This is a genomic window from Ruegeria sp. YTSA219 (assembly GCF_059609985.1).
In genome coordinates this window covers 114,169-225,334 of the sequence record NZ_JBXWMT010000005.1, presented here as the reverse complement: position 1 = coordinate 225,334, position 111,166 = coordinate 114,169, and the positions used below count along the sequence as shown (strand labels likewise).

Here is a 111,166-nt window from a genome sequence, read left to right as displayed (position 1 = left end):
GATCGAGATTGCATAGATCATTTTTACCTCCGCGATGTTGGTTTCATCCTGCTAGGACGCGCGAGGCTTTGCAAATCCGACACTCATTTCACCGATCTGCACAGTTTCTGCAGATCTTCTGCACCCGAGCTTCCCGACCTTTGGGTCAAACCAGTCCCTTAAAACACAAGAGGGAAGAAATGGCGCAGCAACTTATAATATCTGGAGTTCCGAATTCTGTGGCGCTGGACGCTTGGTGGCTGTCGGAAGAGACGGTGATTTCAGGCACCAAGGGCCCGCCGGGTTCAACCCCGGGGTTTGCCACCGATGGTCGCGCATGGCGCGTGATCGGGTTTATCTTGCTGGTCGCGCTGGCGGATTACCTGTTCTGGGGGCATCAGGCGGGTGTGTCTCTAGCGGTCTTTGCTGTGGCGGTCTTTTTGTGCGGCCTGCCCGCGGATCGGTCTGGCAAAGGGGTGCTTATGCCCGCAACGGTTTTGGTGCTGAGTGTTTTGCCGGTCGTGGATTTCGTTCAACCATTATCGGTCGCGTTTCTTTTGTCCGGGCTCGTCGTTGCGATTGTCTGGGTCAGGCACCCGAAAGGCCAGGTTCTGGAACTGCTTTTGCTGGCGCTGGGGTTTCTGACTGATCTTCCAAAGAACTGGCTTGGCCCGGTCCGCGCGATACCCGGCCTGAAAACCACGATTGTCAGCGATGCCGGAGGCGGCTGGAAGCGGGTTCGGCAGTTCCTGCGCAACTGGAGTCTGCCGATTGGCGGGACGATGGTTTTTGTTACCCTGCTGGCCGAGGCGAACCCGGTATTCCAATCCCTTGTCACCCCGGATATCGCTTTCGGTCAACTGCTGCAGCGCGCCATGTTCTGGGGAGGGATTGCGCTGATCATCTGGCCGTTTGTTGACAATCACCCGCTTCGCGGACTGAACCCGCGACAATTCGCAGGCCCTCAGACGATCCCCGGCCTCAACGGTGGTTCGGTCCTGCGGGCGCTCTGGGTGTTCAATGCACTGATTGGTGTTCAGACAGTGCTGGACCTTTCGATTCTGCTGGGCGGGGCCTCATTGCCCGAGGGGATGAGCTATGCATCCTATGCCCATCGCGGCGCATATCCGTTGCTGGTAACGGCGCTGCTGGCCGGTGCATTCGCCCTGGCAGCGCGGCCGTTTCTGGATGAAAATCGGGTGCTGAAACCGCTGATGGTGTTGTGGCTGGCACAAAATGTGGCTCTGTGCGGTGCGGCGTTGATGCGTCTGGATTTATATGTCGGCACCTATGGCCTGACCTACCTGCGTATCTATGCGCAGATCTGGATGGGTCTTGTTGCGGCAGGTCTGGCGCTGGTTGGGTGGCAAATAGCGTTCAGGAAATCCAATAGTTGGTTGATCGCGCGAACCGGCATTCTGAGCATACTGGTCCTCTATTGCGCCAGTTTTGTGAATTTTGCCCATGTGATCGCGACCCGAAACCTGAAACTGCCCGAACCGGACTATGCCTATCTGTGTTCGTTGGGGCCCATGACCGGGATGCATAACAGCTACGGGTATCCGAATTCGCTGTGCTATTTTGAAGCCGACCCGATCAACAGCTGGCAGGAATGGGGCTTTCGAAAGTGGCGCCTGTCCCGCTATGGTGCCGATCTGAGCAGTATCGGTCCGGGTATATGAATATCTTAGTTGTCGATGATGATCCGCGGTTGCGTGAAGTTGTGCGTCTGGGGCTGGAACGCGCTGGCTACAGCGTTTCGACCGCCGCCAACGGTCAGGAAGCCGTAATCAGCACGTTTCGCGACGAACCGGACCTGATCGTTCTGGATGTTGGCCTGCCCGAACTGGATGGCTTTGCCGTATGTCAGAAAATTCGAACCCGTTCGGACGTCCCGATCCTGTTCCTGACCGCCCGCGATGATGAGGTCGACCGAATTCTGGGGCTGGAACTTGGGGCCGATGACTACGTGACCAAGCCTTTTAGCCCGCGCGAACTGGTGACGCGGGTCAAGGTGATCCTAAGGCGCACCAATCGCATTGTGGCGGCGCCGGGAAATCTGCGGCACGGCCCCTTGACCTTGGACCGGACCGCAAGACTCTGTGCTTGCCACGACACGGAAATTGCCCTGACCGGGACTGAGTTTCAGATCATGGTGATGTTGATGGAAACACCGGGCCGTCTTGTTCCCCGCACGGCCCTGATTGCCGAGATTTGGGGCGCGCGCAGCCAGGTCTCGGACAGGACCTTGGACAGCCACCTGCGGAACCTGCGGAACAAACTGGCAGAGGTTGGTTTGCCCGACGCGGTGGAAACCGTGCATGGACAGGGCATCCGGATGCGGAGGCTGGGGTGACCCGGCACTGGCGGCCTTCATTGGCATTTGTGCTGGGCGGTGCGCTGGTCGGGACATTGGGTCTGTCATTCGCGGGTCTGGTGGCTCTGCGTTATCTGGGGCCAGAATTCGGATTTCGGAACTCTGCTTTGGTTCTGGGCGGGGTGATCTTTCTGGCTACGTCGGGGCTGGGTTGGTTGCTGGTGCGCCTACTGCTTCGCCCGATCAAAGCCCTGCAGGCCTATGCCGGGGCGCAAGAGGCGGGTACCCAGGCGGCCTCAATCCAGCATTTCGGCACCAAAGAGCTTCACCAGACCGCAACTCAGGTCGTCACCATGGCCGAGGCGCTGCGTGACCGTGAGGCGACCATCCGGTCTTATACCGATCACGTCACGCATGAGTTAAAATCGCCGGTAACCGCAATCCGCGCGGCGGTTGAGATGCTACAGGACACCCCAGATGGCAGCGATGACTCCAAAGCCCTAATCGCGCAGATCGACGGCGCGCGTCAGCAGATCGAAACCCAGCTTGCAGCACTTCGGGATGCCGCCCGCGCGCGCGAGGCCCGATATGTCGGGGCAAGCACCCTGCGCGATGCGTTGCCTGGGGCGCCTCCGCTTGAGCTAAACCTGTCCGGGGCGGATGATATCGCATTCCCGATTTCGGCCGAGGGGTTGCGGATCGTTCTGGGCCATATTCTGCAAAACGCCAAAGATCATGGGGCCAGCGCGGTGGATCTGCGTTCCGAAGAAGCTGGAAATGCGGTTATTTTGACCGTGTCCGACAATGGGGTGGGGATTTCGCCCGGTAACGTCGACCGCGTGTTCGATCCATTCTTTACCACCCGCCGGGAAAGCGGCGGGACGGGTATGGGTCTGGCTATTGTCCGTAACATCCTGTCTGCGCATCGCGGTGAAATCGAAAACCTGCCCGCCCCATGTGGCGCGTGCTTTGAATTGCGGTTCTTCAGGTTCTAATCGGGGCCATAGGTCATTCGTGTATTGGCCCCGAATGTTTGACAGAATTGATCACTGTTGGGCAGGCAGTGGAAGGCAACCGGGCAGGCCCGCAGGCAGGACCAGCCGTGCCCCTTGCCGGTAAAGCGATTGGGCGAACCCGCTGCTATCCGATGTGACCGTGACACTGACTTGCGAAGAGTCGATGACCGCCACATCATCCGCTAGATTTCGCATCAACCCCTCTGAGGGAAAGACCACGACATAGGCAGGGGCCTCGTCCGTTATCAATGCGACGACCACCAGAACCGACAGCCATCCAAGCACCATAAGGGGGATGGCTGTCAGGAGTGATCTAATAGTCATGGATATGCTCAAGCGTCAGGCCGTCCCCCTGGATCTGGCGCAGACGCTGCGAGAGGTCCGGAACCTTGACCAGTATCAGATGACGATAGTCCCCGAACCCTTGTCGTTGGGCGCTGAAGATTGCATCCGGCGCAGTTGGTTGATCCGACAGGGCGGTGAACAGAATGTCGTCATTGCCGGCGATCTCGACAATCTCGACCCCCGCGCTGGCCATTTCCGCCATTAGGTTGGTCAGGGTGCGGTAGCGCGGCGTTTCGATCTCAACTCCGTTTGGGCCTTCAGAGATAACCTTCACGCCGGGATAGGCAGACAGGCTGTCCGCACTGGCGCCGGTGATGATCATCCTCAGCGTCAGCTCATCAGCGCCGACCTGCGCAACCGCCTGTTCGATCACGCCCGCATAGGCCTGTTTTGCACCGTATTCCAGACCCAGCGCAATCGCCCTCTCGCTGTCGCGCAGGCTGCCGCTGTTTTGTTCGACCAGGCTCTGGGCGTCGTCGGCGAAGGGCCATTTATACCACGGAACCTGTTGTAGGAACGCGGCATATGCGGCGGCCTGCTGTGCCGACAAATCATCCAGAGGTGCCCGCTGTGGGCCCCGCAAGGCAGAGGCCAGCCGACCGAGGGTTTCCTCATAGGCAGCCTTCAGCGCCAGCTCGGCGGAAAAGCTGGCACCGATCACATAGACCATCTGTTTGGTGGCCCCATCAACCTGACCGAGCGCGGAGGCGTTCCGGTTCAGGTCGCAAAGTGACCCCCAAAACCCGGTGATACTGCTCCAGAACCCGTAATCATGGGGGTCCTGAGTGCGCAGAACCTCGGCGTAATCCTCGTATGCGTGGACAATGTGCCACTCGGGATAAGTCATCAGCGTGCGGGTCTCGGCCCGGTGATGTGCCGGGTCGATCAGGGCGGTATAAGCCGGGGGCTGACCCGTACCACGGCAGCTTGTTTCCACATAGAGGATCGGAGCGGCCAGCGCGATCCCGGCAAGGATCAGCGCCAGAACCAGCCGCTTGGTCCAGCGAAACAGGAACCTCATGCGGTTTGCCTCAGGTCCCGCAGCCCGGCCCAGGCGGCAATCCCGCCAAGCGCCAGATGCGGAAAGTTGGCAAACAGCCGGGGCAGGGACAATTCCGGCCCGGCCGATGGGTTTGTAAAGATACCCAGATCAAGATAGCCATAACCGGTGAAAAACCCGAACACGCCGTCCCCCAGATAAGCCAGCCCGAACAGGATCAGAAAGCTGCGAGCCGCGCGGTGTGACATCAGCCCGGCGATCAGCGCCCAAAGGGCCGAGGCCACATGCAGCGCATCGTCATAGATATCCAGCGCAAAGATGCCAAAGGCCAGACCATCCTGATCCGTCAGGCCGGGAACATAGTTCAGCGATGCCGCGATCATCAGCGAGACAAAGTAAACCAGACAGAGTTTTTGAAGGTTGCTCATAGACGCCCCAGATAGCTGTCCCAAAGGTTGTTCCGCAGAACCAGTTGCGGATCAAGCTCTCGTTTTGCCTGCGCAAACCCTTCCGCATTGGGGTAGGCTGCAGTCAGTTGATCCAGTGTCGCATGTGGCCTGTACGGCAGGTAATAGGTTCCGCCAATCGCCACGATCCCGTCGATCAGCGCCCGGGTCATCCGCGCCATGTCGGCTTCGCCGCGTTCGGTCAGCTCCTGACTGAACGACATGACAGCGGCGATCCGCGGTTCGCTTGCATAGGACAGAACGGCCTGATCGTCCTGTGCGACATAGCGCAGCGTTACGTTCAGAAACTCTTGATACGAGGCCGGAATTACCGCGCGACACACTGATAAGAAATCGTCGAACGCATCGAACCCCACGAAATACTCGTGCAGGATGTCGGTCCGGTCCGGGTTGCGGTCGTCCAGAGTCACAACCGGTTCGTTGATCAAAGTGGTCCGCGTCGCCTCACCCGAACCCAGCGCTGGGCCCAGCCGTGTTTCATTCCACCAACGGAAGGATTTGAAGGGCTCGCTGCCCAGTTGAGCCCGGTACAGACGGCTGGCCGCATGCGACATCCACCCCGACCCGGACGCTGGTGGCAGGTCCGACTGGTCCGAGCCTTCGCGATATGTCACTAATAGCGCTTTCTCGAAAAACGTATCGCGTTCAACATTCAGGCGGCCATAGGCCATTGTGACCGCCGGGTCGTCAATCGCCGCACGAAAGGCCGAGGCAAACGCTCCTGCTTCCAGAATGTCGAAACCCGGCGTCAGGCGTGAATTTGGAACCATCTCGACCTCAAGGTCCACGATCACGCCGATCAACCCGTACCCGCCCATCGCCAGATTGAACAGCTCGGTGTTCTCGGTGGGCGAACAGGTCACCAACTCACCCGAGGGCAGGATCATGCGCAACGATCGGACCGTCGCCCCCATCGGGCCAAAGGGAACCGGCCAGCCATGTGCATTGACCGAATAAGTGGCGGCGACACCGAAATCATTATTTGACTGCATGACTTTGGGGGACCAGCCTGCGGGATCAAGCGCTGAGATGACCTGTGACCAGCGGGCTCCGGCATGGGCCAGATAGGTCCCGGCTGAACCGTCGATCTGAACCGATCCATTGTCAAAGGTAATCGCTGTGCCGTTGCGGGGAATGGCTTGCCCACCCATGGAATGCCGCGCGGCCCCAATGTTGACCGGGCGTCCTTCTGATCTGGCCTCCGAAAGCTCTTGCCGGATGGCGGCGATCAGCGTGTCTCCGGGGTCATCGCTGAGCACCAGATGTTTGTGGATCGGTGTCGGTGACAGTCCGCTGGCGTCATTCATCACTTTGTCGCCGGTTTCCGCAAATGTCCTTCTTGTGCCTTCATAGACAGGAAGGTCCGGTCCCAGCCACCGTGACGCAACCCATCCTGCCAACCCTCCGCCGGCAAACAAGGCCGCCCTTCTGGTAAATGTTTTCATCTTTCGATTTCTCCCGAAGTTAACTGGGACATCTGATCAAGAATGATTTTAAGCGCAGTTTGAAATTTCTGCGGGCCTCAATCCGGGGTATGTGCCTGACCCCTGCCAAGGTGTCCATTTGGGCATCGGGTCGAAGAATGTGCAAGTCCAAGGCCTGCTGTACCAGCGCAAAGGTGTCCTAGTTGCCCCGGATCAGGCCGACGGGTACCTGCAGCATGGCGATGCGCCATGTTCAGCAGATTCGGGCAAGGTCCAAGGACCAGTTTTTTGACCGCAAGTGGCTCGAAACTTGACTTCATTCCCGGAATGTTCAACCGGAAGGCATGTTTTGAAAACTGCGGAAATCCGTACTTGTAAGACAGTCAGCGGCCACAGCTTGGCGTAAGCTTTCCGCTACGTAAGTTCATGCGCGCACGGCAGATTTGCGTCGGGGCATCCGCCAAACTGCCGTTTTTATGCTCAATCAGGTGTTGCAACTGTAACGATGATCTGGATGATCAGGACCACCAAGGCCGTAAAAATGGTCTGTCGTCCAAAGGGCGATGTTAACAAAAAGGGGAGTTACAAATGATTCTAAGAAACCTGATGATCGCTGCAAGTGCGACGGCGCTGATGGCGGCGGGCGCTTCGGCGGAAACGCTGCGCTGGGCGCGGGCCGGTGATGCTCTGACGCTGGATCCGCATTCGCAGAATGAAGGTCCGACGCACACCGTGCGACACCAGATTTACGAGCCTCTGATCATCCGCGACGTGACCGGTGCATTCGAGCCCGCGCTGGCGACCGAGTGGGGGCCCAAGGCCGATGACCCGAATGTTTGGGTCTTCAAGCTGCGCGAGGGCGTGAAATTCCATGACGGTGCGGACTTCAACGCCGAAGATGTGGTGTTCAGCTTTACCCGAGCCAAGCAACCTAATTCCGACATGAAAGAGCTGATCGGTTCGATCGTCGAAGTGCGCGCAGTTGACGATTTCACCGTCGAGATTGTCACAGATGGTCCGAACCCGATCCTGCCGTCGAACCTGACCAACCTGTTCATTCTGGACAAGGGCTGGGCCGAGTCGAATGACACCGTTAATGTTCAGGATTTCGAAGGCGGCGAAATCACTTATGCCACCACCAATGCCAACGGTACGGGCCCCTATGTTCTTCAAAGCCGCGAACCTGACATCAAGACGGTAATGGTGCGCAACGACAACTATTGGGGCATCGACCAGTTCCCGATGGAAGTGACCGAGATCATCTATACCCCGATCCAGAACGCTGCGACCCGCGTTGCGGCGATGCTGTCGGGTGAGGTGAACTTCCTCCAGGATATGCCGGTGCAGGACATTGAACGCGTCAATGGTGTCGACGGTCTGATGGTCAAGCAAGCCCCGCAGAATCGGGTGATCTTTTTTGGTATGAACCAGGGTGCCGATGACATCGAGGCGGATAACGTGGACGGCAAGAACCCTCTGGCCGATGTGCGCGTGCGTCAAGCGATGTCGATGGCGATTAACCGTGATGCGATCAAGCAGGTCGTGATGCGCGGCCAGTCGCAGCCTGCAGGCATGATCGCACCGCCCTTCGTGAATGGCTGGACCTCTGACATGGACGGCGAATCCTCCACCGATCTGGCCAAGGCCAAGGAACTGATGGCAGAGGCAGGTTATGGCGATGGCTTCTCGCTTCGGCTGGACTGCCCGAATGATCGGTACATCAACGATGAAGCTATCTGTCAGGCGGCTGTTGGGATGCTGGGCCAGATCGGCGTGACCGTGAATCTGGACGCCAAGCCCAAGGCGCAGCATTTCCCGCTGATCACCGATGGCAAGACAGATTTCTACATGCTGGGTTGGGGTGTGCCGACATATGACTCGGAATACATCTTCAACTTCCTTGTTCATGGACGCGAAGATGACATCGGCACGTGGAACGGCACCGGTTATCAGGACGATGCGCTGGACGGGAAGATCAAGTCGCTTGCCTCGAATACCGATCTTGACGCTCGGAATGCCGACATCGCCGACATCTGGCGGGTTGTGCAGGACGAAGCGCTTTACATCCCCATTCATCACCAGGTTCTGAACTGGGGTATGGCCGATGGTGTGGGCATCGAAGTGGATGCCGAAGATCAGCCCAAGGTCAAATATTTCACTCTGAACTAAGCCATTCAGATCAGTGATTTGGCAGGGCGCGGTTTCGCGTCCTGCCTTTTGCGCTATTGTTAAGCGCAACACCGCATCGCGGGGCAAAAAAGGGAGATTTCGCCATGACCCTCAGGAACAGTGCCATTGCTTTGGCCTTGCTGGCCACCACCAGCGTTCAGGCTGCCGAATTCAAATGGGCCTCGACCACGGACCCGCAGACGATGGACCCGCACGCGGTCAACTCGGCCCCGGTTCTGGGGTTTCTGAACAATGTCTACGAAGGCCTTGTGCGCCGCGACAAGGACATGAGCGTTCAACCCGCGCTGGCCGTCAGCTGGGAGACGATAGGCGACGGCGAAGGTTGGCGCTTTAACCTGCGTGAGGGCGTGACCTTCCATGACGGTAGCAGCTTTGATGCGCAGGACGTTCTGTTCAGCTATCAGCGCGCCTCGGGCGAGGCAGCGGATACCCGCAGCTGGTTCGCGCCCATCAGCGAGGTGATCTTGGTCGACGACTATACGGTCGATTTCATGACGACTGCGCCGAACCCGTTATTCCCATCCTCAATCGCCAACTGGATGATCATGGATCAGGGCTGGGCCGAGGCCAATGACGCAGCGGTGCCCGACAAAGAGGTCGGGAATTACGCCACCCTGAACGCCAACGGCACAGGCGCTTTCAAACTTGCGGCACGAGAGCCCGGCCTGCGCACGGTTCTTGAGCCCTTTGACGGCTGGTGGGATCAGGCCGACCACAACATCACAAGTGCTGAGTTCACTCCGATCCAAAACCCGGCGACAGCGGTTGCAGCCTTGTTGTCAGGCGATGTGGACATGATCAACCCGGTGCCGATTCAGGATGTGGCGCGCCTGAAGGAAAACGGGGATGTCGACGTCATTCAGGGGATCGAGGCACGGGTCATCATGTTGGGGTTCGATCATCAGGCTGAGGTGCTTAAATACACCGACGATGCGGGCAAACCGAACCCGTTCCGTGACCCGCGCGTCCGCAAGGCAGTGGCACAGGCGGTCAATGTGGATGCCATTCTTGCGACTATCATGCGGGGGAATGCCGAAGTGGCCTCGCAACTGGTCAGCCCGGCGATGAGTGGTTATTCCGAGGCGAATGCAGACCGTCCCGCCTTTGATGTCGATGCCGCAAGGGCCCTGCTGACCGAGGCCGGATATGCAGATGGGTTTTCGTTCGGGCTGAAATGCCCCAATGACCGCTATCTGAATGATGAGGCCGTTTGCCAGGCGGTTGTCAGCATGCTGGCCCAGATCGGGATCACTGCGGAACTGGATGCCATGCCGGTCCGTAACTACTGGCCGGAACTCAGGGAAGGCAAATACGATATGTACCTGCTGGGCTGGAGCCCCGGTACATTTGATGCCGAACACCCCGTGCGCTTCCTTGTGGCTACCCCAAACGAAGAGAAAAAGCTGGGCAGCTGGAATTTCGGTGGATTTTCGAACGCGCGGGTGGATGAGCTGCTGCCGAAGATCCAGTCCGAGTTGGATGCGGGCAAACGGCAGGCGATGCTGGATGAGGTCACGCAGATCATTCAGGACGAACAGGTCTATGTGCCGATGTATGTGCAACCTCTGGTCTGGGGCACACGCAGCAATGTCGAACTGACGCAGCGCCCGGACAACTTCTTTCTGCTGCGCTGGGTAACGGTTAACTGAAACCGGGGCGGGGCCAGAAAACGCTAGCTTGCGTTAGCGGTATCTTGACCACCCCGCCCGGGCTTGCATAGACAGTCCGATCAACGAGGAAAACGAATGTTCGCTTATATTGTCCAAAGGATGTTCCAATCCGTGATCGTGCTGCTGATCGTGGGTCTGGTTGCCTTTTCGATGTTCCGCTTTGTCGGTGATCCGATCGACAACATGCTAGGGCAGGAACGTACGCAGGCCGATATCGACCGGCTGCGGTCCGATCTTGGTCTGGATCAGCCGTTTCCGGTGCAATATTTCAAGTTCCTGCAAGGCGCGGTGCAGGGCAATTTTGGCGTGTCCTACCGGCAAGGCCGACCGGTTTCGACCATCATAGCCGAACGCGCCCCCGCGACATTGGAACTGGCCTTTGTGTCGGGCTTTCTGGCCATCACCCTTGGCATCGCGCTGGGCGTTTTCACAGCGATTCGACGACAGGGGGTGGCGGCGAATATCATCATGACCGTGTCGTTGATCGGGGTTTCCCTGCCAACCTTCCTAATCGGGATATTGCTGATCTATATATTCTCGGTTGAATTGGATCTTTTACCCAGCTTTGGGAGGGGCGAGACCGTTATGATTGGCGGCTGGTCCACGGGGTTCCTGACAACCTCGGGGCTCAAGGCGCTGATCCTGCCGGCGATCACGCTGGGCCTGTATCAGATGACGCTGATCATGCGGCTGGTGCGGTCGGAAATGCTTGAGGTCCTGCGTGCCGACTATGTCCGTTTTGCACGTGCGCGTGGGCTGTCGGACCGGGTGATCAATTTTCGCCACGCGCTGAAAAATACGCTGGTGCCGGTGATCACAATCACCGGGTTGCAGCTGGGCTCGATCATCGCCTTTGCCATCATCACCGAGACGGTGTTTCAGTGGCCCGGTGTGGGCCTGCTGTTCATAAATGCGATCCAGTTTGTCGATATCCCTGTTATGGCCGCCTATCTGATGCTGATCTCGGTCATGTTCGTGTCGATCAATCTGATCGTCGATCTTTTGTACTATGCCATTGACCCGCGCCTGCGTGTCGACGCGAGGGCCACATGACCGATACTTCTGAAACTTCGAGACAAGTGCCCAAATCGCGGCTGGCCCAATTTTGGGACAGCGATTTCGCATGGTCCTTCCGTCATTCGCCCGTGGCGATGGTTGCCTCATTTGTTGTGGTCCTGCTGGTGCTGGCGGCAATACTGGCCCCGCTGATTGCGCCGCATAACCCGTTTGATCCGGCAACGCTGAACCTGATGAACGGATTTACACCGCCGGGCACGCCGAATGCCTTTACGCAGGACACGTTCCTGCTGGGCACCGACGATCAGGGGCGCGATGTGTTCTCGACCATCCTCTATGGGATGCGCATATCCCTGTTTGTCGGCGCAGCGGCGGTGCTGCTGGCGTTGATCATCGGAGTTGTTCTGGGGCTGGTCGCGGCCTATTTCGGCGGCTGGGTCGAGACGCTGATCATGCGGGTCGCAGATGTGCAGCTGACCTTTCCTGCCATTCTGGTCGCCATGCTGATCTTTGGCATCGCCAAAGGCGTGACCCCACCCGAATATCGTGACGAGATGGCAATCTATGTTCTGATCATCGCCATTGCCCTGTCCGACTGGGTGCAGTTTGCCCGGGTCGTCCGCGGTGCGGCGTTGGTGGAAAAGAACAAGGAATACGTGCAGGCCGCCCGCCTGATCGGGCGCGGTTCTTTCCCGATCATGTTCCGCCACATCCTGCCCAATGTACTCAGCCCGGTTCTGGTCATCGCCACGATCTCACTGGCGCTGGCGATCATTGCCGAAGCAACGCTGAGCTTCCTCGGCGTAGGGGCACCACCAACCCAGCCGTCATTGGGCACGCTGATCCGTATCGGGCAGGGCTTCCTGTTCTCGGGTGAGTGGTGGATTTTGTTCTTCCCGGCCTGCACCCTGTTGGCGCTGGCCCTGTCTGTGAACCTGCTGGGCGACTGGCTGCGCGATGCACTGAACCCCAAGCTGCGGTGATTTCATGAGCCTTCTGACGATCAATGACCTGACGGTCGAATTCCCCACCCGCCGCAAATTGTTCACAGCCGTGGACCATGTGGACCTGTCGGTTGAACCCGGAGAAATCCACGGCTTGGTTGGCGAATCCGGGGCCGGTAAATCCACCATTGGCGCGGCCATCATGGGATTGTTGGATCGCCCCGGCCGTATTGCCAGCGGCACGATCCAGCTGAGCGGTGACCAGATCAGTGGTCTGGATGCCGAGGCGATGCGGGGGCTGCGCGGCAAAAAGATCTCGATGATCTTTCAGGACCCGCTGACCTCGCTGAACCCGTTATTCACCGTGCGCGAACAACTGACCGAGACCATTCAGGCCCATCTGGGTGGAACGGATGCCGAGGCGAACCAACGCGCGCGCGACCTGATTGACCGGGTTGGCATTCCTGATCCGGACACGCGGCTGGACCAGTATCCGCACCAGTTCTCGGGCGGGATGCGGCAGCGTGTGGTCATCGCGCTTGCCTTGTGTACCGAACCGGATGTGATCATCGCGGATGAGCCGACCACGGCGCTGGACGTCTCGGTTCAGGCGCAGATTCTGGACCTGATCAAAGAACTGGCGCGGGAACGTCAGGTGGGCGTCATCCTGATCACCCACGACATGGGTGTGATCGCGGACACGACGGACAAGGTGACGGTGATGTATGCGGGCAAGGTTGTCGAAACCGGCCCGACCGTGCAGGTGATGGGGCAGCCCACCCATGAATACACCAAATCGCTGATCGCTGCCGTGCCGCGCCCGACCCTGAAACTGCATCGCTTTCCCCAGATCAGCTATGGTGGACGCGAGACACGCTTTGCCATCGAAGACATGGCCCGCCACTGGCCCAAGGTGGATAATGACACCAGCAAACCGGTGTTCGAGATCCGCAACCTGACCAAGAAGTTCCTGCAGCGCAAAGGCCTGTTGCCCTGGGACCGCACCTATTTCACCGCCGTTGACGAAGTAAGTTTCGACATCCGCGCAGGCGAGGTGTTTGGCGTTGTGGGTGAATCCGGCTCGGGCAAGTCGACTGTCGCACGGATGATTGCAGGGTTGTACCCTGTGGATGGCGGCACGATTACATTCGACGGGCAGGTGGTCAGCGATCTGACCAATCGGACCGCGCTGGATGCCTATCGCAAGAACATCCAGATGATCTTTCAGGACCCGTATTCCTCGCTCAATCCCCGTATGCGGGTGGATGAGATCGTGGCCGAGCCGATCCGCCATCACAGGTTGATGGAAGGTGCAGATATCAAACGCCGCGTCGATGAGTTGTTGGATCAGGTGGGACTCGGCCATGAGGCCGGGCAGAAATACCCGCATGAATTCTCGGGCGGACAGCGGCAACGCATCTCGATTGCACGTGCGCTGGCCACGCAACCGCGATTCCTGATTTGTGACGAGCCAACCAGCGCGCTGGACGTGTCCATTCAGGCGCAGATTCTGAACATCTTGAAGGACCTGCAGGAACATCTGGGCCTGACCCTGCTGTTCATCAGTCATGACCTGCCGGTGGTACGTCAGATGTGCGACCGAGTGGCAGTGATGAAACAGGGCCAAATTGTCGAGTTGCAGGAAACCAATAACTTGTTCGCCAACCCCCAGACGGATTATGCCCGCGAATTGTTGCGCCTGATGCCCAGGCTTGATGACCTGTCGACCGAGGGGTTGGACGCCGAATCCTGAGGCAGTGACGATTCCAGTATTGGCGGTATGACGGAAGGTCCGTCAATATGGCGATAGTTTTGACGTTTTCGTCAAGATTGCCTCTGCAGATTGAACAACTGTGCCTTCATACTTTCTGAAACGAAAGAGGAGGCGCGTTTTGAGCTGGAATATCTGTGTCATCGGAGCAGGCAAGATCGGTCAGATGATCGCGACTTTGCTGCAAACTTCATCCAACTATTCGGTCACAGTTGCCGACCGCGATCTGGCGGCGTTGTCCGTGCTGAATCGGCAGGGAGTTTCGACCCGCCAGATTGATGTCAGCGATGAAACGCAGCTGGCTGAGGGTCTGAACGGTTTCGATGCGGTTATCTCGGCGGCTCCGTTTTTCCTGACCCCACGGATTGCCAAAGCCGCCAAATCGGCCGGCGCGCATTATTTTGACCTGACCGAAGATGTTGCCGCCACCAACGCGGTGCGCGAGTTGGCCGCCGACAGCGAAACGGCCTTTATGCCGCAATGCGGGTTGGCACCGGGTTTTGTCGGCATCGCCGGCGCGGCCTTGGCTGCGGAGTTCGATACGCTGGACAGCCTGCATATGCGGGTCGGGGCGTTGCCGCTCTATCCCACCAACGCATTGAAGTACAATCTGACCTGGTCCACCGATGGGCTGATCAACGAATATTGCAATCCGTGCGATGCCATCGTGAATGGCGAACGGGTCAAGACCGCTCCGCTCGAGGATTACGAGCGTTTGGGTCATGACGGGGTGGAATATGAATGCTTCAATACCTCGGGCGGGTTGGGCACGTTGCCAGAAACCCTGGACGGAAAGGCGCGGGACGTGTCGTACCGATCGATCCGCTACCCGGGACACCGTGACATTCTGCGTTTGCTGCTGAATGATCTTGGATTGGAACGTCGTCGCGACCTGATGAAGGAAATCTTCGAGACCGCGCTGCCGCGGACCGATCAGGATGTGGTTCTGGTTTATTGCACCGCAAAAGGCATGATCGATGGGGCTCTGCGCGAGAAATCCCTGATCAACAAATCTTATGCCCGTACCCTCAATGGTCAGGTCTGGAGCGCCATTCAGGTCACCACTGCTGCCGGTGTTCTGGGTGTGGTTGATCTGATGCGAACGGGTGCTTTGCCCGGCAAAGGGTTCGTGCGGCAAGAGCAGGTGAACCTATCTGATTTCCTGAACACCGAATTCGGTCAGCTTTACCGCACCGGGGACATAACCAAACAGAACAAGGCGGCCTGAGATATGAAAGACATCGCTATGACAGCCCAAACAACCCTTGCAAATCTGGACCTGACAGCCGCTGAGCTGATGGGCGGCACGCTGGCTGTACGCTCGCCCATTGATGGCGGCATTCTGGCCGAGGTACATGAAACGCCTGCGTCAGGGATGGGCACGGTGTTTGCCAATGCCAAGATGGCATTCAAGGCGTGGCGCACGGTTCCGGCCCCACGCCGGGGCGAGCTGATCCGCCTGCTGGGCGAGGAATTGCGCGCCGCCAAAGACGATTTGGGTGCGCTGGTCAGCTGGGAAGCTGGTAAGATCACCTCGGAAGGTCTGGGTGAAGTGCAGGAGATGATCGACATCTGCGATTTCGCCGTCGGCCTGTCGCGCCAGCTTTATGGTTTGACCATCGCATCTGAGCGCCCGGGCCACCGGATGATGGAAACGTGGCACCCGGCAGGACCGGTGGGCGTGATCTCGGCCTTCAACTTTCCGGTGGCGGTCTGGTCGTGGAATGCCGCGCTGGCGCTGGTCTGCGGTGATCCGGTGATCTGGAAGCCGTCTGAAAAGACGCCTTTGACCGCGATGGCCTGCCAGAAGATCTTTGAACGTGCACTGGCCCGATTTGGTGATGCGCCCGACCACCTGCTGCAGACCCTGATCGGAGGTGCCGCGCTGGGCGAGGCGCTGGTGGCCAGCGAGGACGTGCCGGTCATTTCGGCGACCGGGTCCACACGGATGGGCCGTGCCGTAGCCCCCATCGTGGCGCAGCGGTTCGGGAAATGCATTCTCGAGCTTGGTGGCAATAACGCCATGATCGTGGGCCCTTCGGCCGATCTGGAAATGGCTGTACGCGCGATCGTCTTTTCTGCGGTCGGCACAGCCGGTCAACGCTGCACCACGCTGCGCCGTCTGATCGTTCACAACTCGATCCGCGAAGAACTGGTAAGCCGGTTGAAAAAAGCCTATGCCGGTCTGCCCATCGGCAATCCGCTGATCGAAGGCACTTTGATCGGTCCGCTGGTGGACGAAGCCTCGGGCGCGGCCATGACCGCTGCGCTGGACGCTGCAAAGGCCGAAGGCGGCGCAGTCTTTGGTGGCGACCGCGTGACCGAAAACGTCCCCGCCGGTGTCTATATGCAGCCCGCGATTGTCGAGATGCCTGGCCAGACAGCAACCGTAAAGACCGAAACCTTTGCACCGATCCTCTATGTCATGGGGTACGACGCGTTCGACGAAGCCATCGAATTGCAAAATGACGTACCGCAAGGTCTGTCGTCTTGCGTATTCACTCTGAACATGCGCGAGGCCGAGCAATTCCTGACCGCAGCGGGATCGGATTGTGGCATTGCCAATGTCAATATCGGGCCATCGGGGGCCGAGATCGGTGGCGCATTTGGTGGCGAGAAGGAAACCGGTGGCGGGCGTGAAAGCGGCTCGGATGCGTGGAAGGCCTATATGCGCCGTCAGACCAACACCGTGAACTACTCAGCCGAGCTGCCGCTGGCGCAAGGCGTCAAGTTCGACATCTGATCGTGCTGTCGGCGGTACCTGATGGTGCCGCCGGCTCATCAATCTGCAAACAGATAATCCAATCGCATGATGGCCTGCGCCTGTTCCTGTGAAACATTCAGAAACCGGACAATGGCGTCTTCGTTTTCTGTCCGGTCGCTGGTTTCCCGCAGGCGTGCATGTCGATCCAACGCGGTGCCCCGGATCAATTCGGATTCGTATTCCATCGCGTTGTGCAAGGTTGGGACAAGCCGTGCCACGGTTTCGGTCGGGCTGTCCTGACCGGCCAACCCCACACGGCGGGCGTGGCCGATCAGGTAATCGTCGGAATATTCACACTCGACTTCAAGCACATGGGTTTTGACCTGATCTGCACAGAAGTCCTGAATGATTTCGATATCTGAGGGATCGATGCACAGAACCAGCCGGTTGGTTTCGAAACTTTCAAACAGCATCCGCACAAGAGCACGCCGGTGGCGGGACCGTTTGAGCAAGGTCGTTTCGATGCCGCCAAGATCGGGCAGAGCCGTATCCTGTTCGTTGAACAGATACTCGACACAAGGGATATCGGTTTCGGACTTAATCTGATCGACCAGACGCTTGGCCACATGCCATTTCTTGCACACGATCAGGAAAACATCGCGGTCCGGTCCCAGCGTATTTCCGGCCTCCCAGAACCTTTGCTTGTGGCGGCGTCCGACGCGCCCTCTTGCGGTTAAGAAACTATGGAGATTGCGGCCTTCATCCGAGATGTGAAAATCCACCCCTTCCACAGAATAGAGCTGGCCCAACCGGTCCTTCAGCTCATGTGCCTCGGGGCTGATTTTGCGGGCGAACAGAAAATCCTGCCCTAACAGCATGTCGTAATGGTCGTTATAAAATGTCACGGGCATTCCGTAGTCCGAGAACATCAGGAATGTGAGCGTTCGGTTGTCGATCTCTTCACGGGGAACAAGGTGGCGGACAAGCGTTTGAAAGAAAGTCTCATCCGGTATCCAGGTGGTCGAGAAAAAGCGGATTACGTCCGGGCGCTGGGCCAGGAATTCAAAGATCATTTCAACAGTATGACGGCGCAGACACCACCACTGACTGCCGATCATGACCTGGATGTCAGCCGGAACCTCGCGGGTCAGTCCAAGTTTTTTCTGTACGTCATAGGATGTATAGAATCGTCTGCTCTGGGTGCGCTCATTGAAGAAATGGCGATAGATCAGCCGGTCTTCTTTCATGCCGGTCTTGATCCAGTTACTGGCAAAAAAGTCGTGGCTTTCGACAAAATCCCTGTCGTTGTCGTTCAGGAACTGATGCGCGTATTCCGCTGTTTTGATCGCCATGCAATCCCCTGACAGCATGTAGAAATGCGTCGCGCGGGGAAAGGCCTTGAGGGCGGCTTGCACTGCGTTCAATGTGGCCTGTACCAAAGACCACTCGCCCCAACCGCATTTGATGCGTTTGGTTGCAAAAGTGACATTCGAATTGGCCTGAAGAGCGCCCTGAATGCGTGCATAGGCCTCGCGACTTGCGCGGGCGTCAAAATGTATGGCCATGCAATCGCCAGCAGCGGTTAGCTGCTCGGCCTGCGCAATGATTGCGTCAGGGTCCTTGTGGCACAACAAAATGTAGGCAATTTTTGCCATTTCAGTTCTTTGTTATCCGTTTCTGCCCGGTTCCCTCTGTGATACTGAGGATGAGCGATTGAATAAACAGATTATTTTTGGTTCTGTAGATACAAAAGCAGGCGCGAATAGTGAGTTACGACCTGTTGAGGAGGCGCAGCAAATGGGTTTTCCCGGTACATGGATGACCGAGAGCGAGAGCATGGTTTACCGTGTTGTCCCGAAATGTGCATGCTCAACCATCGGGCAAATCATGTATTTTTCGGATCATGGCCGTTTTTTTGACGGCGATATCCACGATGCCAAGGACGGGATGCATAAGTGGGCGTTCGGTCCCAGCCAGGAGCCGATTTCGACAAATGTCCGAAATCATAACTCCTTTTCTTTCACCTGCGTGCGGAACCCGTACACGCGAATTCTCAGTTCGTTCTTTGACAAGATCTGTGGAATTCAGCGCAACGGCAAACGGTATCGCGGCAATCTGGTGCCGACGCTGATCTACAATTACGGCATCGAGGTTGGCGGAGAGGACGGTCAGGGTGATTTCGACCAGGTCGCCAGTTTCCGCAGATTCCTGTTATTTGCTCGTGACACGATCAGGTGGCGCAGGCCCATGGACCCGGATATCCACTGGTCCGCCATGTCTGGCCATGTGTCGACGTTTATTGCAAATGGCGGACGATATGATCGCATCTTCTGGACCGAGAAGTTCAACGATGGGATGCAAGGTGTTCTGAGCAACTTGGACACGCCACACAAGGTGGCCCTGTCCGAAATCCCGCGGTTCAACGAATCCGAAGGCCACGGACCCAAACGAAAGCATCCTGTCGAGGACTATTTCGACGACCTGTCGATGCATCTTGTCTACGAGATCTACAAACAGGATTTCGATCTATTCAAATATGATTTTGAAGATCCGGCCAACAAGATGCCGATCGCCGAGATTGATCTGGATGAAGTCCACGCCAAGCTTGGGGATTGAGCTGGAAATCACCTTCCCCGCCCATCGGCAATGTATCTTGCGAAACATCTCCTCTGGTTGGGTCTGGCGCCGCGCTATGCGCCGCCCCAGGCCCAAGACCAAAGCGGATAGCGCCAGAAGGCGCGGGAGCGCTTTGGGAATTGATTGGGCCGGATCACTTGATTTGGTGTCCGGCCCTTATGTCTTAGACCTCCCGCACGGCCCCTTTTGCCGCGCTGGTTGTCAGTTTGGCATAGGCTTTGAGCGCGGTTGAGACTTTGCGCTTGCGGGGCGCTGCCGGTATCCAGCCTTTTGCATCCTGCTCCTGGCGTCGTTCGGCAAGCACTTCATCTGAGACTGCCAGATGGATCGAGCGGTTGGGGATGTCGATCTCAATCCGGTCACCCTGGCGCACCAACCCGATCTCGCCACCTTCGGCCGCCTCGGGTGAGACATGGCCGATCGACAGGCCGGAGGTTCCACCCGAGAACCGTCCATCCGTCAGCAAAGCACAGGTTTTTCCCAGACCTTTGGATTTCAGGTAAGACGTCGGGTACAGCATTTCCTGCATCCCCGGACCGCCGCGCGGGCCTTCATAGCGGATGACCACCACGTCGCCCTCTTTGACCTTGCTGGTCAGAATGTCATTCACCGCCTGATCCTGGCTTTCGCAGACATAGGCCGACCCGGTGAAGGTCAGGCTGGCCGGATCGACACCGGCTGTTTTCACGATACAGCCGTCGCGGGCAATATTGCCGAACAGAACCGCCAGACCGCCATCCTGGCTGAAGGCGTGCTCTTTCGACCGGATCACACCGCCTTCGCGGTCCGTGTCCAGCTCTTTGTAGCGGTTCGACTGGCTGAACGCCTGCGTGGTGCGCACACCGCCCGGCGCGGCCTTGAACAAGTCTTGCGCCTTGGGGTTGTTGGCCACCTTGATGTCCCAATTGGCAATCGCCTCACCCATCGTGCCGGAATGGACCGTGCTGCAATCCTCGTGCAGCAGGCCTGCGCGGCTGAGCTCACCCAGGATCGAAAAGATGCCGCCGGCGCGGTGGACGTCTTCCATATGCACATTCTCGGTATTGGGTGCGACCTTACACAGGCAGGGCACCTGACGGCTGAGACGGTCCATGTCGGTCATGGTGAAATCCACCTCGCCCTCATGCGCGATGGCCAGCAGATGCAGCACCGTGTTGGTCGATCCGCCCATGGCGATATCCAGGCTCATTGCGTTTTCGAACGCCTCGAACGTGGCGATTTCGCGCGGGAGGAAGCCTTTCTCGTCCAGATCATAGTGCCGTTTGGTGATCTCGACGATCCGGCGACCGGCTTCAAGGAACAGCTCTTTGCGGTCCGCATGTGTGGCCAGAGTCGAGCCGTTGCCCGGCAGCGCCAGACCCAGCGCCTCGGCCAGACAGTTCATCGAGTTGGCGGTGAACATGCCCGAGCACGACCCGCAAGTCGGGCAGGCGTTTTCCTCGATATGCTGAACCTGCTCATCGGTGAACTTGGCGTCAGCGGCGGCCACCATAGCGTCCACGAGGTCGATCTTTTTGGCGTCCAGATCGGCGATGTCGATCTTGCCCGCCTCCATTGGCCCACCCGAGACGAAAATGGCGGGGATGTTCAGGCGCATCGCGGCCATCAGCATGCCGGGCGTGATCTTGTCACAGTTCGAGATGCAGACCATCGCGTCAGCACAGTGCGCGTTGACCATATATTCAACTGAATCCGCGATTACCTCACGTGAGGGCAGCGAATACAGCATCCCGTCATGTCCCATGGCGATACCGTCATCCACCGCGATGGTGTTGAACTCTTTGGCGACACCGCCTGCGGCTTCGACCTCGCGGGCGACCATTTGGCCCAGATCCTTCAGGTGGACATGGCCCGGCACGAACTGGGTGAACGAGTTGACGATGGCGATGATCGGCTTGCCGAAGTCATCATCCCCCATGCCGGTCGCGCGCCACAGGCCACGGGCACCGGCCATGTTGCGGCCATGGGTTGAGGTTCTGGATCGGTACAATGGCATGATGCTGTTTCCCTATTGCCTCGGGTTGCATGTCTTGGGGTTTGTGCGTTATAGCGCACGTACCACATGTGCGCTATAACGCACAAGAGGATTCGAAAGACGGCATCATGGCACCGGACGAGATCACGCTGAAATTACGGGACATGCGGGCGGCATCCGGGCTAAGCCTGTCCAAAGTCGCCGAGATGACAGGCGTCAGCAAAGCCATGCTGGGGCAGATCGAGCGTGGCGAATCCAGCCCAACCATCGCCACTTTGTGGAAGATCGCCAAGGGGTTCCAACTGCCGCTGAGCGCGCTGATTGAAACCGCGAATGGGGACCCCTCTGTTTTTCAGACCGTGACTTTTCCGGGCAGCATCGAGGTCAAGATCGTCTTTCCGTTTGATTCCGCGCTAGGGGCCGAAACCTTTCACGTCAGTCTGACCCCAAACCAATGCCACGAGTCGCCCGCCCATGCGGCGGGCGTGACCGAAGAGGTCTTTGTCCTTTCCGGTACGCTTGAAATTCTGCGTGGCGAGGCCTGGGTGCCGCTAAACGCTGGACAGGGGCTGCGTTTTGCCGCCGATCTGCCGCATGGCTATCGTGCGGGCGGGCAGGGGGCTGCGTTTTTGAACATGCACCATTATGGGCAACACAGCGAGTTTCCTGAAAACGGCAAGGGCTGATCATGACTGCGTTTCTTGACACTTTGACCATCGCGGATGGAATCGGCTCAATCGGGGCGATGATCGTGGTTGCTGCGTATTTCGCCACGCAGATGCGGATGATGAATTCCGACGACCTGGCCTTTCCGGTGGTAAACCTATTGGGGTCGATTCTGATCGTCTATTCGCAGTTTGAGAACTTCAATTTAGCCTCGATGCTGATCGAATCCTTCTGGATTTTGATCAGTCTGATCGGGATCGCTCAGTTTTTCCGCCTCAGGCGGGCCCGTTAGCGGTACAGGCCGCCATCCAGCCTTGAACAGACATGCGCGCGCGTATAGGGACAAACCAAGCGCGCATAGGGGAGGCATTGATGCAGGACGATCCCAAAACCCTCGTTTCAACCGAATGGCTTGCGGCCCATCTCAAGGATCCGGACCTGCGGGTTCTGGACGGATCATGGTATCTGCCGCAACACGGACGCGACGCCAAAGCGGAATATGACGCGACCCATATCCCCGGCGCGCGATTCTTTGACATTGATGATATTGCCGATCTTCGGTCGGACCTGCCGCATATGGTGCCTCCTGTCGAGAAATTCATGTCGCGCCTGCGGGCGATGGGCGTGGGGGATGGCCATCAGGTGGTGGTCTACGACGGCTCGGGGTTGTCCTCGGCCGCGCGGGTCTGGTGGATGTTCCGCCTGATGGGGCAGGACAACATTGCCGTTCTGGACGGTGGCTTGCCGAAATGGCTTGCCGAGGGGCGAGAGGTTGAAGACCTGCCGCCTGTTATCCGCGACCGCCACATGACCGTGCGGGTTCAGAACCATCTGGTGCGTGATGTCACGCAGGTATCTGCCGCAGCCAAGCTGGGGGATCACGAGATCATCGACGCACGCGCAGCCGGTCGCTTCGCGGGTACCGATCCCGAGCCGCGCGAAGGGCTGCGGTCTGGTCGTATTCCCGGATCACGAAACGTCCCCTTCGGCACCTTGCTGAACAAGAATCACACGATGAAATCGCCCGAGGAATGCCGCGCCATTTTCGAGGCCGCTGGCGTCGACCTGTCGAAACCGGCGATTACCTCATGCGGGTCGGGTGTGACCGCCGCGATCCTCAGCCTTGCGCTCGAGCGCATGGGCAAGAAAGACCACTCGCTTTATGACGGCTCCTGGGCTGAATGGGGTGCCTTCCCGACCCTGCCCGTCGCAACCGGAGAGACCTGATGTTTGAACATCTCAAGCCGCAACCTGCCGACAAGATTCTAGCGCTGATGCAGATGTACCGCGAAGACCCGCGCGATCAGAAGATCGACCTGGGTGTTGGCGTCTACAAGAATGCCGAAGGTATCACGCCAGTGATGCGCGCGGTCAAGGCCGCCGAAAAGCGCATTCTGGAAGAGCAGGAAAGCAAGGCCTATACCGGTCTGGCTGGTGATCCGGCCTATGCGGATGCGATGATTGACCTGATCCTGCGCACATCGGTGCCGCGTGGCAACATTGCCGCTGTGGCTACGCCCGGCGGAACCGGTGCTTGCCGTCAGGCATTTGAGATGATCCGCATGGCCAACCCCTCGGCCCGCGTGTTCGTCTCGAACCCGACCTGGCCAAACCATCTGTCGATCCTGAATTACCTGGGGATCGAAGCGGTTCCATACCGCTATTTCGATGGCGAGACTCGTGGCGTCGATTTCGACGGCATGATTGCCGATCTGAAAACCGCCAAGTCGGGCGATGTGGTGTTGTTGCACGGCTGCTGCCACAACCCGACCGGGGCCAACCTGAACCTGGTGCAGTGGCAGGAAGTGGTGAACATCATCAACGAGCTTGGCCTCGTGGCGATGATCGACATTGCCTATCAGGGTTTTGGCGACGGTCTGGAAGAGGATGCGCAGGCGACCCGCCTTGTTGCGTCTTCAGTCAAGGAATGCCTGATTGCCGCGTCGTGTTCCAAGAATTTCGGCGTCTACCGTGAACGCACGGGCCTATTGATGGCAATCAGCGCAGATGCGGGACAGACCGCGTTGAACCAGAGCACGCTGGCCTTTCTGAACCGCCAGAACTATTCATTCCCGCCCGACCACGGCGCGCGCGTGGTCACCACGATCCTGACCGACCCCGTCCTGCGGGCCGACTGGGAGGCCGAGCTGGAAGAGATCCGCTTGTCCATGCTGGGGCTGCGCCAGCAACTGGCCGATGAGCTGCAACGCCACAGCGGCTCCGACCGGTTCGGCTTTGTCGCCCAGCATCGCGGCATGTTCTCGCGCTTGGGCGCGGCACCGAAACTGGTGGAACAACTGCGCGCTGATCACGGCATCTACATGGTCGGCGACAGCCGTCTGAACATTGCCGGGCTGAATGCCAACACGGTTCCGATTCTGGCCAATGCGATTATCGACGTCGGAGTTTAAATCTGCGGAAAAAAAAGAAACCCGGGCGACACCGCCCGGGTTTTTTGTTGGATTGGGTTGGATATCAGCCCTTGGAGAACTCTGGGTACGCTTCCATGCCCAGTTCCGCCATGTCCAGGCCGTTGATCTCATCCTCTTCGCTGACTCGAATGCCGACGGTGGACTTCAGGATCGACCACAGGATCAAAGCGCCGACAAAGGTGAACAGACCGTAGGCGAGGATACCCAGCAGCTGCGTACCCAGGCTGGCTTCGCCGTAAAAGATCACGGCGATGGTGCCCCAGATCCCGGCGAACAGGTGAACCGGGATGGCACCGACCACGTCATCGATCTTGAACTTGTCCAGCATCGGGACCGCAAAGACCACGATGATACCGCCTACGGCACCGATCCACAGTGCGCCGAACAGCGTCGGGGCCAGCGGTTCCGCAGTGATTGACACCAGGCCGGCCAGCGCGCCGTTCAGCACCATGGTCAGGTCAGGTTTTTTGTACAGCAGCTGTGTCAGGATCAGGGCTGCCACTGCGCCTGCCGCTGCGGCCATGTTGGTGTTAGCAAAGATGCGCGACACGTCGGATACGTCACCCACGGTTCCCATCGCCAGCTGCGAGCCGCCGTTGAAGCCGAACCATCCCAGCCACAGGATGAATGTCCCCAAAGTGGCCAGCGCCAGGTTCGAACCGGGCATCGGATGAACCTTGCCGTCTTTGTACTTGCCAATCCGCGGACCCAGGATCAGGGCACCTGCCAGAGCCGCCCAGCCGCCAACCGAATGGACGATGGTCGAGCCAGCAAAATCTGAGAAACCAGCCTCGGACAACCAGCCACCGCCCCACTGCCACGAGCCAGAGATCGGGTACATGACGCCGGTCAGAACAATCACGAAAACCAGGAAGGGCCACAGCTTGATACGTTCAGCTACAGCACCCGATACGATCGACGCAGTTGCGGCCACAAACACCAGCTGGAAGAAGAAGTCCGAACCAACCGAAGCATAATCCAATGCCGCGGCGTCAGCACCCACGCCCACCGGATCCAGGACCGTGGTTTTGAAGAACGGTCCAACCCACCCCGCGATGGTCCAGCCGTCGCCGGGGTACATCAGGTTGAAGCCGATCAGCCAGTACATGATCGCGGCAAAGGAAAACAGCGCCACGTTCTTGATCATCTGCATGGCCACGTTTTTCGACCGCACCAGCCCGCCTTCGAGCATGGCAAAGCCGGCGGCCATGAAGAACACCAGGAACCCTGCCATCAGAAACAGCAGCGTGGTGAAGATGTATTGTGTGTGCAGCGCGGCTTCGCCGGTGGCGGCCTCCTGCGCTAGGCCAATCTGCGGCAGCGCGACTATCGCGGCGGCAGGGATGAGAGATTTCATCAGGTTCATTGTCAGTCCTCGAATAGTGTTGAGTGGGGGCGCTTAAAGCGCCTCTTCGTTCGTTTCCCCGGTCCGCACGCGCAGGGCCTGCTCAACGTCGAGGACGAAAATCTTGCCGTCGCCGATCTTGCCGGTCTTGGCGGATTTGGTGATGGTTTCTACGATCTGGTCGGCCATCGTGGCGGGCACCACGATCTCAAGCTTGATCTTGGGTACAAAGTTCACCGCGTATTCGGCACCGCGATAGATTTCCGTGTGCCCCGATTGCGAGCCGAAGCCCTTGATCTCGGTTACCATCATGCCGCGTATGCCCGCGTCGGTCAGTGCCTCGCGCACCTCCTCGAGCTTGAACGGTTTGATTGTTGCAATAATCAGTTTCACGCTGTTCCCCTCTGCTTCCCCGGTCTGTCCGGCGTGTTTGCACCTGCAGAAAAAGAGCGTGCCAAAGCTGTGTAAGGAACGGTTCAGTGGTCAAATTCGGGAGGAATTGGTGAGTGAGTGCACAATTTTTGCACAGATTCTGCATATCGACTAAAATATAGGCGCGTTAGAGAGGGTGCATTCCGGAAATTCAGACCTCTACTTCATCGGTATAGCAGGGTATGGTGCCTCAAAACGATAACCGGGCAGAGTTTGAGCATGACTGAGTCCAGGCGCCGCAAGGCACCGCTTGTGGCGGACAAAAGATACGCGTCGAAGGGGCGAAAACCCACGGCGACCAAAGGCACTGCGAAACCCGCAGGCAAAAAGGCTGCGGCGCGCAAAACGACAACCCGCAAAAGCACACGGAGAAAGACACGCCGGAAATCCGGCGGTGGTGGTGGCTTTTTTCGCCGGTTGTTTCGCTGGGTCTGGCGCCTGATCTGGGGGGTAAGCTGGCGCGTGGGCGCTGTGGCTGCCCTGTTGCTGGCGCTGGCTGTCGGGGTTGTCTATACCTCTTTGCCTGATGTCGATGCTTTGCTAGACGGGCGCGCGCGCGGGTCGGTCACGTTGTTGGATCGGGATGGCAAAGTCTTTGCCTGGCGTGGGGATCAGTTCGGCGGGGTAATCACCGCGGACACGGTTTCTCCGTATCTGAAGAATGCAGTGGTCGCCACCGAGGACAAGCGATTCTACCGCCATTTCGGCGTCAGTCCGCGGGGTGTCGCTAGCGCTGTGCGTATCAACCTGCGCGAAGGGCGCGGGCCTTTGTCTGGCCATGGCGGGTCGACGATCACCCAGCAGACGGCCAAGCTGTTGTGTCTGGGCGTGCCTTATGTGCCCAGCGAATGGGAGTCTGAGGCCGCCTATGAGGCTGATTGCCGTCAGGGATCCCTTTGGCGCAAGGGCAAAGAGGCTGTCTATGCGATCGCGATGGAGGTCAAATACTCCAAGGATGAAATCCTGACCATCTATCTGAACCGTGCCTTCCTCGGGTCCGGTGCGCGGGGCTTTGAGGCGGCAAGCCAGCGCTATTTCGGGATTTCTGCCGCCGAGGTCAGCCCCTCGCAGGCGGCGATGCTGGCAGGTCTGCTGGTTGCCCCGACGCGGTATGCGCCGACAAATAACCTGCAACGCTCGCAGGATAGGGCGCAGTTGGTGATTGGGCTGATGGAGGCGCAGGGCTATCTGACCACTGCCCAGGCCAGCGGGGCGCGCAGCAACCCGGCGCAATTGTCTGCGGCTGCGGCTGCACGCGCCGGTGGGTATTTTGCCGATTGGGTCATCACGGAACTGCCCAGCTTTTTCGGCTCGGACACCACCGATGACGTGGTGATCCGGACGACGCTGGACCAGCGCCTGCAGAAATCCGCAGAAGAGGCATTGCAATATATCTTCAAGGAAAAGGTCCGCGAAGGGTCCAAGGCGCAGGCCGCGATTGTGGTGATGTCCGCAGATGGGGCCGTGCGCGCCATGGTCGGCGGGCGCAAGACCCGCGTATCGGGCGCCTTCAACCGGGCCACACAGGCGCTGAGGCAAACAGGGTCGTCCTTCAAACCCTTCGTCTATGCTACCGCGCTGGAACTGGGCTATTCGCCTCTGGATACGGTGGTGGACGAGCCCTATTGCATCAATATCGCCGGTTCGGGGCAATGGTGCCCCAAGAACTACACCAACAAGCATTATGGGCGCGTCACGCTTGCTGATGCCCTCAAGAACTCGTTGAACATCCCGGCCGTGAAAGTGGCCGAGGTTGCCGGTTTGGAAAATGTCCGTACCGTCGCCAGTGAGTTTGGCATTGAAAGCAATCTGGCCGAGGGACCCGCGCTGGCGCTGGGCGCATCGGAAAGCACGTTGATCGAGATGACGGGGGCCTATGCCGGTATCCTGAACGGCGGTTCTGCAGTTGAGCCCTATGGGTTGACCGAGCTGAAGCTGCTGGGCGACGACGCCCCTCTGATGGCGACGAGCACCGGCATCGGTGAGCGGGTGATCAACGGTAAGGCTGCCAAGCAACTGACCTGGATGATGGAACGTGTCGTGTCCGAAGGCACGGGCGGGCGCGCGAAACTACCCGGCTGGCAGGTGGCAGGTAAGACCGGCACCACGCAGGCGGCGCGGGATGCCTGGTTCATCGGGTTCACGGCTGATTACGTGACCGGAGTCTGGATGGGTTATGACGACAACACCCCCCTGTCCGGCGTGACTGGCGGCGGGTTGCCAGCCGAGATTTGGAAAGAGACGATGGTGCGCGTGACCGAGGGGATGACGCCCACACCGCTGCCAATGCTGGCCCCCGATCCGCCCGTCCGGCAAGAGCAACCGAGGCGTCAGCGCCGCAATCAGGGCAATGGGTTCGAAAATGCGATCAACAACCTGCTGAACAACCTCTTTGGCAACTGATGTAGGCAAGGAAAAGTCGGCGCGCAGGGTCAGCCAATGACAGCATATTGTGCGGAATGCCCGATTTGCATCCGTATCAACGTGAATTCCACGTCTGAACTGCTCTGCCGCTGCCAACATTGCTACTTCCGATATGCGGGACATTCCTGCCGCTCACGAAATATTTCACTTAGCTAATCACGTGGATATCTACTAACGCTGATTCCATGGCTTACAATTACGACAAACTGTACGGCGAGACACGAAATGCATTGGGGCAACCAACTTCGGTTTTTGTCAAATTTTTCGACCAACTCGACCAACATAACGTTCGTGTCCTCGACGTGGGGTGCGGACAAGGCCGTGACGCTATTTTCATTGCGAATTTGGGGCATCGCGTTGTGGGAGTGGACATATCCACCAATGGCATTCGCGATCTAAGAGCTGCAGCGACAAAAGAAAATTTAAAAGTTGAAGGTGTTGTGGCCGACATCACTACCTACAACCCAGAGGGTCTATTTGACATAGTGCTGATCGACCGAACACTGCACATGTTAGATCGCCCATCTCGGGGCACGGTTCTGAATTCGTTGATGGACCATGTAAGCGATGACGGATGGCTTCTAATCGCGGATGAGTCGCCCAATATTGCAGACTTTAAAGCCACCGCTTTGGCCCATGGTTTGGATTGGAAAACACATTTCGCAGAACGCGGTTATCTGTTTATGCGCCGATCTTAACGAACACATTGGGCTCAAAGCAGACTAACGTCGTCCGTGGCAAGAGCCCGTGCAGACTGCGTGCCAGTGATCCACGCCATCGGCTATAGATGGGCGGCGCATCTGGCGCCGCCTCTATTTTCGGTTGTGACCTCTGATCAGAGGCTGTCGTCCAGCGCCGCCAGAATCGCGTCGCCCATTTCCGTGGTGGAAACCGGCGTGACGCCTTCATCCGCCAGCAGGTCGCCGGTGCGGACGCCATCAGCCAGGACTTTTTCGATCGCAGCTTCCAGTCGGTCAGCCTCGGCCCCCTGATCGAAGCTGTAGCGCAGTGCCATGGCAAAGCTCAGGATACAGGCGATGGGGTTGGCCTTGCCCTGACCGGCGATATCGGGTGCGGAACCGTGGACCGGCTCGTACATCGCCTTGGGGCGGCCATTGGCCATTGGTGAGCCCAGGGAGGCGGACGGCAGCATACCCAGTGAACCGGTCAGCATCGCGGCACAGTCCGACAGGATGTCACCAAACAGGTTGTCAGTGACGATCACATCAAACTGCTTGGGCGCACGCACCAGCTGCATCGCGCCATTGTCGGCATACATGTGGCTCAGCTCGACCTCGGGATAGTCCTGAGCGACCCGGTTTACGACTTCGCGCCATAGAATGCCGGATTCCATGACATTGGCCTTTTCCATCGAGCACAGTTTCTTGTTCCGGCGCATCGCCAGCTCAAAAGCCGAGCGCGCGGCGCGTTCGATCTCGGATTCGGTATAGCGCTGGGTGTTGATGCCGACGCGTTCATTGCCTTCCTCGAAGATGCCTCGCGGCTCACCGAAATAGACGCCCGAGGTCAGCTCGCGCACGATCATGATATCCAGACCGGCAACGATGTCTTTCTTCAGCGACGAGAAATCCGCCAGCGCGTCAAAGCATTGTGCCGGGCGCAGGTTCGAATACAGGTCCATCTCTTTGCGCAGCCGCAGCAAGCCGCGCTCGGGCTTGAGGCTGAAATCCAGATCGTCATATTTGGGTCCACCAACAGCACCCAGCAGAACTGCGTCCGCCTCCTGCGCCTTGGCCATGGTTTCGTCCGACAGCGGTTTGCCATGGGCGTCATAGGCGGCACCGCCGACCAGATCCTCGCTCACGTCGAATTCCAGGCCGCGCTTGGCACCGAACCAGTCGATGATACGGCGCACTTCGGCCATGACTTCGGGGCCAATTCCGTCTCCGGGCAGGATGAGGAGCGAGGGGTTGGACATGAAGGATCTCCTTGCGTTTGACAGCAAAGGCCCTAGCGCCTGCGCCGCATCGGGTCAATGAGACGAACCGGCCTAAACGCAGGTTCTGGACGGGAAATCGGGTTTCCGTGCCCTTGCTACGTCACGGATAGTGTGATTCGGTCAGAGATCGGCCTTTATCCCTTCGGCCAACATATCCCAGACTCGTCGGATTCGTGTCGTTTGCCGCATCGCCTGCGGTGCGGCAAGCCAAACCGGCAGCGCAGGGATTTCGACATTTATGTCCAAAACCTCTACCTCTGGGTCGGCCTCGGCAACTCTCACGGCGCTAAAACCGATACCGCAGCCCGCGCGGACCAGTTCCCAATAGGCAGTCTGAAAGTCGCAGCGTGTGGCAAAGCTGTCCCGGTTCACCGGCCAGCCCATTTCGCGCATGCCGATAATGATCTGCTCGTTCGCATCAAACCCGACAAGGTCATGGCTCAACAGATCGTCGGGAGAATTGGGGCGGCCGGCACGATCCAGATAGGACCGGCTTGCGCAAAAGCACAGTCTGATTTCCCCCAGATGTTTCGTGATGATGTCCATCTGTTCCGGCCGAAACATCCGCACTGCGATATCGGCCTCGCGGTAGAGCAGGTTCTCGGTGGCATCGGTGGCGACCAGTTCCAGTTGTATCGCGGGTTCTGCTGCCCGTATTTGGGCCAGAATCGGCGGCAGCAGGTGATGAGAGGCAAAGACAGACGCGGTGATGCGCACCGACCCTTCCAATTCCTGAGACTGGCCTGCGGCCGTTAGGCTGAACGCGTTCATGGCTACGTGCATCTGTTGCGCCATCGGGAAAAGCTGCGCCCCGACTTCGCTTAGCTTCAAGCCCCGCGCATGCCTGTCAAACAGCGAGACGCCAAGCTCATCCTCAAGTGCGTGGATCTGGCGACCCAGGGTGGGCTGGCTGCGGTTCAACTGCCGGGCAGCGGCAGACAAAGACCCGGTTTCCGCCACGGCCAGAAAGCTCTGGATCAGAGACCAGTCAGAGTGGGTGATAGATTTGTCCATTCAAAAATGAATACACGTTCTGCGTTTGGCGGCAATTCCTGAATTGAACTGAATGGCTCATATTAGATGGACAAGAGGAGGCTTATATGACGGGAACAGTTCTTATTCTGGGTGCGACGGGTCGGTTTGGACGCAATGCCGCAATAGCTTTTCGCGAGGCGGGCTGGATCGTACACTGCTTTGATCGCAAGACGCAGGATCTGAAGCGATCTGTCGAAGGGGTGGATGTTGTCGTCAATGCCTGGAATCCGGCCTATCCGGACTGGGCGCGACAAGTCCCCGAACTGCATCGTGACGTGATCAATGCGGCAGCGGATCACGGTGCAACTGTGATCCTTCCCGGCAATGTCTATGTTTTTGGCGCGCAAACGCCGGGGCCATGGTCGGGTGCAACACCGCATGCGGCGCAAAATACCCTGGGCAGGATCCGGGTTGAGATGGAAGAAGCCTATCGAAAATCCTCGGTAAGAACGATTCTTCTCAGGGCAGGTGATTTCATCGACACTTGCGCCTCGGGGAACTGGTTCGATCAGGTCATGATCAAGCCTTTGGCACGCGGCAAGATGGTTTATCCCGGTCGCCCGGATATCCCACACGCCTGGGCCTATCTGCCCGACCTCACCCGAGCGGCCGTTGCGTTGGCTGATATCCGCCAGGACCTTCCCCGGTTCTGCGAGGTTCCTTATGCCGGGTTTACCCTGACCGGCCGGGATATTGCGCAATCCTTGTCGCGGGTGACCGGTGCCGAAATAGCCGTCAGCCCCATGAAATGGTGGCCGATTCAGGCACTGCGGCCTTTCTGGAAGTTGGCGCCACATCTGGTTGAGATGCGCTATCTATGGGATCTGCCGCATAGTTTGGACGGCGCATTCTTTGACGACCTTATTCCTGGATTTCAGACGACCGACTTGGACGCGGCGATGGCTTCTGCGATCCCGAAAACAGCCAAGCAGAAAGCGACTTTGGTCAGAACTGCCCGGGCCTGACCAGCGTTAGCGATGTCCCAGGTCCACCCAGACAAGCCGGTGCCGGCTGGCCTGTTCGGCGATTGCGCGCAGGTCTGCGCCCGTGTCGGGCCAAAAGATGCCCGCATCCACAACGCGTAGATCTGCCGAGGGCAGAACGTAATCTACCCGCATTTCTCCGACGGCTTTCCACTCAACCGTGGCCAATGCCCCCGAGGGGGTGGCAGGCTTTGCATCCTGCAACCGCGGGTCTGCCAGCAAGCCCTGGATAGCCTCTTTCCGGCCTTCCCCGCGCGTGGGATCCAGATTTGCATCCCCAGCAATCACGAAAGGCCCGAGTGGGGCAGGGCCTAGAGCACCGTCCAGCACAGCGTTCCACAAGCGAATTTCGTCACGATTGCGCAACCCGTTCCGATCCTCGGGTCCGTCGAAAACGGGCGGGGTCGCGTGAAATGTCATCAGGTTCAGGTGGCCGATCGGGGACTCGATTGGTACGATCCAATGTGCCACCGAGGACAGTCGCTGAATGCGCTGGGCGGCTTCAGAGGGAAATAGCGTGCCATCGACCGTCGGCAGATCAGCCCCCGGCAGGTCGCGCCACAGTACTCCTGAGAAATCCTGCATGTCGTCATGGCCTATGGGAAACCGGGACAGAATGGCCAGCCCGCCCTGACCGGTGAACTCGCCATAGCCTTGGGAATCTCTTGGTCCATTGGCCTGCCCGTCCCCGTCCAGATCCAGGCTGGTTTCCATTCCTGAATTAGGCTTGGCGGTAAAGTAATAGGGATAGTCCAGTCCCTCGTTGCGCAGCGCCTCACCGAATGCGGTCAGCGTTTCGCCATTGAGATCCCAGTCGATGCCCTGCAAGGCAACGATATCGGGTTGGGTTTCCAACAACACCCGCATCACAGCGCGAACCTGTGCATCCCCGCGCCGGATATCGCGCAGCAGAATGCCCGGTCCTTTACGGCTGAGTTCGGTGTTGAAGGTGGCTATGCGTATCGTCTCTGCCTGTGCCGCGAAAGGCAGCAAAAGCAGCAGAAAAATGCGAATCATGCGGTCTGTGTTGATTCAGTCGTAGAATAGGCGCGGCGTTTTTCGACAATCAGGTTTGCAATGCGCAGTGTCGCCATTCCTCGCATGATCATGCTAGCAGGCAGAAAGGCCCAAGCGCTCAACGTCCAGATCAGCGTCTGGGGGCTGTTCAGCGAGATCGGGCTCACATAATCGGTCAGGATCTTGATCAGAGCCGGGATTACAAACGGCAGCAGGACGCCGATCGAGATGTTCAACCGTCCATCACGCTGCAGACGGGTAACGACATCGCCACCCTTGGTCGGATCGAACAGCGGCAGATTGGTCCAGACGTTGAAGGCTCCGTTTCCGGTGGGCCAACCACGCATTTTCACCGCGTAGTAGAAACTGGCGATTGTGACCATAGCTGCGACATAGGCCACACTGGCAGCGATACGAACAAGTTCGATCAGCGGCGCGCTTGCGTTGACAGGCAGCATCAACACGATCAGACGCACGGGTGAATAGGGGAAATCGACCACATTGGCGACGCCCAACCCGATCACATAAAAACCTGAGGTTAATTCTGTCGGCGAATAGGCGTTTTTGCAGATCAGCGTCAGGAAAGCGACCATCGAAACCAGCCCAACAAAGCGCAGGCGGTTCACCGGTGGTGCGTCGCGAAATTCAATAAAGCTTGGGAAGGCCGAATTATATTCGGCGAAGGTCAGGAAAAACGCGAGAATGGCGAGAAAGACGACAATCTCGGTCCCATTCGTTGATGAAACGGGCAAGTACAACGCGGGTGTCAGCACCAAAAGTGCAACCAATATTCCCCGAATTGCCGCCCCTGTTGTGCGCGCAATCACTATCCGAACCCTTTCAAACTGGATTAGCCGATTCTTTGCCGACTTCATTCCAACTTGTGCCTGCCACGTTACCGTTGCAGCAGATGTCATCTCTCACCAATGTTTTGCCATGGTGGGTGCCTGTACCCGCCGACATTGGCGATAAGCGACATTTCGCTCAAGCCAGGTGGCAGAAAACACTCAATTTTGGGCAAAATGATGGCGCAACTGGTGCGGGATTGCATCATTTTTGACGCAAATCCGACGTGTGTTTCAAGTCGAGACCTATATGTAGTGGTTTCGCCGTTCAGAACCCCAAGAAGGCGAATGGGGACGCCGTGGCGTCCCCATAAAGTTGAGTATCAACAGATTCGTTCCCAGAATCACACCCAGGGGCGTGCCTGGCCCGCATGATCCTCGAACTTCTCGATGTGATGGTCTTTTTCCATCGTCAGGCCAATATCGTCCAGACCGTTCAGCAGGCAGTGCTTACGATGAGAATCCACCTCGAATTCGATCACGACACCATCGGATGTGGTGATCTGCTGATCTTCCAGATGCACGGTCATGCGGGCGTTTTCGCCTCTATGCGCGTCTTCCATCAGAACCGCATGATGTTCTTCTTCGACCACGATGGGCAGGATGCCGTTCTTGAAGCAGTTGTTGAAGAAGATGTCGGCAAAGCTGGTCGAGATCACAACCTTGATGCCGAAATCCTTGATCGCCCAGGGCGCGTGTTCGCGCGATGAGCCGCAGCCGAAATTGTCGCCAGCCACCAGAATCTCGGTTTGCCGATAGGCGGGTTTGTTCAGAATGAACTCTTCATTCTCACCGCCGTGATCATGATAGCGCATCTCGTCAAACAGTACGACGCCAAGGCCGGATCGTTTGATCGTTTTCAGGTGCACTTTCGGAATGATCATATCGGTGTCGATATTGATCAATGGCATCGGGGCGGCCACTCCGTGGACTTTGTCAAACTTTTCCATGTCTACACTCCTGCGGGGGAGGGCCGCGCCCATGCCCCGCGTTTAAGCTTGTTTCGCTTCAGTTGTTTCGCCTTTGGGTGCGTCTTTGATGAAGAGCGCCATGAACACCAGGCCCAGACCGTTGAACACCATCTCGATCCCCAGCAGGATGCCGAGCAGTTGCAACAGCACGACAGGATCGGTTGCTGCGAACCGCCAGATGAGCATCGCCAGAACAATCGACATCACGCCCGAGATCAGTGTCGCCCAGAAATACTGCGTACCTTTCATCTGGAACGACAAAATGACCCGCGCGATACCGCCTGCCATGAACAGGATCAGGCAGACCGTCGCCAGCGTCACGGTGCCCTGCAGCGGGTGATCCAGAAAGGACCAGCCCAGAAACAGCATCACCGCACCCATAATAAGCGACAGGATTTTGTTGCCGGTGCCCTCGACGGTGAACCCACCGACCACCTGCAATGCCCCTGAAATCAGCAGCAGTACGCCGGTCACCACCGTTACGGCAATCGACGCCACTGCAGGCGCGCCCAGCACAAAAAGGCCGAACACTATGGACAGAAGCCCCATCAGGAGCCATTTGATCCAGTCACTCATGTCTTAAATCCCTCAAATATCCAGTTATGAGGGCAGCTTACATCAACTCGCGGACGTCTGTCAGCCGTCCTGTGATTGCCGCTGCGGCAGCCATTGCGGGGCTTAGCAGGTGGGTGCGCCCGCCGCGGCCCTGACGGCCTTCGAAGTTGCGGTTCGAGGTCGCGGCGCAGCGCTCGCCCGGTTGCAACTGGTCGGGGTTCATCGCCAGGCACATGGAACATCCCGCCAAACGCCATTCGAACCCGGCCTCTTTGAAGATCTCGGCCAGACCTTCTTCCTCGGCCTGCGCGCGGACAAGGCCTGAACCAGGCACAACCATCGCCCGCATCCCGTCCTTGATCTTTTTGCCCTTCAGAATCTCGGCAGCGGCGCGCAGGTCCTCGATGCGGCCGTTGGTGCAGGACCCGATAAAGACGGTGTCGATTTCGACGTCGCTGAGCTTCTGACCGGCTTCCAGACCCATATATTCGATGGACCGGCGGGCCGCATCGACTTTGCCACCTTCGAAATCCTCGGGGTGAGGCACGGATGCAGTGATCGGCAGCACGTCCTCGGGGCTGGTGCCCCAGGTGACGACCGGCGCGATGTCTTCGCCGCGCAGGGTGATAACCTTGTCGAAATGCGCGTCTTCATCGGTGAACAGCGTTTTCCACCAGTCCATCGCTGCTTCCCACTGGGCCCCTTTCGGCGCGTGTGGGCGGCCTTTGACATATTCGAACGTGGTCTCATCCGGGGCGATCAGGCCAGCGCGGGCGCCGCCTTCGATGGCCATGTTGCAGACGGTCATGCGGCCTTCCATCGACAGATTGCGGATCGCTTCGCCGCAATATTCGATGACATAGCCGGTGCCACCAGCGGTTCCGGTCTCACCAATCACAGCCAGAGTGATATCCTTGGCGGTCACACCCGGCTGCAATTTGCCGGTGATTTCCACCTTCATGTTTTTGGATTTCTTCTGGATCAGGGTCTGCGTGGCCAGAACGTGTTCAACCTCGGACGTGCCGATGCCATGGGCCAGCGCACCGAACGCTCCATGAGTCGCTGTGTGGCTGTCGCCGCAGACAACGGTCATGCCGGGCAGGGTCCAGCCCTGTTCGGGGCCAACGATGTGCACGATGCCCTGGCGAACGTCATTCACCGGGTAATAGTGAATGCCGAAATCCTTGGCGTTCTTGTCGAGTGCTTCGACCTGAATGCGCGACTCGGGGTTTTCAATGCCGTTCACGCGATCCGGCGTGGTGGGCACGTTGTGATCCGGTACCGCGATGGTCTTTTCCGGCGCGCGCACCTTGCGACCCGCCATGCGCAGGCCTTCGAATGCCTGCGGGCTGGTCACTTCGTGGACCAGATGGCGGTCGATATACAGCAGGCAGGTGCCATCATCGGCTTCGTGCGCGACATGGGCATCCCAGATCTTGTCATAGAGTGTTTTGGGGGACATCGGTCCTCTCCCGTATGTATTGAGATTTAGCTGGCGAGTGGCTGGACGCCGCTTATAGGCGGGCCAGAACCGTGCGGGCGGCCCCAAAGAACCGTTCACGCAGTCGCGTGCGGTCTTGCAACGTAGGTGCTGGGGTCAGATTGAGTCTCATGCGCATCAGATATATCGCGTCAGTCCGTCAATCAAGGCGCAATCCTGCGGCGGGCTTGCATCATGCGTCAACGCTGTCCAAGCTGACAAGCAGGAGACGTGCATGAACCCAGACCTGATACCCAGTTCGCTGTCTGATCTGTATCAGACCATGATCGAGGCCTTTTCCCTGCAATTCGATAGACTGGTCGATCTGGTCATTACACCGGGCTGGCGCCAACATCAGCTGGTCATCATCCTGGGTCTCTGGGCGCTGGCCTATGTGTTGAAGCTGGTTACGCAGGGCCGATGGGAGGCCTGGGCCCGTGCCCGCTCTGGTTGGCCCAAATGGCGGTTGCGAACGCTGATCCAGCTGATGCAACGTCTGACGCTTGTCTATTTCGTCACGTTGTCCTGGATGCTGTATCTGGTGATGCAGCAGATCACCTGGCCATCGCGCAGCTATATCATCGGGGTGGTGGCAACATTGGCGACCGCCTGGCTGGCGATTGCGCTAGTGGCCCGTCTGGTCCGAAACCGGACGCTGCGGCGAATTTTCAAATGGGCAATGTGGGCCTATGCGACGCTGATTGCGCTGAACTTGACCGATGACGTCGCTGGGTTTCTGGATGGGGTGGCGATCTCGATCGGGGATCTGCACCTCTCGGCGTTGGGTATCCTCAAGGCGCTTTTGCTGATTGGCGTGTTGTTGACGCTGGCCCGTCTTGGCACCGGTGCTGCTGAACGTGGCCTCAAACGCAATGACGATATCTCGCCGTCAATGCAGGTCTTGTTGGCCAAGGGATTACAGGTCGTCATCTATGGCGCCGTCTTCATGGCCGCCATTCGGACGCTGGGCTTTGACTTGACGGGTATTGCGCTGTTGTCGGGGGCCATTGGCGTCGGCATCGGCTTTGGTTTGCAGAAAGTGGTGTCGAATCTGATCTCGGGCATCATCATCCTGATGGATCGGTCGATCAAACCGGGCGATGTGATTTCGCTGGGCGACACGTTCGGCTGGATCAACGCGCTGGGCGCGCGCTATGTCTCGGTGGTCACACGGGATGGGCGCGAATACCTGATCCCGAACGAGGATTTGATCACCAATCAGGTGGTAAACTGGTCGCATTCGGACCGGTTCGTGCGGCTGGATCTGACATTTGGCACTAGTTACACGGATGACCCCTATAATGTGCGGGCAACGGCAATCCATGCGGTTAAATCTGTCGAGCGTGTGCTCAGTGGCAGCGGACATGACGCGGTTTGCCATATCACCGGCTTCGGCGACAGCAGCGTGGACTATGTGCTGCGGTTCTGGATCAGCGATCCGACCAAAGGGCTGACCAATATACGGGGCAATGTCTATCTGGCGCTGTGGGACGCATTCCAGGCCGAAGGCATCTCGATCCCCTTCCCGCAGCGAGAGGTGCGCGTGCTGAACGACGACACCGATGCGCAACAGCTTGCCACCGACTAAGCAAACGTTGCGGCCCTTTGGCCCCGTGTTCATTGAAATGTTGCAATCTCCTTGCTACCTTATTAGTACCCCGGCGCCGGGATATCATGGCGCGCAGCAAAGGAGGACTATGTCCTGTCTCTACACACTCAGGCGGGTTTGCCCGCCGAAGATGGGGCCAACATGATGGCCCACTCTCAGTCAATCAGCGATAAGCTGCTTGAACGCATCCTTTCCTCACTTTCCGATGACAAGGCCGAAGACGTCGTGCAGATCAACCTGCAGGGCAAATCGTCCGTCGCGGATCACATGGTCATTGCCTCGGGTCGGTCGACCCGTCAGGTCTCGGCCATGGCGGAAAAGCTGACGGATCGCATCAAGCAGGAATTCGGTTTCACCTCGAAGGTCGAAGGCAAGGATGCCGGCGACTGGGTGCTGATCGATACGGGCGACGTGGTCGTTCATATCTTCCGCCCCGAAGTGCGTGAATTCTATCAGCTGGAAAAGATGTGGCAGCCTGCGGGCGGCAGCGCCTCGGCCAACTGAGGCGCTATCCCGGCCTGCATTAACGGGCCGGCGGCGAGAGAGATATGCGGATCAGCATAGTTGCGGTCGGGCGATTGCGCGCCGGACCCGAGAAATCCCTGCTTGATGATTACCTGACCCGATTTGATCGGACCGGCCGCGCGCTGGGCCTTGGGCCTGCGCGGGTGATCGAGGTCGAAGACAAGAAAAACGCAGGGATGGGGGCCGAGGCCACATTGCTGCGCAAGGCGCTGCCCAAAGGCACCGTAATCTGCACGCTGGATGAACGGGGGCGGGTGATGTCCTCGCCCGATTTTGCCCAAAAGCTGGGCGGTTGGCGCGATGCGGGGCGGCAGGATCTGGCGCTGATCATTGGCGGTGCCGACGGAATAGACCCTGATCTGCGCGCCGAGGCGGGTTTCTCCATCTCTTTCGGGTCCATGGTCTGGCCCCACATGCTGGTCCGTGTGATGCTGGCCGAGCAACTTTATCGGGCCGCAACCATCCTGTCGGGCGGTCCCTATCACCGGGTCTGACATGGCGCAGCTATTGATCGTTTACCATTCACGCACCGGCGGCGCCCGGCAGATGGCCGAAGCTGCTGCCGAAGGTGCGCACGATGAGGCCGACACCGTTTTGAAGCCCGCAGAGCGGGCTGGACCCCAAGATCTGCTGGCCGCAGATGGCTATATCTTCTGCGCACCCGAAAACCTGGCGGCGATTTCGGGCGTGATGAAAGAGTTTTACGACCGCTGTTATTATCCGGTTCTTGGTCGCATCGAAGGTCGCCCCTTTGCCCAGATGATCTGTGCCGGGTCCGACGGGCAGAATGCGGCACGACAGACGGCCCGAATTGCAACCGGATGGCGGCTGAAAGAAGTTCAGTTGCCGTTGATCATATGCACCCATGCACAAACGCCCGAGGCGATCCTAGCCGAAAAACGCATCCCCGAAGAAGCACTGCAGACATGCCGCGACTTGGGGCAGGCGATGGCCGCAGGGCTGGCGTTGGGCGTATTCTGAGGTCAGTTCAGCGGCACAACAATGATTTCGTCTGCCCAGCCATCCACGCTGCAACGGGCCTGTATCTGGACCTGAGATTTGCCATCAGGAATTGCCACCCCGCCCAGCGAGCGGGTAAAGGGCTGTTCCGTCTCATGCGGGTGATGCAACACACGCATCCCCAGCTCATTCCCGTCCATATCCAGCACACGCCAGCCATCGGCATAGTGATCCCATCCGGTGTCCGGATGCCGGATCGTCACGTCGAAACGCCAACTGCCACCGCTGGACGAGGCGTTGACCTGCTCGATCGTTGGCGGATCGGCTAGGGTGGGGCTGGCCAGAAAGGTGCAGAGAATCACATATCGCATGTTTCGATCCTAAACTCTTGGCGGTATAGAGCTTCGCTCTAATAGAATCAGCTCCCGGCCGAATTCTATGGAATTGCCCACTGCAGCAAGGCTTATATTTGGAAGCATATTTTTAATGCAAGCTATGCAAGGTGAAACAGACAGTTATCGGAGCGTGTCTAGAGCACGAATTGAGCGTTCGATTCTCAAGCTACTGAGACCACTTGAACTTGCCAGTTTGTTTACCGTTCATGTCGTGAAAAGTACCCTTTCCACTGGGCTTGAACAAATAAACGACCCCGAATTCCTTGAAGACGACCTGCAGACCGTTCTTGGTCTTTGTCATCGGATTGTTTGCCGGCGAAGTATTAGTGTCTCGCAAGCACAAACCACTGTTGGATTTACAAGATACGATCTGCGGACTGTAAGGCCCTCCGTTCTTTGAGTGCCAGTCGGAAGTTACCGTAAGTCTGGACCCTGCCGCGATATCCTGAGCCAAGGCCGGTGACATCGAAGTCAACAAAGTTATTGCTATGCCTACGAACACTTTTTTCATGGAACTATCTTTCTTTAAAAAATTTGAAGCATCTTGGCAGATTTGAGTTAACTGTCAAATCTTGTCGGCAAGGATAATGCTACTCGGCTGCTCAGGACTCAGATCGGACAATCGTTGCGTGTTGACCAAAAGCTCGCTTCGACCCACATGAAAACCTGCTGGCAAAAAGTAAGAACCAAAAGCCGGGCGTCAACGCCACGGCGATGGCATGGGGTCACGACTGCGTGTTGCCAACCTGCGCCATCAAGATCGCGCGGGATTGCGAGGCGAATTCGCGTCGGTAAAGCAGGCCTGCAGTGATAACTGTGCCGACGATCAACGCGAGTGGCCCCAGAAACCATGCAAGCAAGGCCAGTGCGAAATAGGTAGAGCGCAGCCCGCGGTTAAAGCTGCGGGCGGCGGTGACACAGATCTCGGCCGATTGCGTGGCGCGGGGATAGGCGATGGGATTTTCGGGCTCATTCGGGACCGCGGCCATCAGTACCGCGCAATAGCCGAACAGACGATGCGCCCAGACATATTTCAGAAAGGCATTGGCCAGCAGCAGGACGACGGCGAGTATCTTGATCTCCCACACCAGGGCTGGAAAGCTGCCGATGGCCAGATCACTGGCGACACCGGCCAGACGCTCGGTATTGCCCAGCAGGGCCAGGCCACCACCGATGGCAATCATCGTGGTCGAGGCAAAGAAGGTACTGCCTTGCCGCATCGTGGCCACGACCTGCGCGTCAAACATCCTTGGCTGGCGTGTGACCATCTCGCGCATCCAGTCGCGGCGATACTCATCCATCATCAAGGCCACTGACCGCTTCTTTGGCGACGGGTTTTCGATCATCCACCCAAGGCACAGCCAGGCCCCCATCATCAGCGTTATGGCGGCAAAATCCAAAGGGGCAAACAGAGCGGCGCGGTCAATCCAGGTCATGGCCGTGACAGTACTTCCGGAAGTCGGAACTTGCCATACTGACAAATTGGTAATATTATTTTACCAAACCAAGGAGCCTGCCATGGAAATGCCAAAGCCAAGCCCTGATGTCCTGCGTCGCAAAGATGCGGTGGTGGCGCGCCTGTCGGGGGTTCTGCCGGACGACGCGATCATTTATGACCCGGCCGAGACACGCGCCTATGAATGCGATGCTTTGACCGCCTATAGATGCCCGCCGATGCTGGCGGTTTTGCCTTCGACAACGCAGCAGGTCTCGGATATCTTGCGCATTTGCCATGACGAAGGCGTACCGGTGGTACCGCGCGGTGCAGGTACGTCGCTGGCCGGGGGCGCGCTGCCAACAGCTGATTGCGTCATACTGGGCGTGGCCCGGATGAACGACGTGCTGGAGGTTGATTATGACAACCGATTCATCAAGGTCCAGACTGGGCGCACCAACCTGAGCGTCACCGGCGCGGTCGAGGAAGAGGATTTCTTTTATGCCCCCGATCCATCGTCGCAACTGGCTTGCGCGATTGCGGGCAATATCGCGATGAATTCCGGCGGGGCGCATTGCCTGAAATACGGGGTGACCACGAACAACCTGCTGGGTGTGACCCTGGTAATGATGGATGGCAGCGTAGTCGAAATCGGTGGCGCTCATCTGGACGCGCCGGGTCTTGACCTGCTGGGGGTGATCTGCGGGTCCGAAGGGCAACTGGGCGTTGTCACCGAAGCGACCTTGCGCATCCTGCGCAAGCCAGAAGGCGCACGGCCCGTCCTGATGGGGTTTGATGACAATGAAATCGCAGGCCAATGCGTTTCGGACATCATCAAGTCCGGTATCTTGCCTGTCGCGATTGAGTTCATGGATCGCCTGTGCATTCAGGCCTGCGAAAACTTTGCGCATGCCGGGTATCCGGAATGCGAAGCATTGTTGATTGTCGAGGTCGAAGGCTCGGAGGCCGAGATCGACAGCCAGCTGGCCAAGATTGTCGAGATTGCAAAACGCCACGATCCGGTCGAGCTGCGCGAGAGCCAGTCGGCGGATGAAAGCGCCCGGATCTGGTTGGGCCGCAAATCGGCCTTTGGCGCCATGGGGCAGATGAACGACTATATGTGCCTGGATGGGACCATCCCGGTATCGGCGCTGCCCGCCGTATTGCGCCGGATTGGTGAGCTGAGCGATGAGTTCGGCCTGCCGGTTGGAAATGTATTCCATGCCGGTGACGGGAACATGCACCCTTTGATCCTGTTTGATGCCAACAAACCCGGCGACCTCGAAAAATGTGAGGCGTTCGGGGCGGAAATCCTGAAACTTTGTGTGGATGAGGGCGGTTGCCTGACCGGCGAGCACGGTGTGGGAATCGAAAAGCGCGATCTGATGCATCATCAATATGCCCCTGCCGATCTTGAAGCGCAGATGGCGGTTAAAGATGTGTTCGATCCAGGATGGTTGCTGAACCCGGCTAAAGTGTTCCCGCTGGACGCCTCCGAACCGCGTCGCAACCCGCAAATAGCCGAAAAATAGGCTCTAACAAAGAGATATATGATGAAACCCACGTCCGAAACTGAACTGGCCCAGATGGTTGCCGGACTTACAGGTGCCGTGCGTATCACAGGCGGCGGCACTCGTGGCATTGCGGGTTCCGGCCAAGTGATTGAAACCTGCGGGATGACAGGCATCACACTGTATGAACCCGGCGCCTTAACGCTGGTTGCGCAGGCCGGAACACCGCTAGCCGAGGTTGAGGCCGCATTGGACGCCGAGGGCCAGCAACTGGCCTTTGAGCCGATGGACCATCGCAGCCTGTTGGGCACCCAAGGCGAGCCGACCATCGGCGGTGTGGTTGCCGCCAACATCTCGGGGCCGCGCCGCATTCAGGCAGGCGCATGTCGCGATTTCTTACTGGGGGTGCGATATGTCGATGGCACCGGGCAGGTGATCAAAAATGGCGGGCGGGTGATGAAGAATGTCACTGGCTATGATCTGGTCAAGCTGATCTGTGGGTCCTGGGGAACGTTGGGCGTGCTGACCGAAGTGTCGCTGAAAGTCCTGCCCAAGCCGGAACACACAGCAACGCTGTCAGTGACCGTATCTAATGCAGAAGCAGCGATAAAAACGCTGTCCGCAGCGCTTAGATCTCCGTTCGAGGTCACTGGCGCAGCTTATGACCCGGAGTGCGAAAAAGCCTTTGTTAGGGTCGAAGGATTTGCAGGCTCCGTCGCTTACAGAACCGAGAGGCTGACATCCGAACTGTCTGGGTTCGGCCAGATCGCAAATGTCGATGAACCGGCAACGCTGTGGACGGCGACCCGCGATGTTCACGCGTTCCGGGGCAAGGCTGGCGACGTGTGGCGTCTGTCTGTCACGCCCGGTGACGCCCCGATGATCGCGGCGCGGGCCGAGGCTGAACAGGTGTTCTACGACTGGGGCGGCGGTCTGATCTGGCTGCGCCTTCCTGCGGGAACCGATTTGCGGGCGCGACTTGGCACTTTTTCTGGTCATGCAACCCTTGTGCGCGGCGATGCGGAAACGGTCGAGCGGCTGGGCCGGCTCCAGCCTGAGAGTGTAGCTATACAGGCTCTAATAAAAGGCATTCGGGCGAAATTTGATCCCCGAGGGCTGTTTAACCCGGGGCTGATGGGGTAGGGCAATGCAGACAGATTTCACCGAAAAACAGCTGCAGGATCCGGCGATCCAACGCTCGAACCAGATCCTGCGCAGCTGTGTTCATTGCGGCTTTTGTACCGCCACTTGCCCGACTTATCAGGTGCTGGGGGATGAGCTCGACAGCCCGCGCGGACGGATCTACCTGATCAAGGACATGCTTGAGAATGAGCGTGTCCCGGATGAGAAAACCGTCAAACATATCGACCGCTGCCTGTCCTGTCTGGCCTGCATGACCACCTGTCCGTCGGGCGTTCACTATATGCATCTGGTCGATCACGCGCGCGAGTATATCGAGCAGAATTACAAACGCCCGCTGACCGATCGCCTTCTGCGTTGGGTTCTGGCGCAGATTCTGCCCTATCCGATGCGGTTTCGCTGGGCCCTGATCGGGGCCAAGCTGGGCCGTCCCTTCCGGTTTCTGATGCCGGATGCGCGGCTGCGGGCGATGCTGGAGATGGCACCAAAACATATCCCTCCGGTCAGCCGCAACGATGACCCGCAACGCTTTGCCCCTAAAGGAGCGCCGAAAAAGCGCGTGGCACTGATGACAGGCTGCGCCCAAAAGGCGCTGAACACGGATATCAACGACGCCACGATTCGCCTGCTGACCCGACTGGGCTGCGAAGTCGTTGTGGCCAAAGGCGCGGGATGCTGTGGTGCGCTGACCCATCACATGGGCAAGGTAGCTGACAGCCATAAAGCGGCGGCGGCCAATATACAGGCCTGGACCAGAGAGATCGATGGCCAGGGGCTGGATGCCATCGTCATCAACACCTCAGGTTGTGGTACGACCGTCAAGGATTACGGGCACATGTTCCGAAACGAGGCTTTGGCGGCAGATGCCGCGCGGGTTTCGGCGATTGCCATGGATATCAGCGAATTGCTGGTGCAACTGGACCTGCCCGGAGGCCAGCACAAGGGCATGACCGTCGCCTATCATGCCGCTTGTTCTTTGCAGCATGGGCAAAAGATCAAAAACCATCCCAAAGACCTGTTGAAGAATGCGGGTTTCACCGTGTTAGAGCCTTCTGACAGCCATCTGTGCTGTGGCAGCGCCGGGACCTATAACCTGATGCAGCCTGAAATCTCGGGTCAGTTAAAGCAACGCAAGGTTCGGACGCTTGAGGCTAAGAACCCTGATGTTATCGCTGCAGGCAATATTGGTTGCATGATGCAGATCGGTTCGGCCACGCAGATACCTATTTTGCATACGGTCGAGCTGTTGGATTGGTCCACAGGCGGGCCGTTGCCGCGTGCGATGCAGCAGGGTCATGAGATGGGAACGGCCGTGCCGATCCTGCGTTAGCTGCCTGATGCAGGGCTGCATCAGATAGAACGGGAAACGTACCGGCCCTATTTTCGCCGTACCCGACAGCTATGAGTATGCGCTGGAAGCAACGCCGGAGAACCGCTTGAAAAACTGGATCAAGGCTTTTGCGCTGGCACTCATGCCGATGGCCGTACTGGCGCAGGATAGCGGGCTGAAAAGTCTGGACACCACAGATGCCGGGCGGGCCTGGATGGCTGTCGGGCGCTTGAATATTGACGGCGAAGCATTCTGCACCGCGACGCTGATTGCGCAGAACCAGGTGCTGACGGCAGCGCATTGTCTTTATGATAAGGCCACAGGCCAACGTATTGACCTGTCTAAGGTCGAATTTCTTGCCGCCTGGCGTCTGGGTCGGGCATCAGCCTATCGTGCGGCGCGCAGGGCGGTGATTCACCCCGATTACTTTTACGACGACGAAACTCCGACCAACCGGATCGGTAGCGATATAGCGCTGATCGAGCTATGGCAGCCAATCCGCAGTACCTCGGTCATTCCATTTGATACTGGCGATCGCCCCGTTCGCGGACAGGAAGTTGGGGTTGTGTCTTATGCGAAGGACCGCGCTGAGGCGCCATCATTGCAAGAGGTCTGTTCGGTCGTGACCGGCGTTTCCGAGGTTCTTGTCCTGTCCTGTGATGTCGAGTTTGGATCCTCCGGCGCCCCGGTATTTGCGTTCGAGGGCGAAAGACCTCGGATCGTCTCGGTCGTGGCGGCCAAGGCGGAATTCAATGGCGAGCCTGTGGCCATAGGTACCGCAGTCGAGGTTTCGCTGCCTTTGCTGCGGAGTGAACTGTCCGCCGGGCGCGGATTCAGCGGCTCGGAAACCGGCGATTCGGCAAGCCGTCATATTGGCGCCAGGTTCGTCCGGCCATGATGCGATTTTGGGCAAGCCTGTTTTTATGCCTGGCTATGATGACAACGATGTCCCAGGCGCAAAGTGCAAAACGCAAACTCACCGACCGCGATGACCTATATGGCTGGGAGGCCGTCGGCCGCCTGGATATCGGCGCCGAGGGGTTTTGTACGGGTACGTTGATCGCACAGGATCTGGTACTGACCGCGGCCCATTGCGCCTTGGACAAAAGAACCGGTCAACCCTATGGGCCGGGGCAGGTAACCTTTCGGGCAGGGCTAAGCGACGGAACTGCGTTGGCAGATCGCAAGGTGGTGCAGATCGCGGCACATCCGGATTACACACGTTTCGCTCAACTGTCGCCCGATGCCGTGCGCGTTGATGTCGCGTTGATGCGGCTGGATCAACCGATCCCCTATTCCGTGGCCGATCCCTTTGCGTTGCATAACGGGCGCGTGGCGGGGGATGAGGTCAGTCTTGCATCGTATGGTCGGGGCCGATCGAATGCGATTACGCGGGAACGGTCCTGTAAAATCCTGCAGCGCTATCAGGGCCTGATCACATTCAACTGCGACATTACCTTTGGGTCCTCGGGTTCGGCCCTGTTGGCGCGAAACGGTCCGCGCTGGCAAATACTTTCAGTAGTCTCTGCAGTTGGTACGGATGGTCGGCAGAAAGTCGGATTCGGCATGGAATTGCAGGAAATTGTGGCCGATCTGAAGGCGACTCTGCGCCGGGATGCCCCTAAACCAAAGGCGACAATAAAGCGATTGCAGGTGGGATCAGGCAAGTCGGATACCGGTGCGAAATTCATCAGCTCCGGAGGGGGTTGAACTCGGCCAGAACGTTTCCCATGTCAAATGTATCGGGTCGCCGCAAACGGGGCCTGAGACAATCGAACGCCCGTCCGATCGGAGGGCATTACGTTCATCGCTCAAACATGAGGATACGACATATGCGTACATTTGACTTTGCACCGCTGCACCGCGCCACCGTAGGTTTTGACCAGATCGCTGACATGATGGATCGCGTTCTGACCAATGATGTGGCTCAACCCAGCTATCCGCCCTACAACATCGAAAAAACCGATGTCGACACCTATCGTATCTCGGTTGCTGTTGCCGGTTTTTCCGAGGCCGATCTTTCGGTCGAAGTGAAAGAGAATTCGTTGGTCGTCGCCGGTAAGAAAACTGCGGAAGACAAAGATCGCAGCTATCTGCACCGCGGCATCGCCACCCGCGCGTTCGAGCGCCGTTTTGCCCTTGCCGACCACGTTCGTGTTACCGGTGCCAGCCATGAGAACGGCATGCTGAATATCGATCTCAAGCGCGAGGTGCCCGAAGCCCTGAAAGCCCGCCGGATCGAGATTTCGTCCAGCAAGGCCATCGAAAAGGATGTGGTTGACGCCAAAGCCGTAAACTGAGGCAGTCAGTCACCACGCCGCGGTAATCGTTCCTCTCTGGATTACCGCACCATGCGCCCCGCGTTCCTCCAGACGCGGGGCGTTGCCTTTACGGCCATCTGTACAGCGAAGGTTTGGGCGGATCAGACCGACAGGCAGATGTATTTCATCTCCAGATAGTCTTCCATGCCATGATGGCTGCCTTCGCGGCCCAAGCCGGATTGTTTGACGCCGCCAAACGGGCCCAACTCGGTTGAGATGATGCCGGTGTTCACACCAACGATCCCGTATTCCAGCGCTTCGGCCACTTTGTAAACGCGGCTGAGATCCTTGGCATAGAAATACGAGGCCAGACCAAAGATCGTGTCATTGGCCATGGCGATCACGTCGTCTTCATCCTCGAACTTGAACAGCGGTGCCAGCGGGCCAAAGGTTTCGTCCTGCGCCACCAGCATGTCCTGCGTCACACCGGTGACAATGGTCGGCTCAAAGAAGGTGCCGCCCAGATCGTGCGGCAGGCCACCGGTCAGGATTTGGCCGCCTTTGTCGGTTACATCCTTGATATGTTCCTGCACCTTTGCAACGGCGTCATCATTGATCAGCGGTCCGGTGGTGATGCCTTCGTTCAGGCCGTCGCCGACGTTCAGAGCCTCGACCGCAGCCTTCAACTTGGCAGCAAACGCGTCATAGACACCGGCCTGCACATAGATGCGGTTGGCACAGACACAGGTCTGGCCGTTATTGCGGAACTTGCACATCATCGCGCCTTCGACGGCGGCATCCAGATCGGCATCGTCAAACACGATGAACGGCGCATTGCCGCCCAGTTCCATCGAGCATTTCATCACCTGTTCCGCCGCCTGCCGCAGCAGGATGCGCCCCACCTCGGTCGAGCCGGTAAAGGTCAGCTTGCGCACGCCGGGGTTTTCGCAGAACTCCTTGCCGATTTCGCTGGCGCGCGACGAGGGCACCACGTTGAACACACCGGCGGGGATGCCTGCCTGCTGGGCCAATGCGCCCAGAACCAGCGCCGACAAGGGTGTCTCGGCGGCAGGCCGGGCGACAAAGGCGCATCCGGCTGCAAGCGCCGGTCCGGCCTTTCGAGTGATCATCGCATTGGGGAAGTTCCAGGGCGTGATCGAGGCCGCAACGCCGATGGGCTGTTTCAGCACCATGATGCGTTTGTCGCGCTGATGACCTGGAATAGTCTCGCCATAGATGCGCTTGGCCTCTTCGCCGAAAAACTCGATGAACGAGGCACCATAGCCGATCTCACCCACGGCTTCGGCCAGCGGCTTGCCCTGTTCGGCGGTCAGGATCTTGCCCAGATCCTCGGCGTTTTCCATCATCAGATCGTACCAGCGGCGCAGGATCACCGCACGTTCCTTGCCGGTCAGCTTGGCCCATTCCTTTTGCGCGGCCTCAGCCTGAGCGATGGCACCTGCAACCTGTGCACGGCTCAGATCGGCGACCTCGGCGATCACGTCGCCCCGCGCAGGGTTGGTGACGGAAAACGTCCCATTGTCACCATCGACCCACTGGCCGCCGATATAGGCCTTGGTCACCAGCAGATCGGGGTTTTTCAGAATGGATTTCAGGTCGGTCGTAGTATCCAGCATGGGTCGGACTCCGGCAGAAAAGGGTTTGCGCGCACCCAAACAGGTGGCGTCGCATTTGTCTATGTCCACTCGGCGGGCAGGATCAATCCAGATTTGATCAAATTCATCGTTGCAGAGTGCAGATATCTCGCCTGCGTGGCCTATCTTTTTCGATACGAAATTGTAAAAGTCTCGGTGATTTGAGGGCTCAAGGGGATGTAAATGAACATAACATTCCCTATCTTATTGGGTAAATATAGAAAACAGGGGACAGCAGAGATGTCGAACCAGCAATTCGAAGCGTTGATTGAAGAAACACAGACGAAAGTGCGCGAAAGCCAGTCGCAGATCCAAGGACTGACCTCGCGGATTGAGGCTGCACGGGCCAAGATTGGCACGGCCGAGGCGGATATCGATATCGAGAACGCCACTTTGGAAGATGTGCACGCCCATACCGAAGTCATGAACGCCAATATCGCCGAGCTGATCATGGGTCTGGATGACGTCACCAGCGCATTCTCTAAGGATTTTGACGAGATGCGTTCAAAATCCGGGTGGGAGACGTTTGTTGGCATCTTCTCGAAGGGTAAATCTGAATCGATGCGGCAGGAGCGGATGCGCACAGCCAGTATCGACGACAAGCTGCAGGACCTGATCGCCAAATCCGACGTGATCGTGAAACTGCTGGAAGGGCAGCTGTCGGTGCTGGAAGAGCAGCGCGTGAAGGTCGAAAACAACCTGACCGGCACGCTGGATGACCGTGAGGCCACCGTGGCCGAGTTGGAAGCGCTGCGGGCTGAGATTCAGGGCATGGACCCGACAATTATCACGCTGGAGAACAAGATCAGCGTCGAACAGGACGCCGCCGCGCGCACCCAGCTTGAGACCGAGCTGGCTGAGCTGAACAAGCAATACAACGCCAAGGTTCAGGAAGAGCAGGTCAAGCTGGCCAAAAGCCAAACGCTTGAGCGCTATATCGAAAAGGGCAAGACCTGGGTCGATTCCCTGCAGAACCAGGCGGCGACGCAGATGGTGCTGATCAACAAGCTGCAGACAGACACGCAACAGCGCGTGGTGCTGTATGACGCCCTGACCAAATCGCTGAAAACCGCGCAGCAGCAGGACGTGGCCCACCGCATCAACGAGATCGGCGTGCAGACCGACCAAGAGGCGCAAACCGCCATGGCCTCGATCGGCACCGCGACCAACCAGAAGATGGCCGACATGCTCGAGGCGCATGAGGACCACATGGTCTTTGCCCGCGACGTGCTGGAGAAAAAGGCCAAGGCAGATGAACGCTTTGCCCGCCGGTTTGCGTCGATTGTCGAGAAGCATGATAAGAATTTGTATGGGGGTTGATCTTGGAACTGCTGGAGTTTTTTACATTTCTGGTGGCTCCAGAGAACTGGTTTTGGTGGATCGTTCTCGGCAGTTTCTGGCTTGTGTTCTCAGTGATGTACGCCGTTCTAGGCGGACCGTTTGGATGGGTGGCCGTCGTTCTTGTGGTCGCCAGCCTTTCTCATTCGGCTCATCGTTTGTGGAACGGAACCGTTGACTGAACAAATTCAACAAAGACCCAAGGTCGTCGGCTTCAGAATACTCTGGTTCGGTATAGCGATGATTTTTTGGCCTATTTTGGCGGCGTTTTTGTCCGGGCTTTTGTTTGCACAGGGCAGCTTTGGAATGTTCATAGCTCGTGTATCCTACCATTTGGCGTTTTTGCTGGGCACTCCCAGTATGCTGGCGGGCGTCGTGGCCGTAATGTGGGCTCTCGTTCTATTAAGAAAACAGAAGCGTCAATCGCAGGCAAACGTGAATGAGTGACCTTAACCTCACCCAAGACCATGTCGGCCTGACCGATACCTTCGCCTCGCGTCGTTACTTTCGCAAATTCGAGGTAATCACCGTCCACCTTCTGCGCGTGGCCGCGACGATGGAGGCGGAGGGCGCGATCTCAAAACAAGAGGTGCGGATCGTGTCGAGCTATCTCTCGGGGCTGCTCTACACCTTCCGTGCGCTGTCCATGAAATACCTGCTGGTCGGGCGCGATACGGGGCGGTTCTTTGGCAGCCTCGCCATGGACAAGCGCGACAGCGGCTTTCCGGTGGCGGCCGAGCTGCTGACCATGGCCAATGACGCGCAGCAGGCGCAGGTGCATCTGGCGAATATGCCGTCCGAGGATGAGCTGAAAACCGACATGGTTCGCACCATCATCAGCGACCGGGAGATCCCGACCAAGCTGCAATTCGCGCTGTCCCAAAGGCTCTATTACGAGGAATTGCTGAAGGGTGAGCTGTTCTGGGCCCGCAATGATCCCGAATGTCACTGGATTGGCAATGAGGGCGAACGGCGCAGGTTCCTGATCCACTGGGCCGTCTATGACAGCCAAATAAACCTGCCGGTCATCTACCTGATGGAGTTGGAGGATTCGGGGCGCACGGCCCTGCCCAAAGATCAACGCCGCTGGCCCGAAGTGCAGGCGCATCTGATGGCGCAATCCTTGGGTGGTCTGAAACTGGTGACCATTGCCAAAGGCTTTGATCAGGATTTCGACGACCTGCATCCCAAACACCTGCGCCGCATTCATGTGGGGCCAATGTATTCCTCGGCCTTTACCGAGCAATCCGGCCCGCTGCGGCAGGTGCTGGAGGATGCGAAATCCCCTGCGGGTCAGGATTGGGCATTGGCCTGGACCACTGAAGCGCTGCGAAGCGAGGATGTGATTCAAGAACGCTCAGGCTGGTTCGGGACCGTAGACCGCGAGGTCTTTGCGCTGGACCCATTCGGCGGGCAGGGGGCCGAGACGGGGGCGACGCAAACCGAACGCTCGATCATTCTGCCACAACGCCCGTTCCAGGTACTGGCCGAGCGCAACCCGCCGGGTTTTGGTGACGTGCGCAAGTTCGTCGTCAGCAAGACCGGGCAGGTGTTGAGATATTGAAGACAGTAAAGGCTATTTTGAGATGAGTTTGACGTCAGACCAGATGGAATTGCGCGAAGACGATATTCGCAAGCACTACACTGCGGCCACCGCCTTGATGAACGGGTTCGAGCACGCGCCGCGGATTGCCAAAGCGGTTGAGGCCGCGGTTGAGAGGTCGCCGGGCGTCTCCACAGGTCGGCGGTTTCGGTCTACCACGCCGGGTCTGGTGACACGGCGCACTGTGCGGGCCGACGGGGTGCATCTGGTGGAACGGATTGAGGCGTCTGATGATGGCGATACGTTGGTTTCTCCGCCGCAGGCCACCACGCAACAGGCTATTCGTCGCGCCGTCGCCATCGCTCTGGCCGTGTCTGAGGCCTATGCCGAACAAACCCCTCTGGCCGATCTAAAACGTGCGAATTTGGCCGGGGATTTGCCCGCCGCGCGCAAGACCGAATTCTCGGAACTGCTGACGGCCGAGGCGCTGATCACCTCGCACAGTTTCGGCAATGCACTGGCCTATTTGATGTCCTCACATCTGGGTGAAACCACCGTTGATATTGGAGAAATCGAAGAGGTTCTGACCGACAATGGCCAGCTCGCCCTGCACGGCGCGCTGTGGGAGCTGGACCAGACCCTGGCCAAACACGCCCCCGATGACGCCCATCTGATCGCCGCCACCAGCGCCTATGCCGAGCAGCTGATGGACAAGGCCGCCCTGCGTGCTCAATCTGCAGGCCATCTGGCCCCGTTCCAGAACGCCGCCTGGCATATTGAGGCTGACGACCTGACAATCCGGGGTTTTGAGCCAGCGTCCAAAGCTAAATCCACCACCCTCACCATGACGTTCAAGAAACCGAACGAGGTGGTCGGCAACCATATCGCCAAATATCAGGCGATGAAGTTGGCCAAGATGGTGATGGCCTATGATTTCGATCGTCGTCTGAACCCGTTCGCCGAACTCGGCGGGTTCATCTTTACCTTCATGGGCGACGGCAAGCCGGGCACCGGCAAAACCACCCTGATCCAGATGATGGCCGGGCTGATCAATGACTATTGCCACAACGCGGGTTATCCGTTCCGCTATCAGAACCTGAGCACCGACAATATCGACAGCTATCAGGGCAAATCCGGCCAGAACGCCAAAGCGTTTATCAACACGATCCTCGACCCTTCGGTCATCGGGTTCGGCACCATCGACGACATCGACCAACTGGCGGGCAAACGCGGCGACCGGCAGTCCTCAGCCGGGCAGTTGGAAATCACCGCAGTGCTGATGGAAAGCTTTGCGGGCGCCAACACCGTCGTGCGCGGCAACTGTACCTTTGGCATGTTCTCGAACTACCCCGAGAATGTGGACGACGCCCTGCGCCAGAGGGCGGGCGCACGGTTTCTGGTGGACGGGCCGCAAACACGCGAGGATTACATCGACATCCTGCACCTGCTGATGGGCCGCAACCATGACATCCCGCTGGGCGAGCACGAAGCCTATGCCGCGCAAGAGATCAAGAAGGCCGTCGCTGCCAGTTTCGAAAGCCACTCCCGGCCGCATGAAGAGGCTCTCTTGCAGGTCTATGACCGGGTTTCAGGGCAGATCGGGCAGTTGGACACGATTGCCAAGATGGGCACCTACCTGAAGGCGATCCAACAGGTGGATGAACGGTTCACCGGCCGCGCGATCAAGAACATCACCGATGCGGTCAAGGTCCGCGCGATGGATTTCGAACTGCCCGACGAATGGATGGAGAACCCCGACCTGTTCCTGTTCCGCGACTACGTCACCAAGAAGGCCATGATCGAGGACCTGCGCCAGCCGATCACGGTGGAAATGGTGATGCAAGAGATCAATCGCTACGCCGACAGCGAGTTCCGCTATGCCGACAAGAGCGACGAGGTCGCCATCGACAACGCGGTGCGTGAGATGGGCCGGATGGAAGAGGCCAAGCGGCGGTATCTGGAGGGGAAGTGACCTATCTGATCGCCATAGGTCTACCGCTACTGGTGAGTACTGCGGTTGCTATACTAATAGGTTTACGAGCCTATCACACGGCTCGTGCGACCAAAGAGAATGGAAAGGAATGGCTTCTTCCATTGTTGGCCTACGGTGCGGCTTGCGCACCTCTAACAATTCTTGCCAGCTATGCTTTAACGGATGTTTTTGTCGACCGCTTTGCTGTGGACGCTGGCAACGCAAATCCCGCAGATGTTATGGTCTATTTTCAGCTACAGTTCTGGTTGATAGCAATACCCGTTGGATTCGCGATCATTTTTGCCTTCGCAAGAGGATTGCGCGCATGAGTTTTGAGTTAGAGAAAATCGTGGTTCTGGTTGAGCGTGATATCGCGGCGAAGCCGCGACACGCCCGACCCGCTCCCCAGGGCGGGCGCGTTCCGCACCCACCCTCGGGCCGGGAGCATCGCTACCGTTGCGCGGGAAGGCAAACGTCATGATCCGCCTCATCGAAAAAGGCCTGATGTTCGGCAACCTCGTCCACATCTCCAGCCCGGCTCTGGTCGAGCGGTATAACCGCGCGTTGCAGCATCTGGCGGGCAGGACCACGGCGTTGACGGATTTCCATGTCGATATCTCGGGCTACTCGCCTGAGGTGGGGATTGAGCTGGAGGATGAGCTCTACCTCAACCCCAACGGGGTCAACCGGCAGTTCATCCTGCTGACGACCGAACAGAAACGTGCGCCTCTGCTGAACGTCAAATTCTCGACCTCGCGCGATATCCTGCGCGAATTTATCGAGATGAACGAGGCGCAACTGTTTGCCCTGACCGCCACCGATGCGGTGGCCGGAGAACTGGTGAACTCGGTCTTCAAACTCAGCAATCCCCGCGATCTGTTCAACCTGCGCAAGATCGAGATTGAGGCCGACACCGCAGGCGGCACCCTGCGCAAGGCCGAGCAACTGGCAGGTATGGTCGAACGCTTCAAGACCGAAGAGGATGCATGGTTCGACGATGTCCTGATCGCCAAAATGATCGAAACCTCGAAGGAAACCGGTGACGTCACCCGCAACCCGGTCCGTCTGCGCCATACGGCGTTTGAGCAGCAAAATTTCTGGACGGCGCATTTCGGCGGGCTCTATCTGTTCCCGGATCTGGATCATCCGGCGGCTATCTGCATGGGCGAAAAGCCCGACGATCTGAACATCAAATACACGTTTGACCCGTCGCAGCGGAACCAGATCGCCAAGTTCCTGGACTATAACGACCTGGTCGAACCCATCGTCAAGGCGCGCGGCATGGATGCTGCTGCGATCCTGCAGCAAAAGATGGACTTCCTGACCGTCGACGCGGCCGCTGATGCCGGGGTCGATCTGACTGGCCTGAACCGCAGTGATATGCGTCGGCTGGCGCGCACCCACGCGGATCGGTTGCCAGAGGCCTATCATGGGCTGGCGCAGCTATTGCGTTGGGCGACGGATGGCGGGCGGTGGCCCCGGATCACCTCGGATCATTCGGCGTATTTCTATACGCTGCGGGCCGCCGATACGCCGAACCGTGATCTGGTGAACATGCTGCTGGCCGAATTGGCCCCACTGGACCCGCGCCAGATGTTCATCTGCCACAAAGAGCTGTTCTATAGCACCTACAAATCCTGGTCCGAGGCCAAGAAGGCCTATGTTGCTGATTTCCTCGCGCGTGAGTATCAGGTGGACAAGGCGGGTGCCCGCGCTGCCCTGTTCGGACATGAGCCGGATATGAGCGGTCGAGACAGGATCAACGAGACCGTTATCGCCCGCGTTGGTCCCTGGGGCGCGTTAGGAAAGGATTGAAATGTTCGGAGCGATGCGCCTGTTTCTGGTCCTGCTAGTCATCCAGACCGTGGCCTATTTTGCCCTGTCGCTGTATTCACGCAGTGTGCGTCGCCGCAGGCTAGAGCATTGGTGGGACGAAAAGGGCAAAACCGGAGACAAGGCAGCCTTTGTCGCACGGGGGCTGCACGTCTATGACAATTCGTTCCGGCGCAAATTGATCCTGGGTGTCTATGTTGTGCCTTGGGTAGCGATCGGGTCGCTGATCTACATTGTGAACTACATGTGAGAGGTAAAGCATGGCCTATTTGAAATGGGCATTCATTCTGATTTTCTGGGGAACGGTCGCCGTAGTCCTTCAGTATTCTCTGCCGCAACGGGATGTGGTTCGGATCGTCAACACCTATGAAGAACGGCAGGACCTGAACGACTGGACCCGGATCTTCTGGTCCGAGCCCGATGATCAGTCGGCCAGTCTGTCGAACCGGGATGTACAGTTCATTCAGGCCGTACGTGCCAATGGCAAACCGATTGTGTATCGCAACGAAGATACCAGCTGGGGTTGGCCGCCCTATTTCAAATTCGACACTGCCAATTTGTATACCGAAGCCAATGACGCGATCTCGGACAAAAACGACCCGGACTGGGTTGCCGTGACGCATTATGGCTGGCGGAATGAGTTCATGTCGATCTTTCCAAACGCTGTCTTTATCAAACATGTCGATGGTCCGGATGCGCGTCTGATCCCTTGGTTCAACATCGTCTTCCTGACGGTCTTCTTTGCGATTGTCTGGGCAATCTGGGTGCGCTGGCGCAGGTTCCGCCAGGCGCGGATCGATCCGATGATCGAGAGTGTCGAGGATGGGTTGTATGCAACCGGCGACGCCATCGGTGAGCATCGCAACCGATTCCGCAAATGGTTGGACAGTTGGAAATCAAAGTGACGTGAATTCCCGGCGGGTCTTGGAGCTGTGCGCCTACCGCCGGGATAGCCCTTCATCGAACGATGAACTCGGCGTGTAATGCTCCGGCCGCTTTGATCGTTTTCAGGATGTCGATCATGTCGCGGGGTGAGACACCCAAAGCGTTTAGCCCTGCGACGACTTCGGACAAGGTCGTGGCCTCGGGAATTTCCGCCAAACCGGTGCCTTCCTCTTCTTCGATACCGGCTACGGTACGCGGAACCACGACGGTTTCGCCTCGGGCGAACGGGTTCGGCTGAACCGCGATAGGGGCCTCTTCGACCGTCAGTGTCAGGTTGCCCTGCGAGACTGCCACGCGTGAGATCCGCACTTCCTGACCCATGACAATCGTGCCCGAACGCTGATCGACTACTACCCGCGCCTTTGTTTCTGGCTCTACTAGGATATTTTCAATGCGCCCAAGCGCATGCGCGGTCGAGATCGCCTGTGTCGCTGCAATATTCAGTTCGACCGTCCCGGAATCGCGCATGATGGCAACGGCCCGATTGAATTCTGAATTGATTGCCAGCTCGATCCGACCGGCGGTTGTGAAATCCGGTTCACGCAGGGCCAGGCGCATTTGGGTCAGATCGGAAAGCTCAAAGTCGATTTCACGTTCGACCCGAGCTCCGGATGGGATCACACCGGATGTCGGAACCCCTTGGGTGACCGAAGCCGCATCGCCTTCGGCAACGGCGCCACCTGCTAGAACTGACCCCTGTGCCACCGCATAGATCTGACCATCTGCCGCATTCAGCGGTGTCATAATAAGCGTCCCGCCCAGCAAGCTTTTGGAATCGCCGATGGCCGAAACGGTGACGTCGATCTGTCCACCAACCCGCGAAAAGGGGGGCAGGCTGGCTGTCACAAGCACGGCGGCCACGTTTTTGGGGCGAAATTCCTCACCATTCACGTTCACACCAAGCCGTTCCAGAATATTGGACATGATCTCTTCGGTGAACGGAGAGTTCCTGAGCCCGTCGCCGGTACCATTCAATCCGACCACAAGGCCATAGCCAACAAGGTCATTGCCGCGCACCCCGTCGAATTCGACAAGGTCCTTCAGCCGGATTGCCCCGGCAAAAGACAGGCTCGGAAGCAGGATCAGGAGAAGGGCAAGTATTCTCATTTCAGGAAATTCACCAACGATAGGTTCGCGTTGCGAACGGTGACAGAATACAGGTTTTCCAATTGAAATTGGACAGTCTGCAGTTGCACTGCGGTTTGATACGGGTCCGCGGCGATCAGAGAGTTTCGGCTGTATTCCAGGCTTGTACGCGCCGCCGCATTGCGCGTGGCGGCTTGTTCAATCCTGGCCTCGGCGGCGCCAACATCCGCCCGCAGGTTCACTGTGCCATCCTGCGTATTGGCAAGCTCGACCCCCAGCTGGGTGAATAGGGACGTCCGCAGATCATTGGGCAGTCCCAGATTATCGTCCGAAACCAGAGCGGCGACGGCGATGTCCCGCAACGCGGCTTTGAGCGTCGGATCGGTCGCAGTGATCGGAATAGAGACACTTTCATTCTCCGAAATGCTCATCGGTGCCAGCGCTGTATCTGAGCCCTGATAGATAACCGCATCGAACCCCGCAGGATCATTGAACCAGTCTTCTGCGGCTTGAGTGATATCCGTGAGTGTTGTCAGCCCCGTCAAATCAGCCTCTAACGCGGCCAGCAGGGTATCCGCAGACGCCAGAGGCGACACATCCGTATCCACTCCGGAAAACAGGCTTCGGCCACCCGCACGGGTATTCAAAGCAGACATGACCGTATCCAGCTCATTTCTGGCCTGAACAGAGGCATGTTTATGGGTGACCGCCTGATTGGATGTCCCATATGCCAGCAAGGACGACGTCAGGCGCCCCACCGCGTCATCGATTGTTGTCAGGCTAAGCTGCATAGCGTCGGTGAACAGGCCAGCTTCGGCTGTGGCCACCTGAAAGGCATCCAGGCGTGATAGGTTTCGATCCATATCCAGAAGATAGGAATAATCCCCATCCAGATGGCCGGAGACATCCTGCACTTTGCCTGAAGACATCTCATAAGACAGGGTTTCGATCTGATTTTTGATATCAGTCGCCCGCGATTTCAGGGTCAATCCGCGCGCGAGGTCGCCCATAGAGGTTACATTCATCATCACAGCCTCAACAACGTATCCATAAGTTCATCGACGACCGAAACCAGTCTGGCATTTGCCGCATAGGCTTGTTCGATTTGCATTAGCCGCTGCAATTCCTGATCGGTATCGACGCCCTGTTCGGCCTCAATGGCCGTCATTTCCAGATTGGCGCTGTTTGCAAACACCCGCCGCCCATCGGCCACATTTGCGTCCGACCCAATCCGTGACAACAGCTCCTCGGAGATGTCTGCGGCGCGCATGTTTCCGGCCGCGAAAACCGAGCCTGCAACAGGGCGCTCGTCGTTCAGAATTGAGCTGAAGGCGCGCAGTTGGCTGGCATCTCCGGCGCTGCCGGGTGTGGCCGCACCCAGCCCGGCCCGTAGTTTCCAGCTCTCTCCTCCGGCGTCCGGGTCAATGATTGCATTCAGACTGATGCGAGAGGCCAATCCCGTCACCGATGCCGGATCAAACCGGTTGCCATCATCGGTAAACACGCCCGGATCCGTGGCCAGCGCGGTCGGATCCAGCGCCGGCGTTTCGAACCTTTCGATAAGATCGCGCGCAACGGCATCCAGATCGACCTGAGCCTCAACCGCGATTTCATCCCGAATCTGGAATTGGGCCATCAATGCACCGCCGCGAATTTGGGCGAAATCGCCACTGGTACGGACAGGGTTTCCGTTCATCTCAAGCCCGGACAACAACCCGTTTGCCAGGGTCATATGGGGCTTGGTGTCGCCGGTTGTCGAAAAGGAGAACTCGGCCGCAGTGTTTTCCAGCAATATCAAGCCGCCATCAGAATAAAGCGAGACCTGATCATTGTCCCTTTGAATCACATTTACAGGAACCAGTTCGTTGACCTGATCAATCAGGACCTGTCGTTGATCCAGTAGCCCACCAATATCGGCGCCGGAATACTTAATGGCCGGGATCTTGGCATTCAGCTCTTCAATATCCTTGAGGGTCTGATTCAGGGTGTCGACCTGTTTGCCGATGGACCGGTCCGCGTTGGATCGCATCTGACGCAACCCTTCAGAGGCTTCGTTCAGACCGCGTGCCAGATCCTGAGCCGTGCGCGCGACCTGGTCCAGTCGTTCACTGGAATCCGGCAGGCTTGCCGCTGTTAACAGGCTGCTGTCGAAATCAGCCAGCCGAACCGAAAGCGATGCGGGATCATCGGCGGACCCTACCAAAGATTCCAACCTTGTGTGAAAGTCCGAAATGGCGGTGTGAAAGGCCAGATCGGCATCCGTGGCCCGACGGTTGGACATGAGGACGGGATCCTGATGACGAATGACACCTACGGTACGCACGCCGTGACCGGAAATCGTGTTGGTTGCCAGTTCCAGAGACCTGCGCGCGTAGCCGGGCGTCAATGCGTTTGCGATATTTTCGGACACAACCGCCGCACCGCGACTGGCGGCGGTCAGGCCGCCCAACGCGTTGTTCAATGCTGTGGACATATTCATTCTGCAGGTCCCTTTCCTGAATCAAAACCCTGATCAGCGTTTGATATTGGTTGTTTCCTGAAGCATCTCATCCACCGTTTGGATAACCTTTGCGCTGGAAGAGTAAGCCCGCTGTGTCTGGATCATCGAGGTCAGCTCGGTCGCCACATCGGTAGTGGATTCTTCGCGCGCAAAAGAAACCAGGTCGCCGGTTGGCCCGTCCCCCGCATTCCACAGAAAGAACGTCCCGCTTTCCCGGGATGGTGCATAGGTCTGGCTGTCCAGCGCGGTCAGTCCATTTGGGTTCGGAACATCCGCCAATGGGATTTGGTACATGCGTCGGCTGACGCCGGTATCGTAGAACGCATAAACATACCCGTTTTCGTCAACCTGAACGCTGGTCATGGTGCCGACCGCCGAACCGTCGCGCGTGATCGAAACTGGTGCAAATGTATCGGACAGTTGCGTGATTCCGTCGGCATCCCCGATTTCCCCTATATTGATCTCCATCGGGCCGCCGGCCACGTTCACCATAACGCTGCCGGTAGCTGGGTCATATGCACCGCCGGTGACCGCAGTTACGCTGGCCAGCGTGCCACCCGCAGTTCGGCTATCGGTGAAGGTCAGGGTGTATTCACCGATAATGGCGCCGCCCGAGGCTGAATCGCGCATGATCATCGTCCATTCGTTACTGCTGCCGGTGGCCGGCACTGTAGGGACAAGTTCGATATCAACGCTTTCGGATTTTCCCAGATTGTCGAAATATTCAACGGACAAGGGCTGCATGTCGCCAGGGGAACCCGCATCCGTAGCGGTCGCGGGCAGGTTCATGCGCAGATTCATCTGCGTCGTGGGCGCGCCCGACAGTTGATTAACACTGAGCTGAATGGGTTCAAGCGCAGCAGGCGTGTCACGTGGAACCGCAGGGATGGTTCCATCCGCATTCGCACGCCAACCCAGCAGAACAAGCCCTGATTCGGTGACCAGATATCCTTCTTCATTGGTGCGGAACGACCCTGTCGTGGTCAGCAACATCTCATTCGAACCGGCCGCGATCTGAGAACTTGGTCGTACCGGCATCATGCCGCGCCCACGCACCGCAAGGTCGGTGGAGTTGTTGGTTGTCACCAGCGAACCGCGCTGGTCGATCAGGCGTTGGCTGGTGGTGCGAACGCCCCCAGCGGAATAGCTGCCGCCCTGGCCGGAGGTGACCATAGAATGGAAATCAGTTTCCACCCGTTTATACCCGAAGGTTGATGAATTCGCGATATTGTCCGAGATCGTCGCCAGCCGGTTTGCGTTGGCCTTCAATGCGGCCACGCCAGCGTTCAGCGAAGAGGAAATTGTCATTGGCACGCCCTTCTGTTGCGTCAAATCTTGATGCAACAGCTAACGCGCTGGGCCTTAACAGCGCGCTAACAGGTAAAATGCCGTCTATCCTTTTATTCTCAGGTGCCGCGCAGAAAGATGATCTCGATCCTGTTGTTGCGTGCGGCCATCGGGTTTTCATCCGACAATTTTCGGTCGGCATGGCCGGTTACGCGGTCCAACCTGAGCGGCGCAACACCCTTGTCTTGCAGCATTTGGCGAACTTGCTGAGCGCGCGAGGTAGACAAATCCCAGGCCGGGTTTTTGGCCAGAACCACCGGCGAGGAACCGACATGCCCTCCGACCGCCATGTCATTTGTCACCAGATCAGAGGATCGGGCCACCAACAATGTCAGAGCACGCAGCATATTGGTTGGTTGGTTCGTCCCTGATTCGAACAGAGGTTGATCCTTGGTGGCAAAGAGTTCGATCACCAGACCCTCATCCGTCACGCGGGTGACGATATGTTTGAGGACCTTGTCGGACACCATGCTTTCGCCGGTTCGCCCCATAAGCTCTGATTCCAGTGAGGAAAAGTCTTCGACCGTTTCTTTTCCGCCGCCGTCCGAGCTGACGCCAACCGATCCACGTGCTTGTCGCGCGGGCGTCGGGCTGCGTTTGCTGGCGCCGGTGCCGTCCATGACCAGAGTTTCCTCGGAGAACATGTTATTGCCGCCAAAGGCCCCATCGCCGCCACCCGAAACCGGGTTTATGGGAATGGTCGGCGAAAAATAATCCGCAAGCCCTTTGCGTTGCTGTTCCGTTGTTGCATTCAGCAGCCACATCAACATGAAGAACGCCATCATGGCCGTGACAAAGTCGGCATATGCGACTTTCCACGCGCCACCGTGGTGACCACCGCCACCTGACACACGTTTCTTCTTGATGATGATTGGCGCCACATTGGATTGCGCACCCATCTCCACCACCTTTTTTTCACCCAGTTACAGGGGTAGCCGGGCAGGTCTTAAGGTGGGCTTAACACTTAAAACTGTCTTGAATTCCTTACTGCGGAAGCGCGGCCCCGGCGCGTCGCAGAATCAGTTGCAGGTGGTTGAAACTGTTGCTGATTCCGTCCGGTTCGGCCTTGCCGAAAAAACCATCAAGCTCATCATGAACCCGGACTGCCTGATCCAATAACGGGTCTGCCCCTTCGGCATAAAGCCCGGCTTTGATCATAACCTCGGATTGCTCGTAACTGCCAACCAGCTTGCGGGTTTCCGAGATCATCCGGTTTTCCGCATCCGAGGCAGCCGCGGGCAGGCTGCGTGAAACCGACCGGCTGAGGTCAATGGCGGGGAAACGGCCGCGCTCGGCGATTTCGCGGCTCAGGACGATATGCCCGTCCAGAACGCCACGCAGAATGTCCGCTATCGGTTCATCCATGTCCGAGCCCGCAACCAGAACGCTGAAAACTGCTGTGATATCACCCTGATCAGCCGTGCCCGGCCCGGTTCGTTCGCAAAGACCAGCGATCAAGGGCGTGACCGAAGGTGGGAACCCGCGCAAAGAGGGGGCCTCACCCATCGCAACGGCGATTTCGCGGTGCGCCTCGGCAAAGCGGGTGACCGAATCGGCCAGAAACAGGACGTTCAGCCCCTGATCCCGCAGGAATTCCGCGACTGAAAGTGCCGACCATGCACAGCGCCTGCGGGCCAGCGCTGACTGATCCGAGGTTGCCGCCACAACCACAGATCGTGCCAACCCCTCGGCCCCAAGCGCATGTTCAACGAACTCATTGACCTCACGACCCCGTTCGCCGACCAGAGCGACCACAACCGCGTCTGCCTGCATCGACCGCGCCAGGGTCGCCAACAGGGTCGACTTGCCGACCCCTGACCCGGCGAACAGGCCGATACGCTGCCCCTGCACCACAGGTAACATGGTGTTCATAATGCTCAGCCCGGTTTCCATCCGTGCGCCCAGCGGTTTGCGGACAACGGCAGGTGGCGGATTTTGCAGGATATCTCTTTCCTGAGTGCCCGACAGCAACGGCTTGCCGTCCAGCGGTTTGCCGAAGGGATCAATGACCCGACCCAGCCAGTGCAGTCCGGGGGAAAATGCCGGTGTCTGATTTAGAATCACCCGATCACCCAAGCAAACCCCATCGGGTGCAGCGGCGGGTAACATGTGGATCAGATCCGATTCGACATGCAGAACTTCACCCGCCAGATCCGGGCCGCTGCGCCGCCGCAGGGTCAGGTTGTCGCCGATGCGGGCAACGTACTCCAACCCCTCTATTTCTATGACGCCGCGCCCAACACTGGCCACGCGGCCCATATGGCGCATGGCAGACAGACGGTCGAATTCGCATTTCAGAAGCATCGGGTCGAGATTGGTCATCGTGGGTTCTCCAACGGGTTTCTGAAAACGGTTTCTAAAGGAATCGGGGTTAAGCCTTGATTGAAATTGATCGAGGGAGAAGCCCCGATGTTCTCTGACCTGAACGTCTTTAAGACAGCGTACGCAATGGCAACCCATGCCGGGCAACGGCAGTCTGTCATTGCGCGAAACATGGCAAATGCGGATACGCCGGGTTATCAGCCCCGCGATATCGAGACCTTTCAGAAAGCTTTCGAAAGTTCCGGGCGTGAGGTTGCGATGACCGCCACGCGGGCCAGGCATCTGAACGGCGCCGCCGCAGCCCAACCCTGGGCCGAGTTCGATGCCGCACCCTCGGGCGATCCCAACGGAAATGGTGTTTCTCTTGAGGAAGAAATGCTCAAAGCGGTCGAGGTCAAGCGTCAACATGACCGCGCGTTGGCGATCTATAAATCCTCGATTGGCATCCTGCGTACCAGCCTTGGTCGCGTGTGAGGAGGGCTGAGAGATGAGCGATTTTTCCAATTCCCTTTCCGCCTCGACCAGCGCCCTGCGCGCGCAGGCGGCCCGTTTGCGGCACGTCTCCGAAAACATCTCGAATGCGGATACGCCGGGATATCGGCGCAAAACCGTGCCGTTTGAAGCGGTCAGCAAAGATGGTGCGCAAATGGTCGAGACCGGGCGCGTTAAGCTTGATCGTCGCGACCTGTCGCGCATCTATGACCCCGGCCATGCGTTGGCCGATGAGACCGGCCATTATCGCGGGTCCAATGTCGATTTGATGATCGAAATCGCTGACGCGCGTGAAGCGCAGCGCAGCTACGAAGCCAATCTCAAGATGTTCGACCAGACACGACAAATGTCGTCGAGCCTTATGGAACTTCTCAGAAAATAAAGGACACCAGAATGGATATCCGATCCCTGACCGCCGCGCAGAGCTATGCCGTAGCGCGGCCCGCTACGCAGCCCGTCCCCGACCTTGCCGGAATGGCACAGGGGTTGCGCTCAACCTTTCAGGACTTTGCCGCAACATTGAAACAGTCCGAGCAGATGTCCGGCGCGGCGATGACCGGCCAGGCCGATCCGCACGCGCTGGTTCAGGCGTTGGCGCAGACCGAACTGGCCGTCGAAACCGCCGTCATCGTGCGCAACAAAGTGGTCGAGGCCTATCAGGAAATCCTGCGGATGCCGGTCTGATCGATGCTCAGCGAAGGTCTCTATTATGACATTGTCCGCCAGGCGCTTTGGGTCGCGGTGATCACATCCGTCCCGATCCTGGCGGTGGCACTGGTCTCGGGTCTGGTTGTGGGTCTGTTCCAGGCGCTGACCTCGGTTCAGGAAATGACGCTGACCTTTGTGCCTAAGCTGATCGCCATTGTGATCGTTTTCTGGATTTCGATGGGGTTCATGACCCAGACGCTGGTGACGTTCTTCACCTCAACCCTCATCCCACTGATCGCCGGAGGCCGCTGATGGATACCTCATATACCACCTTGTCCCGCCAATCGGGGCTGATGAATGAAATGCGGCTGGTGGCGAACAATATCGCCAACGCCAATACCACGGGGTACCGCCAGCAGGGCTTGGTGTTTTCCGAGTTCGTGAAAGCCTCGCCGGGCAATCCGTCCTTGTCCATGGTGCGGGCAGAGGCGCGCAATACCTCGTTGCAACAAGGCGTTCTGACCGAAACCGGCGGGCAATTTGATTTCGCCATCGAAGGCGACGGGTTTTTCATGATCGAAACCCCCAGCGGCAACCGGCTGACACGGGCGGGTGCGTTTTCACCCAGTGCCGAGGGTGATCTGGTTACCATGGATGGGTACCGGGTTCTGGACAGCAACGGCGCCCCTGTTTTCATTCCGCCGGATGCCGCGTCGATTGATGTCGGCAGCGACGGCACGCTCAGTATTGAAGGGCAGGTTCTGGGACAGATCGGCGTCTACCGCGTTGCTGATCCCACGAGCCTGGTGCGCGAAGGCAGCACGCAATTTCGGTCAGATGCAGCGATTGAACCCGTGGAGGAGCCGGTCATTGTGCACCGATTCCTCGAAGGATCGAACGTGAACGCGATCGAACAGGTCACCCGGATGATCGAAATCCAGCGCGCCTATGAGTTGGGGCAGAGCTTTCTTGAAACCGAAGACGAACGTGTGCGTGGGGCGCTAAAGGCGCTGATGCGCTGATTTGATAACGGAGGAATTGATATGCGGGCACTGAAAATCGCAGCGACAGGCATGACCGCTCAGCAGATGCGGGTTGAGACGATCTCGAACAACCTGGCGAATATGAATACCACAGGCTACAACGCGCGCCGCGCTGAGTTTGCAGACCTGCACTATCAACAAATGGCGCGCGCGGGGACGGTGAATGCCAATGACGGCACCGTCTTGCCCACAGGTATACAACTGGGTCTGGGGGTGCGCCCGGCTGCGGTCACCGTGCAACTGGCACAGGGTGCGTTGGCGGCCACTGGCAGCGATTTGGATGTCGCAATCGAAGGGCGCGGCTATCTTGAGGTGACGTTGCCCAGCGGTCAGTCTGGCTTTACCCGTGACGGCAGCCTGAAACGCTCGGCCGAAGGGTTGATCGTCACTTCAGATGGCTTCGCTGTCGCGCCAGAGATCACAATCCCAGACGATGCAAGGTCGATCTCGATCAATGCATCGGGTGAGGTCTACGCCTATTTCGATGATACGGCCGAAGGACAGTTGCTCGGTGAATTCACCCTGGCCAGTTTTTCCAATGCCAAGGGGCTGGAGGCGATCGGCAGCAACCTGTTCAAAGAAACCGAAGCCTCGGGCGCGCCTGTTATCGGCACTCCGGGCGAGGGTGGGATGGGCACATTGCGTCAGGGATATCTCGAGGACAGCTCGGTAGATGCCGTGCGCGAAGTCACCGAACTGATCGAAGCCCAGCGAGGGTATGAGATGAACGCCAAGGTCATCTCGGCCGTCGATCAGATGATGGGCGCAACAACGCAGGTGCGGTGATGCGCGCCCTATTCATAGCACTGGTGACGATCAGCCCGCTTTGTGCCTTGGCTGAGATCGTGGTGCCGATCCGGACCATACGCGCCAAAGAGGTGATCTCGGCCGCCGATCTTGAGATCAAAGATCAGGTTGTCCTCGGAGCGGTTACAAACCCTGATGATTTGATCGGTCAGGAAGCACGCGTCGCGCTTTACCCCGGACGCCCGGTTCGCGCAGCAGATGTCGGGCCGCCCGCGCTGGTGGACCGCAATGATCTGGTGGTTCTGGTCTTTGACCGTCGTCCCCTTTCGATCAAGGCCGAAGGCCGTGCCCTGGGGCGCGGGGCTGTCGGCGACCGAATTCGGGTCATGAATCTGTCGTCACGTACAACTGTTGTTGGCTTTATCCGGCCTAACGGTCAAATCGAGGTAAAATGATGTTCGGAAAACTAAAACTGTTGATGATGGCATGTCTGGCTCTGACCGCCTGTGGTCGACTGGATCATTTGGGAAAACCGCCAAGTTTCACACCCGCGGACGAATCTGCTGAACATGTCGCCATGCTGTGGCCGGGTTTACCGTTGCACACGCAGCCGCAACGCAATGTGGATCGGTCATCGCTGTGGAGCGGGGGGCAGCAATCGCTTTTGGGTGATCAGCGCGCGATCAAAAAGGGCGATATCCTGACAGTTGTGATCGAGCTGGACGAGAAAGCCGAGATTTCCAACGATACGAACCGCTCGCGCAGCGGGTCCGAAAGCCTTGAGGTTCCAGAGCTGTTCGGCCTGCCGCAGCGCGCATTGGAACGGCTGCCCGATGGGGCGACGCTGGACGAAGCTGTCGGGATCGACTCATCCTCGGTCAGTAAAGGCAAGGGCTCGGTCAAGCGTAAGGAAAAGCTGACACTCAGAGTCGCCGCGACCGTCATCGACGCCTTGCCGAATGGTGTGTTGGCCATATCGGGCTCGCAGGAGCTGCGCGTGAATTTCGAACTCCGAGAGCTATTGGTCACGGGATATGTGAGGCCACAGGATATCTCGCGGAAAAATGAAATCACCTATGACAAGATTGCTTCGGCGCGCGTGTCTTATGGTGGCCGCGGTCAGATCATGGATGTGCAGCAGCCCCGTTACGGCCAGCAGGTCCTCGATACAGTTTTGCCGTTCTGAGGTCGTATAACAATGAAAAAGCTACTTCCTATATTGTTTCTGCTTGTTGGCCTGGGCGGTGGAATTGGTGCGGGAATTGCCATGTCTCCTTCTGGAAAAACCAAAGATGGTGACATGGATAAATCCGCTGCCGCCGAACCCAAGAAAGCCAAGGAGAAGACCACTAAGACCAAGTCGGACAAAAAGGATACGGCCAGCAAGTATGAATATCTGAAGATGACGAAACAGTTTGTGATCCCGGTCGTGAAGTCCGACCGGATTGCCGCGTTGGTCACAATGTCGCTGAGCCTGGAAACCAAACCCGGCGTTGCTGAAACGATTTATGAGTTTGAGCCAAAGTTGAGAGATGGGTTTCTGCAGGTACTGTTCGATCACGCAAATACCGGTGGTTTCAACGGAAACTTTACGGAATCCGACAATCTGGATTTGGTCCGAAAGGCTTTGCTGCAGGTCGCCAAGAAGGATTTGGGTGATGACGTGCTGCAAGTCCTGATCATGAGTGTTAACCGTCAGGATACTTGAAGCCTGTTTCGGCCCGCTTATTGCCGCGATCGCTTTTTCATAAGCATGTCTCGGCGGGCCTTTTGTTGTTCTTCAATCAGCTTTCCTAGGGCCTGTTTGCGTCCGAACGCTTTCCGCAAGGCTTGCATCTTGGTTAGCTTTTGCGCTCGGACGCGCGCAAGGTCTGTATTGAGTTTTCGTCGGGTTGCCTCTTCCCATCCACGCCACAGAACATCAGTGCCGGTGACCTGATATCCATCAGCTTGGCCGCTGTTTTGACGGGTCTGCTGAAGCTGTGCGTCCAATCGGCTCAGTTTTTGCAAAATCTCGGCCTCGGCTTCGATATATGGGCGCAAGGTCTGTTGCTCTTTTTGGAAGGCCGCGTCGGATAAACGCTTCAGATCGGCAAGTCCGGTAAACCGCATCAAATTCTGTCCTTCGCGCGTTTGCGCATGGCTTCGGCAAAGCGGATGGCGGCTGCGACAGGGCGATAGTGTTCCGGGGCGATCTCATGCCCGATTTCGACGGTCGCATGGAGAGCCCGTGCGGTGGGGGGATCCGAGTGTATCGGAACCCCGGCCTCGGCCGCAGAGGCGCGGATGGCGGCCGCAATCTGGTCGACACCTTTCGCCACGCATGTCGGTGCGGAGCCGGCCGTCCGCTGCCATTTGAGAGCCACCGCATAATGGGTCGGGTTCACGATGACTACATCCGCAGTTGGGACATCCGCCATCATCTGATTTGCCGCAATTTCCTGCGCGCGCTGGCGGCGCTGTTGTTTGACATGCGGGTCGCCTTCGGCGTCTTTGGTCTCGTCCTGAATTTCTTTGCGGGACATCCGGTTTTTGCGCATATGTTCGGAGTATTGCCACATATAGTCGACGACTCCGATGGCCAGTGCGATGGTGACGACGATGAAGAGGAACCGGAATAAAAGATTCATCATCAAGACGATCGACGATTGCGGCGGCGCAGCGCTGGCGGTCAGAATCTCGGGCAGGTTGGCGCGCAGAAACATTAACAGGCAGACGCAGTAAATCAGCAGCTTCGCAAAGCTTTTGGCAAATTCGAACAGACCGCCGCGCCCGAATTTGTTCTTGGCGTTGGAGAGGATCGAAATTCGAGACAGCTTGGGATGCGGCTTGCTGGGGGCAAAAACCAGGGCCTTTTGGGCGATCAGGCTTAGCAAAACCGCAGTGGCGGGAAGAACAAATATCGTTGCCATTGAGATTGCGGCCTTGCCCAGCATCCCACCCACCAGGCCGTCGGCCGGGCCAGCCGTCAACATGGTGCTGATCTTATCGGATTGGTCGATCAGGACGACAAACAAGGTGCCCAGATGCAGAACGCCCATCTGGCCTGCGAAAAGCAAACCGATCAGCAGCCCGACATATGCCGCGACAACTGACAGGTCGTTTGACCTGGCGACCTCACCCTTTTCCCGTGCCTTCAGAAGCTTTTGCGGCGTCGGGTCATATGACTTGTCGCTGTCGTCGTCCTGTCCGCTCATCTCGGATCTTTCAGCGGGTTCTGCATGAAATCAAACAGGGCATCGGACCAGACCGACAGGATCAGAGGCGCGCCGGCGAAAAGTAGGAACAGCCCCGCAAATGTGATGGCCGGGGCGCCGACAAATGCCACCATCAGCTGTGGCATGGCGCGGTTGATGACACCAAGCGCAAGGTTGTAGATCAGCGAGGCAATCACAAACGGCATCGCCAGTGCGAATGCCAGGCTGAAACTGTACGAGACCCGTTCCACGCCCCATTGCGACAAATCCGGCGCCGCAGGTGTGGTTCCGGTGGGAAACAGATCGTAGCTGTGGATCAAGAACTCTGCCAAACGGATGTGAAGGCCAAGTAGTACAGCAAGGGCCAACCCGGCCAGCGTCAGCAGATAACCCATGGCCGGAACTGGATCGGCGGCGGCCCCACCCAGAATTTGCGAGAGTGACGTCGCCTGTGCCGCAATGGATCCTGCCGTTTGCAGGGTCAGAACAAAGATGCGCAGCGCCATCCCCAACGCCATTCCGACAAAAACTTCGGTTCCGATCCGCTGGACCATGGACAGGAATTCGGGATCGAATTCCTTTGTCGGCACTGCTGGCGCCACGATCAACGTAAAGGCAACGGCAGTGCCAAGTTTGACACGGGTGGGGATGCTGCGTTCTCCGAATGCAGGCATCAAGGATACCATTGCCGAAACGCGCAGGAAAACACCAAAGAAATGCCAGGCCCCAGAGCCCAGGTGCGGCAAGAGTTCGGGTGGGAGGGCGATCATGCGGGTACCGTGCCTACAAGTGCGGGCCGCGCCTCGAGCCCGATTTCCTCAAATGACAGGACCGGATTGGACACGCCGCGCGCATGCATGATCGTACGCAGCAGCCTGCGGCGCCGGGTCGAGGTCACGACGGCGGGAAAGATGCCATGGTCAGCAGAATGTGAGACACTGTTCACCACGCCATCTGCAAGCTTGTTGAACAGGTTCGGTGGCAGGGCGACATCCAGCCCTGCATTGGGTGCATCGACCTGATAGGTGGCAAATGTGTCTTCCCATTCCGGTGCAAGCTGGATCAGCGGGATCGACCCGTCTTCGCGTTTCATGTCAGCCACAAGCTGGAACCCAAGTCGCTGCCGCACCAGTTCGCAAATCCCCTCGGGTTGCGTGGTGGTCAGGCGCGCCTCGGCGATGCTTTCGAGGATAAGCGCCAGATTGCGGATCGAAACCCGTTCGTCCAGCAACAGGCGCAGGACGGCGTGAAGTGTGTCGATTGGAACTTTGTCGGGGATCAGCTCGTCCAGCATTTTCCGGTTTGCCTCGGCGCGAACCGGGTCGCTGAGCCGGGTCATCTCGGACAGCAGCTTGCGTAGCGCCTTCAGCGTCAACAGACGCGAGAAGTTCTGTTTGATGATTTCCAGCAGATGCGTGGCCAGTATTTCCGGGGGCGAGACAATCGTAGCGCCGCTCATGGCTGCGGCCTCTTGATCCTTGGGCAGGATCCAACGTGCAGGCGCACCATAGACGGGTTCGGTGACATCCCTGCCCTCGGGTAAAAGATCGTGCCCGTCCTGAACCAGCGCCAGAATCAGATCGGGGTTCAGGGCACCACGGGCCTGTTCCACCCCATGTACCTTGATGACATATGTTCCCATCGGCAGCTCGGCCCGGTCGGTCAGACGGATATCGGGCAGGATCAATCCAAAGGTCGAGGCGACATAGGTCCGCATATTCGCAATGCGTGCATCCAGTCCGGTGCCCTGGTTCAGGACCATGCTGACCAGATCCGGTGCGAATTCCAGGTGAACATCATCGAGGTCGAGAATATCGCCAATCGCTTGTGATACCGCTTCGTCTGCCTCGGTCGACGCGGTTTGTGCCTGAGTTTCTCGCTGGTGCTGTTTTCGGTGCACCGCATAGGCGGCGTAGCCCAAAACGCAGGCCCCCAGAATAAAGGGCAGAAACGGCAAGCCCGGAACCAGGGCGAACAGCACCATCAGACCGGCAACAGTGCCAAGGGCGGCCGGGTGGCGCCCCAGTTGCGAGAGGATGGCGGTGTCAGTTGCGCCCTGCGTGCCGCCACGTGCCAAAAGCAAAGCGGAGGCGATCGAGATGATCACGGCCGGTATTTGCGAGACCAGACCATCGCCCACCGTCAGGATAGCGTAGGTTTCGAACGCCGATGACACCGGCATCCCGTGCACGATCACGCCCATGACAAGCCCCATGACCAGATTCAGCAGGGTGATCAAAAGCCCGGCAACTGCGTCGCCTTTGACGAATTTCGACGCCCCGTCGAGCGAGCCGAAAAAGGTGGTTTCCTGTTGTTCCCGTTCGCGCCGCTCCTTGGCCTCTTGATGGTCGATGGCGCCAGCGGACATATCACTGTCGATGGCCAGCTGTTTCCCGGGCATCCCATCCAGGGCAAATCGCGCACCAACTTCGGCCATGCGGGCCGCGCCTTTGTTGATGACCATAAAGTTCACGATCAACAGGACGCCGAACACGACAAGGCCCAGGAATATGCTGCCGCCCATGACGAAGCTTGCGAATCCCTCGATCACATCGCCGGCGGCATTGGGGCCGGTATGCCCCTGACCGATAATCAGCTTGGTCGATGAGACGTTCAACGACAGCCGGAGCATCAAAGACCCCAGAAGGATGGTCGGGAAGGAAGAGAAATCCAGCGGCCGTTCGATGAACAGGGTCAGCGTGAAAATCAGGATCGCCAGGGCGAAGGACGTGGCCAGTCCGACATCCAGAACCCAGGACGGCATGGGCAGGATCATCATCACGATGACGGTCATCAACGCAAGCGCCAGCAAAACAGTCGGAGAAAACAGGGAGCGGACGTCAAGTCTGGGCACGTAATTCTCCTAGTTGAAGGCGATGAAGGCTGTTTGGGTGTCCGCGGCTGGCATCAAAGAGCCCATCGCACCCGTCGGAAACTGGGTGATTTGCACCGGGAACAGCGGTGCGGCGGGTTGTGTGAAGGGATCACGCGACATGCGGGCAGTTTGCACCGCCGTGCCCGGGTCAAGCTGAGCATGAACAATCTGGTAGCGGCTGGAATAGGTCTTGGCCAAAGCCGGGGTTCGCGAGTGATAGGCCCCCGCCGCTGCCGGCCACGACCCAAGTTCGGAATATAGCTGTTTCAGAAACCGGGCCGCGTAGCTGGCGTTAGTCTCGGGGTCGAACATGGCATCGATCGACTGAAAGGCCTGCCCGTGCCAGCGATAGTTGATTTGAAAGCACCCGATATCAAAGCTGCGCTTTCCGGCTTGGAAAATATCCGCGACATAAGCTTTAGCCTCCTGCTCAGATCGGAACCAATGGCCGCGCCCTTCGACATTGATTGCCCATGGCCAAGGCTCAAGTCGGCCTTTGATCGCGCGGCCAGTTTCAACCCGCGTTATGGCGCGCAAAACATCAAGCGGTATGTCTTGGGCGAGGGCCGCGCGGCGGGCGGCCTGATCACATGTCTGAGACATCCGGGCCTCCGCGCCCGCAAAGCTCTGACGCGCTGCCAGAAGCAACGCAACACATGCTATGACAATGAATAGGCGATTTGGCATTTTGCCGGTCCGGGATTCTGATCAATCCGGGCCACGCTAGCCTTGCCTTGGTTTACAGAGGGTTATCAGTCAATCAGATTCGATCAATCCGCCGGCCAAAAACAACGCTCGTATTGGTGCGCAGAACACCGGGGATTCGTGCCAGATCATCAACGAGAATATCCAGATCCTCGATCCTTGGCGCGTCAGCGGTCAACAGCAGGTCAAAGTCACCGTTGATCGAAAGACAGAGTTTAACCTCGGGATAGGCCTCGAGCCGCTTGATGATACGGGTGGTTTCCTTCTGTTGGACCTCGAGCAGAACGACAACCTGGACGCGGGGGGCATCTTCGGGGCTGTTCAGGATCACGGAATAGCCGGCAATGATGCCGCGTTCTTCCATCCGGCTGATGCGTTCATGCACGGTTGTCCGGGCAACGCCCAGTTTTGCCGCGATTTTTGTGGTCGACTCGCGGGCATTATGTTGCAGGACTGAGATGATGCGGCGGTCAAGCTGATCCATTGGCGCTCCGGTGCGGGTCTGGTTTTTCCGGTTTAGGGCAAAACGACAGCAGGGCTCAAGGCTCACGCGGGATACGGGGGTGCAGGTCGTCTATTATGACGGGGTGAGCATGCGGTGGCGGGCCGGCCATGTGCGGGTGATCACGCGGCAGGTCAGGATGGTCGTGGATCACCGAATGCAGATCAGAACGCGGCCAAAGGGTGACCGCACCGATAATACCCAGAAAGGAAATCGCCGCCATAAAGCTCAGGGCGGTTGGGGCTCCAAACAGGGTCATCAGCCCGCCTGCCAGAGGATACAGCACCAGCCAACAGCAATGAGACAGCGTGAATTGGGCCGCAAAGACGGCGGGGCGGTCTTCGGGATGGGCCGAGCGGGTCAGCAGGCGGCCAGACGGAGTCAGCGTGGTGGAATAGCCAAAGCCAGCTAGGGCCCACAAAACGATCAACAGACCCAAAGACAGCGGGGTTGTCGCAAATATCGCGGCGGCCCCGGCCATGGTGGTGCAGCACAGAAGGGCGCCGGCCAACATGACCTTTCGATCCTCGATCCGGTCCAGCATCCGGGGCAGGATAAAAGCGGCAAGCATAGAGCCGCCACCAAAACCGGCCAGCGCAGCGGCAACGGCGCTTTCGGACAGCCCCAGATCTGATCGCACGATGACCACAGTGTTGACGATCACCATTGAGCTGAGTGCCGCCGCGCTCCAACTCAGGGCAAGAAGGCCCCGCAGCCGGGGTGTGTTCGAATAGATGCGTATGCCACGTGTTGTCCGTTCGTATATCCCACGCGGTTTGCTTGGTTTGGGTGATGGCAAAGCCACCGACACCACCAGCAGCGCCGAAGCGACAAATCCCAGGGCGGTGCCCCAGAAAAGGCTGTTGAAGCTGACCAACAATAACAGGGCTACGGCGAATACGGGGCTTAGCAGGCTCTCCAGATCATATGCCATCCGCGATAGGGACAGGGCGCGGGTGTATTCGCGCTCATCTGTCAGTACATCGGGGATTGTAGCCTGAAATGCAGGGGTAAATCCGGCCGAGGCGGATTGCAGCACGAAAATCAGGACATAGACCTGCCAGACCTCGGTCACAAAAGGCAGACACAGCGCGACAGCCGCACGGATCAGGTCAAGCACCACCAACATCTTGCGCCGGTCCAGCCGCTCGGCAAACGCGGCTGCCAATGGCGCAACCGTGACATAGGCCACCATTTTGATGGTCATCGCGGTGCCCAACACCAGCCCGGCCGCATCCCCTGCAAGTTCAAAGGCCAACAGACCCAGCGCGACCGTGGCCAGCCCAGTGCCCGTCAGGGCTACGATCTGCGCGGCCAACAGGTGGCGATAGGTCCGGTTTCTAAGAACGCTTAACATTGATTGATATCTGCCGCAGTCTAAAGGCTCTGTCACCCCAAACCTTCGTTTAGGTCTTGACCAACTGCGACAGCGGCAACCGGCTGGCGTACAGGGATGGCGTTGAGTTTAGGGAATAAAGCGCCTATCTCGGTGGCGATACCGCGCAAAGGATTACTCGGGTGGCTAACTATTTGTACAAAAACGACCTGCCGGACGGGTTGGATATGGGGCCGGTGGTGGCCATTGACTGTGAAACCATGGGTCTTAACCCGCATCGCGATCGCCTCTGCGTGATCCAGATGTCGGGCGGCGATGGCAATTCGCATATCGTTCAGGTCGAAAAGGGCCAGACCGAGGCACCGAACTTGCGTGCCATGCTGGAAAACCCGGATGTGCTGAAACTGTTCCATTTTGGCCGTTTCGACATTGCTGCGATGTATCATGCCTTTGGTGCGTTAGCCGCGCCAGTCTATTGCACCAAGATCGCCAGCCGTCTGGTGCGCACCTATACCGACCGGCACGGGCTGAAAAACCTGTGCAACGAGTTGATCGGCGTCGATATCTCGAAACAGCAGCAGATGAGCGATTGGGGCGCCGAAACGTTGAGCGAGGCGCAGCTGGACTATGCCGCCTCGGATGTTCTGTATCTGCACCGCCTGCGGGAGGAGTTGAACAAGCGCCTGGCGCGAGAGGGCCGGACCGAGATGGCGCAGGCCTGTTTTGACTTCTTGCCGATGCGTGCGAAACTCGATCTCGCCGGTTGGCCAGAAACGGATATTTTTGCGCACTCATGACTGATACCGAAGCATTTCTGAGAACCGCCCGTCAGGTGGTGACAGACGAGGCCCGCGCGCTGGAGGTACTGGCCGACGGTCTGGATGAACATTTTGCCCAAGCGGTTCAGCTGATTTTGCAGGCCTCGGGCCGCATCATCATCAGCGGCATCGGCAAGTCGGGTCATATCGGGCACAAGATCGCGGCCACGCTGGCCAGCACCGGTACACCGGCCTATTTCGTGCACCCGGCCGAGGCCAGCCATGGCGATCTGGGCATGGTTTCAAAAGGCGATGTGGTTCTGGCCATCTCGAATTCGGGCGAAGCGCCAGAGCTTGCCAACCTGCTGGCTTTTACCCGCCGCTTTGGCATTCCACTGATTGGCCTGTCCAGCAAGCCGGAAAGCACGCTGATGAAACAGGCAGACGTGCATCTTTTGATCCCGTCACTGGGCGAGGCCTGCGGCTATGGCATGGTGCCTTCGATCTCCACGACGTTGACTTTGGCCATGGGCGACGCGCTGGCGATAGCGTTGATGAAGTATCGCAACTTCAAACCCGAAGATTTCCGCGCCTTTCATCCCGGTGGCAAACTAGGTGCACAGCTGAGCACGGTGCAGGATCTGATGCACAAGGGCGATGCGTTGCCGCTGGTTTCGGTCGGAACACCCATGAGCGATGCGCTGATCGAGATCAGCCGCAAGGGCTTTGGCGTTGCCGGGGTTACCGATCCGCAAGGTCAGGTGGTGGGCATCATCACCGATGGCGACCTGCGGCGTCATATGGAGGGCTTGCTGGGCAAAACGGCCGAGCAGGTGATGACGCAGAACCCAACAACCATCCCGCCCGGCGCGTTGGCCGAAGAGGCGGTGGCCATCATGAATGACCGCAAGATCACCTCTTTGTTTGTGGTCGAAGAGGGCAGTGATCGCCAGGCCCTGGGCGTGCTACATATCCACGATTGCCTGCGCGTTGGTTTGGGGTAGAGGGGCGTTCGATGGACGGACATTCCCGGATGGTGCAATTTCTGAAGGTGTTGCTGCCTTTGGCAGCCATTGTGCTGCTGTCGACGGTTTTCCTGCTGTCACGCAGCATCGAAACCAGCGTGTCCGTTCCGTTTACCCAAAAAGACATAGATGAACGTCTGGCCGACCAAGTGGTGACCCAACCCCATTATCTTGGAACAACCAGAAAAGGCGAGGAAGTTCAAATTCAGGCGGCCCAAGCGACCCAGGGGCGCGAAGGGTCATTGCCCACGACTGCCGATTTTAGAGGGCGGTTGGGATTGTTGAATGGCGGCGTCATAACGATGGATTCAAATTCCGGTATGATCCGCCCGGACAAGAATTCCGCAACGTTTGTTGGGGACGTCCTGATAACGACGACAGACGGAATTCAGGTCAGGACTGATCTTCTGAATACCTCTCTGGATGAAATCCGCGGCGACACTCCGGGTCAGGTCGATGGCACCGGCATCATCGGAGATTTTTCCGCGGGACGGATGACATTTGGAACCGAAAAAAAGGATGGGCCGGTCCATATTCTTTTTACAGATGGTGTTAAGCTGGTATACGAGCCTGAAAAAACAGAAAGATAAGCCGTGATTGATTTGCGATTTGCTGTTGTTAGTTTTGCGCTGATGGTCGGTGCCTTTTCGGCGTCGGCACAGGAAACGCAGGTCGCCTTCGGGTCAGCCAAGGCGGATCCAAGCCAGCCGGTCGAGGTCACCTCGGAATCCCTAAACGTCAATCAAGAAGACGGCACGGCCGAGTTTATCGGTAACGTCCTGATCGTGCAGGGTGAGATGCGCCTGACCGCCGAGCGGGTCTTGGTCATCTACAACGCCGACAGGTCTGGAATCGAGCGGATGGAGGCGACAAATGATGTGGTTCTTGTCAGCCCGCCTGATGCAGCCGAAGGCGACTGGGCCGAATACACAATCGACTCGGGCGAAATCGTGATGCGCGGAAATGTGCTTTTGACGCAAGGCCCCAGCGTTATCAGCGGCGATCAGATGAATGCCAATCTGACGACCGGAACGGCAAAGATGACTGGCCGCGTCAAAACCATTCTGAATCCGGATAGCAACTGATGGAGCGTCCGAATTTGTCTTTGGCCGAAGGCGGTTCCGGCCTCAGGATCGAGAAACTGCGGAAATCATACCGTAAGAAGACCGTGATACGCGAAGTCTCGATGACGTTGGGCCGGTCCGAGGTGGTTGCCTTGTTGGGTCCGAACGGATCAGGCAAGACCACAACGTTCTATTCGGTCGCCGGGCTTGTCTTTCCCGAAGCTGGCACTGTGACCATTGACGGCCAAAACGTGACGACCCTGCCGATGTATAGGCGCGCGCGGCTTGGGATCGGATATCTGCCGCAAGAAATGTCGATTTTCCGCGGGATGAGTGTCGAAGACAACATTGCCGCCGTTCTGGACATCACCGTGAAGCACAGCCATCGCAGGAAAGAGCGGCTGGAAGAGCTGTTGTCCGATTTTTCGATCGAACATCTGCGCCGCGCCCCGGCATTGGCATTGTCGGGTGGCGAGCGTCGCCGTGTCGAAATTGCCCGTTGTCTTGCGGCTGATCCGAAATATCTGTTGCTGGACGAGCCGTTTGCAGGCGTGGACCCGATCAGCGTCGGCGATATCCGCCATCTGGTAGCGGACCTGAAAAAGCGCGGCATCGGCGTGCTGATCACTGACCATAACGTGCGCGAAACACTGGAAATCGTGGACCGGGCCTATATCCTGCATGATGGTCAGGTGCTGATGTCGGGCACGCCGGATGAAGTCGTCGAGAACGAAAATGTCCGCCGGGTTTATTTGGGCGAAAACTTCCGTATTTCATAGGCTTGCGCGGAATTGCGCCCAGCGCATGGCCGAAATCACGTATATACACGCCTGTTTTGATTGACTCTGCCGCCGTCTCTTGCCTCAATTGGGTTATGGCATTTCTTCAGTTCCAGTCGGGATCGCGGTACACCTTTGCTAAGGGGTACGTTTCTCAGCAACTGCGGAATATGCCGATATCCCCCACCCGATAAAAACACGTGCGCTGCGTAACGCAGCGTCAAAATGGGTGTGAATTGTGAAGGAGATCACATGCGTTACCAAATTAGCGGAAAACAGATCGACATCGGCGAGGCACTGCAGACCCATGTGCAGACCGAGCTAGGGGAGGTTGTTGGAAAATATGCCCAGCGCCCGACCGACGCCAATGTCGTCTTTTCCCGTTCTGCGCATGAGTATGTTTGCGAAGCCACCGTGCATCTTTCGACCGGCCTGACTGCGCAGGCCAAGGCCCACGCTATCGAAATCTACGCAGCATTCGAGGCCTGCTGTGACAAGATGGAAACGCAGTTGCGCCGGTATAAGCGCCGCCTCAAGGACCATCACAAGGACCGATCCGAGCCGGTTGAACTCTTTGGTGCTTCCTCTTATATCCTCGCCTCTGACGAATCAGAGTCGGCTGATGAACCTGAATCGCTGCAGCCGATGATCGTGGCTGAGATGGAAACCAAGATCCCATCGTTGAGTGTTGGTGAAGCCGTAATGCAGATGGAACTAGCCGGCGCCCCGGTGCTGGTGTTCCGGAATGAAAACAAGGACGGATTGAATGTCGTGTATCGCCGTGAGGACGGCAACATCGGCTGGATTGATCCGTAACAGGCAAGAATAGCAAGGCAAGCCCCTGCGCAAGCAGGGGCAAGGCCATGGAGCGTGATCATGGAGCTTTCGAGCATACTGAAGCCCGAGGCGGTACGTGTATTGTCCGCCGCTTCCAGCAAGAAGCGGTTGTTTCAGGAAATCGGCGATGTTGCCGAGGGGGCCCTTGGTCTTGAAGCGCAGGTTGTTGTGGATGGCCTGCTCGAGCGGGAGAGCCTTGGCCCAACAGGCGTTGGTCATGGAGTCGCCCTGCCACATGCGCGGCTGGGTGATCTGGCCGAAGTGGCTGGCGTTTTCGTAATGCTGGAAAAGCCGATTGATTTCGGTGCGGTAGACCGCCAGCCGGTTGATGTCGCTTTTGCGTTGTTTGCCCCGGAAGAGGCAGGTGTGGACCACCTAAAGGCGCTTGCACTGGTGTCCAGAACGCTGCGCAATACGTCGGTTTGCGCAAAGCTGCGCGCCAATCCTGATCCGGTCAAGCTCTATGCAATTTTGACCGAGGCGCAGTCGGTCCAGGCGGCTTAACTGCCCCAAAGGCAATAAAAAAGCCCCCGGTTTTCGGGGGCTTTTGCGTTTTAACCGCCGGTTCCCATTTCCAGGGTCCACCAGATTTTCCCGCCGTTCTCCTGGTGCCAGGCAAAGCCCATCTGAGTGGCTTTGGCATCCATGATGACATTTCGCGGTCCGGGTTCCTGCATCCAGGCGGCCAGCGTTTCGGTCTCGGTCTCATAGGTTTCCGAGATCGCCTCGCCGAGGAAGGTGCCGTAATAGCCGACGCGCGTCGCCCGATCCAACGGCGAAGATCCGTCCGAGCCAAAGTGCCAGGGCCGATTCTGTCGCGCCATATCCTTGGAATGGGTGGCGGCCGCGGCATTGAGCTGAGCATTCAGTTGTACCGGCTGAAGGCCCGATGCCTGGCGGAGGGCGTTAACCGAATCCAACATCCGGAATTGCAGCTTTTCTGGATTGCCACGGATCTTGTACACCGTTGGCAGGGGGCGCCCATCTGCCCCATAGGTTGGGGATCCACCCGGCGTACAGGCGGCCAGTGCAAAAAAGCTAGCAAACAGTAATGAAATGATACGCGTCATGATCGACCTGATTATTGTGTTGCCATACGGCATAGCGTGACAGAAGGCTGTGGGCAAACGCACAATGGCTTTGTTCTGCGTGATTCTGCCGGTTTCAATTGCGACTGAAGCATTCTGGCAATAAAATGCACAGGATTTTTAGATTTTCTGTGAAAAGGACCTGCAATCATGGTCAAGAAAAGCATTACTCATACAACCCGACGCGGATTCGTCGCGGGTGTCTCGGCTCTGGTCGCCTCGCCTGCGATTGCCCAATACACCCCCGGAGACCCGCTGCGCCCCGCACCCGAGGACGAACCCGCGGTGCGCCGTAACATCTCTGGCTTCAGGGCGCTGGACTGGCAGCCCTATTTTTCCAACACGAAAAACGGCGCTATCCTTGTCGATACAGTGTCGCGGGCGCTGCATTACTGGTCTGACGATCAATCGGTGTACAAACTATACCCGTCGTCGGTTCCCCTGACCGAAGAGCTGACGCGCCGCGGCCGGACCAGTGTGATCCGCAAGGTCGAGGGCCCAAGCTGGTCGCCAACACCTTCGATGAAGAAAAGAAATCCGGAATGGCCAGACTATATCCCGCCGGGTCCGGATAACCCTCTGGGAACACATGCTTTATATCTAAGCTGGAAATATTACCGAATTCACGGAACCCATGATACGCGCAAAATTGGGCGCCGATCTTCGAATGGGTGCATCGGTCTTTTCAACAACGATATTGCCGAACTGTTCTCAATGGCCAGGGTTGGCACGCAAGTGTTGCTAATTTGACGACATTTCCGCGCAGGTACCCGCTTGTGGCGCAACTTCCATTTGCATTCCAGTTGGATAGCTGATTAGAAAAAAACACGAGGTAAGTCTTGAGTGCATGGTTTCACTATACGGAACCGTGCGTATCCTGGAGGTTAATATGAAGAAACTCGTTCTCGCCGCTGCACTGACTGCTGCTGCTTCGACCGCTTATGCAGGCAACCTGGAAGAGCCGGTTGTTGAAGCACCTGTTGTTGTTGAAGAAACTCAGGGTTCGTCAAACGGCATCATCCTGCCGCTGATCCTGTTGGTTGTTGTTGCCGCAGCTGTTGCAGCAAGCTAATTCGACAAGCGATATCTAAAGAAAAGGCGGTGGAGCTTTCCACCGCCTTTTTTTGTGCCTAGTCGACTGGGTGGCTTAGTCCAGCCAACCCTTCAAATTATCCTCGATCACCTTGCCCAGGGCCGCTATGTGCGATTCGTCATCGTTCAGGCATGGGATATAGGTAAAGCTTTCGCCGCCCGCGTCCTCAAAACTCTCTTTGATCTCTTCGTTGATCTCTTCCAGCGTTTCGATGCAATCGGAGGAAAACGCTGGTGCGATAACGGCGATCTTCTTCTTACCCTGTTTTGCCAACTCGGCCACATGGTCGACCGTATATGGCTTGAGCCATTCTTCCGGGCCGAATCGTGACTGGAAGGTCGATACAAGCTGGTCGTCAGACCAGCCCAACCTTTCTTTCAGCAACCGAGTCGTTTTTGCGCATTGGCAGTGATAGGGGTCGCCTTGTTGCAAGTAGCGTTCCGGCATGCCGTGGTAGGAACAGACCAGTATGTCCGGTTTGTCCACCATCGCGGCATAGGCCTTTTCAACCGAGCCCGCCAATGCGTCGATATAGGCGGGTTCGTCAAAATAGGCGGGCACGGTACGGCTGGCGGGTTGCCACGTTTCATCCATCAGGGCGCGGAAAAACTGATCATTGGCCGTGGCCGTCGTGGCGCCTGCGTATTGCGGGTAAAGCGGAAAGAACAGAATCCGGTCGCAGCCCGCTGCGACCATTTCCCGGACCTTTGATTTGGTCGATGGGTTACCATAGCGCATGCAGAACTCGACCATGACCCTGTCGCCATAGCGTTCCGTCATCGCGTCCCGCATCTTGGCGGTCTGCTCTTTGGTGATCGTCATCAGCGGGCTTTCGCCCTTGTCGTGGTTCCAGATCGACTTGTACGCCTCACCCGAGCTGAAGGGCCGTTTGGTCAGGATGATCCCCTGCAGGATTGGTTGCCATTTCCACTTGGGATAGTCGATCACGCGCTGGTCCGACAGAAACTCGTTCAAATAACGGCGCATGGGCCAATAGCTGTAATCGTCTGGGGTGCCGAGATTGGCCAGCAGGATGCCGACGCGGCCCGTTTTGACTTTGGGGTGATCCGCCGGGGCATGATCGGGGCGTGTGGCGTCAAACATGTTTCACTTCCTGAGATGTCTTTGCTTCGGGCTGAGATAACCGGAATTCCGCATTCGTCAATCGGACAGTTTGCCTTCGCTTGCGCCCAGAGCATCCGCAAGCCGCATCTGGGCCGAGCCCGGACGCAGCGGTTTTGGCTGGCTTTCATCGGGCGACCAGCCAGTTAGGCAGACCAGCTCGAATGTTGCCTTGAGGCGTTTCTGATCAGTGCTGAAATGATTGGCATAGATGTCTTGCGCCCGGGCAAAGACCTGCCGGTTTGTGGGGTGTTTCATGCGGTTTTGCAGGCTGTTGGTTTCACCCATTGCCCGCAGGTCATGCATCAGGTGGGTCAGATCGCGATATTCCGCCGTCAGCCGCGCGGTATCAGCAACCGGCAGGGCCAGTCCGGCGCGTTGCAGCAACCCGCCCAGATCGCGCAGCTCGGCCATAGGCGCGATGCGGGGGCTGAGGCCGCCCGTGACCTCAACCTCGGCCTGCCCAAGTGCGGCGCGCAGTTCCCGCAGGGTTTCACCGCCCAGACAGATCACCAGCAACAGCCCATCAGGTTGCAGCGCGCGGTGACACTGGATCAACTGCCCAACCGGATCATTAGCCCAGTGCAGAGCCATGGCATGGATCACCAGATCATGGGCACCGGGGGTCAAGTCCAGCACCTCGTTATCCGGGATGATCCGCGCCATTGGCAACACATCCTGCCAGACTTGCGCAAAAGGGGTCACGATCGCCGGGTCCGTAAAGCTTTTATTAACCAAGGCGAGCCGATCCTGAACCTCGTCAACTGCGGCGCGGTGCAAGAACAAGGCATCTTCCCGTGCGCGGGACCGACGCCGTGCAAGGATTGCGCGGTCGAACAGTGAGGGTGCGTTGGAATCAGGCAGTTTCATAGGGCGCAACTATCGCATGTGGCAGCGGATTCAAACCGCTGTCCAGATGATCTATCCCCCGCGCTGTCTGGGATGCGGTGATTTGACCGAGTCGGATTTCGGCCTCTGTGGCTCCTGTTGGCGTGAAACGCCCTTTATCGGTGGCGCTGTATGTGAAAGCTGCGGCGTGCCCTTGCCGGGTGAGGCCGATGGCCACCGAATCGAATGTGATGACTGTATGAAAACGCCGCGCCCCTGGCGCGATGGGCGGTCTGCGCTTTTGTATGATGGCAAGGCGCGATCCCTGATTCTGGCTCTGAAACACGGGGACCGGCCCGAGCTTGCACGCCCTGCGGCGCGCTGGATGGCCCTGGCGGGTCGGGATTTGTTTCGCGAGAACATGCTGATCGCGCCGGTACCGCTGCATTGGTCCCGGTTGCTGAAACGCAGGTACAACCAATCCGCCCTGTTGGCGCAGCATCTGGGGCGGCAAACCGGGTTGGAGGCCTGTCCGGACCTTTTGGTCCGACGGACAAGAACGCCGGTTTTGGATGGAAAAACAGCCGCACAGCGCATGGAAACGCTGGAGAATGCGATTGCAGCGCATCCCAGGCGGCTTCGGCAGATGCAGGGGCGCGATATTCTGCTGGTCGATGATGTCATGACATCAGGCGCAACATTGACCTCATGTGCACGTGTCTGTCGTGCATCCGGGGCAAATCATATTTTTGTGTTGACCCTAGCGCGCGTTGCCAAGGATACCTAACTCGCCCAGGATTGTGCGAAACCCAAAGGTACGGAATATGAAATCGGTAGAAATATATACCTCGCCGCTCTGTGGCTTCTGTCACGCTGCAAAACGGCTGTTGAATCAGAAGGGCGTCGAGTTTCAGGAAGTCGATGTCCTGAGGAACCCAAAACGCAAACCTGAAATGATCCAGCGCGCCGGTGGCAAGCGCACCGTACCCCAGATCTTTATCGGATCGCAGCATGTGGGTGGATGCGACGACCTGTATGAGCTGGAACGTCAGGGCAAGCTGGACGGTTTGCTGGCGGCCTGATGAAGAGCGCCCTGCTTCAGATCACCTCGTCGGATGATCCGGCTGAAAACCTGAAAATGGTGCGCGCCCTGATGTCCGAAGCGGCAGGGCAGGGTGCGCGGTTCGTTCTGACGCCCGAGGTGACGAATTGCGTGTCCACCTCGTCCACACGGCAGCGGGAAATCCTGCAATACGAAGAAGATGACCTGACACTAGCGGGGCTGCGCGAGCAGGCCGCGAGCCTGGGGATCTGGTTATTGATCGGCTCGTTGGCGATCAAAACACATGATGCGGATGGTCGGTTTGCCAATCGGTCTTTCATGATTGATCCTCAGGGGCAGATCGTGGCGTGGTATGACAAGATCCATATGTTCGACGTGCAGGTGTCCGAGGCCGAGACGTTTCGCGAGTCCAAAAACTACCGTCCCGGCACACGAGCGGTCATAGCCGAGACAGATTTCGGCAAGGTGGGTCTGAGTATATGTTATGATATCCGCTTCCCCCAACTGTACGAATCTCTGGCGCAGGCTGGAGCGCGCATTCTGACGGTTCCAGCCGCTTTTTCACCGGTCACGGGTGAGGCCCATTGGAAGTCGCTGTTGCGGGCGCGGGCGATTGAAAACGGATGCTGGGTGTTGGCCCCGGCGCAGACCGGTGAACACCCTAAAACCAGGGGAAAGACCCGCAAAACCTACGGTCACAGCATGGTCGTTGCCCCATGGGGAGAGGTCGTCATCGACGCAGGGACCGATCAGGGCATTCACTTTTTCAAATTGGATGATAGTTCTGTTACAGAAGCACGAAGCCGCGTGCCTTCGCTGACACATGTCCGTCCCTTTGACGGCCCCTGATCCAGAATCTGGACTATGACAAACGATACCAATGCCCTCGCGGTCACGCTGTTCAGCGAGATCCTGACCGCAGACCAGTTATTGCGTAACCGGCTCAGCCGGGTGCTGCCCAGGGGCATGGAAATTTCGCATTTCTCGGTTTTGAACCATCTTGTCTTTGTCGGCAACGAACGCAGCCCGGCACAGCTAGCCGATACGTTTCACGTGACCCGAGGTGCCATGACCAATACCTTGGCCAAGCTGGAATGGGCCGGATATATCCACATCCGCCCCGACTGGGACGACGCCCGCCGCAAGATGGTCGCCATCAGCCCCGCTGGGCGGAGTGCTCGGGATCAGGCGATCTCCTCCATTGCGCCGCTGATCAATCGCGTGGTCGGAGAGCTGGGGCTGGAGCGGGTCCGCAGCACGCTGCCCGTGCTGCGGGATTTGCGATTGCAGTTGGAGGGGGAGTAGGTTCACCCCGGCTTCACGCTCGCCGTCACATAATTCACGCTCAAATCCCGGTCCGAGATCGACCAGCTCCATAGTATCGGGTTGAACACGAAACCCTTGCGGTCCACCGGGTCCAACCCGGCTTGACGCAACAGGTCGAACAACTCGTCAGGGGTGATGAACTTGTTCCACTCATGCGTGCCGCGCGGCAGCCAGCGCATGATCACCTCGGCACCAAAGATGGCCATCGCATAGGATTTCGGATTGCGGTTGATGGTCGAACAAATCTCAAGTCCGCCTGGTTTCAACAAATCCCGCGTGGCTGTCAGAAAGCTGAGCGGGTCGGCCACATGTTCGACCACCTCCATGTTCAGAATCACATCAAACTGCTCACCTGCGGCGGCCATAGCCTCGGCAGTGGTGTGGCGATAGTCGATCCCAAGCCCCGATTGCTCGGCATGGATGCGGGCGACGGGCAGGTTGCCCTCGGCGGCATCGGCGCCCACGACCTCGGCGCCAAGGCGAGCCATGGGTTCGCTCAGCAAGCCTCCTCCACATCCGATATCCAGCAGGCGCAGGCCCTCGAACGGGCGCGGGGCCTTCAGATCACGGTCAAATTCGCCTGCGATTTGCTGTGTGATATAATCCAGACGACAGGGGTTCAGCATATGCAGGGGCTTGAATTTCCCATGCGGGTCCCACCATTCGGCGGCCATCGCCTCGAATTTTGCGATCTCGGACGGGTCTACCGTGTTCGGATGCGCTTGCATTCCTGTCTCCGTATGCTCTTTTACGTTTAAGGACTATATAGGGCCATAATGGACAAGTACCCGGACCAAAAGCGCGCAGTGCAATATCTTTACCCGCCGATCGACCCGTTCGATCAGCGAATGGTCGATGTGGGCGATGGTCACCTTATCTATATGGAACAATGCGGCAATCCGGATGGCCTGCCGGTGGTCGTGTTGCACGGAGGCCCAGGTGGCGGATGCAGCCCCGCAATGCGGCGCTATTTCGATCCGGACGTCTTTCGGGTGATTCTGTTTGATCAGAGAGGCTGTGGACGCTCGCGCCCGCACGCGTCGGTCACAGACAACACAACCTGGCATCTGGTGGCCGATATCGAACGGCTGCGCACCCTGTTGAACATCAGTGACTGGGCCGTTTTCGGTGGAAGCTGGGGCGCAACCCTGGCGTTGATCTATGCGCAGGCGCATCCCGACCGGGTGAATAGGCTGATATTGCGCGGCGTGTTTCTGGCAACGCAGGCCGAGCTGGACTGGTTCTATGGTGGTGGCGCGGGCAAGTTCTGGCCCGAGCAATGGTCCAAGTTCACCGCTCTGCTCTCCGAGACTGAGCTTTCCGACACGATTGGGGCCTATAACAAACGTCTGTTCTCAGGGGATCGGGCGACTGAGGTTCTGTACGGACGGGCCTGGTCCGCTTGGGAAAATGCGCTGGCGTCAATCCATTCGAACGGATCCACCGGAGAAAGCCCGGGTGAGTATGCGCGCGCCTTTGCCCGGCTTGAGAATCACTATTTCATCAATCGGGCTTTCCTTGATCAGGACGGACAGATTCTGGAGCAGATGGATCGGATCGCTCATATTCCCGGCCATATCGTTCAGGGCCGCTATGACATGATCTGCCCACCGCATTCTGCCTGGAACCTGGCCGAGCGTTGGCCGAATGTCGAATTGAAGATGGTCCGTCAGGCAGGCCATGCCCTGTCTGAACCCGGCATCAGTGCCGAACTGGTCCGCATTATGAACCGCGTGGCCGAGGGGGTAGCATGACCCGCATTGACCGCCGCGCGTTGTTTGCATCAGGTGCCGCTGCGGCGCTGTTGGCCGCAACAGGCGCCTCACTGGCGAATACGCCCAAGCCGGGCGGAACCCTGCGGCTTGCGGTGCCGCGTGACGACAGTCTTGAACAGGTTGCACGGGGGGCGGTGTTTGACACGCTGACCGAAATCGCACCTGACGGTACCTTGCGAGGTGAGCTGGCAACAGGATGGCAGACCGATACGGATGCCCGGATCTGGACGTTTGATCTGCGCGATGATGCGGTGTTCCACGACGGCGTAGCATTGGATATCGCTGATGTGATGGCGGTTTTGGCCGAAGTCGGGCGCGCCGAAGCGCTGGCCCCTAACCGGCTGCACCTTGAACTGGCTAAACCTAATCCCGGCCTGCCTTTCCTGCTGGCCGAAAGTCAATTTGTCATCCCGCGGGCTGGTCAGAGCGTCAAACCGCTGCAGATCGCCAATGGCACCGGATGCTACCGTGTCGAACGGGCTGAGGATGATCGCCACTTTCTGGGCCGCAAAGTTGTTGACCATTATAAGAGCACTCAGGCCGGCTGGGCGGATGCTTTTGAGATTATCGTCATTCCTGATGCCCGCGTCCGGGCCGAAGCATTGCGGGATGGCTATGTGGATATTGCTGCCCTGCCATCACCCGAAGGCTTGAATGGACTGCGCGGTCTGCGCCTTCACCCCAGCGAATCGGATATTGCGCTGGCTGCTGCTGCTCATGTTGGTATGCCCCAGCAGATCGGCGGCGCGCGCGCGCTGGACGACGGACGCATCGCTGAACGGTGGTGGTTGGCGTAAATTCCGGTCAGGGTTCCTGCCGGGGGTTGCAGACTCGGGAATCCCTGCGTATATGCAGTTGCAACAGCGGCGTGTCAGACTTCTGGTCTGGGGCTCCACCGGGAATTTCGACGGGCCGCGCGCCCGTTTTTTTGTGCCCGACTGACAGGGTAGAGTAGCTGATGACAAACGAACTGATAGCCAAAGCTGCCATCGATCGGAGACTGGCCGAGATCATCACCCCAGTGATCGAAGATCTGGGGTATGAGCTGGTCCGTATCCGCCTGATGAGCGGCAAGCAGACCACCTTGCAGATCATGGCCGACAAGCCCGATGGTGGCATCGAAGTGGATGATTGCGCCGAGATATCGAACGCAGTCAGTGCCACACTGGATGTCGAAGATCCGATCCTTGACGCCTATGCGCTGGAAGTGTCCAGCCCCGGCATCGACCGGCCTCTGACACGTCTCAAGGATTTTGAGATGTTCGAGGGCTATGAGGCAAAGATTGAAACCGCCGAACTGATCGACGGCCGTCGCCGCTTCAAAGGTGAGCTGGCCGGGATCGAAGGCGATGAGGTTTTGATCAATATCTCCGAGGGAGATGAGACAATCACCATCGGCTTGCAGTTTGACTGGCTAAGCGATGCCAAGCTGGTCCTGACCGATGATCTGATCAAAGAGATGCTGCGCCAGCGCAAGGACGCCGGTGCCCTGAACGAAAACGCTTTCGACGAGATTGAGACCGAAGGGTCCGAAGAGGAGACGAACTGATGGCAATCACCTCAGCCAACCAGCTGGAGCTGCTGCAGACCGCCGAGGCCGTGGCCCGCGAAAAGATGATCGACCCCGGTCTGGTTGTCGAAGCGATGGAAGAATCGCTCGCCCGTGCCGCCAAAAGCCGCTACGGCGCCGAGATGGATATCCGCGTCAGCATCGACCGCAAGACCGGCAAGGCGACCTTTACCCGTGTCCGCACCGTGGTTGAAGATGAGGAGCTTGAGAACTATCAGGCCGAGATGACCGTCGAGCAGGCCAAGCAATACATGGAAGCGCCAGAAGTCGGTAGCGTCTATGTCGAAGAAGTGCCTCCGGTCGAAATGGGCCGGATCGCGGCGCAATCCGCCAAGCAGGTGATTCTGCAGAAGGTCCGCGAAGCCGAGCGCGATCGCCAGTACGAAGACTTCAAGGATCGCGCAGGTACCATCATCAACGGTGCGGTCAAGCGCGAAGAGTTTGGCAATGTCATCGTCGATCTGGGCGGTGCCGAGGCTGTTCTGCGCCGCAACGACAAGATTGGCCGCGAAAGCTATCGCCCCAATGACCGTGTGCGCGCCTATATCAAGGAAGTTCGCCGCGAGGTTCGTGGCCACCAGATCTTCCTGTCGCGCACCGCGCCTGAATTCATGGCTGAACTGTTCAAGATGGAAGTGCCGGAAATCTATGACGGCATCATCGAGGTCAAAGCTGTTGCTCGCGATCCCGGATCGCGCGCCAAGATCGCTGTCATTTCCTATGACGGCTCGATCGACCCTGTCGGTGCCTGCGTTGGTATGCGCGGCAGCCGTGTGCAGGCCGTCGTGAATGAGCTGCAGGGCGAAAAGATCGACATCATTCCATGGAATGAAGATCAGCCCACCTTCCTGGTGAACGCGCTGCAGCCTGCCGAGGTGTCCAAGGTTGTTCTGGATGAAGAAGCGGGCAAGATCGAAGTTGTGGTTCCCGAAGAACAGCTGAGCCTTGCCATTGGCCGTCGCGGTCAGAATGTGCGCCTGGCCAGCCAGCTGACCAATCTGGACATTGATATCATGACCGAGGCCGAAGAATCGGCGCGCCGTCAGAAAGAATTCGAAGCCCGCACCAGCCTGTTCATGGAAAGCCTGGATCTGGACGAGTTCTTTGCGCAGCTGCTGGTCTCGGAAGGGTTTACCAACTTGGAAGAAGTCGCTTATGTCGAGCTCGACGAGCTGTTGGTCATTGACGGCGTCGACGATGGCACCGCGCAGGAACTGCAGACCCGTGCGCGTGAACACCTGGAAGCACAGGCCAAAGCGGCGCTGGATGCAGCGCGTGAGCTGGGTGTCGAGGACAGCCTTATTGAATTCGAAGGTCTGACACCCCAGATGGTAGAAGCGCTGGCCAAGGACGACGTGAAAACGTTGGAAGACTTTGCCACCTGCGCTGACTGGGAACTGGCTGGTGGTTGGACCACAGTTGATGGTGAGCGTATCAAGGATGACGGTGTTCTGGAGCCTTTTGGCATAACGCTGGAAGAGGCGCAGGATCTGGTCATGACCGCACGCATCATGCTGGGCTGGGTTGATCCTGCCGAATTGGAGCAAGCTGAAGAAGACGGCGTAGCGGCCGACGAGGAAGCCGAGGCCTGATCGCAGGCTTCGGGTGGCGCACATGGGTCGCGGTGGCGTCCATAAGGATCGGTCTGACGGACCCGAACGCAAGTGCATTGCCACTGGCGAGGTTCAGCCTAGATATGGGCTGATCCGCTTTGTGGTCGGGCCAGACGGTCAGGTCTTTCCTGATGTCGCGGCAAAACTGCCGGGGCGCGGTGTTTATGTCTCGGCCGACCGTAGCGCGTTGGATAAAGCCATCGGCAAGAAATTGTTCGCGCGGGGGTTCAAGGCGCAGGTCACTGTGTCAAAGGATCTGGCCGATGAGGTTGAAAAGCAGATTGCGCGGCGCGTGATCGAGCTTTTGAGCCTCGCGCGCAAGTCCGGTGATGCGGTTGCTGGCTATGAAAAGGTCAAGGCAATGCTGGACCGGGAAGAGGCCCAGATATTGCTTCAGGCGTCCGATGGATCGGGGCGCGGCAAGTCGAAACTCAGCACGCCGCACTTTGGGAAATACATCGGCTGGTTGACCGCAGACGAACTTGGGGCGGCATTTGGGCGCCAAACCGTGATTCATGCGGCCTTGGCCTCTGGCGGACTCGCCAAACGTGTTGTAGAGGAAGCGCAGCGCCTGCATGGCTTGCGCGAAACGGATGACGGCGGCAAGGGCCGCGCGGAAGGGTAAGAAGCTTTATGAGCGATAGTGACGGCAAAAAGACATTGGGTCTTCGTGGCGGGGCGCGCCCCGGAAATGTGAAACAAAGTTTCAGCCACGGACGTACCAAGAATGTCGTGGTGGAAACCAAACGCAAGCGCGTGGTGGTCCCCAAGCCGGGTGCGGCCAAAACCGGTGGTGGAGCTACGCCATCAGGTGATCCGTCGCGTCGTCCTGCCGGGATTTCCGACGTGGAAATGGCGCGCCGGATGAAGGCGCTGCAGGCTGCCAAGGCGCGTGAGGTCGAAGAGGCCGCCGAGCGTCAGGCCGCTGAAAAAGCGCGCGAGGAAGAGCGTGCCCGTCGCCGTGCGGAACTAGAGGCCAAAGAGCGCGAACAGCGCGAGGCCGAAGAACGCGCGCGCGCCAAGGCCGAAGAGGAAGAACGCAAGCGCAAAGAGGCTGAAGATGCCGCTAAGCGTGTCGCGGCGACCCCGACTCCTGAAGAGCCAAAAGCCGCCCGCAGCCCGGCCAGCAAGCCTGCGCCCGCAGCAACGCCACGCAAGCAGGATCGCGAGCGTGAACAACGCGGCACGCGCACCAAGGGCCGTGACGATAACCGCCGTTCAGGCAAGCTGACTCTGGGTCAGGCGACCGGTGGTGAAGGTAATCGTCAGCGTTCGATGGCAGCCATGAAGCGTAAGCAAGAGCGCGCGCGTCAGAAAGCCATGGGCGGCGCGGTCGAGCGGGAAAAGGTTATCCGCGACGTACAGCTGCCCGAGGCGATTGTCGTGTCCGAGCTGGCCAACCGTATGGCCGAGCGTGTCGCGGACGTTGTCAAATCGCTAATGAACATGGGCATGATGGTCACGCAGAACCAGACCATTGACGCTGATACTGCGGAACTGATCATCGAAGAATTTGGCCACAAGGTCACGCGCGTCTCGGCCTCTGACGTCGAGGACGTCATCAAAGAGATCGAAGACAGCGAAGGCGATCTGCAGTCGCGTCCGCCGGTCATTACCATCATGGGTCACGTTGACCACGGTAAGACCTCGTTGCTGGACGCGATCCGCGACGCTCGCGTTGTGGCGGGTGAGGCCGGGGGTATTACCCAGCATATTGGCGCTTATCAGGTGAAAACCGATGGCGGCACAACGCTGTCTTTCCTGGATACACCGGGCCACGCGGCCTTTACCTCGATGCGTTCGCGCGGGGCACAGGTCACGGATATCGTGGTTCTGGTTGTTGCTGCGGATGACGCGGTGATGCCGCAGACGATCGAGGCGATCAACCACGCCAAAGCGGCGGGTGTCCCGATGATCGTTGCGATCAACAAGGTCGACAAGCCGGACGCAAACCCGGACAAGGTGCGCACCGATCTGCTGCAGCACGAAGTCATCGTTGAGAAAATGTCGGGTGAGGTTCAGGACGTCGAAGTGTCCGCCATCACCGGTCAGGGTCTGGACGAGCTGCTGGAAGCCATCGCGTTGCAATCCGAAATTCTTGAGCTGAAAGCCAACCCGAATCGCGCCGCCCAGGGTGCCGTGATCGAGGCGCAGCTGGATGTGGGCCGTGGACCTGTTGCTACCGTTCTGGTTCAAACCGGTACATTGCGTCAGGGCGATATCTTTGTTGTGGGTGAGCAATACGGTAAAGTCCGTGCGCTGATCAACGACAAGGGCGAACGCGTCAAAGAGGCAGGACCCTCGGTTCCGGTTGAGGTTCTGGGTCTGAATGGCACGCCCGAGGCCGGGGACGTTCTGAACGTGACCGAGACTGAAGCGCAGGCGCGTGAAATCGCCGCCTACCGTGAACAGGCTGCCAAGGACAAACGCGCCGCCGCCGGTGCCGCAACCACCCTTGAACAGCTGATGCAGAAGGCCAAGGAAGACGAAAACGTCACCGAGCTGCCAATTCTGATGAAAGCGGACGTGCAGGGTTCTGCCGAAGCCATCGTTCAGGCGATGGAGAAGATCGGCAACGACGAAGTACGCGTGCGGGTGCTGCATTCAGGCGTCGGCGCGATCACCGAAACGGATGTCGGCTTGGCGGAAGCGTCCGGAGCCCCAATCTTGGGCTTCAACGTGCGTGCCAATGCTTCAGCCCGGAACACCGCGAACCAAAAGGGCGTGGAAATCCGCTACTACTCGGTGATCTACGATCTGGTCGACGACGTGAAAGCCGCCGCATCAGGCCTGTTGAGCGCCGAGATCCGCGAAAAGTTCATCGGTTATGCCGAGATCCGCGAAGTCTTCAAGGTTACGGGCGTTGGCAAGGTTGCTGGCTGTCTGGTTACAGAAGGCGTGGCGCGTCGTTCCGCAGGTGTCCGCCTGCTGCGCGACAACGTCGTGATCCACGAAGGCACGCTGAAAACGCTGAAGCGCTTCAAGGACGAAGTGGCCGAGGTTCAGTCGGGTCAGGAATGCGGTATGGCATTCGAGAACTACGACGATATCCGCGCCGGCGACGTCATCGAAATCTTCGAGCGCGAAGAGGTCACCCGGACACTGGATTGATCCGGACAGAACTGAAATTCGGAAAACAGCGGCTCCAACGGGCCGCTGTTTTTCTTTTGGAGAGCTGACGTGAGCCTTTGACTTTTAGCGCGAGTTTTTCTGAGGTTAATCATCAAGTCGCACCGGGTAGCCTTGGTTCAAGAGGCAAAGTAAATCTAGGTTGCTGTCGGCTATGCGGACTTAGCGGCCAATAGGGTTCACCGACGCAGTGCCCGTAGCCAGGCTCAGGCTCGCGACCACGTGCTGTGTATATCTCTCTGCAAGTGAAGTACTTGTACGCCAAAAATAGGAAAGTGGAGGTTCCGATTTGAACTATTGGAAAAGCAAGTAGTGTCCGCGACCGCTTATGCATGTTTCGCGAGATTGGTTTGACGTCAAAATCTGAGCTGGATGCTGCACAGATCGTTGACCAAGAGTCGCCCTCCCAGATCACGGTCAGTCATGAGACAAGAGTTGGCAAAGTGCGAGTTGCGATCAGACATAATCAACAGAACAGCTTGAGCTTGCGCGACTGGCACACCGATCCATCGGTTGCGGGTGTTTTGGGCATTCTGCATCGCACACAGGCAAGATGGAGGGCCTGTCAGGCATCCGCGATTATCAAATCGCTCGCCTTTTCCCCGATCATGATTGCCGGTGCGTTGGTGTTGCCACTGACGATCTCGGGCATGATCGAACAATCGGCCACGCGCAGATTTTCTAGTCCGTGAACCCTTAGTTTAGGATCGACAACAGATGCCTCAGAGCTTCCCATCGCACAGGTGCCGGTTGGGTGGTAGATTGAGGTCGAATTCGACCTGGCCCAATCCAGCGTAGCGTCATAGTCATTGCAATTCAGATCTTCTGTTGGTCGAAACTCTTCCGAAATCTTCGAGGCCAAAGGGTTTTTCTTGGCAATTCGCCGCGCGATATTCACGCCATCGACTATGGTCCTGCAATCTGTTTCTGTGGACAAGTAGTTCGGTATGATCTTGACATGTTTGGACGGATCGGGGCCGTTCAGGCGCAACTCCCCCCTGCTTTCCGGGCGCAGCTGGCAGACCGACATTGTAAAGGCCGAGAACGGGTGTACGCCCTCGCCCGGGCTGTCAGCGGACCAGGGTTGGACATGAAACTGTATATCGGGTGTCTCTACATCCGGGCGCGTTTTCATAAAGCCGGTGGCAAGGCTGGCCGCCATTGTCATAGGCCCGGCACGGAACAGTGCATATTTCAGAGCGATGCGCGCCTGATTGAAGAGGCTGCGGACTTCATCATTCAGTGTTGGTTCATTGCACTTGAACACCAGGCGCGCCTGTAAATGATCCTGCAAGCCCTTACCAACACCAGACAGGGCGTGAAGCGGTTCGATTCCGTTTTCTTTGAGGTGGTCCGGGTCTCCAATCCCCGACAACATCAGGATCTGGGGCGAATTGATCGCGCCACCAGACAGGATAATCTCGCGTCGAACCTTCAGAGTTTGCTCGACCCCTGACCTGTCACGGTAAACCAGCCCGGTCGCCTTTTTCCCGTCCAAAACCACGCGCGTCACAAATGCGTTGGTGATGATGTTAAGATTCTGACGACTTCGAATGGGTTTGAGATAAGCCACAGCCGCGCTGCAGCGACGACCGTTGCGTGTGGTCAATTGGAAATAACCTACGCCTTCTTGTTCGGCGCCATTGTAGTCGGGATTGAACGCGTAGCCTGCAACCTGTGCTGCGGCAACCCAGGCGTCGCAGATGGGGCGTTGAATGCGCATGTTCGAAACAGACAAAGGCCCGCCAATGCCGTGAAACTCATCTTCACCGCGTTCTTGATCTTCGCAACGTTTAAACAGGGGCAAGACATCGTCCCACCCCCATCCCTCATTGCCCATTTGCCGCCAGCGATCGTAGTCTTCTTTCTGGCCGCGGACATAAAGCAGCCCGTTCAGCGAGGATGAGCCGCCCAGCACCTTGCCTCGTGGCCAGTCTATGGATCGTCCATTAAGCCCCGGATCGGGTTCAGTGCGATAGCACCAGTCAACCGACGGGTTGTGCATTGTTTTGAAATAACCGACCGGAATGTGAATCCACGGGTTGGTGTCGCGACCGCCAGCCTCCAGCAATGCGACGGTCGTATTGGGATCAGCACTCAAACGGTTGGCAATGACACAGCCCGAAGATCCTGCTCCGACTACCGCATAATCGACTTCCATAACTGTCTCCTCCCGACGCGACTGAAAAAAACTCTATGCAAGATGCGAGAAATATACTAGCCTTTTTTGATACAAAACGTCTCAATAATTGCGATCAGGGAGGTAGGCAATGGAGATCGGTAAGAAACTAAGTGGCATTTCCCGGCGAGATTTTTTTCGTGTGGCCGGGCGGTATGGCATGAGTTCGACACTGCTGGCGGCAGGTGGGTTCGGTGGCGCGATGAGCCTGGCGAATCTGGCGCAGGCAGCCGAATCAACCTATGAAAAGCGCTTCTCGAAAGAGCCAAAGCACACGCTTAAATTTGGCGCATCGGGCTTTAACACCCGCAATCTGCTGATCGAACGCGCCGGCGCGATCGAGTTTGCACGCGATCTGGAAGAGCGCACGGACGGTGAAATTCGGATCGAGTTCATTGGCGACAACCAGATCTGCGGGCAGCTGAGCTGTGTTGAAAAAACTCAGCAGGGCATTGTTGATATTTACGCGGCCTCGACCCAGAACTCGGCTGGAGGCGCGCCGTATCTCAACGTGCTGGACTATGCTTACATGTTCCCCAGCCGGGCAGCGCAGTATCACTTCTTCTACAGCCCGGCGAGCCAGCGCATTCTGCGTGATCCGCTGGAGAAACGGCACGGCCTGAAGTTCCTGTTTACCCACTGTGAATTGCGCGGCCTGCAAATGGGTTCGACCTTTGCCGACAAGCCGACCGTCACCAAACTGGAAGAGCTGTTCGGCACAAAGAACCGTGTGACGGGTACACAGCTGGGACGCATTGCGATGCAGCTGTTGAACCTGAATCCGGTACCGGTTGCATGGGAAGAAACTCTGGATGCGTTGAAGACTGGTCTAATCGACGGGGCTGAAACGTGGGCATCGGCCGTCGCATATGCCAACATGGCTCCAGTGGTGTCGCAGTCAGTCAACCTGAAATTCTTCTGCGGCACTGAACATACCTCAATGTCGGCCAAAGTGTTCGACAGTCTGGGCGGGGAGCTGCAGGATGCTGTGATGGAGTCTTCCTACTTTACGCAGGCTTTGATTCAAGGTGCCAATGAAGCGGCTTTGCTGAACACTGTGGGTTTCTCGGAACCGCAGCTGCCTGATACTATCTTCGCCGAAAATGGAGTACGTCCGGCATTCCTGCCAGATGATCAGATCAAACTGGCCGAAGAGATGTGCGCCCCGAACTACAACCCCGAACCTTGGGCGCAGTGGCGTGAGCGTTTGAACAAATGGGCCGGTGGCATCGATACCTATCAGGAAATCTACGACATCGCGCGTGAGATTCCGGCAGACACCCTGCCGGAAAACGTAGAACCGCGCCGTTGGTGGAAAGGCGAAGCCTGATACAAAAGACGAACCGGCCCCAAGCGGGCCGGTTCTAATACACACCGACTGGGAGGACGGGGTACATGTCGTTTTGGGCAGACACAGGCGCGATCTTCAGTGCCTTTCTCAGCCAGGATTCGTTCGAGATTCAATCAGCGCTGGAATCGGACGCCGCATGGGTGTTGGGCGCGGTTGTTTCAGCCATGGGCGGATTCGTGATCATGCTGATCTATCGGACAGTGCCGTTTATCGAGCGCCATCTGGAGCGGTCGGTGATGGTATATTCTTACCTCGCCATTGCGTTGATCATTTTCTGGGGCGTGATCGACCGATTCGTGTTCAACGATCAAGAACCGTGGTCCACCACTATCCCTCCCTTGTTGTTTATGGTGATGGCGTGGTTCGGGGCCACGTACAATGTTCGCCTGCGGACGCATCTGAGTTTCAATGAGTTCCGCACCGCAATGCCCCGAGGCGGGCAGTTGGCCTGTTTGATCCTTGATGCGGTGTTGTGGTTCATCTTTGCCGTGATCGTCATCGTGACGACCACGCGACTGGTTGCGTTATCGGCGTCAAATTTTCAGATCGTTCTCGGCACGGACAATATCATGCAGTGGTGGTTTTTGCTGGCCGCGCCTCTTTCGTTCTTTTTGATGATCGGGCGTGTGTTTCAGAACCTCGCCGACGATCTGCAAAACTGGAAAACAGGTGAGCCGCTGATCAAGCAGGCCGTGATCGGAGCAGACTGATGACAGACGGAACTTTGGTTACACTGATCTCACTTGGGGTTACTTTTCTGTTCATGCTGGGCGTGCCGGTGTTTTTGGTCATCGGCTATTGGGTGATCGGCTGCTCATTCGTCCTTGGCTTGACGCTGGACAATATGGGGGCCGAACTGTTGAACGTGTTCAACAAAGGCTTTGCCCTGCTCGCGATGCCGCTCTTTATCCTGACCGGAGACCTGATCAACAAGTCTGGTATTGCCCGAAGGCTCAGCGATTTCGCCTATGCCTGTCTGGGCTGGATACGTGGTGGGTTGGCGATGGCATCGCTTGGTGCCTGCGGGTTATTCGCGGCGATTTCGGGATCAAACTCGGCGACGACAGCCACAATTGGTTCGATGCTGCACCCCGAGATGGTCAAAGGTGGCTATGACGAACGGTTCAGCGCGGCGACCGCTGCGGCAGGGGGTACTGTAGGGATCATTATCCCGCCTTCCATTATCTTCATCGTCTATGGCTTCTTGATGAACCTTCCTATTTCCGAGTTGTTCGTGGCGGGCATTCTTCCGGGCGCGCTCATGGTCTTTGGTATGCAATTCGCGTGCTGGATCATTTGCCGCATGAACGGGTGGGGCCATCTGATCCCTTTGCAGCTCAACCGGATACTGAAAACGGCATTTGGCGCCTGGCTTGGATTTTTCGCCATTGGGCTGGTGCTGTGGGGCATCTACACAGGCAAGTTTTCCCCGACAGAAGCCGCGGGCGTGACAGTTGGCTTCTGTGTGATCGCTGGTTTGGTCAGCTATCCGATCAACCGGATTATGGGGGCCAGAAACGACATATCGCCAACCGAGAAGAGTTACGCCGAAATGTTCGTGGTCGAAGGCTTTACGATCCCCGAGATCCCCTCGATCGTCATCCGCTCGGCCCAGATCACTGGCATCCTCGCACCGCTGATCGCGATATCAGTGGTGATGCAACAGATCTTGTCATTGCTTGGCGCGCAGCAGACAATCGGGGATTTCGTGACTTCAATGGGTGGATACTATGCGGTTCTGTTCACGTCGATGGTGATTGTTTTCTTCTCGGGTATGGTTCTGGAAAGCCTACCTGTAACCATAATTCTCGCCCCAATTCTTGCGCCAATCGCGGCCTCGGTTGGGATTGATCCAATCCATTTCTCGGTGATCTTCCTTGTGGGGGCGTCCATTGGATTCATCACACCACCTTATGGGCTGAACCTCTATGTGGCTTCAGGAGTAACAGGAGTACCTTATTTCCGGTTGCTTCGGTATACGGTACCCTATCTGGTGGCGCTTCTTTCGGTTTGGATTTTAGTGTCGCTTGTGCCCGATCTGGCCTTGATACTGCTGCCAAATAGCTAGACTGTTGCAGGATGGCCGAGACGGAAACACAAGAAAAAGAAACTCAAATACCAACCAACCTCCGCCTCCTGCTGATCCTCGAGGAGGTGGCGCGGCGTGGCGTTTCCGTAAAACCATCGGATCTGATTGAGGCATTAGGTCTGGCCAAGCCAACAATTCACCGTCTGCTGCAAACCGCAGAAGCCGAAGGGTTTCTGCAGCGGGATCTCGATGGCAGATCATATGGCCCGGGACATCGGCTGCGACTGCTATCGGTCAACACCATGTCGTCCGAGCATTTGCGCACTGCGCGACTGGCGATCTTGCGCAGTGTGGCTGAAACTGTTGGCGAGACATGTAATCTCGCCATTCCAGACCGCGAGGGCATGATCTATCTCGACCGGGTGGAAACGAAGTGGCCCCTGCGAATTCAACTGCCGGTCGGGACACAGGTGCCCTTCCATTGCACGGCCAGCGGCAAGATGTACCTGTCCACACTACGGCAAAGAAAGCTGGATGGGTTTCTTTCGGCAGGACATCTACAACCACAAACCGAACGCTCGCTGACCGACCCCAAGGCATTGCGATCGGAGATCCGACGTATCTCTGAGAATAGTTATTCCACCGATGACGAGGAATTCATGACCGGAATGACTGCCCTAGCAGTACCCGTTCAGGATGGACAAGGCCGATTGGTAGGCACGCTTTCGGTTCACGCGCCGACACAACGTCATGACGTCAACAGTCTGATGTCGTTTCTGGGCATACTTCAGAAGGGAGCGAAGCAGCTTTCGGCTCTTTTGAGCCAGTGACTAATGCTTCAGATGACAGTCAAAGCGTGATTTTTTTCACCATCTGCGAATTCGATCATCGACCGGTTTGGAGAATTCTGCACCAGAACGGATGAGAGCGCGATAAAAGTTCCGTGTACTCCGTTCGTTCAACTTTGCAGAGTCGACATTAGCGCACCGCTGCCACTCCTAGCTAGCGCAGCATCTGTCACTCTGGGCTCAAACCGGACACTTGCGGTACCGCCACAAATGCAGGGATATGGCGACTGGCTCAGTGCATGACGCAAAGGTCAGAATATTCTTTCGCCCAACACCTATGACTACCGAGGAGCCGGCAGGAACGTGCTTGCGTGCATGATGATGTCGAAATGCTGCATCCCTTTCTGCAGATCAAAACTGACAGAATGCCCGCCTTTACGCAGCAATTCCGCATAGTCCCGGCTTTGACGAATGAATTCGGGTGTGTCGCGCTCGGCGACGGTTACATGGTAACGCGGACCGGGGGCGGGCAGGTGCAGAATGGGTGAGAGATCGTGTATTTCGACCGGGGTCAGTCGCAGCGGGTCATTCACCGGCGTCAGGCTGATCGGTTCAAGATCATAGACGCCGCTAATCAGAATCACCTCTCGTACCCGCAAGCCGGCGCGGGCTAGCGCATCGGCTGAAGTCGCCATCATCATGGCCGCCAGATGTGCCCCGGCGCTGTGCCCCGACAAGGTGATCTGCGCCGGATCGAACCCAAGGGCCGTCGCCTGTGATCCCAGCCAAAGCAGGGCATCGCGGCACTCTTTGATCATCTGATCCAGTCGGGCCTCAGGTGCGAGCGTATAGTTCAGCGTTGCAAAGGCTTGCCCGTTTTCCACCAGTGTAGGGGCCATCATCGCCGACTCACGCTGACTGAGCGCCTGCCAGTAACCTCCGTGAATAAAGACATGCAGCGGAACGTTGGCCGTCGACGCAGGAAAGAAGTCGAGCACCTGTTCAGATGTTTCGCCGAAGGGCAGGTTTTCCCGGCATTCCATCCGGGCGCGGTTCTGCGCACTCAGCGCGGCGTAGCTTTCAAGATAGGGTGTCAGATCGCCGCCAACCATCGAACTGGGAGAATACTCCTGCTCCAGCTCTGTCTGAGTGAAACCACGATACAGCATCGCCTACTCCTGCCCGCTATACATCAATTCGGTGCGCACATCGTAGAGATCGTGAAAGAACCGCAAGTCCAGCGCTTTGCGCAGGAACGACACACCGCTGGACCCGCCTGTACCTGGCTGGTTGCCAATAACTCTCTCGACCGCTGTGACATGGTCAAACCGCCAGCGCTGGAACAGAGATTCAACGTCCATCAGCTTTTCGGCCAGCGCATAGAGGTCCCAATACTGATCGGTATTGTGAAACACCTGAGCCCAGATTTTCACCACGCGCGGGTCGCCGGAATATGGTTGTGCAAAGTCACGGTTCAGCAGGTCATCAGGCACGTCAAACCCTTGCCGGGCCAGCATGTGCAGCACTTCGTCGTAAAGCGAAGGCTTGGTCAGTGCGGCATCCAATAATTCCATGACTTCGGGATCATGCTGGTGAACCTTCAGGGTCGAGGCATCCTTGTTGCCCAGAATGAATTCAATCTGACGATAGCCATAGCTTTGAAATCCCGAGGAGCTGCCAAGTGCTTGCCGAAAGGTCATGTAATCGGCGGGGGTCATGGTCAGAAGCGTTTCCCACGCGGAAATCAACTGCCGCTGGATTGCTTTGACCCGGTCGAGATTCTTCATTGCCGGGCCAAATTCGTCCTCTTGCAGAAAGCGGCGCACTTCGACCAGCTGGTGATGCATCAGCTTCAGCCACAGCTCGCTGACCTGATGGATGATGATGAACAGCATCTCATCTGGTTGCGCGGGATCCTGAAACGTCTTTTGCAGATTCAGTAGGGTTTTGAGCTGCAGGAAATCGCCATAGCTCTTGCGGTGGGTTTCGGCGAAATCCGTGACCAGAGTGTCCTCGATCCCGCGTTCAAGATACCGGTTGTCCTTGTCGCTCATCTGCGCCTCCAAACACCTGAGTTCCCTCCTGTTTAGGGGGTGAAGCCGTTTAACGCCAGAGGGTTAGGTCCAATCCAGAACAACCTTGCCGGATCGACCTGATTTCATCTCGCCAAAGCCCTTGGCAAATTCATCAACCTTGAAACGGTGCGTGATCACTCGGCTGACATCCAAGCCGTTTTGTAACATGGCAATCATCTTATACCAGGTCTCGAACATCTCGCGCCCATAGACACCTTTGATGGTGATGGCCTTGAATACGATGCGGGACCAGTCCACGGGGGATTTTCCAGGTGGGATGCCCAGCAGAGCGATCTTGCCGCCCATCACCAGTGCCTCGACCATCTGGTCCAGTGCAATTTGTGAACCTGACATCTCAAGCCCGACGTCAAAACCCTGCTGCATGCCCAGTTCGGCGATCACGTCCTGCAATTCTTCTTTGGTCACATCGACAGGGCGCAATGTTGGCACGACATGCGCAGCCAGCGTCAAGCGGTCCGGATTGATATCGGTGATCACCACATGCCGCGCGCCTGCATGGCGGGCCACGGCGGCGGCCATGATGCCGATGGGGCCTGCACCGGTGATCAGCACATCCTCACCCAGCAGATCAAAGCTGAGTGCGGTGTGCACGGCATTCCCCAACGGGTCGAGAATGGCTCCGATTTCGTCGGGAATGTCATCGGGCAAAGGCACCACGTTGAAGGCAGGTAGTTTCAGGTATTGCGCAAAGGCACCCTGTTCGTTGACGCCGATTCCGCGCGTGCCGGGATCCAGATGGAACTTGCCAGCGCGGCTTTGGCGGCTGTCGGTTGTGATCAGGTGCCCCTCGCCGGAGCAGCGCTGGCCGATCTCAAGCCCGGTCACGTTGCGCCCGATCTCAACGATTTCACCGGCAAATTCATGGCCGGTGATCATCGGGGTGGGCACCGTGGCGGCGGCCCAGTCGTCCCAGTTCCAGATGTGGATATCGGTGCCGCAGATGCCGGTCTTGTTGATGCGGATCAGCACTTCATCTGGGCCGATTTCGGGGACCGGGGCCTGCACCATCCACAGCCCCTCCTCGGGCTTGGATTTTTCCAGCGCTTTCATCGTATTGGGTCGCATCAGATAATCCCCAGCTCTTTGCCGACCTTGCCAAAGGCGGCCAGCGCACGGTCCAGCTCATCCTTTGTCAGCGTCGCATTCATCTGCGTTCTGATCCGTGCCTTACCGCGCGGGACGACGGGGAAGAAAAAACCCGAAACATAAACGCCTTCGTCAAACAGCTTTGCGGCCATGTCCTGCGCCAGTTGTGCTTCGCCCAGCATTACCGGGATGATCGGGTGTTCGCCCGGTAGAAGGTCAAAACCCAAATTTTCCAATCCCGCGCGCCAATACTTGGCGTTGCCGAACAGTTGCGCGCGCAGCATGTCGCCCTCTTCGACCAGACGGATGGCTTCGATCCCGGCAGCAACGATTGAAGGCGGCAGCGAATTTGAGAACAGATAGGGCCGCGCCCGCTGCCGCAGCAGGTCGATCACCGGCTGCGGCCCGGCGATATAACCGCCGATTGCCCCCCCAAGTGCCTTGCCCAAGGTTCCCGTCAGAATATCCACAGCGACACCGAAATGATCCGGTGTACCAGCCCCGTTCGGACCCATGAATCCGGTGGCATGGCAGTCATCGACCATAACAATGGCGTCATATTTGTCCGCCAGTTCGCGGATTTTCGGCAAGTTAGCCAGATAGCCATCCATCGAAAACACACCGTCTGTCGCGATCATGATGTGACGCGCGCCGTCCTCGCGTGCCTGCTTCAGCCAGGCCTCCAGATCGTTCATGTCGTTGTTCAGATAACGATAACGTTTGGCCTTGCACAACCGTACCCCGTCGATGATTGAGGCATGGTTCAGACTGTCCGAGATGATGGCATCTTCAGGCCCTAACAAAGGCTCAAACAGCCCTCCATTGGCATCAAAACAGGCTGCAAACAGGATCGCATCGTCCTTATTCAGGAATTGTGCCAGCTTCTGTTCCAGCTCACGGTGAATGTCCTGTGTGCCACAAATAAACCGGACCGAGGCCATGCCGAACCCTTTGGGCTCCATCGCGTCTTTGGCGGCGGCGATCAGTGCCGGATGATCGGCCAGACCCAGATAATTGTTGGCGCACAGATTGATGACCTGCCTGTCGCCCACAGTAATTTCGCCGCCCTGGGGCGAGGTGATCATTCGTTCACGCTTGTACAGACCCTCCGCTTCGATCTGCACGAGGGTGTCGGTGACATGGGACAGGAATGCATCTGACATGGCGATCTCCGTTCAACTGAGTCGCATGTCTAACATAACGGATGAAATTCCCAAATAGGGGAATTACAGTATGAAGGAAAAATTTCCGCAAAGGCGGAAATGCGCCGGTGTCAGGCATTTTTGACGATCAGGAACACCCTTGCTGGCTTCTTGGCAGTAATTGAGTGCAGAACGTCCGCCGCGTATCGCGCGGTGTCGCCCTGGTTCAGCTCGCTGATGGCACTGCCCGAGGTGACGCGCACCGCACCTTCAAGTACAGTCAACTGTTCATGCGCGCCGCGGGCGTGTGGTTGGCTGTTCAGCGCGCCATCACTGTCAAAGCGGATATCGTAGACCTCGTGGCCACCGGCCTCTTCGGGCGGGGAGAGGATACGGATGCGGCAATTCTGGCCCATATTGTCGATGCTGGGCACTTCGTCGCTGCGCAGGGTTTCGATCTGATCGGCGTTATTGGCCTCTTCCAGCAGGCCAGCGAAATCCACCTGCAGGGCGCGGGTTAGGTTCCACAGGGTCGAGATCGTCGGGCTGCTTTCGCCGCGTTCGATCTGGCTGACCATGGATCGGGACACGCCGCTGAGATTGGCCACAGCTTCCAGCGACAGGCCTTTGGCACGACGGGCCTCTTTCAGGCGGGCGGGCAGGCGCGTCAGGATATCGTCTGAATTTTCCGTCATGACGGAATCTCATGCGCGTTTGGTGGCCTCATGTCAATTCCGCTTGTGACGGTACGTCCTATGGGACAGTTCCAATGGCTGGATGCATAGTGCCCGCAAATCCACGAGGAGAAGAGACATGAAAGATATCGTCATTCTTGATGGTGCGCGCACCGCGATTGGCACATTTGGTGGCGCCTTGGCTTCAACTGCGCCGATTGATCTGGCGACCGTTGTGACTGAAGCGGCGATAGAGCGATCTGGAGTTGCGCCCGAGCAAATCGGCAATGTGGTGTTCGGTCATGTCATTAATACCGAACCACGCGACATGTACCTGTCACGCGCCGCGGCCAAGCAGGCCGGTATCCCCGTTGAAACGCCCGCGATGAACGTAAACCGTCTGTGCGGGTCCGGTGCGCAGGCGATTGTGTCGGCGGTACAATCCCTGATGCTGGGCGACGCCGAATTCACTGTGGCTGGTGGCGCCGAAAGCATGTCGCGGAGTCCGTATGTCGTGCCACAGGCGCGCTGGGGCGCGAAGATGGGCGATGTCACCTCGATGGATATGATGCTGGGCGCGTTGAACTGCCCGTTTGGCACTGGCCACATGGGCATTACGGCCGAAAACGTTGCTGATGAGCACCAGATCACCCGTGAGCAGATGGATGAATTCGCGATGGCCAGCCAAACCCGTGCGGCGGCTGCGCTGGAGGCGGGGTATTTCCAAAGCCAGATCACGCCGGTTCAGGTCAAGGTCAAGCGCGACATGGTCGATTTCATGGTCGACGAGCATCCCAAACAGACATCCGCCGAGGCGCTGGCCGGGCTGCGTCCTGCCTTCCGCAAGGATGGCCGGGTGACGGCAGGCAACGCGTCGGGCATCAACGATGGTGCGGCGGCGATGGTACTGGCCACGGCGGAGGCGGCCGAGAAGGCCGGCTTGAAACCCAAGGCACGCATTCTGGGCTATGGCCACGCAGGCGTACGCCCCGAGGTGATGGGCATTGGTCCGGTTCCTGCGGTGCAAAACCTGATGGCGCGGACGGGCCTGACGCTGGGTGATTTCGATGTGATCGAAAGCAACGAAGCCTTTGCCGCGCAAGCGTTGGCCGTGAACAAAGAGCTGGGCTTGGATGCCGCCAAGGTAAACCCGAATGGCGGGGCGATTGCGCTGGGCCATCCGGTGGGTGCAACCGGTGCGATTATAACGCTGAAAGCCCTGTATGAGCTGGAGCGCACGGGCGGGTCCAAGGGTTTGGTCACCATGTGCATCGGTGGCGGTCAGGGCATTGCCATTGCCTTTGAGCTGCTCTGAAACCGAACCAAGCAGGGGGGCTGTTTGGCCCCCATCGCGCCTGTGGCGCAATTCCCCCGAAGGTATTTTTGGTCGGATGAAGCGGGCGGGATTGGGTTTAGCTGAAGCTTGTCAGCAATAGGACGAGGGCCGCGCCGGTAGCGGCACCAATGGTGGCGGGCAAGGCAACGGACCATAGGCGCGACCGGGTCGGCTCATCCTTTTGGGTTTGGGAAATCAATGCGTTTTCTACCAGTGCTGGAAGCCGCGGACCAAACCGGGCCAGAACCATTGCTGTTTTGCCAAGATCGCGAAGTGCGGCGCGGGGGCCGATGGATTGTTTGATGTAGTCTTCGACCACGGGCCGGGCGACTTCCCAGATGTTCATTTGCGGGTCGAGTGAGCGCGCGACGCCTTCGACCACAACCATTGTACGCTGAAGCAGGATCAGCTCGGTACGGGTTTCCATGCCGAAGCGTTCAGTGACTTCGAACAGATAGCTGAGCAACCGTCCCATTGAGATATGGGTGGCGTTCATACCAAAGATCGGCTCTCCAACCGCGCGCAGAGCACGGGCGAATTCATCGACATCCTGATTGGCAGGGACATATCCGGCCTCGAAATGCACCTCGGCCACGCGCTTGTAGTCGCGGCGGATAAAGCCAAAGAGAATCTCGGCATAGACCCGGCGCGTGTATTCGTCGATATGGCCCATGATGCCATAGTCATAGGCAATGATATCGCTATTTGCCGCGACCTTCAGGTTACCCTGGTGCATGTCAGCGTGGAAATAGCCGTCGCGCAGAGCATGCAGCAGGAACAGGCGCAGCACGCGTTCGGCCAGATCGCGGCGGTCATGACCGGCTGCATCCAGTGCGCCATTGTCGCCCAGCGGGATGCCATCTGCCCAGCTGAGTGTCATTACCCGACGCGCCGACAGGGACCAGACCACGGGGGGCAACCAGAATCCGGAATCGTCCTTGGTGTTTGCGGCATATTCCGAGGCAGCCGAACTTTCCAGACGCAAGTCCAGCTCGCCACGCACGACGCCGTCGAAATGTTCGATCACTTCCATCGGGCGCAGGCGGCGCGCGCCGGGGGCGAAGAGTTGCACGATTCGGGCAGCGAAATAGAACGCATCAACATCCTTGCGGAAGGCACGTTCGATCCCCGGCCGCAAAACCTTGACGGCGACATCCTCGCCTGTGCTGACCAACTTGGCCTTATGGACCTGGGCGATTGAGGCGGCCGCAATCGGTTCGCTGAACTCATCGAATATCTCTACGACGGGTTGACCAAGCTCTTTCTCGACCTCGGCCATGGCCTCGGCCTTGGAGAACGGGGGCAGTTTGTCCTGCAGCACGCGTAGCTGTTCGGCCAGTTCGTCTCCAACCACGTCGGGCCGCGTGGACAGAACCTGACCGAACTTGATATAGGCAGGTCCCAGGGCGGTGAGGGCACGGGTGGCTGGGGGCATCGACGGATCGCCTTTGTAACCCAGCCATTGAAAGGGTTTGCCCAGGGTGTGGGCCAGAACGCGCAGGGCGCGTGGTGCTTCGAACGCGTCCAGAACGACATTCATGGCACCTGTCCGTTCCAGCGTCGCGCCGGTCCGGATCAAGCGGATGATATTGTGAGGGCCGCGCATCAGATTTTCCAGCCGGAATGCAGCGCGGCAATGCCCATGGTCAGGTTACGGTATTTCGCGTTGTCGAACCCGGCGGTGCGGACCATGTTCAGGAAAGTATCCTGATCCGGGAAATTACGGATCGATTCGACCAGATACTGATAGCTGTCAAAATCATTGGCGATCAGTTTCCCCATGCGCGGGATGACATTGAAACTATAGAGGTCATAGAGTTTCTGCAGCCCGTCATTGGGCAACTGGCTGAATTCCAAAACCATCAGGCGGCCGCCGGGTTTCAATACGCGGTAGGCCTCGTTCAATGCCTCTTGCGGGCGAGTCACGTTTCGGATGCCGAAGGAGATCGTGTAGACGTCAAAGGTGTTATCCTCGAACGGTAGGGCCATCGCATCGCCCACCACCCAATTCAGACTGTCTGACATCTGATCCGCCTCGGCACGCTGTCGGCCTTCGATCAGCATCGGCTCGGTCAGGTCCAGAACGGTGGCATGGCCACGGCCTGCGCGTTTCAGGAACCGGAACGAGATATCGCCGGTACCGCCCGCCACATCCAGCAGGCGCTGACCTGTGCGCGGGGCCAGCCAGTCCATCATTGCGTCTTTCCAGATCCGGTGAATGCCCATCGACATGACATCGTTCATCACATCGTATTTTGAGGCGACCGAGTTGAACACGCCCTGCACGCGCCCGGCCTTGTCGGCCTCGCGCACGGTTTCGAACCCGAAATGAGTGGTCTTGTCGCTGTTGTCGGACATTTGCCTTGCCGTTTGTCGAATTTCGCCTCTGTTATAGGGCGATAAGAACCGGGCACAATGCGGCCCTTTGGAATAGGAGCCAGGAAATGCCCGAATTGCCCGAGGTCGAGACAGTAAGACGCGGCCTGTCCCCGGCGATGGAAGGTATCGTGATCGAACAGGCGGATGTAAATCGCCCCGATTTGCGCTGGCCGTTTCCTGACC

At 58.0% G+C, this 111,166-nt stretch carries 117 protein-coding genes (2 of these 117 running past the window's edge); 71 read left to right on the top strand and 46 right to left on the bottom strand.

Features of this window, described 5'->3' with window-relative positions; all coding sequences use genetic code 11:
• Positions 1-21, bottom strand: the 5' end (the start) of a protein-coding gene (locus tag AC2FFB_RS10055) for a YciI family protein (protein ID WP_142638441.1). The gene continues 351 nt to the left of window position 1, outside the view; the window shows 21 of its 372 coding nt (coding positions 1-21); it begins with the start codon at positions 19-21; its stop codon lies off the left edge, out of view.
• A gap of 158 nt (positions 22-179) precedes the next feature.
• On the opposite strand from AC2FFB_RS10055, the gene AC2FFB_RS10050 reads away from it, so the two are divergent.
• Genes AC2FFB_RS10050 through AC2FFB_RS10040 form a run of 3 tightly spaced genes read left to right on the top strand, consistent with a single transcriptional unit; the run spans position 180 to position 3,291 of the window.
• Complete coding sequence (locus AC2FFB_RS10050; protein ID WP_496713881.1) at positions 180-1,661, top strand: DUF4153 domain-containing protein; 1,482 nt, start codon at positions 180-182, stop codon at positions 1,659-1,661.
• Positions 1,658-2,335, top strand: a complete 678-nt coding sequence (locus AC2FFB_RS10045) for a response regulator transcription factor (protein ID WP_142638437.1) — start codon at positions 1,658-1,660, stop codon at positions 2,333-2,335. The genes AC2FFB_RS10050 and AC2FFB_RS10045 overlap by 4 nt, the downstream gene beginning before the upstream one ends.
• Positions 2,332-3,291 carry a sensor histidine kinase gene (locus tag AC2FFB_RS10040; protein ID WP_496713882.1) on the top strand — a complete coding sequence of 320 codons (960 nt, stop codon included), beginning with the start codon at positions 2,332-2,334 and terminating at the stop codon, positions 3,289-3,291. The genes AC2FFB_RS10045 and AC2FFB_RS10040 overlap by 4 nt, the downstream gene beginning before the upstream one ends.
• 51 nt (positions 3,292-3,342) lie before the next feature.
• Here the strand turns inward: AC2FFB_RS10040 and AC2FFB_RS10035 are convergent, their stop codons facing one another.
• Genes AC2FFB_RS10035 through AC2FFB_RS10020 form a run of 4 tightly spaced genes read right to left on the bottom strand, consistent with a single transcriptional unit; the run spans position 3,343 to position 6,569 of the window.
• Entirely contained in the window at positions 3,343-3,636 is a 294-nt protein-coding gene (locus tag AC2FFB_RS10035) for a hypothetical protein (RefSeq protein ID WP_281995551.1), read from the bottom strand.
• Positions 3,626-4,678: a hypothetical protein gene (locus AC2FFB_RS10030; RefSeq protein ID WP_496694067.1), complete on the bottom strand. Its 1,053-nt coding sequence runs from the start codon at positions 4,676-4,678 to the stop codon at positions 3,626-3,628. Before AC2FFB_RS10030 ends, AC2FFB_RS10035 begins: the two co-directional genes overlap by 11 nt.
• Positions 4,675-5,085, bottom strand: a complete 411-nt coding sequence (locus AC2FFB_RS10025) for a DUF4383 domain-containing protein (protein ID WP_496694068.1) — start codon at positions 5,083-5,085, stop codon at positions 4,675-4,677. Before AC2FFB_RS10025 ends, AC2FFB_RS10030 begins: the two co-directional genes overlap by 4 nt.
• Entirely contained in the window at positions 5,082-6,569 is a 1,488-nt protein-coding gene (locus tag AC2FFB_RS10020; protein ID WP_496694069.1) for an FAD-binding oxidoreductase, read from the bottom strand. The genes AC2FFB_RS10025 and AC2FFB_RS10020 overlap by 4 nt, the downstream gene beginning before the upstream one ends.
• A 567-nt stretch (positions 6,570-7,136) precedes the next feature.
• On the opposite strand from AC2FFB_RS10020, the gene AC2FFB_RS10015 reads away from it, so the two are divergent.
• From AC2FFB_RS10015 to amaB, 7 genes are all read left to right on the top strand, one after another.
• A complete protein-coding gene (locus AC2FFB_RS10015) occupies positions 7,137-8,717 on the top strand; it encodes an ABC transporter substrate-binding protein (RefSeq protein ID WP_185956712.1) in 1,581 nt (526 codons plus the stop codon).
• A gap of 104 nt (positions 8,718-8,821) precedes the next feature.
• Positions 8,822-10,387, top strand: a complete 1,566-nt coding sequence (locus tag AC2FFB_RS10010; protein WP_496713886.1) for an ABC transporter substrate-binding protein — start codon at positions 8,822-8,824, stop codon at positions 10,385-10,387.
• Positions 10,388-10,483: 96 nt separating this feature from the next.
• On the top strand, positions 10,484-11,461 hold the full coding sequence (locus AC2FFB_RS10005; protein ID WP_142638424.1) for an ABC transporter permease: 978 nt from the start codon (positions 10,484-10,486) through the stop codon (positions 11,459-11,461).
• Entirely contained in the window at positions 11,458-12,408 is a 951-nt protein-coding gene (locus AC2FFB_RS10000) for an ABC transporter permease (protein ID WP_271950952.1), read from the top strand. Before AC2FFB_RS10005 ends, AC2FFB_RS10000 begins: the two co-directional genes overlap by 4 nt.
• Before the next feature lie 4 nt (positions 12,409-12,412).
• Positions 12,413-14,122, top strand: a complete 1,710-nt coding sequence (locus tag AC2FFB_RS09995) for an ABC transporter ATP-binding protein (RefSeq protein ID WP_496694071.1) — start codon at positions 12,413-12,415, stop codon at positions 14,120-14,122.
• A gap of 139 nt (positions 14,123-14,261) precedes the next feature.
• Complete coding sequence (locus tag AC2FFB_RS09990) at positions 14,262-15,368, top strand: saccharopine dehydrogenase family protein (RefSeq protein ID WP_496694072.1); 1,107 nt, start codon at positions 14,262-14,264, stop codon at positions 15,366-15,368.
• A gap of 18 nt (positions 15,369-15,386) precedes the next feature.
• Positions 15,387-16,883, top strand: a complete 1,497-nt coding sequence (gene amaB, locus AC2FFB_RS09985; protein ID WP_496874865.1) for an L-piperidine-6-carboxylate dehydrogenase — start codon at positions 15,387-15,389, stop codon at positions 16,881-16,883.
• A 38-nt stretch (positions 16,884-16,921) separates the two neighbouring features.
• On the opposite strand, the gene AC2FFB_RS09980 is transcribed toward amaB, so the two are convergent.
• Positions 16,922-18,499, bottom strand: coding sequence for a DUF5928 domain-containing protein (locus tag AC2FFB_RS09980; protein WP_496874864.1), 1,578 nt, complete (start codon positions 18,497-18,499; stop codon positions 16,922-16,924).
• Positions 18,500-18,641: 142 nt separating this feature from the next.
• Here AC2FFB_RS09980 and AC2FFB_RS09975 point away from each other — a divergent pair, with 142 nt between their 5' ends.
• Entirely contained in the window at positions 18,642-19,460 is an 819-nt protein-coding gene (locus AC2FFB_RS09975) for a sulfotransferase family protein (RefSeq protein WP_142638414.1), read from the top strand.
• A gap of 184 nt (positions 19,461-19,644) precedes the next feature.
• Here AC2FFB_RS09975 and ilvD read toward each other — a convergent pair whose 3' ends face one another.
• The gene (gene ilvD / locus AC2FFB_RS09970; RefSeq protein WP_496874863.1) at positions 19,645-21,477 is read right to left on the bottom strand and encodes a dihydroxy-acid dehydratase; all 1,833 of its coding nucleotides are present in this window, start codon (positions 21,475-21,477) and stop codon (positions 19,645-19,647) included.
• 107 nt (positions 21,478-21,584) lie between these two features.
• Between ilvD and AC2FFB_RS09965 the strand changes: the two genes are divergently transcribed.
• From AC2FFB_RS09965 to AC2FFB_RS09950, 4 genes are all read left to right on the top strand, one after another.
• Positions 21,585-22,142 carry a helix-turn-helix domain-containing protein gene (locus AC2FFB_RS09965; protein ID WP_271950992.1) on the top strand — a complete coding sequence of 186 codons (558 nt, stop codon included), beginning with the start codon at positions 21,585-21,587 and terminating at the stop codon, positions 22,140-22,142.
• 2 nt (positions 22,143-22,144) lie between these two features.
• Positions 22,145-22,414 (top strand): CBU_0592 family membrane protein, encoded by a 270-nt coding sequence (locus AC2FFB_RS09960; protein WP_496874862.1) that lies wholly within the window; start codon positions 22,145-22,147, stop codon positions 22,412-22,414.
• 80 nt (positions 22,415-22,494) lie between these two features.
• The gene (sseA, locus tag AC2FFB_RS09955; protein WP_142638408.1) at positions 22,495-23,349 is read left to right on the top strand and encodes a 3-mercaptopyruvate sulfurtransferase; all 855 of its coding nucleotides are present in this window, start codon (positions 22,495-22,497) and stop codon (positions 23,347-23,349) included.
• Complete coding sequence (locus AC2FFB_RS09950; RefSeq protein ID WP_496874861.1) at positions 23,349-24,533, top strand: amino acid aminotransferase; 1,185 nt, start codon at positions 23,349-23,351, stop codon at positions 24,531-24,533. The genes sseA and AC2FFB_RS09950 overlap by 1 nt, the downstream gene beginning before the upstream one ends.
• 64 nt (positions 24,534-24,597) lie before the next feature.
• Here the strand turns inward: AC2FFB_RS09950 and AC2FFB_RS09945 are convergent, their stop codons facing one another.
• Together AC2FFB_RS09945 and AC2FFB_RS09940 are read right to left on the bottom strand one after the other, a co-directional pair.
• Positions 24,598-25,920, bottom strand: coding sequence for an ammonium transporter (locus AC2FFB_RS09945; protein WP_142638405.1), 1,323 nt, complete (start codon positions 25,918-25,920; stop codon positions 24,598-24,600).
• Positions 25,921-25,953: 33 nt separating this feature from the next.
• On the bottom strand, positions 25,954-26,292 hold the full coding sequence (locus AC2FFB_RS09940; protein WP_142638403.1) for a P-II family nitrogen regulator: 339 nt from the start codon (positions 26,290-26,292) through the stop codon (positions 25,954-25,956).
• Between the two features lie 258 nt (positions 26,293-26,550).
• Between AC2FFB_RS09940 and AC2FFB_RS09935 the strand changes: the two genes are divergently transcribed.
• Entirely contained in the window at positions 26,551-28,734 is a 2,184-nt protein-coding gene (locus AC2FFB_RS09935) for a transglycosylase domain-containing protein (RefSeq protein WP_496874860.1), read from the top strand.
• Between the two features lie 206 nt (positions 28,735-28,940).
• A complete protein-coding gene (locus tag AC2FFB_RS09930) occupies positions 28,941-29,453 on the top strand; it encodes a class I SAM-dependent methyltransferase (RefSeq protein WP_496874859.1) in 513 nt (170 codons plus the stop codon).
• 137 nt (positions 29,454-29,590) lie between these two features.
• Here the strand turns inward: AC2FFB_RS09930 and leuB are convergent, their stop codons facing one another.
• Positions 29,591-30,694 carry a 3-isopropylmalate dehydrogenase gene (leuB, locus tag AC2FFB_RS09925; RefSeq protein ID WP_142638396.1) on the bottom strand — a complete coding sequence of 368 codons (1,104 nt, stop codon included), beginning with the start codon at positions 30,692-30,694 and terminating at the stop codon, positions 29,591-29,593.
• 141 nt (positions 30,695-30,835) lie between these two features.
• Positions 30,836-31,729, bottom strand: a complete 894-nt coding sequence (locus AC2FFB_RS09920; RefSeq protein ID WP_142638394.1) for a LysR family transcriptional regulator — start codon at positions 31,727-31,729, stop codon at positions 30,836-30,838.
• Positions 31,730-31,815: 86 nt separating this feature from the next.
• Here AC2FFB_RS09920 and AC2FFB_RS09915 point away from each other — a divergent pair, with 86 nt between their 5' ends.
• Positions 31,816-32,715 carry a sugar nucleotide-binding protein gene (locus AC2FFB_RS09915; RefSeq protein WP_496874858.1) on the top strand — a complete coding sequence of 300 codons (900 nt, stop codon included), beginning with the start codon at positions 31,816-31,818 and terminating at the stop codon, positions 32,713-32,715.
• Positions 32,716-32,721: 6 nt separating this feature from the next.
• Here AC2FFB_RS09915 and AC2FFB_RS09910 read toward each other — a convergent pair whose 3' ends face one another.
• The 6 genes from AC2FFB_RS09910 to AC2FFB_RS09885 all read right to left on the bottom strand — a co-directional run bounded on the left by AC2FFB_RS09910 (position 32,722) and on the right by AC2FFB_RS09885 (position 37,734).
• Complete coding sequence (locus AC2FFB_RS09910) at positions 32,722-33,750, bottom strand: endonuclease/exonuclease/phosphatase family protein (protein ID WP_496874857.1); 1,029 nt, start codon at positions 33,748-33,750, stop codon at positions 32,722-32,724.
• Positions 33,747-34,577, bottom strand: coding sequence for a hypothetical protein (locus tag AC2FFB_RS09905; protein WP_142638388.1), 831 nt, complete (start codon positions 34,575-34,577; stop codon positions 33,747-33,749). The genes AC2FFB_RS09910 and AC2FFB_RS09905 overlap by 4 nt, the downstream gene beginning before the upstream one ends.
• Before the next feature lie 362 nt (positions 34,578-34,939).
• Entirely contained in the window at positions 34,940-35,545 is a 606-nt protein-coding gene (gene leuD, locus AC2FFB_RS09900) for a 3-isopropylmalate dehydratase small subunit (protein WP_142638386.1), read from the bottom strand.
• Between the two features lie 42 nt (positions 35,546-35,587).
• The gene (locus AC2FFB_RS09895; protein WP_271950915.1) at positions 35,588-36,142 is read right to left on the bottom strand and encodes an HdeD family acid-resistance protein; all 555 of its coding nucleotides are present in this window, start codon (positions 36,140-36,142) and stop codon (positions 35,588-35,590) included.
• Positions 36,143-36,179: 37 nt separating this feature from the next.
• Positions 36,180-37,583 carry a 3-isopropylmalate dehydratase large subunit gene (leuC, locus tag AC2FFB_RS09890; RefSeq protein WP_496713894.1) on the bottom strand — a complete coding sequence of 468 codons (1,404 nt, stop codon included), beginning with the start codon at positions 37,581-37,583 and terminating at the stop codon, positions 36,180-36,182.
• A gap of 52 nt (positions 37,584-37,635) precedes the next feature.
• The gene (locus AC2FFB_RS09885; RefSeq protein ID WP_271950909.1) at positions 37,636-37,734 is read right to left on the bottom strand and encodes an isopropylmalate isomerase; all 99 of its coding nucleotides are present in this window, start codon (positions 37,732-37,734) and stop codon (positions 37,636-37,638) included.
• 102 nt (positions 37,735-37,836) lie between these two features.
• On the opposite strand from AC2FFB_RS09885, the gene AC2FFB_RS09880 reads away from it, so the two are divergent.
• The 4 genes from AC2FFB_RS09880 (at position 37,837) to AC2FFB_RS09865 (ending at position 40,716) form a co-directional block, all read left to right on the top strand.
• Positions 37,837-39,189: a mechanosensitive ion channel family protein gene (locus AC2FFB_RS09880; protein WP_496874856.1), complete on the top strand. Its 1,353-nt coding sequence runs from the start codon at positions 37,837-37,839 to the stop codon at positions 39,187-39,189.
• A 162-nt stretch (positions 39,190-39,351) separates the two neighbouring features.
• The gene (rsfS, locus tag AC2FFB_RS09875; RefSeq protein ID WP_142638376.1) at positions 39,352-39,714 is read left to right on the top strand and encodes a ribosome silencing factor; all 363 of its coding nucleotides are present in this window, start codon (positions 39,352-39,354) and stop codon (positions 39,712-39,714) included.
• A 44-nt stretch (positions 39,715-39,758) separates the two neighbouring features.
• Positions 39,759-40,229: a 23S rRNA (pseudouridine(1915)-N(3))-methyltransferase RlmH gene (rlmH, locus tag AC2FFB_RS09870; RefSeq protein WP_496874855.1), complete on the top strand. Its 471-nt coding sequence runs from the start codon at positions 39,759-39,761 to the stop codon at positions 40,227-40,229.
• A 1-nt stretch (position 40,230) separates the two neighbouring features.
• A complete protein-coding gene (locus AC2FFB_RS09865; protein WP_142638373.1) occupies positions 40,231-40,716 on the top strand; it encodes a flavodoxin family protein in 486 nt (161 codons plus the stop codon).
• 2 nt (positions 40,717-40,718) lie between these two features.
• On the opposite strand, the gene AC2FFB_RS09860 is transcribed toward AC2FFB_RS09865, so the two are convergent.
• From AC2FFB_RS09860 to AC2FFB_RS09850, 3 genes are all read right to left on the bottom strand, one after another.
• Positions 40,719-41,066: a hypothetical protein gene (locus AC2FFB_RS09860; RefSeq protein ID WP_281995563.1), complete on the bottom strand. Its 348-nt coding sequence runs from the start codon at positions 41,064-41,066 to the stop codon at positions 40,719-40,721.
• A gap of 190 nt (positions 41,067-41,256) precedes the next feature.
• Positions 41,257-41,391: a hypothetical protein gene (locus AC2FFB_RS09855; RefSeq protein WP_271950893.1), complete on the bottom strand. Its 135-nt coding sequence runs from the start codon at positions 41,389-41,391 to the stop codon at positions 41,257-41,259.
• Between the two features lie 424 nt (positions 41,392-41,815).
• Positions 41,816-42,526 (bottom strand): DUF599 domain-containing protein, encoded by a 711-nt coding sequence (locus tag AC2FFB_RS09850; protein WP_142638369.1) that lies wholly within the window; start codon positions 42,524-42,526, stop codon positions 41,816-41,818.
• Between the two features lie 82 nt (positions 42,527-42,608).
• Between AC2FFB_RS09850 and AC2FFB_RS09845 the strand changes: the two genes are divergently transcribed.
• From AC2FFB_RS09845 to AC2FFB_RS09820, 6 genes are all read left to right on the top strand, one after another.
• Positions 42,609-44,057 (top strand): FAD-linked oxidase C-terminal domain-containing protein, encoded by a 1,449-nt coding sequence (locus AC2FFB_RS09845; protein WP_281995564.1) that lies wholly within the window; start codon positions 42,609-42,611, stop codon positions 44,055-44,057.
• Positions 44,058-44,078: 21 nt separating this feature from the next.
• Positions 44,079-45,179 carry an FAD-binding protein gene (locus AC2FFB_RS09840; protein WP_281995565.1) on the top strand — a complete coding sequence of 367 codons (1,101 nt, stop codon included), beginning with the start codon at positions 44,079-44,081 and terminating at the stop codon, positions 45,177-45,179.
• 4 nt (positions 45,180-45,183) lie between these two features.
• A complete protein-coding gene (glcF, locus tag AC2FFB_RS09835) occupies positions 45,184-46,506 on the top strand; it encodes a glycolate oxidase subunit GlcF (protein WP_281995566.1) in 1,323 nt (440 codons plus the stop codon).
• Positions 46,507-46,612: 106 nt separating this feature from the next.
• Entirely contained in the window at positions 46,613-47,404 is a 792-nt protein-coding gene (locus tag AC2FFB_RS09830) for a trypsin-like serine peptidase (RefSeq protein WP_271950881.1), read from the top strand.
• A 38-nt stretch (positions 47,405-47,442) separates the two neighbouring features.
• Positions 47,443-48,216, top strand: coding sequence for a trypsin-like serine peptidase (locus tag AC2FFB_RS09825; protein WP_246097254.1), 774 nt, complete (start codon positions 47,443-47,445; stop codon positions 48,214-48,216).
• Between the two features lie 122 nt (positions 48,217-48,338).
• Positions 48,339-48,806 carry an Hsp20 family protein gene (locus AC2FFB_RS09820; RefSeq protein ID WP_142638359.1) on the top strand — a complete coding sequence of 156 codons (468 nt, stop codon included), beginning with the start codon at positions 48,339-48,341 and terminating at the stop codon, positions 48,804-48,806.
• A gap of 122 nt (positions 48,807-48,928) precedes the next feature.
• Here AC2FFB_RS09820 and AC2FFB_RS09815 read toward each other — a convergent pair whose 3' ends face one another.
• Complete coding sequence (locus AC2FFB_RS09815) at positions 48,929-50,404, bottom strand: NAD-dependent succinate-semialdehyde dehydrogenase (RefSeq protein ID WP_496703056.1); 1,476 nt, start codon at positions 50,402-50,404, stop codon at positions 48,929-48,931.
• A 258-nt stretch (positions 50,405-50,662) separates the two neighbouring features.
• Between AC2FFB_RS09815 and AC2FFB_RS09810 the strand changes: the two genes are divergently transcribed.
• The 9 genes from AC2FFB_RS09810 to AC2FFB_RS09770 all read left to right on the top strand — a co-directional run bounded on the left by AC2FFB_RS09810 (position 50,663) and on the right by AC2FFB_RS09770 (position 58,013).
• Positions 50,663-51,742: a coiled-coil domain-containing protein gene (locus AC2FFB_RS09810; protein ID WP_271950875.1), complete on the top strand. Its 1,080-nt coding sequence runs from the start codon at positions 50,663-50,665 to the stop codon at positions 51,740-51,742.
• Positions 51,743-51,744: 2 nt separating this feature from the next.
• On the top strand, positions 51,745-51,942 hold the full coding sequence (locus AC2FFB_RS09805; protein ID WP_281973554.1) for a hypothetical protein: 198 nt from the start codon (positions 51,745-51,747) through the stop codon (positions 51,940-51,942).
• Entirely contained in the window at positions 51,935-52,207 is a 273-nt protein-coding gene (locus AC2FFB_RS09800; RefSeq protein WP_282022195.1) for a hypothetical protein, read from the top strand. Before AC2FFB_RS09805 ends, AC2FFB_RS09800 begins: the two co-directional genes overlap by 8 nt.
• Complete coding sequence (locus tag AC2FFB_RS09795; RefSeq protein WP_496708197.1) at positions 52,200-53,324, top strand: hypothetical protein; 1,125 nt, start codon at positions 52,200-52,202, stop codon at positions 53,322-53,324. The genes AC2FFB_RS09800 and AC2FFB_RS09795 overlap by 8 nt, the downstream gene beginning before the upstream one ends.
• A gap of 22 nt (positions 53,325-53,346) precedes the next feature.
• Positions 53,347-55,275, top strand: coding sequence for an AAA family ATPase (locus AC2FFB_RS09790; protein ID WP_496874854.1), 1,929 nt, complete (start codon positions 53,347-53,349; stop codon positions 55,273-55,275).
• On the top strand, positions 55,272-55,604 hold the full coding sequence (locus tag AC2FFB_RS09785; protein WP_281995570.1) for a hypothetical protein: 333 nt from the start codon (positions 55,272-55,274) through the stop codon (positions 55,602-55,604). The genes AC2FFB_RS09790 and AC2FFB_RS09785 overlap by 4 nt, the downstream gene beginning before the upstream one ends.
• Positions 55,605-55,752: 148 nt before the next feature.
• A complete protein-coding gene (locus AC2FFB_RS09780; RefSeq protein WP_496874853.1) occupies positions 55,753-57,090 on the top strand; it encodes a DUF6638 family protein in 1,338 nt (445 codons plus the stop codon).
• A 1-nt stretch (position 57,091) separates the two neighbouring features.
• Positions 57,092-57,358 (top strand): hypothetical protein, encoded by a 267-nt coding sequence (locus AC2FFB_RS09775; RefSeq protein WP_271950857.1) that lies wholly within the window; start codon positions 57,092-57,094, stop codon positions 57,356-57,358.
• A 10-nt stretch (positions 57,359-57,368) separates the two neighbouring features.
• A complete protein-coding gene (locus AC2FFB_RS09770; RefSeq protein ID WP_142638340.1) occupies positions 57,369-58,013 on the top strand; it encodes a DUF1523 family protein in 645 nt (214 codons plus the stop codon).
• Positions 58,014-58,065: 52 nt separating this feature from the next.
• On the opposite strand, the gene AC2FFB_RS09765 is transcribed toward AC2FFB_RS09770, so the two are convergent.
• From AC2FFB_RS09765 to AC2FFB_RS09740, 6 genes are all read right to left on the bottom strand, one after another.
• The gene (locus AC2FFB_RS09765) at positions 58,066-59,160 is read right to left on the bottom strand and encodes a flagellar basal body P-ring protein FlgI (protein ID WP_496874852.1); all 1,095 of its coding nucleotides are present in this window, start codon (positions 59,158-59,160) and stop codon (positions 58,066-58,068) included.
• On the bottom strand, positions 59,157-60,164 hold the full coding sequence (locus AC2FFB_RS09760) for a flagellin (protein WP_496874851.1): 1,008 nt from the start codon (positions 60,162-60,164) through the stop codon (positions 59,157-59,159). The genes AC2FFB_RS09765 and AC2FFB_RS09760 overlap by 4 nt, the downstream gene beginning before the upstream one ends.
• 2 nt (positions 60,165-60,166) lie before the next feature.
• Positions 60,167-61,618, bottom strand: coding sequence for a flagellar hook-associated protein FlgK (flgK, locus tag AC2FFB_RS09755; protein WP_496874850.1), 1,452 nt, complete (start codon positions 61,616-61,618; stop codon positions 60,167-60,169).
• Positions 61,619-61,651: 33 nt separating this feature from the next.
• Positions 61,652-62,947 carry a flagellar hook protein FlgE gene (locus AC2FFB_RS09750; protein WP_496694089.1) on the bottom strand — a complete coding sequence of 432 codons (1,296 nt, stop codon included), beginning with the start codon at positions 62,945-62,947 and terminating at the stop codon, positions 61,652-61,654.
• Between the two features lie 98 nt (positions 62,948-63,045).
• A complete protein-coding gene (locus tag AC2FFB_RS09745; RefSeq protein WP_496874849.1) occupies positions 63,046-63,885 on the bottom strand; it encodes a flagellar motor protein MotB in 840 nt (279 codons plus the stop codon).
• Between the two features lie 85 nt (positions 63,886-63,970).
• Positions 63,971-65,308 carry a FliI/YscN family ATPase gene (locus tag AC2FFB_RS09740; protein WP_496874848.1) on the bottom strand — a complete coding sequence of 446 codons (1,338 nt, stop codon included), beginning with the start codon at positions 65,306-65,308 and terminating at the stop codon, positions 63,971-63,973.
• Between the two features lie 87 nt (positions 65,309-65,395).
• Here AC2FFB_RS09740 and AC2FFB_RS09735 point away from each other — a divergent pair, with 87 nt between their 5' ends.
• The 9 genes from AC2FFB_RS09735 to AC2FFB_RS09695 are packed head-to-tail and all read left to right on the top strand — an operon-like array spanning position 65,396 to position 69,946.
• A complete protein-coding gene (locus AC2FFB_RS09735; RefSeq protein ID WP_496874847.1) occupies positions 65,396-65,782 on the top strand; it encodes a FlgB family protein in 387 nt (128 codons plus the stop codon).
• A gap of 13 nt (positions 65,783-65,795) precedes the next feature.
• Positions 65,796-66,182 carry a flagellar basal body rod protein FlgC gene (gene flgC / locus AC2FFB_RS09730; protein ID WP_496729191.1) on the top strand — a complete coding sequence of 129 codons (387 nt, stop codon included), beginning with the start codon at positions 65,796-65,798 and terminating at the stop codon, positions 66,180-66,182.
• 11 nt (positions 66,183-66,193) lie between these two features.
• Positions 66,194-66,484: a flagellar hook-basal body complex protein FliE gene (fliE, locus tag AC2FFB_RS09725; RefSeq protein ID WP_496874846.1), complete on the top strand. Its 291-nt coding sequence runs from the start codon at positions 66,194-66,196 to the stop codon at positions 66,482-66,484.
• A gap of 3 nt (positions 66,485-66,487) precedes the next feature.
• Complete coding sequence (locus AC2FFB_RS09720) at positions 66,488-66,760, top strand: flagellar biosynthetic protein FliQ (protein ID WP_142638323.1); 273 nt, start codon at positions 66,488-66,490, stop codon at positions 66,758-66,760.
• The gene (locus AC2FFB_RS09715) at positions 66,760-67,470 is read left to right on the top strand and encodes a flagellar hook-basal body complex protein (protein ID WP_281973568.1); all 711 of its coding nucleotides are present in this window, start codon (positions 66,760-66,762) and stop codon (positions 67,468-67,470) included. Before AC2FFB_RS09720 ends, AC2FFB_RS09715 begins: the two co-directional genes overlap by 1 nt.
• A 21-nt stretch (positions 67,471-67,491) precedes the next feature.
• Positions 67,492-68,277, top strand: coding sequence for a flagellar basal-body rod protein FlgG (gene flgG, locus AC2FFB_RS09710; RefSeq protein WP_142638319.1), 786 nt, complete (start codon positions 67,492-67,494; stop codon positions 68,275-68,277).
• Positions 68,277-68,693: a flagellar basal body P-ring formation chaperone FlgA gene (gene flgA, locus AC2FFB_RS09705; protein ID WP_281995580.1), complete on the top strand. Its 417-nt coding sequence runs from the start codon at positions 68,277-68,279 to the stop codon at positions 68,691-68,693. The genes flgG and flgA overlap by 1 nt, the downstream gene beginning before the upstream one ends.
• On the top strand, positions 68,693-69,424 hold the full coding sequence (gene flgH, locus AC2FFB_RS09700; protein ID WP_496874845.1) for a flagellar basal body L-ring protein FlgH: 732 nt from the start codon (positions 68,693-68,695) through the stop codon (positions 69,422-69,424). The genes flgA and flgH overlap by 1 nt, the downstream gene beginning before the upstream one ends.
• Positions 69,425-69,436: 12 nt before the next feature.
• Positions 69,437-69,946 (top strand): flagellar basal body-associated protein FliL, encoded by a 510-nt coding sequence (locus AC2FFB_RS09695; RefSeq protein WP_496874844.1) that lies wholly within the window; start codon positions 69,437-69,439, stop codon positions 69,944-69,946.
• A 17-nt stretch (positions 69,947-69,963) separates the two neighbouring features.
• Here the strand turns inward: AC2FFB_RS09695 and AC2FFB_RS09690 are convergent, their stop codons facing one another.
• The 7 genes from AC2FFB_RS09690 to AC2FFB_RS09660 all read right to left on the bottom strand — a co-directional run bounded on the left by AC2FFB_RS09690 (position 69,964) and on the right by AC2FFB_RS09660 (position 76,874).
• A complete protein-coding gene (locus tag AC2FFB_RS09690; protein WP_281995582.1) occupies positions 69,964-70,350 on the bottom strand; it encodes a hypothetical protein in 387 nt (128 codons plus the stop codon).
• On the bottom strand, positions 70,350-71,435 hold the full coding sequence (gene flhB, locus AC2FFB_RS09685; protein ID WP_496874843.1) for a flagellar type III secretion system protein FlhB: 1,086 nt from the start codon (positions 71,433-71,435) through the stop codon (positions 70,350-70,352). The genes AC2FFB_RS09690 and flhB overlap by 1 nt, the downstream gene beginning before the upstream one ends.
• Positions 71,432-72,205: a flagellar biosynthetic protein FliR gene (locus AC2FFB_RS09680; protein ID WP_496874842.1), complete on the bottom strand. Its 774-nt coding sequence runs from the start codon at positions 72,203-72,205 to the stop codon at positions 71,432-71,434. The genes flhB and AC2FFB_RS09680 overlap by 4 nt, the downstream gene beginning before the upstream one ends.
• Positions 72,202-74,229 (bottom strand): flagellar biosynthesis protein FlhA, encoded by a 2,028-nt coding sequence (flhA, locus tag AC2FFB_RS09675; RefSeq protein WP_496689896.1) that lies wholly within the window; start codon positions 74,227-74,229, stop codon positions 72,202-72,204. Before flhA ends, AC2FFB_RS09680 begins: the two co-directional genes overlap by 4 nt.
• A gap of 69 nt (positions 74,230-74,298) precedes the next feature.
• On the bottom strand, positions 74,299-74,997 hold the full coding sequence (locus AC2FFB_RS09670; RefSeq protein ID WP_496689858.1) for a lytic transglycosylase domain-containing protein: 699 nt from the start codon (positions 74,995-74,997) through the stop codon (positions 74,299-74,301).
• Between the two features lie 73 nt (positions 74,998-75,070).
• Entirely contained in the window at positions 75,071-75,499 is a 429-nt protein-coding gene (locus AC2FFB_RS09665) for an Lrp/AsnC family transcriptional regulator (protein WP_142638301.1), read from the bottom strand.
• A gap of 55 nt (positions 75,500-75,554) precedes the next feature.
• The gene (locus AC2FFB_RS09660; RefSeq protein ID WP_496874841.1) at positions 75,555-76,874 is read right to left on the bottom strand and encodes an MFS transporter; all 1,320 of its coding nucleotides are present in this window, start codon (positions 76,872-76,874) and stop codon (positions 75,555-75,557) included.
• Positions 76,875-77,035: 161 nt separating this feature from the next.
• Between AC2FFB_RS09660 and AC2FFB_RS09655 the strand changes: the two genes are divergently transcribed.
• The 7 genes from AC2FFB_RS09655 (at position 77,036) to AC2FFB_RS09625 (ending at position 81,820) form a co-directional block, all read left to right on the top strand.
• Positions 77,036-77,650: a ribonuclease D gene (locus tag AC2FFB_RS09655; protein ID WP_281995587.1), complete on the top strand. Its 615-nt coding sequence runs from the start codon at positions 77,036-77,038 to the stop codon at positions 77,648-77,650.
• Positions 77,647-78,615 (top strand): KpsF/GutQ family sugar-phosphate isomerase, encoded by a 969-nt coding sequence (locus tag AC2FFB_RS09650; protein WP_281973575.1) that lies wholly within the window; start codon positions 77,647-77,649, stop codon positions 78,613-78,615. The genes AC2FFB_RS09655 and AC2FFB_RS09650 overlap by 4 nt, the downstream gene beginning before the upstream one ends.
• An 11-nt stretch (positions 78,616-78,626) precedes the next feature.
• Positions 78,627-79,226, top strand: coding sequence for an LPS export ABC transporter periplasmic protein LptC (locus tag AC2FFB_RS09645; RefSeq protein ID WP_282022180.1), 600 nt, complete (start codon positions 78,627-78,629; stop codon positions 79,224-79,226).
• Between the two features lie 42 nt (positions 79,227-79,268).
• Positions 79,269-79,721: an LptA/OstA family protein gene (locus tag AC2FFB_RS09640; RefSeq protein WP_142638458.1), complete on the top strand. Its 453-nt coding sequence runs from the start codon at positions 79,269-79,271 to the stop codon at positions 79,719-79,721.
• Positions 79,721-80,479: an LPS export ABC transporter ATP-binding protein gene (lptB, locus tag AC2FFB_RS09635; protein ID WP_496689856.1), complete on the top strand. Its 759-nt coding sequence runs from the start codon at positions 79,721-79,723 to the stop codon at positions 80,477-80,479. Before AC2FFB_RS09640 ends, lptB begins: the two co-directional genes overlap by 1 nt.
• 252 nt (positions 80,480-80,731) lie before the next feature.
• The gene (gene hpf / locus AC2FFB_RS09630) at positions 80,732-81,295 is read left to right on the top strand and encodes a ribosome hibernation-promoting factor, HPF/YfiA family (RefSeq protein WP_142638289.1); all 564 of its coding nucleotides are present in this window, start codon (positions 80,732-80,734) and stop codon (positions 81,293-81,295) included.
• A gap of 60 nt (positions 81,296-81,355) precedes the next feature.
• Complete coding sequence (locus tag AC2FFB_RS09625; protein ID WP_281973576.1) at positions 81,356-81,820, top strand: PTS sugar transporter subunit IIA; 465 nt, start codon at positions 81,356-81,358, stop codon at positions 81,818-81,820.
• Between the two features lie 50 nt (positions 81,821-81,870).
• On the opposite strand, the gene dalA is transcribed toward AC2FFB_RS09625, so the two are convergent.
• Positions 81,871-82,386, bottom strand: coding sequence for a divisome-associated lipoprotein DalA (gene dalA, locus AC2FFB_RS09620; protein WP_496874840.1), 516 nt, complete (start codon positions 82,384-82,386; stop codon positions 81,871-81,873).
• Positions 82,387-82,554: 168 nt separating this feature from the next.
• Between dalA and AC2FFB_RS09615 the strand changes: the two genes are divergently transcribed.
• A complete protein-coding gene (locus AC2FFB_RS09615) occupies positions 82,555-83,154 on the top strand; it encodes a L,D-transpeptidase (RefSeq protein ID WP_142638283.1) in 600 nt (199 codons plus the stop codon).
• 139 nt (positions 83,155-83,293) lie between these two features.
• Positions 83,294-83,476 carry a hypothetical protein gene (locus AC2FFB_RS09610; RefSeq protein WP_142638281.1) on the top strand — a complete coding sequence of 61 codons (183 nt, stop codon included), beginning with the start codon at positions 83,294-83,296 and terminating at the stop codon, positions 83,474-83,476.
• 75 nt (positions 83,477-83,551) lie between these two features.
• Here the strand turns inward: AC2FFB_RS09610 and hemH are convergent, their stop codons facing one another.
• Together hemH and AC2FFB_RS09600 are read right to left on the bottom strand one after the other, a co-directional pair.
• Positions 83,552-84,601, bottom strand: coding sequence for a ferrochelatase (gene hemH, locus AC2FFB_RS09605; RefSeq protein WP_281995589.1), 1,050 nt, complete (start codon positions 84,599-84,601; stop codon positions 83,552-83,554).
• A gap of 57 nt (positions 84,602-84,658) precedes the next feature.
• Positions 84,659-85,489, bottom strand: a complete 831-nt coding sequence (locus AC2FFB_RS09600) for a methyltransferase domain-containing protein (RefSeq protein ID WP_281995590.1) — start codon at positions 85,487-85,489, stop codon at positions 84,659-84,661.
• A 16-nt stretch (positions 85,490-85,505) separates the two neighbouring features.
• Here AC2FFB_RS09600 and AC2FFB_RS09595 point away from each other — a divergent pair, with 16 nt between their 5' ends.
• From AC2FFB_RS09595 to AC2FFB_RS09580, 4 genes are read left to right on the top strand one after another with little or no spacing between them, the layout of a single operon-like run.
• The gene (locus AC2FFB_RS09595; RefSeq protein WP_142638275.1) at positions 85,506-86,234 is read left to right on the top strand and encodes a ComF family protein; all 729 of its coding nucleotides are present in this window, start codon (positions 85,506-85,508) and stop codon (positions 86,232-86,234) included.
• A 37-nt stretch (positions 86,235-86,271) separates the two neighbouring features.
• Positions 86,272-86,529, top strand: coding sequence for a glutaredoxin 3 (gene grxC, locus AC2FFB_RS09590; protein WP_142638273.1), 258 nt, complete (start codon positions 86,272-86,274; stop codon positions 86,527-86,529).
• On the top strand, positions 86,529-87,359 hold the full coding sequence (locus AC2FFB_RS09585; RefSeq protein WP_496874839.1) for a carbon-nitrogen hydrolase family protein: 831 nt from the start codon (positions 86,529-86,531) through the stop codon (positions 87,357-87,359). Before grxC ends, AC2FFB_RS09585 begins: the two co-directional genes overlap by 1 nt.
• A gap of 15 nt (positions 87,360-87,374) precedes the next feature.
• A complete protein-coding gene (locus tag AC2FFB_RS09580; protein ID WP_142638269.1) occupies positions 87,375-87,815 on the top strand; it encodes a MarR family winged helix-turn-helix transcriptional regulator in 441 nt (146 codons plus the stop codon).
• Positions 87,816-87,817: 2 nt separating this feature from the next.
• On the opposite strand, the gene ubiG is transcribed toward AC2FFB_RS09580, so the two are convergent.
• Positions 87,818-88,564, bottom strand: coding sequence for a bifunctional 2-polyprenyl-6-hydroxyphenol methylase/3-demethylubiquinol 3-O-methyltransferase UbiG (ubiG, locus tag AC2FFB_RS09575; RefSeq protein WP_142638267.1), 747 nt, complete (start codon positions 88,562-88,564; stop codon positions 87,818-87,820).
• A gap of 48 nt (positions 88,565-88,612) precedes the next feature.
• Here ubiG and pip point away from each other — a divergent pair, with 48 nt between their 5' ends.
• From pip to infB, 6 genes are all read left to right on the top strand, one after another.
• Positions 88,613-89,590, top strand: a complete 978-nt coding sequence (gene pip, locus AC2FFB_RS09570; protein ID WP_142638265.1) for a prolyl aminopeptidase — start codon at positions 88,613-88,615, stop codon at positions 89,588-89,590.
• Positions 89,587-90,408, top strand: a complete 822-nt coding sequence (locus AC2FFB_RS09565) for an ABC transporter substrate-binding protein (protein WP_496874838.1) — start codon at positions 89,587-89,589, stop codon at positions 90,406-90,408. Before pip ends, AC2FFB_RS09565 begins: the two co-directional genes overlap by 4 nt.
• 161 nt (positions 90,409-90,569) lie before the next feature.
• Positions 90,570-91,160, top strand: a complete 591-nt coding sequence (gene rimP, locus AC2FFB_RS09560; RefSeq protein ID WP_142638261.1) for a ribosome maturation factor RimP — start codon at positions 90,570-90,572, stop codon at positions 91,158-91,160.
• A complete protein-coding gene (nusA, locus tag AC2FFB_RS09555) occupies positions 91,160-92,773 on the top strand; it encodes a transcription termination factor NusA (protein ID WP_271950779.1) in 1,614 nt (537 codons plus the stop codon). Before rimP ends, nusA begins: the two co-directional genes overlap by 1 nt.
• Before the next feature lie 22 nt (positions 92,774-92,795).
• Positions 92,796-93,419 carry an RNA-binding protein gene (locus AC2FFB_RS09550; protein ID WP_142638257.1) on the top strand — a complete coding sequence of 208 codons (624 nt, stop codon included), beginning with the start codon at positions 92,796-92,798 and terminating at the stop codon, positions 93,417-93,419.
• A gap of 8 nt (positions 93,420-93,427) precedes the next feature.
• Positions 93,428-95,905 carry a translation initiation factor IF-2 gene (gene infB / locus AC2FFB_RS09545; protein ID WP_496692727.1) on the top strand — a complete coding sequence of 826 codons (2,478 nt, stop codon included), beginning with the start codon at positions 93,428-93,430 and terminating at the stop codon, positions 95,903-95,905.
• A gap of 583 nt (positions 95,906-96,488) precedes the next feature.
• On the opposite strand, the gene AC2FFB_RS09540 is transcribed toward infB, so the two are convergent.
• A complete protein-coding gene (locus AC2FFB_RS09540; RefSeq protein WP_271950774.1) occupies positions 96,489-98,084 on the bottom strand; it encodes a GMC family oxidoreductase in 1,596 nt (531 codons plus the stop codon).
• A 109-nt stretch (positions 98,085-98,193) separates the two neighbouring features.
• Between AC2FFB_RS09540 and AC2FFB_RS09535 the strand changes: the two genes are divergently transcribed.
• The 4 genes from AC2FFB_RS09535 to AC2FFB_RS09520 all read left to right on the top strand — a co-directional run bounded on the left by AC2FFB_RS09535 (position 98,194) and on the right by AC2FFB_RS09520 (position 102,312).
• Positions 98,194-99,432 carry a TRAP transporter substrate-binding protein gene (locus tag AC2FFB_RS09535; protein ID WP_142638251.1) on the top strand — a complete coding sequence of 413 codons (1,239 nt, stop codon included), beginning with the start codon at positions 98,194-98,196 and terminating at the stop codon, positions 99,430-99,432.
• Positions 99,433-99,497: 65 nt separating this feature from the next.
• Complete coding sequence (locus AC2FFB_RS09530) at positions 99,498-100,163, top strand: TRAP transporter small permease (RefSeq protein ID WP_142638249.1); 666 nt, start codon at positions 99,498-99,500, stop codon at positions 100,161-100,163.
• A complete protein-coding gene (locus AC2FFB_RS09525) occupies positions 100,163-101,521 on the top strand; it encodes a TRAP transporter large permease (RefSeq protein ID WP_142638247.1) in 1,359 nt (452 codons plus the stop codon). The genes AC2FFB_RS09530 and AC2FFB_RS09525 overlap by 1 nt, the downstream gene beginning before the upstream one ends.
• Before the next feature lie 11 nt (positions 101,522-101,532).
• Positions 101,533-102,312 (top strand): IclR family transcriptional regulator, encoded by a 780-nt coding sequence (locus tag AC2FFB_RS09520; protein ID WP_142638245.1) that lies wholly within the window; start codon positions 101,533-101,535, stop codon positions 102,310-102,312.
• Positions 102,313-102,611: 299 nt separating this feature from the next.
• Here the strand turns inward: AC2FFB_RS09520 and AC2FFB_RS09515 are convergent, their stop codons facing one another.
• From AC2FFB_RS09515 to AC2FFB_RS09495, 5 genes are all read right to left on the bottom strand, one after another.
• Positions 102,612-103,439 carry an alpha/beta hydrolase gene (locus AC2FFB_RS09515; RefSeq protein WP_496874837.1) on the bottom strand — a complete coding sequence of 276 codons (828 nt, stop codon included), beginning with the start codon at positions 103,437-103,439 and terminating at the stop codon, positions 102,612-102,614.
• Positions 103,440-103,442: 3 nt separating this feature from the next.
• Positions 103,443-104,324 (bottom strand): tryptophan 2,3-dioxygenase, encoded by an 882-nt coding sequence (locus AC2FFB_RS09510; RefSeq protein WP_142638241.1) that lies wholly within the window; start codon positions 104,322-104,324, stop codon positions 103,443-103,445.
• A 63-nt stretch (positions 104,325-104,387) separates the two neighbouring features.
• The gene (gene tdh / locus AC2FFB_RS09505; RefSeq protein ID WP_496692743.1) at positions 104,388-105,416 is read right to left on the bottom strand and encodes an L-threonine 3-dehydrogenase; all 1,029 of its coding nucleotides are present in this window, start codon (positions 105,414-105,416) and stop codon (positions 104,388-104,390) included.
• 14 nt (positions 105,417-105,430) lie between these two features.
• Positions 105,431-106,615 carry a glycine C-acetyltransferase gene (locus AC2FFB_RS09500; protein WP_496874836.1) on the bottom strand — a complete coding sequence of 395 codons (1,185 nt, stop codon included), beginning with the start codon at positions 106,613-106,615 and terminating at the stop codon, positions 105,431-105,433.
• Between the two features lie 110 nt (positions 106,616-106,725).
• Complete coding sequence (locus AC2FFB_RS09495; protein WP_496713920.1) at positions 106,726-107,289, bottom strand: helix-turn-helix domain-containing protein; 564 nt, start codon at positions 107,287-107,289, stop codon at positions 106,726-106,728.
• Between the two features lie 118 nt (positions 107,290-107,407).
• On the opposite strand from AC2FFB_RS09495, the gene AC2FFB_RS09490 reads away from it, so the two are divergent.
• On the top strand, positions 107,408-108,583 hold the full coding sequence (locus AC2FFB_RS09490) for an acetyl-CoA C-acyltransferase family protein (RefSeq protein ID WP_496874835.1): 1,176 nt from the start codon (positions 107,408-107,410) through the stop codon (positions 108,581-108,583).
• A gap of 97 nt (positions 108,584-108,680) precedes the next feature.
• Here AC2FFB_RS09490 and ubiB read toward each other — a convergent pair whose 3' ends face one another.
• A complete protein-coding gene (ubiB, locus tag AC2FFB_RS09485; protein ID WP_496689848.1) occupies positions 108,681-110,210 on the bottom strand; it encodes a 2-polyprenylphenol 6-hydroxylase in 1,530 nt (509 codons plus the stop codon).
• Positions 110,210-110,962 (bottom strand): bifunctional demethylmenaquinone methyltransferase/2-methoxy-6-polyprenyl-1,4-benzoquinol methylase UbiE, encoded by a 753-nt coding sequence (ubiE, locus tag AC2FFB_RS09480; RefSeq protein ID WP_496874834.1) that lies wholly within the window; start codon positions 110,960-110,962, stop codon positions 110,210-110,212. The genes ubiB and ubiE overlap by 1 nt, the downstream gene beginning before the upstream one ends.
• A gap of 86 nt (positions 110,963-111,048) precedes the next feature.
• Between ubiE and mutM the strand changes: the two genes are divergently transcribed.
• Positions 111,049-111,166, top strand: partial view of a bifunctional DNA-formamidopyrimidine glycosylase/DNA-(apurinic or apyrimidinic site) lyase gene (gene mutM, locus AC2FFB_RS09475; RefSeq protein WP_496694102.1) — the start only. 734 nt of this gene lie beyond the right edge of the window; only the first 118 of its 852 coding nucleotides appear in the window; it begins with the start codon at positions 111,049-111,051; the stop codon falls past the right edge of the window.

Excerpts from the sequence above, each read along its gene's own strand:
- AC2FFB_RS10050 (WP_496713881.1), top strand. The coding sequence starts at position 180 with ATGGCGCAGCAACTTATAATATCTGGAGTTCCGAATTCTGTGGCGCTG.
- AC2FFB_RS10045 (WP_142638437.1), top strand. The coding sequence starts at position 1,658 with ATGAATATCTTAGTTGTCGATGATGATCCGCGGTTGCGTGAAGTTGTG.
- AC2FFB_RS10035 (WP_281995551.1), bottom strand. The coding sequence starts at position 3,636 with ATGACTATTAGATCACTCCTGACAGCCATCCCCCTTATGGTGCTTGGA.
- AC2FFB_RS10030 (WP_496694067.1), bottom strand. The coding sequence starts at position 4,678 with ATGAGGTTCCTGTTTCGCTGGACCAAGCGGCTGGTTCTGGCGCTGATC.
- AC2FFB_RS10025 (WP_496694068.1), bottom strand. The coding sequence starts at position 5,085 with ATGAGCAACCTTCAAAAACTCTGTCTGGTTTACTTTGTCTCGCTGATG.
- AC2FFB_RS10020 (WP_496694069.1), bottom strand. The coding sequence starts at position 6,569 with ATGAAAACATTTACCAGAAGGGCGGCCTTGTTTGCCGGCGGAGGGTTG.
- AC2FFB_RS10015 (WP_185956712.1), top strand. The coding sequence starts at position 7,137 with ATGATTCTAAGAAACCTGATGATCGCTGCAAGTGCGACGGCGCTGATG.
- AC2FFB_RS10010 (WP_496713886.1), top strand. The coding sequence starts at position 8,822 with ATGACCCTCAGGAACAGTGCCATTGCTTTGGCCTTGCTGGCCACCACC.
- AC2FFB_RS10005 (WP_142638424.1), top strand. The coding sequence starts at position 10,484 with ATGTTCGCTTATATTGTCCAAAGGATGTTCCAATCCGTGATCGTGCTG.
- AC2FFB_RS10000 (WP_271950952.1), top strand. The coding sequence starts at position 11,458 with ATGACCGATACTTCTGAAACTTCGAGACAAGTGCCCAAATCGCGGCTG.
- AC2FFB_RS09995 (WP_496694071.1), top strand. The coding sequence starts at position 12,413 with ATGAGCCTTCTGACGATCAATGACCTGACGGTCGAATTCCCCACCCGC.
- amaB (WP_496874865.1), top strand. The coding sequence starts at position 15,387 with ATGACAGCCCAAACAACCCTTGCAAATCTGGACCTGACAGCCGCTGAG.
- AC2FFB_RS09980 (WP_496874864.1), bottom strand. The coding sequence starts at position 18,499 with ATGGCAAAAATTGCCTACATTTTGTTGTGCCACAAGGACCCTGACGCA.
- AC2FFB_RS09975 (WP_142638414.1), top strand. The coding sequence starts at position 18,642 with ATGGGTTTTCCCGGTACATGGATGACCGAGAGCGAGAGCATGGTTTAC.
- ilvD (WP_496874863.1), bottom strand. The coding sequence starts at position 21,477 with ATGCCATTGTACCGATCCAGAACCTCAACCCATGGCCGCAACATGGCC.
- AC2FFB_RS09965 (WP_271950992.1), top strand. The coding sequence starts at position 21,585 with ATGGCACCGGACGAGATCACGCTGAAATTACGGGACATGCGGGCGGCA.
- AC2FFB_RS09960 (WP_496874862.1), top strand. The coding sequence starts at position 22,145 with ATGACTGCGTTTCTTGACACTTTGACCATCGCGGATGGAATCGGCTCA.
- sseA (WP_142638408.1), top strand. The coding sequence starts at position 22,495 with ATGCAGGACGATCCCAAAACCCTCGTTTCAACCGAATGGCTTGCGGCC.
- AC2FFB_RS09950 (WP_496874861.1), top strand. The coding sequence starts at position 23,349 with ATGTTTGAACATCTCAAGCCGCAACCTGCCGACAAGATTCTAGCGCTG.
- AC2FFB_RS09945 (WP_142638405.1), bottom strand. The coding sequence starts at position 25,920 with ATGAACCTGATGAAATCTCTCATCCCTGCCGCCGCGATAGTCGCGCTG.
- AC2FFB_RS09935 (WP_496874860.1), top strand. The coding sequence starts at position 26,551 with ATGACTGAGTCCAGGCGCCGCAAGGCACCGCTTGTGGCGGACAAAAGA.
- AC2FFB_RS09930 (WP_496874859.1), top strand. The coding sequence starts at position 28,941 with ATGGCTTACAATTACGACAAACTGTACGGCGAGACACGAAATGCATTG.
- leuB (WP_142638396.1), bottom strand. The coding sequence starts at position 30,694 with ATGTCCAACCCCTCGCTCCTCATCCTGCCCGGAGACGGAATTGGCCCC.
- AC2FFB_RS09920 (WP_142638394.1), bottom strand. The coding sequence starts at position 31,729 with ATGGACAAATCTATCACCCACTCTGACTGGTCTCTGATCCAGAGCTTT.
- AC2FFB_RS09915 (WP_496874858.1), top strand. The coding sequence starts at position 31,816 with ATGACGGGAACAGTTCTTATTCTGGGTGCGACGGGTCGGTTTGGACGC.
- AC2FFB_RS09910 (WP_496874857.1), bottom strand. The coding sequence starts at position 33,750 with ATGATTCGCATTTTTCTGCTGCTTTTGCTGCCTTTCGCGGCACAGGCA.
- leuD (WP_142638386.1), bottom strand. The coding sequence starts at position 35,545 with ATGGAAAAGTTTGACAAAGTCCACGGAGTGGCCGCCCCGATGCCATTG.
- AC2FFB_RS09895 (WP_271950915.1), bottom strand. The coding sequence starts at position 36,142 with ATGAGTGACTGGATCAAATGGCTCCTGATGGGGCTTCTGTCCATAGTG.
- leuC (WP_496713894.1), bottom strand. The coding sequence starts at position 37,583 with ATGTCCCCCAAAACACTCTATGACAAGATCTGGGATGCCCATGTCGCG.
- AC2FFB_RS09885 (WP_271950909.1), bottom strand. The coding sequence starts at position 37,734 with ATGAGACTCAATCTGACCCCAGCACCTACGTTGCAAGACCGCACGCGA.
- AC2FFB_RS09880 (WP_496874856.1), top strand. The coding sequence starts at position 37,837 with ATGAACCCAGACCTGATACCCAGTTCGCTGTCTGATCTGTATCAGACC.
- rsfS (WP_142638376.1), top strand. The coding sequence starts at position 39,352 with ATGATGGCCCACTCTCAGTCAATCAGCGATAAGCTGCTTGAACGCATC.
- rlmH (WP_496874855.1), top strand. The coding sequence starts at position 39,759 with ATGCGGATCAGCATAGTTGCGGTCGGGCGATTGCGCGCCGGACCCGAG.
- AC2FFB_RS09865 (WP_142638373.1), top strand. The coding sequence starts at position 40,231 with ATGGCGCAGCTATTGATCGTTTACCATTCACGCACCGGCGGCGCCCGG.
- AC2FFB_RS09860 (WP_281995563.1), bottom strand. The coding sequence starts at position 41,066 with ATGCGATATGTGATTCTCTGCACCTTTCTGGCCAGCCCCACCCTAGCC.
- AC2FFB_RS09855 (WP_271950893.1), bottom strand. The coding sequence starts at position 41,391 with ATGACAAAGACCAAGAACGGTCTGCAGGTCGTCTTCAAGGAATTCGGG.
- AC2FFB_RS09850 (WP_142638369.1), bottom strand. The coding sequence starts at position 42,526 with ATGACCTGGATTGACCGCGCCGCTCTGTTTGCCCCTTTGGATTTTGCC.
- AC2FFB_RS09845 (WP_281995564.1), top strand. The coding sequence starts at position 42,609 with ATGGAAATGCCAAAGCCAAGCCCTGATGTCCTGCGTCGCAAAGATGCG.
- AC2FFB_RS09840 (WP_281995565.1), top strand. The coding sequence starts at position 44,079 with ATGAAACCCACGTCCGAAACTGAACTGGCCCAGATGGTTGCCGGACTT.
- glcF (WP_281995566.1), top strand. The coding sequence starts at position 45,184 with ATGCAGACAGATTTCACCGAAAAACAGCTGCAGGATCCGGCGATCCAA.
- AC2FFB_RS09825 (WP_246097254.1), top strand. The coding sequence starts at position 47,443 with ATGACAACGATGTCCCAGGCGCAAAGTGCAAAACGCAAACTCACCGAC.
- AC2FFB_RS09820 (WP_142638359.1), top strand. The coding sequence starts at position 48,339 with ATGCGTACATTTGACTTTGCACCGCTGCACCGCGCCACCGTAGGTTTT.
- AC2FFB_RS09815 (WP_496703056.1), bottom strand. The coding sequence starts at position 50,404 with ATGCTGGATACTACGACCGACCTGAAATCCATTCTGAAAAACCCCGAT.
- AC2FFB_RS09810 (WP_271950875.1), top strand. The coding sequence starts at position 50,663 with ATGTCGAACCAGCAATTCGAAGCGTTGATTGAAGAAACACAGACGAAA.
- AC2FFB_RS09795 (WP_496708197.1), top strand. The coding sequence starts at position 52,200 with ATGAGTGACCTTAACCTCACCCAAGACCATGTCGGCCTGACCGATACC.
- AC2FFB_RS09790 (WP_496874854.1), top strand. The coding sequence starts at position 53,347 with ATGAGTTTGACGTCAGACCAGATGGAATTGCGCGAAGACGATATTCGC.
- AC2FFB_RS09780 (WP_496874853.1), top strand. The coding sequence starts at position 55,753 with ATGATCCGCCTCATCGAAAAAGGCCTGATGTTCGGCAACCTCGTCCAC.
- AC2FFB_RS09775 (WP_271950857.1), top strand. The coding sequence starts at position 57,092 with ATGTTCGGAGCGATGCGCCTGTTTCTGGTCCTGCTAGTCATCCAGACC.
- AC2FFB_RS09770 (WP_142638340.1), top strand. The coding sequence starts at position 57,369 with ATGGCCTATTTGAAATGGGCATTCATTCTGATTTTCTGGGGAACGGTC.
- AC2FFB_RS09765 (WP_496874852.1), bottom strand. The coding sequence starts at position 59,160 with ATGAGAATACTTGCCCTTCTCCTGATCCTGCTTCCGAGCCTGTCTTTT.
- AC2FFB_RS09760 (WP_496874851.1), bottom strand. The coding sequence starts at position 60,164 with ATGAATGTAACCTCTATGGGCGACCTCGCGCGCGGATTGACCCTGAAA.
- flgK (WP_496874850.1), bottom strand. The coding sequence starts at position 61,618 with ATGAATATGTCCACAGCATTGAACAACGCGTTGGGCGGCCTGACCGCC.
- AC2FFB_RS09750 (WP_496694089.1), bottom strand. The coding sequence starts at position 62,947 with ATGACAATTTCCTCTTCGCTGAACGCTGGCGTGGCCGCATTGAAGGCC.
- AC2FFB_RS09745 (WP_496874849.1), bottom strand. The coding sequence starts at position 63,885 with ATGGGTGCGCAATCCAATGTGGCGCCAATCATCATCAAGAAGAAACGT.
- AC2FFB_RS09740 (WP_496874848.1), bottom strand. The coding sequence starts at position 65,308 with ATGACCAATCTCGACCCGATGCTTCTGAAATGCGAATTCGACCGTCTG.
- AC2FFB_RS09735 (WP_496874847.1), top strand. The coding sequence starts at position 65,396 with ATGTTCTCTGACCTGAACGTCTTTAAGACAGCGTACGCAATGGCAACC.
- flgC (WP_496729191.1), top strand. The coding sequence starts at position 65,796 with ATGAGCGATTTTTCCAATTCCCTTTCCGCCTCGACCAGCGCCCTGCGC.
- fliE (WP_496874846.1), top strand. The coding sequence starts at position 66,194 with ATGGATATCCGATCCCTGACCGCCGCGCAGAGCTATGCCGTAGCGCGG.
- AC2FFB_RS09720 (WP_142638323.1), top strand. The coding sequence starts at position 66,488 with ATGCTCAGCGAAGGTCTCTATTATGACATTGTCCGCCAGGCGCTTTGG.
- AC2FFB_RS09715 (WP_281973568.1), top strand. The coding sequence starts at position 66,760 with ATGGATACCTCATATACCACCTTGTCCCGCCAATCGGGGCTGATGAAT.
- flgG (WP_142638319.1), top strand. The coding sequence starts at position 67,492 with ATGCGGGCACTGAAAATCGCAGCGACAGGCATGACCGCTCAGCAGATG.
- flgA (WP_281995580.1), top strand. The coding sequence starts at position 68,277 with ATGCGCGCCCTATTCATAGCACTGGTGACGATCAGCCCGCTTTGTGCC.
- flgH (WP_496874845.1), top strand. The coding sequence starts at position 68,693 with ATGTTCGGAAAACTAAAACTGTTGATGATGGCATGTCTGGCTCTGACC.
- AC2FFB_RS09695 (WP_496874844.1), top strand. The coding sequence starts at position 69,437 with ATGAAAAAGCTACTTCCTATATTGTTTCTGCTTGTTGGCCTGGGCGGT.
- AC2FFB_RS09690 (WP_281995582.1), bottom strand. The coding sequence starts at position 70,350 with ATGCGGTTTACCGGACTTGCCGATCTGAAGCGTTTATCCGACGCGGCC.
- flhB (WP_496874843.1), bottom strand. The coding sequence starts at position 71,435 with ATGAGCGGACAGGACGACGACAGCGACAAGTCATATGACCCGACGCCG.
- AC2FFB_RS09680 (WP_496874842.1), bottom strand. The coding sequence starts at position 72,205 with ATGATCGCCCTCCCACCCGAACTCTTGCCGCACCTGGGCTCTGGGGCC.
- flhA (WP_496689896.1), bottom strand. The coding sequence starts at position 74,229 with ATGACCGTCATCGTGATGATGATCCTGCCCATGCCGTCCTGGGTTCTG.
- AC2FFB_RS09670 (WP_496689858.1), bottom strand. The coding sequence starts at position 74,997 with ATGCCAAATCGCCTATTCATTGTCATAGCATGTGTTGCGTTGCTTCTG.
- AC2FFB_RS09665 (WP_142638301.1), bottom strand. The coding sequence starts at position 75,499 with ATGGATCAGCTTGACCGCCGCATCATCTCAGTCCTGCAACATAATGCC.
- AC2FFB_RS09660 (WP_496874841.1), bottom strand. The coding sequence starts at position 76,874 with ATGTTAAGCGTTCTTAGAAACCGGACCTATCGCCACCTGTTGGCCGCG.
- AC2FFB_RS09650 (WP_281973575.1), top strand. The coding sequence starts at position 77,647 with ATGACTGATACCGAAGCATTTCTGAGAACCGCCCGTCAGGTGGTGACA.
- AC2FFB_RS09645 (WP_282022180.1), top strand. The coding sequence starts at position 78,627 with ATGGACGGACATTCCCGGATGGTGCAATTTCTGAAGGTGTTGCTGCCT.
- AC2FFB_RS09640 (WP_142638458.1), top strand. The coding sequence starts at position 79,269 with ATGGTCGGTGCCTTTTCGGCGTCGGCACAGGAAACGCAGGTCGCCTTC.
- lptB (WP_496689856.1), top strand. The coding sequence starts at position 79,721 with ATGGAGCGTCCGAATTTGTCTTTGGCCGAAGGCGGTTCCGGCCTCAGG.
- hpf (WP_142638289.1), top strand. The coding sequence starts at position 80,732 with ATGCGTTACCAAATTAGCGGAAAACAGATCGACATCGGCGAGGCACTG.
- AC2FFB_RS09625 (WP_281973576.1), top strand. The coding sequence starts at position 81,356 with ATGGAGCTTTCGAGCATACTGAAGCCCGAGGCGGTACGTGTATTGTCC.
- dalA (WP_496874840.1), bottom strand. The coding sequence starts at position 82,386 with ATGACGCGTATCATTTCATTACTGTTTGCTAGCTTTTTTGCACTGGCC.
- AC2FFB_RS09615 (WP_142638283.1), top strand. The coding sequence starts at position 82,555 with ATGGTCAAGAAAAGCATTACTCATACAACCCGACGCGGATTCGTCGCG.
- AC2FFB_RS09610 (WP_142638281.1), top strand. The coding sequence starts at position 83,294 with ATGAAGAAACTCGTTCTCGCCGCTGCACTGACTGCTGCTGCTTCGACC.
- hemH (WP_281995589.1), bottom strand. The coding sequence starts at position 84,601 with ATGTTTGACGCCACACGCCCCGATCATGCCCCGGCGGATCACCCCAAA.
- AC2FFB_RS09600 (WP_281995590.1), bottom strand. The coding sequence starts at position 85,489 with ATGAAACTGCCTGATTCCAACGCACCCTCACTGTTCGACCGCGCAATC.
- AC2FFB_RS09595 (WP_142638275.1), top strand. The coding sequence starts at position 85,506 with ATGTGGCAGCGGATTCAAACCGCTGTCCAGATGATCTATCCCCCGCGC.
- grxC (WP_142638273.1), top strand. The coding sequence starts at position 86,272 with ATGAAATCGGTAGAAATATATACCTCGCCGCTCTGTGGCTTCTGTCAC.
- AC2FFB_RS09585 (WP_496874839.1), top strand. The coding sequence starts at position 86,529 with ATGAAGAGCGCCCTGCTTCAGATCACCTCGTCGGATGATCCGGCTGAA.
- AC2FFB_RS09580 (WP_142638269.1), top strand. The coding sequence starts at position 87,375 with ATGACAAACGATACCAATGCCCTCGCGGTCACGCTGTTCAGCGAGATC.
- ubiG (WP_142638267.1), bottom strand. The coding sequence starts at position 88,564 with ATGCAAGCGCATCCGAACACGGTAGACCCGTCCGAGATCGCAAAATTC.
- pip (WP_142638265.1), top strand. The coding sequence starts at position 88,613 with ATGGACAAGTACCCGGACCAAAAGCGCGCAGTGCAATATCTTTACCCG.
- AC2FFB_RS09565 (WP_496874838.1), top strand. The coding sequence starts at position 89,587 with ATGACCCGCATTGACCGCCGCGCGTTGTTTGCATCAGGTGCCGCTGCG.
- rimP (WP_142638261.1), top strand. The coding sequence starts at position 90,570 with ATGACAAACGAACTGATAGCCAAAGCTGCCATCGATCGGAGACTGGCC.
- nusA (WP_271950779.1), top strand. The coding sequence starts at position 91,160 with ATGGCAATCACCTCAGCCAACCAGCTGGAGCTGCTGCAGACCGCCGAG.
- AC2FFB_RS09550 (WP_142638257.1), top strand. The coding sequence starts at position 92,796 with ATGGGTCGCGGTGGCGTCCATAAGGATCGGTCTGACGGACCCGAACGC.
- infB (WP_496692727.1), top strand. The coding sequence starts at position 93,428 with ATGAGCGATAGTGACGGCAAAAAGACATTGGGTCTTCGTGGCGGGGCG.
- AC2FFB_RS09540 (WP_271950774.1), bottom strand. The coding sequence starts at position 98,084 with ATGGAAGTCGATTATGCGGTAGTCGGAGCAGGATCTTCGGGCTGTGTC.
- AC2FFB_RS09535 (WP_142638251.1), top strand. The coding sequence starts at position 98,194 with ATGGAGATCGGTAAGAAACTAAGTGGCATTTCCCGGCGAGATTTTTTT.
- AC2FFB_RS09530 (WP_142638249.1), top strand. The coding sequence starts at position 99,498 with ATGTCGTTTTGGGCAGACACAGGCGCGATCTTCAGTGCCTTTCTCAGC.
- AC2FFB_RS09525 (WP_142638247.1), top strand. The coding sequence starts at position 100,163 with ATGACAGACGGAACTTTGGTTACACTGATCTCACTTGGGGTTACTTTT.
- AC2FFB_RS09520 (WP_142638245.1), top strand. The coding sequence starts at position 101,533 with ATGGCCGAGACGGAAACACAAGAAAAAGAAACTCAAATACCAACCAAC.
- AC2FFB_RS09515 (WP_496874837.1), bottom strand. The coding sequence starts at position 103,439 with ATGCTGTATCGTGGTTTCACTCAGACAGAGCTGGAGCAGGAGTATTCT.
- AC2FFB_RS09510 (WP_142638241.1), bottom strand. The coding sequence starts at position 104,324 with ATGAGCGACAAGGACAACCGGTATCTTGAACGCGGGATCGAGGACACT.
- tdh (WP_496692743.1), bottom strand. The coding sequence starts at position 105,416 with ATGAAAGCGCTGGAAAAATCCAAGCCCGAGGAGGGGCTGTGGATGGTG.
- AC2FFB_RS09500 (WP_496874836.1), bottom strand. The coding sequence starts at position 106,615 with ATGTCAGATGCATTCCTGTCCCATGTCACCGACACCCTCGTGCAGATC.
- AC2FFB_RS09495 (WP_496713920.1), bottom strand. The coding sequence starts at position 107,289 with ATGACGGAAAATTCAGACGATATCCTGACGCGCCTGCCCGCCCGCCTG.
- AC2FFB_RS09490 (WP_496874835.1), top strand. The coding sequence starts at position 107,408 with ATGAAAGATATCGTCATTCTTGATGGTGCGCGCACCGCGATTGGCACA.
- ubiB (WP_496689848.1), bottom strand. The coding sequence starts at position 110,210 with ATGCGCGGCCCTCACAATATCATCCGCTTGATCCGGACCGGCGCGACG.
- ubiE (WP_496874834.1), bottom strand. The coding sequence starts at position 110,962 with ATGTCCGACAACAGCGACAAGACCACTCATTTCGGGTTCGAAACCGTG.